Here is a 113569-nt window from a genome sequence, read left to right as displayed (position 1 = left end):
CTCCCTGTCTGGCCAGTGTGATGCATCTGTACCGGCTGGAGTGGATGCGTCACATGCTGATGCGTGAGAATCGGGTGCCCGACACCACCGCCATCGCCAACCTGGAGCGCACGGTGGCGTTTTTTGCCTCCACCACCATCCTGATTCTGGCCGGTCTTATGACACTGCTCAATGTGTCGGATGAAGCCATGAACATCGTGCAGGATATTCCCTACGCCTACCCTCTTACGGCCGGGGAGTGGGAAATCAAGCTGTTGCTGCTGGTCCTGCTATTTGTCTATTCGTTCTTCAAGTTCACCTGGAGCCTGCGCCAGTACGGCTTTGCCTCGGTGATGATCGGCGGTGCGCCCTTGCCGAGCGAGTCGCTCAATGAGCAGCGCTTGCAGGCCCACGCGGCCCGTATCGCCGACATGACGTCACTGGCGGCCAACAACTTCAATATTGGCCTGCGTACCTACTATTTCTGCGTCGCGGTGCTGGGATGGTTTATCAACCCCTGGCTGTTCATGCTGCTGTCGGGCACCGTGGTCATAGTGCTCTACAGGCGCGAATTCGTCTCTCTGGCGCTGCAGACCATGATGATGAGCACCGAAGTCGAGCGCTGAAATGGCGTGGCCTGCAGGGATTATGCACATGCGCTTTGCATTCAGGGCTTGAAATTGATTTTGCCGGCCCCATCTCTGGAACACAGGCGAGTTACCTGAAATTGTTGCAGAACCAAGGGCCTATATATTCATGAGTACTGAAACCCAGAAAGAAACTCTCGGATTCCAGACGGAAGTGAAGCAGCTGCTTCATCTGATGATTCACTCCCTGTATTCCAACAAGGAGATCTTCCTGCGCGAGCTGATTTCCAACGCCTCGGATGCGGCGGAAAAGCTGCGCTTTGAAGCGCTGTCCAACGCCGACCTGTACGAAAACGATGGCGATCTCCGGATCCGCGTCAGCTTCGACGAAGCTGCCAAGACCATCACCATCGACGACAACGGTATCGGCATGAGTCGCCAGGATGTGATAGAGCATCTGGGCACCATCGCCAAGTCCGGCACCTCCGGTTTCCTGTCCCAGCTGACCGGTGACCAGAAGAAGGACAGCCAGCTGATCGGTCAGTTCGGTGTGGGCTTCTACTCGGCCTTTATCGTTGCCGACAAGGTGGATGTGTTTAGCCGTCGTGCGGGCCTGGCGGCCGCCGAGGCTGTGCACTGGTCATCCAAAGGCGAGGGCGAATTCAGCATTGCCACGCTGGAAAAGGCCAGCCGCGGTACCACCATCGTACTGCACCTGAAAGACGAAGAAGCCGAGTTCGCCAATGGCTGGCGCCTGCGCGAGCTGGTGCGCAAGTACTCCGATCACATCGCTTTGCCGGTGATCATGCACAAAGACGCGGTTGCGCCTGAAGAACCGGAGGACGGCCAGGAGCCTGCACCGGTGGAAGCGCCCCAGGACGAGACGGTTAACAGTGCCACGGCACTCTGGACGCGCAGCAAGAATGAAATCACCGACGAGGAATACTCTGAGTTCTACAAGCATGTGTCCCATGACTTCGGTGACCCGCTGAGCTGGTCTCACAGCAAGGTCGAAGGCAACCTGGAATACAGCTCGCTGCTGTATGTACCGGAAAAAGCCCCCTACGACCTGTGGAACCGCGAAGCGCCCCGTGGCCTGAAACTGTATATCCAGCGTGTTTTCATCATGGACCAGGCTGACCAGTTCCTGCCGCTGTACCTGCGCTTTATCAAGGGTGTGGTGGATTCCAGCAACCTGTCGCTGAATATTTCCCGTGAGATCCTGCAAAAAGACCCGCATGTCGACAAGCTGCGTGCCGCGCTGAGCAAGCGTGTGCTGGACATGCTGTCCAAACTGGCCAAGAACGATGCCGACAAGTACCAGACCTTCTGGAAAGAGTTCGGTCAGGTGCTGAAGGAAGGGCCGGCGGAAGATCACGCCAACCGTGAGAAAGTACTCAAGCTGCTGCGTTTTGCCTCCACGCACTCGGGTACCAGCGAGCAGAACGTTGGTCTGGATGACTACATTGCCCGCATGCAGGAAGGCCAGAGCAAGATCTACTACGTGGTGGCTGACTCCTTCAATGCCGCCAAGAGCAGCCCGCACCTGGAAATCTTCCGCAAGAAGGGCATCGAAGTGCTGCTCCTGACCGATCGCATTGACGAGTGGATGATGAGCCACCTGTTCGACTTCGACGGCACGTCCTTCCAGGACGTCAGCAAGGGCGAGCTGGATCTGGGCGAAGTGGAAAACGAGGAAGAGAAAGCCGCTCAGGAAGAGACGGCCAAGGAACTGGAAGGCCTGGTTGCTCGCCTCAAAACGCAGCTGGGTGACCGGGTGTCGGATGTGCGTATCACCCACCGCCTGACCGACTCCCCGGCCTGCGTGGTGCTCGGCAGCTACGACATGGGCGCGCAAATGCGTCGCATCATGGAAGCCGCCGGTCAGCCGGTACCAGAAGTGAAGCCGGTGTTTGAAGTGAACCCGGTGCACCCGCTGATTCAGAAACTGGATCAGGAAGTGGATGAAGACCGCTTTGGCGAACTGTCGCTGGTAATCTTTGACCAGGCCGGCCTTGCCGCCGGTGGTCAGCTGGATGATCCGGCCGCCTACGTGGCGCGTCTCAACAAGCTGTTGCTTGAACTGAGTCAGTAAATCGGAAAGTCACTCTTAGCCCGCCGGGTTAATAGCAGGGTAAAAAGCGGCCTTTCGAGGCCGCTTTTTTATGCTTTTTTACCCGGGGCTCGCGAGTAACAGGGGTCCGTGAGGTGGCGCCGGCGGCATCCGCTGATCGCGGCTGCAGAATGCTGGCATTTTGCCATCAGATCGGTGACACTCGGCTCAGCAACACCCTATTTAGTTAAAGAGCGCTCAGCTTAACAATGTCCGTTATGCAATCGTCCGTTAATGTCTGCCCGACCTTACCCAGCCAGGGTAAGGCTCGAGCCGTCCTGATGCCCCTGTGGTGTCGGGAGGCGGGTGCCATCCCGGAGCTGACGCCGATGCGATCAGACCCCTGAGCGACTGCTGGAGTATCCAGGCGGGCCTTCGGGTCCGCCTTTTTTTTGCCCGTAACATGCCTGGCATATTCGAACCGCCGGCGCTGTCTGAAATCGACAAGTTGAGAGATTCATATTATGGAACACACCGTACAGGACGAGCAGATGCAGCTGATTATTCAGCGCCTGCACAAATTGCAGCATGACCTGAGCGAAGAAATTACCGGCCTGCGCGAGATGCTGTCGGAGGTGGGTGGCGACCGCGAGCAGTTCGATACCAGCGAGCGCAGCGATGCCCTGCAGCAGCGTAACATGGCCAAGGCCAACGTGATGCTGAGTGAGCGTCGTCTGCACCTGGTGGAAGCGGCGCTGCGGCGTATTGATGAAGGCGATGAGGACTTTGGCTACTGTCGCAGTTGCGATGCCGGTATTCCCTTTGCCCGCCTGAGCGTGCGGCCTGAATCGCCACTGTGCCTGAACTGCCAGCAGCAGCAGGAAGTACGCTAGCCGTTGGCCCGACGCACAGCCGGGCGCTGCAGTCTATGAGCGAGGTGGCGGTGTTCAGGTCCGTCGATGTTGTTGTCTGATGCTGGGGGTATAATGCGGGCAAAACAAGACCCCTTCCCTGGGGCTTAGACATGAGGGGATCCAAGCATGAGCCATGAACTCTCCAATCTGCGCAAATTTGTCGCCCCCGAAATTCTCTTTGGCGCCGGTGCCCGCAAGACAGTCGGCAACTATGCGAGAACATTCGGCGCACGCAAGGTGCTGCTGGTATCCGATCCCGGCGTGCAGAAGGCAGGCTGGGTCGCGGATGTGGAGCAGACGCTGCGCGAGTCGCTGATTGAGTACGTGGTGTTTACCGATGTCTCGCCCAACCCTCGCTCGGAGGAGGTGATGCGCGGTGCGGCCCTGTATGCGAGTGAGGGCTGCAACCTCATAGTGGCGGTGGGCGGTGGCAGCCCGATGGACTGCGCCAAGGGCATTGGTATTGTCAGCAGTCATGGCCGCCATATTCTTGAGTTCGAGGGCGTTGATACCCTGACAGTACCGATTCCGCCACTGATCCTGATTCCCACCACCTCAGGCACCTCGGCCGATGTGTCCCAGTTCGCCATCATCAATGACGAATTCGAGCGGGTGAAAATCTCCATCGTCAGTAAGTCCGTGGTGCCGGATGTCTCGCTCATCGATCCCGAAACCACCATGACCATGGACCCCTTCCTGACCGCCTGTACCGGTGTGGATGCACTGGTGCATGCCATCGAGGCCTTTGTCTCCACCGGTTCAGGCCCCATGACTGACATGCATGCACTGGATGCCATTCGCCTGATCAATGGCAACCTGGCGGATCTGATTCGCCATCCCGATGACCTGCAGCTGCGCGAGCAGGTCATGCTTGGCAGCATGAAGGCGGGGCTGGCATTCTCCAACGCGATTCTGGGCGCCGTGCATGCCATGTCCCACAGTCTGGGCGGCTATCTGGACCTGCCCCACGGGCTCTGCAACGCCATGCTGCTGGAGCATGTGATTGATTTCAATTACCGCGAAACGCCGGACAAGTTCAAGGTCATCGCCGATACCCTGGGGGTGGATGTGCGCGGCATGAACAGCAGCGAGATCCGCAAGCGTCTGATGCAGCGCGTCATCGGGCTCAAGCAGGAAGTGGGGCTGAAAGAGTCGCTCGGTGTCTTCGGGGTGAATGTGAGTGATATACCCTCGCTGTCGAAAAATGCCATCAAGGATCCCTGCATCCTGACCAATCCGCGCAAGTCCTCGCGGCGGGATGTTGAGGTCATCTATGAAGAAGCGCTCTGACCAGAACAAACCCTCTGAACACGCCTCGGCCACCTTCGAAGACCTGATCGGCCTTGGCAGCCAGTCGGCGCGCAAGAGTTACTACCCTGAACTCGAGCGCAAGATGCACGAGCTGGAACAGGAGCGCAATCGCTACAAGTGGCTGTTCGAGAACGCCCTGCACGGCATCTTTCGCGCCGACATGACCGGTGGCGTACTGGCGGCCAACCCTGCCATCGCCCACCTCTGTGGCTATGATTCACCCGGGCAGGTGATCGATCAGGTGCGTGATCTGGCCACCGAGCTGTTTGTTGATCCGGGAGAGTTTGCGGAAATACGCCAGATGCTGCTCGCCAGTCAGCGGCTTACCGGCTATGAAACCCGTCTGCGTTGCCGTAACGGCGGCACCGTGGATGTGGCCATGAACATCCTGTTCAAGCAGGTGGATGGCGGCGAAATTATCGAAGCCTTCGTCGCTGACTATACCGAACGCAAGCGTGCCCGCGAGCGGCTGCAGCAACTTAATGCCGAGCTTGAACAGCGAGTCGCCGAGCGTACCGAAGAGCTGCTTGAGCTGAACGAGCAGCTGCGCCTGGCCCGTGATGCCGCCCATGAGGCTAACAGGAGCAAGGATAAATACCTGGCGGCGGCCAGCCATGATTTGTTGCAGCCCATGAATGCAGCGCGCCTGCTGGTATCCACGCTGCGCGAACGTGCGCTCGAAGGTCAGGACGGCTATCTGATCGAGCGCGTGCATCTGGCGCTGGAAGGGGCTGAGGATTTGCTGACCGATCTGCTGGATATCTCCAGGCTCGATCAGAATGCGGTGCGACCGGATCTGGCTGAGTTTTCCCTGCAGTCCATCCTGCAGCCGCTGGCGGCAGAACTGCAATCGGTGGCCGCCAGCGAAGGGCTGCAGCTCAGGCTTGCGCCCAGCAGGCTGAATATTCGCAGCGACAGTCGGCTGCTGACGCGCATTCTGCGGAATTTTCTCAGCAATGCACTGCGCTATACCGAGCGCGGTACTGTACTGCTGGGGGTACGCAACCGCGGTGACCGGGTCAGCATTCAGGTGTGGGATAGCGGCACTGGCATCGCCGCCTCCAAGCTCGAGGAAATTTTCTGCGAATTTCACCAGCTGCCCGACCATCATGCCGGCGAGCGTCGCGGTGTGGGCCTCGGGCTGGCGATTGTGGATCGTATCGCACGGGTGCTGGAGCATCGCGTCGAGGTCCGTTCGAGCCTTGGCAAGGGGTCGATGTTCGCCGTTGAAGTGCCGCGGGTGCTGGGGAAGGTAGCTGCTGCGGCGTCGGAGCAGCTAAGTGTGCCGCTGGATAGCCTGGCAGGCACGCGGGTGCTGGTGGTGGATAACGACGAGGGCGTGCTGCTGAGCATGTGTGCGCTGCTGGAACAGTGGGGCTGCGAGCTCAGTGTGGCCCGCGATTGCGAGGCCGCGCTGGCGCTTTGTCAGGCGAATGGCGAAGAGGGCAGGGGGCCCGCTCCGCAGCTGCTGTTGGCGGATTTTCATCTGGATCTGGGTCGCACCGGGCTTGAGGTGGTGCAGGCGCTGCGCCAGCAGCTGGGGGCTGATTTTCCCGCCGCCATGATCACGGCGGATCGCTCGGCTGATACGCTGCAGCTGTTCCGTGAACAGGGCCTGCCGGTACTGCCGAAACCGGTGCGCCCGGGCAAGCTGCGGGCGCTGCTGACTCATCTGCTGCAGCAGGCCGAAACGCCCCGCTAAAACATCGGGCTGCTCAGGCGACCCGATCGATTTCCTGCAGCATCTGCTGCACTTCAATACCCACCTGTTGCAGGGCCCGGTCCTGGGCGACCGAGGGCTTGTCCGAAAAGTTCAGCCGCATGCAGTTGCGGTATTTGCCCGAGGCGGAGAACAGCACCCCCGGGCCTATGCGGATACCGTTGGCCTGCAGGCGGTCATTCAACTGCAGAGTGTCGATATCCCCCGGCAGCTCGACCCAGAGCAAAAAGCCGCCCTGGGGATAGCTGATTCGCGTGCCGGGGGGAAAGTAGCGCTCCACCGCGGTAATCATCTGATCGCGCCCATTCAGATATTGCGCCCGCATGCGTCGCAGGTGACGCTCATAGCCACCCTTCTCGATAAACTCCGCCACCGCCAGTTGTGGCAGGGTCGAGCTGGCGGCGGTGCCAACATATTTCATGTGCATGACCTGGTCCCGGTATCGTCCGGGGGCCGCCCATCCCACTCGCAAGCCCGGTGCCAGTACCTTGGAAAAGGAGCTGCACAGCAGTACCCGGTCATCGATATCGAAGGACTTGATGGAGCGTGGGCGTGGAAACTGGAAACTCAGATCACCGTAAATATCGTCCTCGATAATAGCGACGTCAAAGCGCTGGGCCAGGCTGACCAGCTGGCGCTTGCGTGTCTCCGGCATGGTGTAGCCCAGCGGGTTGTTGCAGGTGGGCGTCACCTGAATGGCGCGGATTGGCCACTGTTCCAGGGCCAGTTCCAGGGCTTCAAGGCTGATGCCATTGACGGGGTCGGTGGGAATTTCCATGGCCTTGAGGCCAAAAGCCTTGAGTGCCTGCATGGAGCCAAAGAAACTGGGCGAGTCCACCGCTACTACATCGCCCGGCTGAGTGACGGCGCGAATGCTGGCCGAGAGTGCTTCCTGGCAGCCGGTAGTAATGACGATGTCATCGGGATGCAGCTTGCAGCCGGCATCGATACTCAGACGTGCGACCTGTTGTCGCAGCTCCGGCGAACCCTGCAGACTGTCGTAGGCGAAGCCGCGCAGGCCGTCACCGCGCTTGCCCTCGGACAGGGCCCGTTGCAGCGGCTTGAGTGTGGCGGCGGTGATATCCGGCATGCCGCGTCCGAGCGACAGCACGCCCGGCGTTTCGCCGGAGCAGAGCAGGTCCAGCACATGTTCCCAGTGGGAGACTTCCAGCGGCCGCTGTGCCGGTCGGCTGATATCCGGCAGTTGCGGGGTGGCGGGTCGCAGGCGGACATAGTAGCCGGACTTGGGTTTGGGCTGGGCCAGGCCCTGGTCCTCCAGCAGTCGGTAGGCTTCCTGCACGGTGGCCACGCTGACGCCGTGCTCCCGGCTCAGGGCGCGAATGGAGGGCAGTCGGTCGCCACAGCGATAAAAACCCTGTTCGATACGCGATGTCAGCTCAGATGCAACCTGCTCATAGAGTTTCATTACAGATCCTGGGTGCTCATAAAATATCAGTACAGATTAAAGTAAAATTAGCAGTACAGTCGTAAGTTCTCAATATCTGTGATGGTTAAATAATATTTTTTTGAATCTGTAATGGTTTTCGGCCTTTCGATAATCTGTACAACATCAACAACGGGAGGACGAAACCATGTTAAGTATTGAACTCTTCCATCGCATATGGAAAGCCCTGCGCCGTGCACAGCAACGCTATCAGTCACGTCGTCAGCTGCTGGGTCTGGATGACAGGAGTCTTAAGGATATAGGCGTAAGCCGGGCCGATGCCTACCGTGAAGGGCACAAGCGCTTCTGGGAATAATGACACGCCCGTGTGCGCGATCAGGGGCTGTATCCTGCCGGGATAGAGCCCTGAAACTGACCCTGTCGAGGAGTGCAGACAAAGATGCAAAAGCTCAATTTCCATACTCTGGATGTGTTCACCGACACGCCCTTTTGCGGTAACCCGCTGGCGGTTTTTACCGATACTGGCGAGTTGCCGACAGCCTTGATGCAGCAGATTGCCCGCGAGCTGAATCTGTCCGAAACGGTGTTTGTCGGGCCGGCGATGGCGGCCAATCGCTTTAAAACGCGGATCTTTACACCGGGCGGGGAAATTCCCTTTGCCGGTCACCCGACCATAGGTACGGCGTTATTGTTGTTGCAGCTCGGGCGGCTGGCACCGGAGCAGCCGGACACACTGGTGCTTGAACAGCGGGTGGGGCCGGTGCGGGTGGAGATCGAAGCCACCGAGTCGGGGCCCGTGGCGCGCCTGCGCACTGCCAGGCTGCCGGAAATTTCGGCCAGTTCGCTGAGTCGGGATGAGGCCGCTGTGCTGATCGGCTTGCAGCCTGAACAGTTGGTGGCGGAACCTGTGATTGCCAGCTGCGGTTTACCGTTTCAGCTGCTGCAGGTCCGGGATCTGGCGGCACTGGGGCAGGCGGCGCTGGATTTGGCGCACTGGCGCCGGTTGCTGGGCGAGGGGCCTGTTTCCAATCTGTACTGCTTTAGCCTGCAAGAGGGCACCGGGACGGTGCGTGCGCGCATGTTCGACCCCGCCAACAATATACCGGAAGACCCGGCCACCGGATCCGCGGCGGCGGCGCTGGCGGGCTACCTGGCCGTGCAGACCGCGACCCCGGGCGCGCACCGGCTGCGGATTGAGCAGGGTATTGAAATGGGGCGGGCGAGCCTGATCCAGACCCGGGTTGAGATGGGCGCGACGGGGGCCGAGGCTGTATTTGTTGAAGGCCAGGCGCGGCGTATCAGCGAGGGGCATTTCCTGCTGGATTAAGTCACGGGGCCGGCAGCTTGGGTCCCGTGATCTGTCACCGGTTGCGTTGGGCAATGAAATACGCTCTGAAACTCGCTATGCTTCTAATTTGTGCGCCAAGAAGAATAATTGCAGTAGGAGCGCTTATGTTTCAGGAATTTCGCCATTTGAGAGTGCAGGAGGCGTCGGACGTCGACCACCTGCTTTCGCCGGTTCAGGTACGCCCGCAATCCACCCTGCGTAGCCCTGCACTGGAAGTCATGACAGATTTTGTCGAGACTGCTCCGGTCACAGTATCGGCTCAGATGAGTGTCGATGAGGCGCTGGACTGGATGAAAAGTCAGCATGTGCGCATGCTGTTTGTCGTCAACGACAAGCACCAGTTCGCCGGTGTCATTACTGCGCGGGATATCGCAGGCTCCGGAGCCATGGTATATGCCCAGCAGCATGGCATTGCCCGATCCGAGGTGCGGGTGTGTCATGTCATGCTGGGCAAGGCGAATATTCGCGGTCTGACGTTCGAGCAGGTGGCCGATGCCACCATTGGTGATCTGATGCTCACCATGCAGGGGTCGGGCGACCAGCACGTCGTGGTGATTGATGAGGGCTATGCCGGCGTCAAGCGGGTACGGGGCGTTATCTCGGCCAGCGACATCTCGCGTATACTCAAGGTCAGTTTTGAAGTCATGTACGAGGCCAAGACATTCGCCGAGATCGAGAAAATCGTCGCCCACGGCGGAGGGCTCTGAGGGACGGGCAAGTTTTTCACTCCGGGGCGAAAATGTTTGCGCCCTGATGTCATTGCTCTATACTCCGCGAAAATTCAGAAAAGAACCCGCGCTGATGCCATCACTGCGGGTTCTTTTTTATGGGTCCAGGATAGCCGGGAGCATCCGATCTGCTCGCAGGCAATGTCTGAGGCCCCAACCACCGCATATTAAGAGGTGCTGCGCCTGATGAAGCTGCCAGAACATATCAGTCCCGAACAGTGGCAACGTGCGAAGGCGATTGCCGACAGCCGGGAGACCCCCTGCCTGGTGATTGATCTGGACAATATCCGCCAGAAGTACACGCAGCTGGTGCAGGGATTCGATTACGCCAGGGTGTTCTATGCGGTGAAGGCGAATCCGGCGGATGAAGTCATAGCGCTGCTGGCACAATTGGGTTCGAACTTCGATATCGCCTCGACCTATGAGCTGGACAAGGTCATGAAGCACGGCGTTGAGCCCGCGCGCATGAGCTTTGGCAATACCATCAAGAAAGCCCGCGATATCCGTTATTTTCATGACAAGGGTGTGCGGCTTTATGCGACGGATTCCGAGGCTGATCTGCGCAATATCGCGGAACAGGCACCGGGCTCGAAGGTTTATATCCGGGTGCTGACCGAAGGTTCCGAGGGCGCCGACTGGCCGCTGTCACGCAAGTTTGGCTGCAACCCCGAGATGGCGGTGGAGCTGGCGGTACTGGCGCGCGATCTTGGACTGCTGCCCTGGGGGCTGTCGTTCCACGTCGGCTCGCAACAGCGCGACATTGATGTCTGGGACGGTGCCATCGCCAAGGTCAAGGTGATCTTTGAGCGCCTGCAGACGGAATATGGCATCGGCTTGAAAATGATCAACATGGGTGGTGGTTTCCCGGCCAGCTATCTGCACAAGGCCAACGAGTTCGCGGTTTATGTGCAGGAAATTACGCGTTTTCTGAAAGAGGATTTCGGTGATGATCTCCCCGAGATCATTCTGGAGCCCGGGCGCTCGCTGGTGGGTGATGCCGGTATTCTGGTGTCTGAGGTGGTGCTGATTGCGCGCAAGTCCGCCACGGCACTTGAGCGTTGGGTGTTTACCGATGTCGGCAAGTTCAACGGCCTGATAGAAACGCTGGACGAGGCCATCAAGTATCCGCTGGCCAGCGAACGTGACGACGATCCGGCGGCCGAGTTCGAAGAGGTGATTCTGGCCGGGCCCACCTGCGACAGCGTCGATATCATGTACGAAAGCTACCGCTATAAGTTGCCGCTGTCGCTGGAAATGGGGGATCGGCTGTACTGGTTCTCCACCGGGGCTTACACCACCAGTTACAGTTCGGTCGAGTTCAATGGCTTTCCGCCACTCAAGTACTACGTCGTTTAATGTAGCGATCGAATTCAACAGCTGAATAAAAACAGGGTGCCTTATAGCGGCACCCTGTTTGCGTTTTGGCCGATCAGGCTTCCAGACGGATGATATCCGGGTGGCCGGTCAGGGTATCGATCAGCCGCTGCATTTCAGCATCGGTACCGATGCTGATGCGCAGGTGATTGTCGATCAGCGGGCGGCTGAAATGCCGCACCAGCAGGCCATTGGCACGCAGGTAGCCCATAAGCTCCGCCCCTTCCAGGTAACGGTGCTGGGCGAAAACGAAATTGGTGCACGAGGGCAGCACGATAAAGCCCAGTGCCTGGAGTTCGTTGCAGGTCCATTCCCGGGTGGCGATGATGCGATCAGTCGTACTGCGAAAGTAATCTTCATCTTCTATCGCGGCGACAGCTGCACTGATGGCGAGCATGTCGAGCGGGTAGGAATTGAAGCTGTTCTTGACCCGCTCCAGTCCGTCGATAAGGTCCGGGTGTCCAATGGCAAAGCCGATGCGCAGCCCCGCCAGGGAGCGTGATTTCGAAAAGGTCTGCACCACGAGCAGGTTGTCGTAGCGCTGCGTCAGGGCGATGGCACTCTGGGCGCCGAAATCAACGTAGGCTTCATCCACCACCACAACGGATTCGGTATTGCGCGCCAGCAGGCGTTCGATGTCGTCGAGTTCCAGCGTGCGGCCGGTGGGGGCGTTGGGGTTGGCGAAGATGATGCCGCCGTTGGTCTGGTCGTAGTCATCCAGACAAATGCTGAAATCGGCCTGCAGCGGGACTTCCCTGTACTGAATGTCGTACAGGTTGCAGTAGACATCGTAAAAGCTGTAACTGATGTTGGGCATCAGCAGCGGTGCCTTTTGGCGGAAGAATGCCATAAAGGTATGCGCCAGCACTTCGTCGGAGCCGTTGCCGACAAAGACGTTGTCCCGCGTAACGCCGTGATAATCCGCCAGCGCCTGTTTTAGCGCCCGCGCATCGGGATCCGGATAAAGCCGAAGACGCTCGAGATCGAAATCCTGCAGTGTCTGCATGACACCAGGTGAGGGCGGGTAGGGGTTTTCATTGGTATTCAGTTTGACGATCTGCTGCTCTTTCGGCTGCTCGCCCGGTACATAGGGAACCAGGTGCTGGATCGCTTCACTCCAGAATTTGCTCATTGCGGTGCTTTCACAGGATGGGTTGAGAGGGCGCCGAGGCGATACAAAGAATGGCGCCTAGCATAGCAGCTTGGCCGGGCGCAGGCCTAGCGGGCGGGTGAAAAGCTGTGTGTTCGCGCTCTGGATCCGTTGTGAAAAGTAGCGGTGTTGTAGCAGTAAATCGGTATGGCGGAGCAATAAAGTCAGCCGACGTCCCACAGGCACCGGGGGCGCCGGCTGAAGATTGGGCCAGGCATGCCCTGTAACCCGGGCAGACCTGATCCGTCTTAGTAGATGCACAGGACGGATAAAAGTTCATCGCCGGGTGAGCAACGCTGCCTTTTTGTGCTGAAGGTTGCACGGGGGGCATCGTTGCTATGTGCATGGGATCGAGGTTTTGCGACAGCATTGGTATAATGCGGCGCCTGTTTAACCTTGCTCCGGGCTTACGCCCCGGATCGCACGATGGAAAAGATATGACTCAGATTGTTGTTTGTGCCTTGTACAAGTTTGCAACCCTGGAGGACTTCGAGTCCATGCGCCAGCCTCTGCACGATGTGATGGAGGCCCAGGGGGTGCGTGGTACCCTGCTGCTGGCCCGCGAGGGCGTCAATGGCACTGTGGCCGGTTCCCGCCAGGGGATCGATGCCGTGCTGACCTGGTTGCGCGCCGATGCACGCCTGGCGGACCTCTCCCACAAGGAGTCCTATAGCGACGAGATGCCGTTTTACCGTACCAAGGTGAAGCTGAAAAAAGAGATCGTCACCATGGGTGTTGAGGGCATAGACCCGCGCCAGGTTGTGGGCACCTATGTCAAGCCCGCGGACTGGAACAGCCTGATCGCCGATCCGGATGTTGTTGTGATCGACACCCGTAATGACTACGAGGTGCAGATAGGCACCTTTGAGCGCGCGCTGAACCCCCTGACCAAGACGTTTCGCGAGTTCCCGGATTTTGTGAAGCAGAACCTGAATCCTGCAACGCACCCCAAGGTAGCCATGTTCTGTACCGGCGGTATTCGCTGCGAGAAATCCACGGCCTACCTGAAGGAGCAGGGTTTTGGCGAGGTGTACCACCTGGAGGGCGGCATTCTCAAGTATCTGGAGGACGTGCCGCAGGAAGAGTCACTGTGGCGGGGTGAGTGTTTTGTGTTTGATAACCGTGTCACCGTCAACCATGCACTGGAGCGCGGCAGCTTTGAGCAGTGCCATGCCTGCCGTCTGCCGATTACTCAGGCGGATATGAACAGCGAGAAATACATGGCGGGCGTTAGCTGTCCGCATTGTTTTGATGAACTTTCAGAAGAGCAACGTGCGCGCTATGCGCAGCGTGAACTTCAGGTCAGGCTGGCCGAGCAGCGTGGTGAAGTCCACCTGGGCGCCGATGCCGCCAAGACCATCAAAAAACGCAAGGATGAGAAAAAGGCGCTACGCGAGCGCCAGGCGCAGAGGCCTTCCTGAGGCGCAGAACGGCCGCGCGGTATCTCCATAAAGCAGCGCTGTCATGCGCTGCGTTTTCCCCGCCCGCTCTTTTGATCCCGATGAGTATGTGTGCCGGGTTACCGGCCCCTGAGTGCCGGTGCGCCATGGCGCTCAAGGGGCCTTAAACTGTTGCTGTCTTTAAAGAGCGACGTTCGTGTTGTGGCGAATGGGCGTTCTCCTTACAATGCATTCTTCGCGTCGTTCCCTCATATGAACGGGACTCTTTGCGGGTGGATAATCACAAGTACTTGAAAAAGCGGCGCTGGCTGCGGGAATTTTTGCTCAGTTGTTTGATTTTGCTGATGATTTTTTATGTCGTCAGTCGGCTGGATCTGAGTGAAAAGCTGTATGCCTTCAGTCGTGCCTATGAAGTTATTGACCTCGATGACATGCTGTTCTCGTTGGGTCTTTTTCTGCCCATCTATATTGCGATCTTCGCGGTTCGCCGTTTTGGCGAGCTGACTATTCTGGTGCGCGAAAGCTCAACCGACAGCCTGACCGGGTTGGTCAACCATCGTCGTATACAGGCGTTACTGGCACAGGAAATCAGCCGTGCACAGCGCTTTCAGCGGCCGCTGTCGGTGATCTTGTTTGATATCGACAACTTCAAGCAGGTGAATGACAGTCACGGTCATCCGGTTGGAGATGCGGTGCTGCGCCAGGTGGCGTCGCTGATGACTGCGGCGGTGCGCGAGGTGGATTTTCTGGCCCGCACCGGCGGCGAGGAGTTCATGCTGGTCGCCACTGAAACCGATGGCGCTCTGGCGCAGGAGGTGGCGGAACGGCTGCGCAAGATATTGTGCGAGGCTGAGTTTGGGATCGGCCGCCCGGTTACTGCCAGCTTTGGTGTGTCCCAGTTGCGCACTAAGGAGACGGCCAGCGCCTTGCTGCAGCGAGCGGATGAGCGCCTGTACTGGTCAAAGCGCGAGGGTCGCAACCGTGTGAGTGGCCTTGCAGCGGGCCCCGCCGACTCGAACAATGGCTGACAGCGAGATCGGCCACTATCGAGGGCTCGCTGTCGGCTGTGTTTATTCCTGCTCCAGGGCTTCACGGATGGTCTGAATGACGCGCGTCGGCAAACGGCGCAGTGTCAGTGTCTGTCCCTGTTCGTCAAACAGAATATCCCGGTCCGAGCCCTGGGCCCCCAGAGAGCGGCGGGCAAAGTCCAGTTGCCAGTTATCCGATTTGGTTTTCACCTTGCTCAGGGCTTTCAGGGTGCCGCGGTGTGGCTGAAATTCCTGACTGACCTGGTAGGGTTCGGTATTGGCAAACTCGCCGAAGGTTGTTCCCGGTGCCGGGTCTTCGCTGGGCGGGATATAGGCATCGAACAGCCGCTCGACTTCATTCAGCGATGCATGGCGCTGCTCGCCACGCTGCTGCTCCAGATAGTTGACGACGTCTTCCACCACTTCATCCTTGCGTTCGTGCAGCGCATTCTGATTGCAGAAGTCACGGGTGGCACGGATGAGCTCGCGGGTGCTCTGGCTCGCCGGAATGGCCTGGCTGCAGCCCAGGGCGCCTGGGAAGTCCTGGCCGATGCTGCCATTGCGCTTGCCCGGTACAAAGCTGAGGTAACTGTCCTGGCTGCGGCCCAGGCGGGTGAGATTGATGCGCAGCGCCTGTACCAGACGCTCAGCCGCCAGCACCTGGGTCTGGATGGGTTGCAGGTTGGCGTCCAGGCTCAGGCGGGTCTCGTGTTCCACCAGGGCGAGCAGCAGGTAGTGATAGCGATCACTCTGATACAGCAGAAAGATGACCTGGCTGTCACAGGTATCGGCCGGCTGGTCGGGTTCTGTGCTTTGCAGCAGCGCTGCCAGGCTGGCATCGGCCAGGGCTTCCAGGTCTGCATCACTGGCACTGTCGCCGGCCAGGGGCAGCAGTGCGGTCGCGAAGGGGTGTTCGTAGAGTGCATCGTCGCTGAAGGCGCCGTGGGTGAGGGCCGAGCGGCGGCCAAAACTGCCGGTAACGGCTTCAAACAGTTGCTGTACCAGCGGTGCCTGCGGATCAAGCGCAGTCAGCTCGCCTGCGGCGCGGGTCAGTGATCGGATAGCGACTTTCTGTAATTCCATGGGAGTTCCGGCTGAGCTTCAGACCGGTGGATTTTACGATAAACAGACCCCTGGGGGCGAGCCGGATTCTGCAATCCTGAGGAGTGGAACCGCCGATGTGCTCCTGTGCGGAGGAGCAGCAGGCTGCTGCAACGGGTTAAGCGGCATGTCGATAGTAAATACAGTCCAGCGCAAGATGCACGGAACTGATCGCTGAGGGGGAATTACTCGCTGGAGAAAGACCTCGGCTTATCGATCAGACTGCTCCCGTGCCTAACAAGCATAGTCGAAACAATGCCTGGACGGCGAGAGGGTGCATTTGACGCAGGGAGCATTGGGCGCGGTGCGAGGAGGCAATCGTTCTGGAGCACGGCGGGACCTTCAGCAGGACATCCGCCAGAGCGTTGCACGGATCGGCAGTAGACTAAGAGCGGGTATCGGGATAGCCGCTCGGGAAGGCTCCGCTGCCAGGGCAGCGGGCGCCGGCTTACTCGTACAGGTTGTCTTCGTAGCCGCTGCTGATCTGACGCGCCAGAAGACGTTCTTCCATGCGTTCTTCTATCTGACGACGTTTCTTGCTGTTGTAGCTGATCTTCTTGCCCCGGGTGTTTGTATCCCGGTCTTCAAAGTCGTCATCCCAGTCTTCGATATCGTCCGCAGGGACTTGATCGACACGAATTTTGGTGCCCATCGGCTCTCGTTCTCACATCTCAGGTTGAAATCAAACAGGGACAGAGCCCTGCCGGTTGAAAAAATTATTGCGCTGACTCGCCGATCTTTTTGCTCGCAACGTTAGCGCCTGCCAAGTTGCCTTCATTTGTAACTTGACAAGCTGCCGTATGGTTTATTTCGCGAATATATAGCAGCTTTTGGCGTTGGGTAAAGTGAATTCTTTGGTGGCCGCGCATTTTGTTGGCGCGGCGCTGAGACGCTGTGCTGGCAGGAGCTGCAGACGAGTTCGGTGTGCGAGGTCAGAGGCAGGTTTTGTTTCTCAGGTTCGTTTAATGCGGGCATGGCGGAGCGGAACCGGGACAGGCCGGTTCCAGGGACTAAGGTCTGGCAGCAGCATGAGAGTGCTTAATCGTCGTCAAACGCATCCTCTATCTGCTGTCTAAGGGCGCGTTCCTCGAGCAGTTGCTCAATGCGGCGCCGGGCAGCAGGGTCGATGGTTTTACGTTTTTCGGGGGCGTCTTCCTTGATCTCCGGTTCGGAGTCCCAATCCACGACATCGTCGTCGTCGGTCATGTCACTGCTGTTGTGTTTTTTAGTCATAGATCTGTTCTCGACATCTGTCCGCGCATTGCCTTGCTGATAATACGGATAGCGCTGCATCTGTCCTGATATGTGACGGCGCCTTACACGCAGGGCCTGCGCGGTGGCACACCCTGTGGTAACTCCCTAACTAGTATGGAACAGATATTAGGGCTTGGGGCGGTGATTTTGCAACGGGGAAAAACCGCTGCCCCTGACCTCTTTTGTTGCGCTGCTGACAGGCCGTTGTGGCGTGCTAGCGCGGGCTGAAAATCAGGTAGGGGAACAGCTGCGCCAGTACGCCTGCGATCGCATCACGCTGGTCGCGGCTGTCAAACATCAGCACCGCATCGCCCTCGGAAAAGTAGGCCCCAAGCAATGCTGGCAGGCGCGTGCCTGACTTGAAAGCCGAGCTGTTGGTGAGGCCGTTGCATTCGAAAGAGCCTGGGCGATTTGGATCATAGGCCCAGCGTCCGGTGCTCCAGCTCGGGGCCTGGGCGGCGCCGATGGCAAAGCACAGGCGCGCCGGGCGCAGGACGAGCGCAAAGCGCTGGCCGATCTTGGTGTCCTGAATGCGCAAGGAAGTGGCCGTGGCGTTGCGGCTCAGGCTCCAGGCAACAAAGCCGGTATCGCCACGATCATTGTCAAACACCATCATCAGGCGGTCCTGCTGCGTCGACCAGCGATTCTCACGAAACCGGTACTCCCGTGCCAGGGTGGCGGCATGCTGGCCGCTGTAAAGCGCCTGACGCTGATAGTCATCGACGAAGCTGCGGGCCAGCTCGCCGGGGTCGGCGCGCAGGGCAGTGATTTGCGGGCGTACCTTGTCGGGAAAAATCTCGGTCAGGCGCGGGGCTGGTTCTGGCTCTGACGGTGGAGTAGCAACGGATGGTGGCGGCGGGGCGCTGCTGCAACCAACGAGTAGCAGGGCAGGCAAAAACAGGCGAAAGTTGGGCAGGTGCATGCGGGGTATCTGTCCTTTGGCTGAAAATGATCCCGAGGTGGGTATTGTATGCCACTTTTTCGCCGCTGGCAGGCCGCAGCCGGATGGCCCTGGACAGGACGCACGGTGCCCGCGTGGCGCGCTTATGCCTAATGACATGCCGATCGGTGGTTCCTGTACCGGCTTTGCAGGCTAGAATAGTAGGCTGATCTGCATGAGCAGCTGCAGCCGTCTCGTTTGAAGAGGAAGCGTCGCGTGTCGACAAAGTACCTAAAACGATTTTTCCAACCCGACTCCATCGCCATCTTTGGGGCCTCGGAGCGCGATGACAGCATGGGCGGTGTCGTGCTGCAGAACCTGCTTGATGGTGGCTACCAGGGTGAGCTGATGGTCGTTAACGCCCAGGGCTACGAGACGGTGCGAGGCGTGCCCTGCGTAAAGAGTGTCAGCGAACTGGTGAAGATGCCGGATCTGGCCATTATCTGTTCGCCGCCCCAGACTGTCGCAGACATTATCCGCAAGCTCGGTGCCCATATGGTCAAGGCGGCGCTGATTCTAACCGGTGGCCTGTCCATTCGGGACAGCAAGACAGAGCGTACCTTGCATGAGGAAGTGCTGGAAGCCGCGCACCCCTATGGCATTCGTATTCTGGGGCCGGACTGCATGGGCTTGCTGGTGCCGGGGTCGTGCATGAATGCCAGTTATTCCCACGTCAATATCAGCCAAGGCAAGGTGGCCTACGTTGGCCAGTCGGGGCTGATCGGTACCGCCATGATTGACTGGGCAAATGGTCAGGGGATTGGTTTTTCCCATTTTATGACCCTGGGCGAAAGTGTCGATGTTGATATCCCCGCGGTGATCGACTATCTGGCCAAGGACCCCCATACCCACGCCATTTTGCTGCAGATGGATCGCATGACCGGCTCTGCGCGGAATTTCCTCTCGGCGGTGCGTGCCGCATCGCGCAACAAGCTGGTGCTGGTCCTTAAGTCAGATGTTGTACAGGACGCCGAGCACAGCGTACGCCTGGCGCCCGGTGTCTGTGATGAGGACCTTGTTTATGATGCTGCGCTGCGCCGTGCCGGTGTACTGCGGGTCGAAACCTCGGATCAGCTGTTCCATGCACTGGAAACCCTTTCGCGCATGAAGCCCATGCGTGGCGAGCGCCTGGCCATTGTGTCCAATGGCATGGGACCCAATGCACTGGCGACCGACCGTTTGTTGCGCGGTCGTGGCCAGTTGGCGCAGTTGTCAGAGGACAGTCGCGAGGCGCTGGCGGCATTGTTGCCGGCTAGCTGGAACCAGGGCAACCCGGTGGACCTTAATGCCGACGCCACGCCCGAGCGCTTTGCCAGTGCGCTGCGTATTCTGGTCGCCGACGCCGCAGTGGATACGGTGCTGGTGATACATGCACCGACCTATCCTGCGCCGGGCGTCGAAACCGCACGGGCGGTTATAGAGGTTGCCAGGGGAACCCCACGCAACGTGCTCAGTTGCTGGATGGGCCGGGCCACGGCCATTGCCGCCCGCAATCATTTCAATACCGCTGGTATTGCCACCTTCATCACCCCTGAGGAGGCGGTTGATGCCTTTTTGCAGATGGTACGCTATAGGCGCAATCAGGAAGTCATGCGCCAGACGCCGGCGCCTTTTCTGAAGCAGAACAGCCAGAATCACATCCAGGCGCGCAATCTGGTGGCCCAGGCGCTGGAGGAAGGTCGCGGGTTTCTGCACCATGCCCAGGCTTGTGAATTGCTGGATCTCTATGGCGTACCTGTGTCCCATTCGTACTATGCCGATACGGTGGAAGGCGTGGTTGAGGTGGCCAAGCAGCTGGGCGGCTCCGTGGCCGTGCGGGTGCTGCACTGTGAAAATGTCTACCCGTTCAGCTATGACGACAAGGTGCGCCGGCGTTGGCGAGATCTGGCGCTGGATCTGTACTCGGTCAGCGAGGTTCGCCATGCCGTGACGCGGCTGGAATATCGCGTGCGGGAGCGTTTCAGTGACGACCAGGTGATGGGGTTCTGCGTGCAGCAGATGAAACGTGGCTTTCAGTCGCTGCAGATCAACGTGGGCATTACGCGTGACCCCGTCTTCGGGCCGCTGCTGCTGTTTGGCGCCGGTGGGTACACGGTGGATGTGCTGGCGGATCGACAGCTGATGCTGCCGCCGCTGAATCAGGCGCTGGCCCGGACCCTGGTGCAGAGCTCGCGGGTGTACGACATTATCTGCGAAAACAGCTATCAGGCTGAGCGCGATGTTGACCAGCTGTGCGACCTGCTGATCAAGCTGTCGGAGATGGTGGTGGATCTGCCCAATATTGCAGGGCTGGAAATCAACCCGCTGCTGCTCAACAAGCGCGGGCTGCTGGCGGTGGATGTGGCCGTGTCGGTGGCTGAGCCTGTGCGCCTGGCAATTTCGCCGTACCCCGAGCATCTGACCGAGTCAATTCGACTGCGTCGCTCGGGCCGTCAGGCCGTGGTGCGGGCTATTCGCGGCGAAGATGAGCCCGATCATCTGGAGTTTTACAATCACCTCAGCCCGGAATCGATCCGCATGCGTTATTTCTACAGTCGCGGTGTGCCAACGCACCAGGAACTGGCCAACTGGACCCAGATTGATTACGACCGAGAAATGGCCTTTGTCGTGTCGGCACCGCGGGAAAACGGCGCCGGCAACGAAACTTTGGCCGTGGTGCGGGCGGTGACGGACGCGGATAATGTGCGCAGTGAATTCTCGATTGTCATTCGGGACGATCTGCAGGGGGAGGGCGTCGGGGCTGTGCTGATGCACAAGCTGATCGACTACTGTCGCAGTCGTGGGACGCTGCAGCTGTATGGCTCGACCCTGCCGGTCAACCGGGGCATGCAGACCCTGGCCCGAAAGCTGGGCTTCAAGATTCGTTTCAATGCCGAAGAGGATGTGGTCGAGATGGTCATGATGCTCAATGAGGCGACCGAGGAATGGCAGATGTACCGGCTGCAGTCATGAGTCTGGAAAATGCCATGGAGCCTGATGGCGGGGCCTATGTCCGCGCAGAGCCCCTCACTGATGCCGAGCGTATCTGGCAGGTGGTGGCACGCATTCCCTGCGGGCGGGTCTGCAGCTACGGCCAGGTGGCCGAGCTTGCGGGCCTGGTGCGTCGAGCACGCCTGGTGGGGCGTATTCTCAGTCGGCTGCCCCAGGGCAGCCGGTTGCCCTGGCACCGGGTGGTGAATGCCAAGGGTGAACTGTCGCTGCCGGCGGAGAGTGAAGGTGCGCAGCTGCAACGTAGTCGGCTTGAGTCCGAGGGTATCTGTTTTTTGCGTGGGCGCATTTCGCTGGCCCAGTATCGCTGGGATGGCGAGGGCTGAGCCGTTACCGGGCGGGCTGTGTTGCGGCAGGCCGCTAAGCTTGGGCGCAGTATAGTTCGTGCAGGGTCTCAATCAGCCGTTGTGCCTGGTTGCCATGCAGGGAGTAGAAAATGGTCTGGGATTCGCGGCGGGTCTGCACCAGGCCGTCATTGCGCAGAATGGCCAAATGCTGCGACAGCGCCGACTGGCTGAGGTCCAGGCATTGATTGAGCTCCTTGACCGACAGTTCACGGTTCTGCAGATAACACAGAATCAGCAGTCGGTGCTCGTTGCTCAGCGCCCGCATCAGGCGCGCAGCGCGGGCGGCATTGGCTTTCATGTCATCAAGTGATGGCGCCTTGGGGGTGGGCGAGGACAAGGGATGAGACAAAGGCAGGAACTCCGGACGTTGGCGGCACGCAATGACTGAATTTTACGTGTCGACCTGTCGAAGTACAAACGGTCCCTGCTCTGTCGGTGGCGGTGCCTGGTGGTTGTCAGCGTTATATGGATGCCTCGGGTGCTGTCCGGAAGGCTTCCAGTCCCTGCATCACCAGACTGTAGGTCGCGTCTATGGCGCTGGCAATATCCCCCTCAAGAACACCCACTCCGTCCAGAATGTCCCGCGCCTGGGCAAAGCCCTGGTCGATACCGCCCTTTATTAGATCGGCGAAGCTCAGGCGGGCGTCGTCCTCGTTCAGTTCCGGGTGCTGGGTCTGATAGGACGCGAAAAAGGCCGTTGAACGGCTCAGGATACGCGCGGCAGTGGCTTCGGGGCTTAGATCCAGTTCCGCGGCGTAGGCGTTCTGAATCGCCGAATCGCCAAGGTCTGCCTGCAGGGCTTCGTTGAGTGTGCCTATCACGCTGCGATACAGCGTTTCCATGGGCTGGTTGCCCGCATTGATACTGACCTTGAGCGAGGCTTCAAGAATCGCCTCATTGCGCGCCTGTGTGTGCTCGGCGGGACTGAGCTGCTTGTCACTGCGGGCCGCTTGAGAGACCTCTGTGCCCATGCCGCCGGCCGGGCGGTCGTCGGCTCTGGCGCGGGCGGATACCTGTTGGCCGAAATTGTCGGGTTTGATGTCCATGGGGGTTCAGGCTCCCTGCGTTAGTGGATTACCCAGAGTATCGGCGGCGAGCCTTGGCTGTTGAGTGAAAAGTACTCATGCGAAGTCGGCCTGGCTGCTGCGCCTGGGGCGTCGCGTCAGCTGAGAGTTGGCCATGGTGCGGTTACGGCCGGCTCGCTTGGCGGCGTAGAGTGCCTTGTCGGCCAGCTGCATGACTTCATCGCTGTGCAGCTGTGAGGGCCCGCGCTCGCACAGGCCAATGCTGATGGTGACCTGAAGCGGCTTGTCGGAGCCCTGGGCAGGTCCTTTGGCTGGCTTGCTTGTCCGGCGCTGCTGGCGGCCTTCCTTGGTATTCCCGCTGCGATTGGGCTGGCGCAGGTGCAGCGGGTAGCAGGCGATGGCTTCGCGCAGCTGTTCGAGGTGGGGCAGGGCCTCGGTCTCGGTTTTCCCGCGAAACAGCACGGTGAATTCCTCACCGCCGTAGCGGAAGACCCGCCCGCCGCCGCCAACCTGCTTGAGTTGAGACGCCACCATGCGCAGCACCTGGTCCCCTGCATCGTGGCCGTGGCGGTCATTGAACTGTTTGAAATGATCAATATCCATCATGGCCAGGGTATAGCGCTGGCCCAGACTGCTGAGCTGTTCCTGCAACGCCCTGCGAGCCGGCAGGTCGGTCAGCTCATCAATAAAGGCCAGCTGGTGGGAGTGGGAGATCAATGCCTGGCACAGCATCAGCTGGATGCAGGTGAACAGCAGCGGCGAGATGTGCGTCAGGTCAAACCAGAAAAACAGTGCCGGCATGGTCAGCAGGGATACGAACAGTGCCGCGTCGGCCCGGGTGCGGCGCAGCGATAACACCAGGCCGCAGAGCACAAAGGTCAGCCCAAACAGCCAGGCAGCGCCCTCACTGAGGTAGTGGCCTGCGACGAGCAGCTCGAGCAGCAGCATGGGCAGGTGTCCAAGCCAGTAACCCAGGATCTGTTGTTGCCATAAGAACCAGAGCACCAGGTAGGTGACCAGGGGCAGCAGCAGGCGCAGCCAGGCGCCACGGTTGAGCAGGCCGCGCTCGGGCGCGAGGCAAATCACCAGCTGATTGATGGGCAGTAGCAGGGACAGCAGGCTGAACAGCACGTAATTGTCTGGCCGTTCCAGCGGGGTCTGCAGGCAGAGCTGGATCAGTGCGTAAACGCCGAGCAGATTGAATGCGGCGAACAGCAGCCGGCTCTGATTAAACAGAAAGCCCAGCAGCAGGTTGGCAGCGCCGAGCAGATAGGGCAGGGCGACAATCAGCAGTTGCAGTTCAGGGGACAGGCGGCTCAGGTTGCTGAACAGTACCAGTGTCGCCATGAGCATTAGGGCAAAGGGTGCGATAAGCAGGCGAAGAACTTGTATCGTCACAAACGCACTATCCTTCATATAGTGTGAGCTGATCCTAGCAGACTCTGCCGGGCTCCGGGAGACTGTACTGCACTTTGTCGCGCTATAGGTCGTGCCTGCGGCTGTGACGGGGCCTCACTGATGCTGTGAATCGGTGTCCCTGATCGCTCCGGGTGAGTTGATCAGCATTTGTGGTGTTATATAAAATTGTCAGGAGCAGTTGCCAGAAAAGGCTGCCGGGGTCGAGCAGAGATCTCGCTGTTGCAGGAGGCAATATGAAAACGATTAGCAAGATTCTGGTCAATGTCGAAGAGCAGCACGATAACGCCCAGGCCATCGCCAAGGCCGTCTGGCTGGCGGAGCGCTCGGGCGCCTCTATCGAGTTGTTTTGCTGTTGTTTCAATCTTTCGGTCCGCAACGGCTACCTGTTCGATCAGGAGGCGGGTCTGCACGCGCAGCATGGTTATCTGCGCCAGGTGGAAGAGCGCTTGCTGGCAATAGCCTCGAGACTGCAGAACCAGGGGCTGAATGTGGAGGTGGATGTCGCCTGGGACCGGCACCATTGCGATGGTGTTCTTCGAAAGGTACAGCGCTACGGCCCCGACCTGCTGATTCACCAGATTGGTGTCCACAGCCGGCTGGGGCATTACTGGATGGCGCACCATGACTGGCAGCTATTGCGACAGTGCGCCGTGCCGATGTTGCTGGTCAAGGCACATCAGTGGGGCCGGATACCCCTGGTGGCTGCCTGTGTCGATCCGTTCCATGAGTGTGATGTGCCAGCGCAACTGGACCGCGGTATTCTGAATCAGGCCTGTATGCTGGCACGCCTGGTCGACGGCCGTTTACATGTGGTACACAGCTTTCAGGCCCTGCCGCAGGCGGCGATATTCGATGAGCATGTCGTAACGGATTATGCCGCGTTGCAAAGAAAAGTCGTGCAGCAGCACGGTCAGGCACTGGAAAAAATGCTGCATGAACAGATGCACGTAGAAGATGCAAACGTGCATCAGCTACAGGGTGAAAGCCATGTCACCCTGCCCGCCTTTGCCGCGCAGCACAAAGTTGATGTGATGGTGATGGGGTCGGTTGCCAGGGGTTTTCTGGATCGGTTGCTCTTGGGCAGCACCATTGAGCGGATTTTCGATCACCTGGACTGCGACGTGCTGGCGGTCAAGCCGCCGGGTTATGGCGCGCCCCTTTTGTCCTGATAACAAGCCTCTTGATAGCCCATTGCTTTGCTGGGTGTGCTTCGATAGGGAGTATCCCGGCAGAGCATGTCGCCGCCGCGACGACAGCCTCAGGGCATGCAGACGGCCCGCGAATTCGCGGGCCTTCTGCTTTTGTTTTTTAGTCAGGCCTTCAGAGATCGAAGGTGGCCCATACAGGTGCATGGTCGGACGGCTTTTCCATGGCGCGAATTGCATAGTCGATATCCGCGTCTGTACACAGGCTTGCCAGCGGCGCTGTCGCCAGGATGGCATCGATGCGCAGGCCGCGTCTGGGCTCGCGTTCAAAGCCACGGCTGCGGTAGTCAAACCAGCTGAAGTGTGCGTTGTCATTGGGCTTATGCAGTCGGTAGGTATCCTGCAGGCCCCAGTCTTTCAGGCGTTGCAACCATTCGCGCTCGACGGGTTGAAAGCTGCTTTTGCCATCGCGCAGCCAGCGCTTGCGGTTGTCCTCGCCAATGCCGATATCAATGTCTTGCGGCGATATGTTCAGATCCCCCATCACCACCAGCGGCTCGGCCGGATCGCAGTGCTGTTCCAGGTGCGCCTGCAGGTCTGCGTAATACTTGCGCTTGGCGGGGAACTTGGTGGCGTGGGCAATGTTCTCGCCCTGCGGGAAATAACCGTTAATTACGGTCACCACTGTGCCATTGCTGCTGGCGTAGCGGCCGATGATCAGCCGTTTTTGCGCATCTTCATCGTCGGTCAGGAAGCCCTTTTGCACACTGAGCGGTGGCTGGCGCGAGATCAGGCAGACGCCGTAGTGGCCTTTCTGGCCGTGAAATTCCACGTGGTAACCCAGGGCTTCGATGGCGTCGATAGGAAATTCGGGGTCAGAAACCTTGGTTTCCTGAATGCCAATGACATCCGGCTGGTGTGATTCTATGAGCGCGGCCAGCTGGTGCAGGCGGGCGCGTATTCCGTTGGTATTGAATGAGACCAGCTTCATGCCTGGCGGTACTCCTGATGGCGGGCGGCGAAGCAGTGTAGCATGGCCGTTTGGCGGGCTCATCCCTGGGAATATAGCCAGGCGCTATTTCCGCTTTAGCCGCAGCCTATTGGCCTCTGTCAGGCGAAATCTATAGAGTAGGTCGCCACAGATGCCGAGCAGCTAGATGGAGGCCAGAGTGGCGGAATATGATTTTGATCTGTTTGTAATTGGAGCCGGGTCCGGCGGTGTACGAGCGGGTCGCATGGCGGCTGCCATGGGAGTGCGGGTCGGCATCGCCGAAGACCGTTATCTGGGTGGCACCTGCGTGAACGTCGGCTGTGTACCGAAAAAACTCTATGTCTATGCCTCCCACTACGGCGACGATTTTTCTGAGGCGCAGGGGTTTGGCTGGCAGACAGAGAAGCCCCGCTTTCACTGGGAAACGCTGCGCGACAACAAGCGCCAGGAAATCGAACGTCTCAACGGTATTTACCGCAATCTGCTGGTCAATTCCGGCTGCACCCTGATCGAGGGGCGGGCACGCATTGTAGATGCCCACACAGTGGCGGTGGGGGATGATCACTACAGCGTTGAGCGCATTCTGGTCGCGACCGGCGGCTGGCCTTTCGTGCCCGATATCGACGGTCGCGAGCACATTACGACCTCCAATGAAGTCTTCGACCTGGACGTTTTCCCCGAGCGTGTCCTTGTCGTGGGCGGTGGCTATATCGCGGTGGAATTTGCCGGCATCTTCGCAGGCCTGGGCGCCAAAACCCACCAGATCTATCGTGGCGAGCTGTTCCTGCGCGGCTTCGATCAGGAAGTGCGGGAGTTTGTGGCCGAGGAAATGCGCAAGAAAGACGTCGATCTGCGGTTCAATACCGATGTGAAACGCATCGAGAAGGCGGCGGATGGCAGTCTGCGGGTTGAGCTGAAAGACGGTGACATACTGCAAGCTGACTGCGTGCTCTATGCCACGGGTCGGGTGCCGAACGTGACCAACCTGGGGTTGGAAACGGTGGCGGTACGCCAGCGCGACAACGGCGCCATTATCGTCGATGACCAGTTCCAGACCGCTGAGCCGTCGGTTTATGCACTGGGTGATGTGACGGATCGCGTCCAGCTGACGCCGGTGGCACTGGCCGAAGGCATGGCACTGGTGCGCAACCTTTACGATGGCAAGGCGGAAAAGCTCGATTACGACCTTATTCCCACGGCCGTGTTCTGTCAGCCCAATATCGGCACTGTGGGGCTGAGCGAAGAGCAGGCCCGCGAGCGTTATGGCGCTATAGACGTCTACAGCTCCAGCTTTCGTGCCCTCAAGCACACGCTGAGCGGCAGCGACGAGCGCACCCTGATGAAGATGATCGTGGATGCCGCCACTGATCGGGTCGTCGGCGTGCATATGGTGGGCGGCGATGCCGGTGAAATCATCCAGGGTATTGCGGTGGCCATGAAGGCCGGCGCCACCAAGGCAGTATTCGACTCCACCATCGGTATTCACCCGACGGCGGCGGAAGAGTTTGTCACCATGCGGCAGAAGACTCGCTAGCGCGGGTGCGTGCCCGGGATGGCCGTCCGGTCGTCCTGGGTTGTCCAGTCGCCCGGGTTCAGGCTGATGCCCTTGATCTGGGCGAAAGCCGTATCACCGGGTTTGAGCGCAAGCTCGGCGGCGGCCCAGAGCGTGATGTGCGCCCAGAGCCGTTGTGTACCGATGCGCAGCTGCACGGCCATCAGGTGACCGTCATCGTCAGGCTGCAAGGCCTCTATGGTTGCCGGCAGTATGTTGCGGATGCTGCTCTGTTGGGGGCGGGTGCGCACGATGGAAATGTCGTTGGCGCGAATGCGCAGGCGCACCCCCTGGCCGTTCTGTGCCTCGAATTTGCGTACCCAGAGGCCGAGTCCGTCACCCAGACTCAGGTGTGTCAGCTGCCAGCGCAGATCCTGACCGACGACCTGGGCCCGGAGAACCGTACTCAGCTCTTCCACTGAAAACCAGGGGCGCATCTGTTCCGACCCCCAGAGATCCTCCAGCGGCCCCTGCAAGGGAGCGCGTCCCCGGTCCAGTAATACCAGGTGATCTGCCAGGCGCAGTATCTCATCCAGACTGTGGCTGACATACAGGATCGGCAGTCGGACTTCGGCCGCCAGGCGCTCGAGGTAGGGCATCAGTTCGCGCTTGCGCGGCAGATCGAGGGAGGCCAGCGGCTCGTCCATCAGCAGCAGACGTGGTTCACTGAGCAGAGCCCGGCCGATGGCGACGCGCTGGCGTTCCCCGCCGGACAGGGTCGCGGGCGCTCGCTGCAGCAGCGGGCCTATGCCCAGCAGCTCGATCACATCGGCAAACTGTTTCGGGTCGGGCTTGCGAGATCCGTAGCGCAGGTTGCCCTCGACGCTGTAATGCGGAAAGAGGCGGGCATCCTGAAATACGTAGCCGATTCTGCGCTGCTCCGGGCGCAGGTGAATATTGCGGCTGCTGTCGAACAGAACCTCGTCGCCCAGAGCGATGCGGCCCCGATCCGGGCGGACAAGGCCGCTGAGCATGTTGATCAGCGAGGTCTTGCCTGCCCCCGAGCGACCAAAGATGGCACTGATACCCTGCAGCGGCAGCTGGATATCCAGCTGCAGGTCGAGATCACCCTGGCGCTTGTCGATACAGACACTCAGCATGCGCCCTCCAGCCGACGGCGGGCAAGGCGTGCCAGCCATTCGGAGAACAGCAGTGCCGCCAGCGAAACCACGATGGCGATTACGCACAGACGGGCGGCTTCGGCTTCGGCGCCGGGAGTCTCGATAAAGCTGAACATGGCCAGGGGCAGGGTGCGGGTTTCTCCGGGGATGTTGGAAACGAAGGTGATAGTCGCGCCAAATTCGCCCAGGCAGCGGGCGAAGGCCAGCACGGTGCCGGCCAGAATGCCGGGCAGTGTCAGGGGCAGGGTGATGGTGGCAAAGACACGCAGCCGTCCGGCGCCCAGGGTGTGGGCGGCGTCTTCGAGGCGGCGGTCGACCGCCTCGAGTGACAGCCGGATGGCGCGTACCAGCAATGGGAAGGCCACCACGGCGGCAGCCAGGGCCGCGCCGCGCCAGCTGAAACTGAAACTCAGGCCAAAGCTCTGGTACAGCCAGCCGCCGATGGGGCCCTGGCGGCCCATGCCGATCAGCAGCAGGTAGCCGATCACGACCGGCGGCAGCACCAGCGGCAGGTGAACCAGGCTATCGAGCAGGGCCTTGCCGGGAAAGCGCCCGCGGGCCAGCAGCCAGGCCAGCAGAATGCCGGGCGGCAGGCTCCAGAGCACCGCGACGCTGGATATTTTCAGGCTCAGCATCAGGGCCTGCCATTCGTATTCGCTGAGCATCTAGCGAACCTCAAAGCCGTAGCGGCGAAAAATATCGGCGGCCCGGGGCGCGCTTAAAAATGCCAGCAATTCACGGGCGGCGGGCCCGTCGGCGCTGCGTACTATGGCGACTGGGTAGTCGATAGGGCTGTGACTGCGGGCCGGAAACTCGGCCAGAACCCGCACCCTGGCGCTGCTGGCATCGCTGCCATATACGATGCCCAGCGGCGCTTCGCCGCGCTCGACCAGTACCAGGGCGCCGCGTACATTGTTGGCCCGGGCCAGGCGTGGTTCTGCGACCGGCCAGAGTCTGAGCCACTGCAGTGCTTCCTTTGCATAACGTCCGGCCGGTACATGATCGGGGTCGCCCACGGCCAGACGGCTGTCGCCCAGTGCGCCGGCCAGATCCCAGTCCGGATTCAGTTCAATGGGCGTCAGGGTGCTGTCGCGGGGGCTGATCAGTACCAGCCGGTTTCCCAGCAGAGTGCGACGACTGTCACCGGCCAGTACGCCTGCTTCGCTCAGATAATCCATCCATTGCAGGTTGGCCGAGATATAAAGATCCGCCGGTGCGCCCCGGGCGATCTGACGGGCCAGTGTTGAGGAAGACGCATAGTTGGCGATGATCCTGGTCGAGTGGGTCTCACCGAAGGCGGCAATAACGTCGTTCAATGCATTGGTCAGCGAAGCGGCTGCATAGATGCTGAGGGTCTCTGCGCTGCGGGCAGGGCCGGATGCCAGGCTCAGCAGCAGGCTGAGCAATACAGCGATGGTTTTCAGGCGCATGGTGGGCTGTCCGGCGGAAAAGGGTTTGAGATCCTGGTGGCAGGTGCTGGGTTGGGGTATCGATATATATCAAGGTATATAGCGCTGTGCAAGTTCGTCGTTCTGTGGTTTGTCTTTGTTGTCTTGCCTTTGCCGCTATGGGGCGGCTTGAGGTTTTGGCTGCGACGGGCACAATGGGCGACCAGTCAGGTGTGTGCTGAAGTGGAGGCTTATGGAACTTGAGGTCGTACTGACGCTGCTGCAGGACAGCAAGCTGCTGGCAAATCCCAAACGTATCGCCCTGTTGCGCCAGATAGGGGTTACCGGGTCCATCAGTCAGGGCGCGAAATTGGCGGGGCTGAGCTACAAGGCCGCCTGGGATGCGGTCAGCGAGATGAATCAGCGCAGTCCCGAGGTGCTGGTCGAATCCGCCGTGGGCGGGCGGGGCGGCGGCGGGGCCGTACTTACCCGCCGTGGCGCCCGTTTTGTCCAGTTGTACGAGTTGCTGGAACAGGTGCAGGCTCAGGCGCTGGTGGCGCTGGAAGACGACAGCATACCGCTGCACAGCCTGCTGGGAGTCATGGCCCGGTTGTCGCTGCAAACCAGCGCCCGCAACCAGTTTTTTGGTGTTGTCGAGCGTATCGAGTCGGCCGGCTCCGATGAGCGCATTTTCACAGCGCTGGCCGATGGCACTGTACTCTGTGCGAGTATTACTCGGCGCAGCCGCGAACGCCTGGCGCTGTTTCCGGGCAAGGATGTGCTGCTGCTGCTCAAGGCCCCGGCCATCGAATTGATCACGGCTGCTGCACCGCTCTCCGATTTCGAGGTGAACCGGCTTGAAGGCAGGCTCACCGGGCTTGAAGACTGTGACCAGAGTGTCGAGCTGCAGGTGCGCCTAAACGGCGGCGATGAGGCCTGTGCGCTGGTGTCGCGTGATCAGGCCCGGGGGCTGTTGCCAGGGGACACAGTGCGCTTGCGCTTTGCACCGGAACAGGCGCTGGTGGCCGCGCTCACCTGACAGGCTGCGCAGGCGCAGTCAGTGGGTGGCGGCTGGGTCAGGGCGCTCAGGCTGAACTCGATTGTATTAACCTCTGTGGGGTGTAACACGCGATATCAGCAGGCCGGTTTGGGCGGGGCAGGCAGCGGGCTGTTATCAGGCGGGAGTTTCGGGTATCGTTGCCGCACACTTTGTGCATCGAATTGAATGGCCTGAGACTGAAAAAAGCATGATCATCCAACCGAAAATCCGCGGCTTCATCTGTACTACCACCCATCCCACGGGATGTGCCCAGAACGTGCGCCAGCAGATCGAATATACCCGCCAGCAGGGCACCGTCGAAAATGGTCCCAAGCGCGTGCTGGTGATAGGTGCGTCCAGCGGTTATGGCCTGTCATCCCGTATCGCAGCAGCTTTTGGGTCGGGCGCCGCCACCATTGGCGTGTTTTTTGAAAAGCCTGCCACCGAGCGCAAGACCGGCACTGCCGGCTGGTACAACTCCGCCGCATTCGAGCAGGAGGCGCATGCCGCCGGTCTTTATGCCAAGAGCCTGAATGGTGATGCCTTCTCCCATGACGCCAAGCAGAAGGTGATTGAGCTGATTCAGCAGGACCTGGGGCAGATTGATCTGGTGGTCTACTCCCTGGCATCTCCGGTGCGCAAAATGCCGGATTCCGGTGAAGTGGTACGCTCGGTGCTCAAGCCCATCGGTGAAACCTACCGTGCAACCGCCATCGATACCAACCGTGACTGCATTATCGAGGCTGAAGTGGAGCCTGCGACCGATGAAGAAGTGGCCAATACGGTTACTGTCATGGGGGGGGAGGACTGGGAGCTCTGGCTGCACGCCCTGAATGATGCCGGCGTGCTGGCAGAGGGCTGCAAGTCCGTGGCGTACAGCTATATTGGTACCGATATCACCTGGCCGATCTACTGGGATGGCGCTCTGGGCAAGGCCAAGCAGGATCTGGATCGTGCGGCAACGGCACTCAACGGTTTGCTGACGGCCAAGGGCGGTCAGGCCAATGTGGCGGTGCTGAAATCCGTTGTGACCCAGGCCAGCTCTGCCATTCCGGTCATGCCGCTGTACCTGTCCATGGTGTTCCGTATCATGAAGGAACATGGCGTCCACGAAGGCTGCATGGAGCAGGTGTACCGCCTCTTCTCCACGGGCCTGTGCGGTAGCAGCGCCAAAATGGATGATGGCAACCGTTTCCGGCTTGATGACTGGGAACTGCGCGATGATATTCAGAGCGAATGCCGTGCCCTTTGGCCTCAGGTGACCACCGAGAACCTGTTCGATCTGACCGACTACGCCGCCTACAAGGCCGAGTTCCTCAAGCTGTTCGGTTTCGGTGTGGAGGGTGTGGATTACGCCGCCGATGTGGATCCGCAGGTTCCCTTCGACGTTATCGATATCTGAACGATCTAAATCGAAAGCGCTTCACCCGCCGGGTCTTGTGCCTTGGCGCGTGAGCTGTGTAAGACGCATGCAACACGGCAGGGATGCCACCGTTGGACGCACCATTCGAGTGCGCCTGCTATTCTGCGTAAGCAGTGAAATTAAAGGGACTTTCAGGATGAAGCGGATCTTTGGTAGTACTCGTCTTGGCGGATGCGCCCTGGTCGCAGCCGGGCTGCTGCTGGCGGGCTGTTCTGGATTGCTGTATCAGGACGCAGGATCCGTGCAGCAAGAGGCGCACAGTGGTTTGAGTGTTGAGCAGAGCGCGCCTCAGGTTCGTGATGCGTCCACGAACATGACGCTTGAATTACCCAGCCTTGCCGGCACCCGCTGGCAGATAACGCGGGTGGCTGACCAGCCGGTCCCCGCATCGCTCAATTCCACCATCCAGTTTGATGATCAGGGGCATGTATTCGGTTCTGCCGGCTGCAACCAGTTCACTGGAACCTATGAGTTGAATCGCGGGGGCTTGCGTATCGAACGTCTGGCCACGACCCGCAAACTCTGTTTCTCCGCCATCATGTACCAGGAAGAGGCGCTATTGCGCGTTCTGCGCGGGGCTGAGCGCGTTTATCTGCAGGCGGATGAGTTGATTCTGGAGTCGGCCCGCGAGCGGGGCCTGAGTCGCATGATCCCTTTGCCGGAGGCCGCTGTGTCGCCGCACACAGCCAGGCCTGGCTCAGGTATGGATGCCTGACATGGGCGCGTCGTGGGTGATGGCCTCCAGCACCCAGTCGTGGAATGCCTTCATGCCGTAACTCAGCGTGCGCCCTTTGGGGTACACCAGGAAAAAGGCATTGCCGCTGTCCAGCACCAGGTCAAAAGGCTTGGCCAGCTGGCCGTAGCGTACCTCTCGCTCCACCAGCTTTTCGTCCCCCAGGGCTATGCCCACACCCTCCATCGCGGCCGACATGGCCAGCGAGGTACTTGAGAATGTCATGACGCGGCCAATATCGGTGCTGCTGACACCGGCCTGGCGCAGAATGCGTGGCCATTCATCCGGCCTGTCGGCGACTCGGATCAGGGTGTGCCGCTTGAGGTCTTCAGGGGTGTTGAGGGGTTTTTCGCCCGTGAGCAGGGCTGGGCTGCAGACCGGTACCAGGCGGACATTGAGCAGGTGGGTGCTTTCGACATCACGCCAGCCGCCGCGGCCAAAGTTGACCGCCATGTCGGTATCGGAATGATCAAAGTCGATAGGGCCGTAGGCTGCGCTCAGGCGCAGCTCGACATCGGGATATTCGGTTTGAAACTGGCCGATACGCGGCACCAGCCAGCGGGTCAGAAAGGCGGGCGCCACGCTGATAGTGACCGCCACTGAGTTCGGCGAGGCCATCAGGCGTCGGGTGGCGCTGTCAATTTCATCCAGCGCCAGTTGCACCGAGGCCAGGTAGCGTTCGCCTGCGCTGGTAAGGCTGACTCTGCGTTTTTCACGCAGAAACAGGCGCACCTCCAGGAAGTCCTCCAGTGTTTTGACCTGGTGACTGACGGCGGAGGGGGTGACATAGAGTTCATCGGCCGCTTTGTTGAAGCTGCCGTGGCGCGCAGCGGCTTCAAAGCTGCGCAGTGCATTGAGTGGTGGCAGACGGCGGATGGCATCTCTCCCTGTCAGATCGCGGTCAAGGCGCGAACATCGAGCCCTAGTGTATTGCTCCGCTCTTAGAGGCGCTTTTAGCGAGTCGCCAGGAGGTTGGCCGCACGGCGCATTTTCGAAGCCATAGTGGGCCTATTTCGAGGAAATGCAACACCGCGGACGGCCTCCTGGCGGCTCGCCCGCAGGGAGCCCACCAATTCGCGCCCTGCTGCGTTGCCGCTCTTGGCAAGAGCCCCACTTATACCTGCGAACGGCGCCTTGCCGGACACGAATTGGCGGGCTCTATAAGCACCCATTAGGGCGAAGCAGTACACTAGTATAGCGCCACCGCGGTGAAGCGTTAATGTCTTTGTCCTGTTGCGCCTCAACGTCGCCTGGCAGTGGTTGCCAGCGATGCAAAAGTCATCTAATTTCTTGGCAAGGGGCGTCGGTTTGTGAACGGGCGCCAGCGCGGCTATAAACCCCGCTAACACAGACCCGGTTTAGATTCGGGTGCCTGGTTCGGGGTGGTTTTCCCGGAGAATGCGTCCGGGGTGATGGTTGCGAGTGACTTGTAGTGTGGTGTTCGGTTTTTCTACGGCATCGCCTACTGTACGGGACGAGGTGAATCGTTCTATGCTGAGTGGCACCTAGTCTCAAAGAATAATCCTAATGCGAGAGTTGCCTATGCCATATTCGCCTGAAATGATTGAAGAGCTGAACATGCTGAATCGCTTCAATCTGATGACAACCCAGGAAGGTCTCAAGGTACACCACGATGCTGAAGCTGCGGTGGTTTCTGCCACCGGTCGGCTGTTTGAAAAAGGTCTGATCACCCGGTCTGATGGTGGTTATCTGACGGATCTCGGTCGCGAAGCGGCTGAGCATGCCCAGTCGGCGCTGATGATCCTGCAGTCGCCACCCTGTAACTGAAATTTGAATCGCCGGGGGCAGTGCTCCCGGCGGGCGCTGGATGGAGGGTGAATATTTGCTTTGAAGTTTTGTGCACCTGCGGCACAATTAACAGCGTGAGCCAGAAATGCTGCCTAGAATGGGAGTCACCATTATGGAAACCAAGCTTAAAACCCATCCTAAATTTGTTGAAGCCATGCAGAAGCTTTCTGTGATGACAGAGGAAGAGCGTCTGTCTGAAGAGAACAGGGCGCTGTTTGATCAGGCGATCCGATATGCGCCACTGGATATTCAACCCAAACTTGCAGCGATTCAAAGAAAGTACGAAGCGCTTCACTAGCATCCGCCGTTACCGCTGATCACGGGCCACCTCAGGGTGGCCCGCTGCGTTTGTGGTCCAGCGTTCATGGGTACAGGGTTGTTGCTGTACTTTGGTAACGCGCAGTCTCCAGTCTTTGGGTCTAAGCCCAATTGATGATTACCTTGATTTGATGCAGTTGCTGGTGAGTCGCTTGGCCGGCCAGGTGGCGTGCTGCCGGCAACCTGGTGCATGGGCGTCAGGCTGATTGAGGTGTTGTAAGCGCGTGGCGAGGCGGGGCCGAAAGATATTTTATGCGCAAGGGGCTCGACCTGAGTGTCGCAATTGGGCATATTGGGCGCGTTTTGAGGTGCTTGCTCCTTAATCTGCGACCGTGTCTGCCAGATGTCTCTGTAGCGGTGGTATTCAGTTGATGCCGGCCTTCTGGTTCTGCGCCAGGAAGCGATTGGCTGTTCATCATGCCCAGTGTTGGCAATCCGGCCCGTTTAATTTTGGGGCCAGTGAACTGCCAATTTTTTGTCCCGCTGCGGGGCAACCCAAACCTGGGGAGTGAACCACTCCATGCATTGGATACTGCTAAGCCTTATTGTGCTGGCGTTTGTATTGATCGTGGCCGAAGACTTTGTGCATATCAATAAAGCCAAGTCGAGCCTGTTTCTGGGGACCCTCGTCTGGCTGCTGGCGTTTATCTTTCCTGAACCCGGAACCGATGCCGCAAGCATTCAGACGCAACTGAACGAAAACCTGCTGGACATCGCCACCCTGTGGCTGTTTCTGATGGCGGCGATGACCTTCGTGGCCTACCTCAACCAGCAGGGTCTGATTACCCAGATGGTGTATCGCATTCTGCCGGCGCGTATTGGCCAGCGTCAGTTGATGCTCCTGATGGCTATGCTGGCACTGGCATTTTCGTCTCTGGCGGATAACATTACCGCATCCCTGATCATGCTGTCGCTGCTGTCCTCGCTCAAGCTGAAAACCGAAACGGTGCTGAAGTTTGCGGCATTGCTGGTGTTCGCCGTGAACTCCGGTGGTGTGTCGCTGATTACCGGTGACGTGACGACGCTGATGATCTTCCTGGCCGGCAAGGTGGAAATCAGCAATCTGTTTCTGTTGATTCCTGCGGCCATACTGGGAGTTATTGTGCTCCTGTTGACGATGCTCGGCGGCACCTCTGGCGAGCTGGATATTCCGCATTTCCGGCGTCCCGTCGCGGGGCGGGACAAGGTGATTGCACTGCTGTTCGTGCTGACGATCGGGTCGACGCTCTTTATGAGTGTGTATTTCAGTGTGCCGCCGGTACTGAGCTTCCTGTTCGGGCTCTCTGTGATGTTCCTGATGTACCAGTTTCTCAACCGCAATACGCCTTCAAGCCAGAGCGTGCTGGAGTATATTCGCGAGATCGAGTTCGACACCCTGCTGTTCTTCCTCGGTGTGCTGCTGCTGGTGGGCATGCTCAAGGAGCTGTCGGTACTGGAACATCTGCCGGCGCTGTACCAGGTGATGCCGGTCTATGCGGCCAACTATGTGGTCGGCCTGCTGTCTGCGTTGGTGGATAACGTGCCCTTGACTGCAGCAATCCTCAAGTCTGGCATCGACATGGATCGTGCGGACTGGATGGGGTTGACCTATGCCGCAGGTGTGGGCGGTTCTCTGCTGATCATCGGTTCGGCGGCGGGCGTTATTGCCATGAGCAAGATTGAAGCGCTCAGCTTTGCGACCTACCTGCGCTTTCTGCCGCGTTTGTTGCTGGCCTACAGCGTGGGTTATGTAGCCGTGCTGGCGATCGCAAACAGCATGCTCTAAAGCGTGCGTCTGGTCGTTATCGTCTGATGTCGTTTCGTGTGTCAGGGCGAGGCGGGCAGATAAAAGTGGGGGCAGGGGTCGGCGCCTTGGTGCCGGCTTCTGCCCGAAACGCAGCAGAGAGAGAAGGGGGGAAGTATCTCTGCTCCGGTTGAGAGTTTGATCAAGTGGTTGATGGCAGGTTCGGTTGTCACGCGGCGGCGCTGTTGCCGTGTTCCGGGTGGGTTGCCAGGAAGTGTTGCAGCACCTTGCGCAAAACTTCTGCATGGCTGGTATTGCCACATCGTTCGGCGCGTTTTATATCATCAAGAATGATGCCCTTGATTCGCTGATCGCCGTGGTGGGATGTCAGGTACTGCCCCAGAGCCATCGCGATCATGGGGTCCATATGCTCATGTTCCGCGATAGCCTCGATTTCAGCCTCCGTCAAGTCACACATTGCCAAGCATTCTTCATACGTCAACATACCGTGGTATCTCCATGGTTTGGGGAATTCATCTTTATTTGCGTTGCCTTCCCTGAGAGCACTCATGAGTGTAGAAGGGCTTGGCGGTGCTCGCTACGGCAGTTTGCGTATTTAAATTCATGTGCCTGAATCGCTTGTTTATTGGGGCTCATGCTGTGGCTGCAAAGTGAAGCTGAGGTATTTCGTATTGTGCCCTGCGATGATGTTGTGTCTGGGACTGTCGTGCGTCTGCAAAGGCCTGGGTTTGATGTTGTCTCAGTCCTTTCGAAACGGCAGCCAGGTTGTCAATTCCTGAATTTGAGCCCGCATGGCGTCGCGCTCCGTCCCCATGGCCTTGTTGATGGCGTCGGCGAAGCCTGGGTGTTTAACCCAGTGGCCGGACCAGGTCTCGATCGGCTGGAAGCCGCGCTGGATCTTGTGCTCACCCTGGGCGCCAGGATCGAAGCGGGCGAGACCCTGGCCGATGCAGTATTCGATGCCCTGGTAATAACAGGTTTCAAAATGCAGGCTGTCGTAGTCATCCAGGCAGCCCCAGTAGCGGCCGTACAGGGTGGAACTGCTCTTGAGTGACAGCGCTCCGGCGACGGGCTGGCCGTCTTTTTCGGCGAGTACCAGCAGCAGCTGTTCGGGCATGTTCCGGTGCAATAGCTGGAAAAATTCGGGCGTCAGGTAGCCTGTGCGGCCGCGCTTGAGGTAGGTGTTCTGGTAAAAGGCGTAGAAAACGTCGAGCAGCTCGGGGCTGAGATCGGTGCCTTCGATACGGCGCAGGCTGATCTGCTGATCGAGTACCTTTTGTCGCTCGCGGCGGATGTTCTTGCGCTTGCGCGAGGCAAACTTTTCCATGAAATGGTCGAAGCTGCGAAAGTCTGCGTTGAACCAGTGATACTGAGTGCCCAGGCGCAGTGTCAGGCCGGATGCTTCCAGGCACTGTCGCAGCGCGGGTTCTACAAAGAGGCCATGCCAGGACGAGGCGCCAAAGCGTTCTGCCAGCTGCCTGATGGCATCCAGCAGTGCGGGCATCAGGGTTTCTGTCGGCTGGCTGCTGCCGATACGCGGCCCGGCGGCGGGGGTAAACGGAATGGCAGTGACGAGTTTGGGGTAGTAGTCCAGCCCGTGGCGCTGGTAGGCATCCGCCCAGGACCAGTCGAACACGTATTCGCCGTAGGAGTGGGTTTTAAGGTACAGCGGCATAACGGCGATAGTTTCGCCGTTCTGCTCGACAGCGATGTGCAGGGGTTGCCAGCCCGTTTGCGGGCTGACGCTGTTGCTGTGTTCCAGAGCGGCGAGAAACTCATAGCGCAGAAAAGGATAGTCGCTGCCACAGAGCCGGTTCCAGGTGTCTGGGCCTATTGCGCTGATGTCGGTGTGAATCTTGAGTTCAAGCATTTTTACCTATACTTCCGTTCATGCCCGGGTGCAGAATATCCGGTTTTGGCGTGGCAAACAGGAGCCCCTAGATGGATGAGCTGGAACTCGAATTTGAACTCCACCCGCAGCTGGCGCAGGACTGCATCCCGTTAGGTGACTTCGCGCTCTGTCGTTTGCTGCTGATCAATGATGCCAACTATCCCTGGTTTGTGCTGGTGCCGCGCCGCGCGGATGTCAGCGAAATTTATCACCTGTCGTCGGATGATCAGCTGCAGCTGATGCGCGAGTCCTGCTTTCTGGCGGAGAATCTGGCTGACGCCTTTGCCGCCCGCAAGATGAATGTCGCGTCTCTGGGCAATATGGTGCCACAGCTGCACCTGCATCACATCGTGCGGTTTGAAAAAGACCCGGCTTGGCCCGGGCCTGTGTGGGGCAAGCTGCCTGCGCGCAGCTACACCGCTGAGCAGGTTGGGGATATCCGCACGAAAGTGCAGGCGTTGATGTCCGGTGAGCTGGACTTCGTGCCGCAGCCCGCCTGATTGGCGGCCGCTGTGCAGGTACATGCAGAGGCTAAGGTGCAGGGAAAATTAGCCTGCGCGGGTCTGTAAGCGCCTTTCAAATCAGGTATAATTCGCCGCTTTGTGACGCCTGTTGTGGTGCAGGGGTGGCGTTTTTGCGTCCTGTGCCCGGTGTTATACCGCCAAGAGCAGGTTTTGGCACTGCTGAACACTGTGTCGTGCCGCCCAGAAATATCGGCTTCCCGGGTGAGGTCTGGATTACCGCTTGCCCGTGGGTGGTCTGCTGCTGAGATATCCGGCAGGCGACAGGCACACAGCTAATGACCGCTTCAGGCGGTGCTCTACAAGATTTCGGGGCGCGTCCCCCTATGGTTAATCGACAGGAATTGGAAACTATGCGCAGCCATTATTGCGGCGAGCTGAGAGAAGAACATATCGGCGAAGATGTGACGCTGATGGGTTGGGTCCATCGTCGCCGTGACCACGGCGGGGTTATCTTCCTCGACGTGCGAGACCGTGAAGGCATTTCCCAGGTTGTATTCGATCCGGATCGTGAAGAAAGCTTCAAGCTTGCGGACAGCGTGCGCAGCGAGTTTGTCATAGAGCTGCGCGGTACCGTGCGTGCGCGCCCAGAGGGCACCCTGAACAAGGATATGGCCACCGGCGGGATCGAAGTGCTGGGCAAGGAGCTGGTAATCCTGAACAAGGCGGAAACGCCGCCGTTCCAGCTGGATGAACACCAGCAGGTGGGCGAAGACGTGCGTCTGCGTCACCGTTACATCGACCTGCGTCGGCCTGAAATCCAGAACAAGCTGCGCTTTCGCTCCAAGGTGACCAGCGCGCTGCGCACCTACCTGGATGGGCATGGCTTCCTGGATATCGAAACGCCTATCCTGACCCGGGCCACGCCTGAAGGTGCGCGTGACTATCTGGTGCCCAGCCGTACCCATGAAGGGTCCTTCTTCGCGCTGCCGCAGTCGCCACAGCTGTTTAAGCAGCTGCTGATGGTGTCCGGCTTTGATCGCTACTATCAGATTGCCAAATGCTTCCGTGATGAAGATCTGCGTGCCGATCGCCAGCCTGAATTTACCCAGGTGGACATCGAAACCTCGTTCATGAACGAGGAAGAGATCATGGGCATGGCCGAGGAAATGATCCGCGGCGTTTTCCAGAATCTGATGGATGTGGATCTGGGCGAGTTCCCCCGCATGCCCTACGCCGAAGCCATGCGTCGCTTCGGTTCGGACAAGCCGGATCTGCGCATTTCCATGGAGCTGGTCGATGTTGCCGACTTGATGGCAACGGTCGACTTCAAGGTCTTCGCAGGCCCGGCCAAGGATCCCAAGGGTCGTGTTGCGGCACTGAAGGTTCCCGGCGGCGCCGTGCTGACCCGCAAGCAGATTGACGACTACACCAAGTTTGTCAGCATCTATGGCGCCCGCGGTCTGGCCTGGATCAAGGTCAATGCGCTGGAAGACGGTGTTGAAGGTCTGCAGTCGCCGATCGTCAAGTTCCTGGGTGACGACGTATCCATGCAGATCATGCAGCGTCTGGGCGCCAAAAACGGCGATATCGTGTTCTTCGGCGCCGACAGCGCCAAGATCGTCAGCGAAGCCATTGGCGCGCTGCGCATCAAGGTGGCGGAAGACCTGGGTCTGATCGAGCGTGAATGGGCGCCGCTGTGGGTGGTGGACTTCCCGATGTTCGAGGAAACCGGCAAGGGCGGTCTGACCGCACTGCATCACCCGTTCACGGCGCCGAACTGCAGCGTCGACGAGCTGAAGTCCAACCCTGAAACCGCACTGTCCCGTGCCTACGACATGGTGCTCAACGGCACTGAGCTGGGTGGCGGCTCCATCCGTATCCACGATCAGGACATGCAGAAGGTGGTGTTCAAGATTCTGGGTATTGAAGACGAGGAAGCGCAGGAAAAATTCGGCTTCCTGCTCAACGCCCTTAAATACGGTGCGCCGCCCCACGGTGGTCTGGCATTCGGCCTTGATCGTCTGGTGATGCTGATGACCGGCTCCGACTCGATTCGTGAAGTTATTGCCTTCCCGAAAACTCAGAGTGCGTCTTGCATGCTGACCGATGCGCCGGGCGAGGTGAGTGCGGCCCAGTTGCACGAGCTGAACATTCGTCTGCGCAAAACCCCCTGATAAAAAGTAGTGGCAAAGCCGCTGTGGCGGCTCTGCAGATAGAGGTATACCGATGGCAGGTCATTCGAAATTCGCCAACATCAAGCACCGCAAGGCGGCCCAGGATGCGAAGCGCGGCAAGGTTTTCACCAAGCTAATTCGCGAACTGACCGTGGCGTCCAAGGAAGGCGGGCCTAACCCGGACGACAACCCTCGCCTGCGTGCGGCGGTGGACAAGGCACTGGGTGCCAACATGAAGCGCGATACCATCGACAAGGCGGTAGCGCGCGGTGCGGGCGGCATGGACGGTGAAAACTACGATGAGCTGACCTACGAAGGCTACGGTATCAACGGTGTGGCGATTCTGGTCGAGTGCATGACCGATAACGTCAACCGTACCGTGTCCCAGGTGCGTGCTGCCTTCAACAAGTTTGGCGGCAATCTGGGGACCAACGGCTCGGTGTCGTACCTGTTCGAGAAAAAAGGCCAGCTCAGTTTTGGTGAGGGCGCGGACGAAGACGCCATCATGGAAGCCGCGCTGGAAGTGGGGGCTGAAGATGTGGTCGGCAATGACGACGGCTCGGTGGATGTGTTCACGGCGCCGGCGGATTTCATGATCGTCAAGCAGGGTCTGGCAGATGCGGGTTTTGAGGCCGAGTTTGCCGAAGTCGCGATGATTCCGGCCACCACCGTGGAGCTGGATGTCGAGACCGCCCGCAAGGTCATGAAGCTGATAGATGCGCTGGATGACCTGGATGATTCGCAGAATGTTTTCCACAATGCCGATATTCCCGAAGAGGCTATGGAAGACGACTGAATCATTGCGTTTCGCGGGCCGCCCGTCGAGACACACCAGGCCGGGGTCAGGATTTTAGTCGCCGTCAGTGGGGCCCTTGAGGCCTGTATTGATGCGGTTGTGAAATCCAGGCTCCGGCCTTTTATTTTGCGCAGCAGGGTACTTGAGTCGGTATCATGCCACAGGCGCACTCAGGGATAAGCGAATCTGTATGCTGATTCTAGGAATTGACCCCGGCTCGCGGATCACCGGCTACGGGGTGATCAACCATGTCGATGGGCGCAACGAATATGTTGCCAGTGGCTGTATTCGCATCAAGGGTGATGAGCTGCCCGGGCGGCTGCAGCAGGTTTACGCTGGCGTCAGCGAGATCGTCGAGACCTATTGTCCCCAGGAAATGGCAATCGAGCAGGTTTTCATGGCACGCAATCCGGACTCGGCCCTGAAACTTGGGCAGGCGCGTGGCGTGGCCATCGTCGCCTGCAGTAACCGGGATCTGCCGGTATACGAGTATGCCGCACGCAAGGTCAAGCAGGCGGTGGTGGGCAATGGTGGCGCTGACAAGACACAGGTGCAGCATATGGTGTCCTATCTGTTGAAATTGCCGGGCCTGCCCCAGGCCGATGCCGCCGATGCCCTGGCCATTGCCATCTGCCATGCCCATACGCGCAGCAGCATGGTGCGCACCCTGGGCGTCTGCGCCAATCGCAATGGACGCTGGCGCAAATGACCTACCTTGAGTTTGTCTACGTGGCGGATCTTGCCGGCGTCGCCGTATTTGCCACCACCGGGGCGCTCGCAGCCCAGGGCAAGCGGCTGGATATTCTGGGTGTGGTGGTGCTGGGCATAGTAACGGCGCTTGGGGGCGGTACGCTGCGTGACATCACCCTGAATGCCCACCCGGTGCTCTGGATCGGCGATACCCTCTATCTGTGGGTGGCCATTTTGAGTGCGGTGCTGGCCTTTGTGCTGTCGCGCTATATCCATTACCCCCGGCGCATGTTGCTGTTTCTGGATGCGCTGGGGCTGTCGCTGTTCGCCATTCTGGGCGCGCAAAAGGCCGTCGCCCTGGGGATGCCGGATGTGGTGGTCGTCATGATGGCGGTCATTACCGGTGTGGCCGGTGGCATGATTCGCGATATCCTCACCGGTCAGGTGCCGCTGATTCTGCAATGGAACGGTGAAATGTACGCCAGCTGCGCGCTGGTGGGCGCTCTGGTGTACGTGGTGTTCAGCCATGTCATGACCGAGCCCACGCGCTGGCTGGAGCTCAGTGCCATGACTATCGTGTTTGTGTTTCGCATGGCATCGATAGTGGCGGGCCTGAGACTGCCCGAATTCATCGTTGCCGGACACCGCCTGGAATCACCCGAAGAAGCCCGTAATCTGGAGAGAAAAGAGCCGTGATAGGACGTCTGAGAGGGGAATTGCTGGAAAAGCATCCACCGCAGTTGCTGGTTGAGGTGGGTGGTGTAGGTTACGAGCTCGAAGCCTCGATGAATACCTTTTACCGCCTGCCCGAGCGCGGCAAGCAGGTGGTGCTCTATACCCATTTCGTGGTGCGCGAAGATGCGCAATTGCTCTATGGTTTTGTCGATCGCGGCGAGCGCAGCCTGTTCCGTGCCCTGATCAAGGTTAATGGCGTGGGGCCCAAGCTCGCGCTGACCATTCTGTCGGGCATTGATGCCGACAGCTTCGTACGGGCGGTGCATCAGGGCGATACGGCATCGCTGGTACGTTTGCCCGGTATCGGCAAAAAAACCGCAGAGCGGCTGATCGTCGAGATGAAAGACAAGCTCAAGGAGCTGCAGGTATCCGGCGCTGGTGAGTTTCAGTTATCTGCTCCCGGCGAGCAGGTGCCCGTGGCGGGCTCTGATGCCGTCTTCGAGGCGGAGAGCGCGCTGGTGGCGCTGGGTTACAAGCCGGCCGAGGCGGCCAAGGCTGTGAGTCAGGCTGCCAGGCAGCTGGATGCCAATGTGGCCTGTGAGGCGCTGATTCGTCAGGCCCTCAAATCAATGGTCGGGGGTTGATGCATGGCGGACCTGGCGCAGCGGGGTAAGGTGGCATGATCGAAGCAGATCGTTTTATTGCGCCGCAGGCGAGCCCTGCGGAGGATGTGCTGGATAGGGCGATACGCCCCAAGACGCTGGCGGACTACGAAGGTCAGCCGCGGGTGCGCGAGCAGATGGAAATTTTCATCGAGGCGGCGCGCAAGCGTGGCGAGGCGCTGGATCACACCCTGATCTTCGGACCGCCCGGCCTTGGCAAGACCACGCTTGCCAATATCATCGCCAACGAGATGAAAGGTGCCATCAAGACGACCTCGGGGCCGGTACTGGAAAAGGCCGGTGACGTGGCGGCCATGCTTACCAGTCTTGAGCCCGGTGATATTCTCTTTATCGACGAAATTCACCGTCTGAGCCCCAATGTAGAGGAAATTCTCTATCCGGCCATGGAGGACTATCAGCTCGATATCATGATCGGCGAGGGGCCGGCGGCGCGCTCGATCAAGATCGAGCTGCCACCCTTTACCCTGGTGGGCGCCACGACCCGTGCCGGCCTGCTGACATCCCCATTGCGGGACCGTTTTGGAATTGTGCAGCGGCTGGAGTTCTATGGCGTTGATGATTTGGCGCACATAGTGGAGCGCTCGGCGCGTCTGTCAGGCACCAGTATAGCGCCTGAGGGCGCGCTGGAAGTCGCCAGGCGGGCGCGGGGAACGCCGCGTATCGCCAATCGTCTGTTGCGCCGCGCTCGGGATTACGCCGAGGTCAGGGGTAATGGCGAGATCGACCGGCAGACGGCGGATCTGGCGCTCAACATGCTTAGCGTCGACGAGCGCGGATTTGATCATATGGACCGGCGCCTGTTGCTGGCGATGATCGAGAAGTTTGGCGGCGGGCCTGTCGGTGTCGATAACCTGGCTGCGGCGATCTCGGAAGAGCGCGATACCATCGAGGATGTGCTGGAACCCTATCTCATCCAGCAGGGCTATATCATGCGTACGCCCAGGGGGCGCATCGTCACGGATCATGCGTATCTGCACTTTGGTCTTGAGGTGCCGGAACGCACTTTCTGAACACGGATTGCCGGTCGGCTTCGTCTGTTTCTGGCGGCTTCGCGGAGCCGCAATGGCCACCTTCGTGCACCATTTTAGGGCGGTTATGGCGGCCGGAATTCTTTTTATGTTGGCGGTGCACAAGCTGCTTGAATAAATTTTTGCGCCTGCTATTGTGGGCGCTGATTTCGCCCGACTGCCTAGAGGCCCAGGTCCCTGGTCCCTGCCCATCGCGCAAACGACTTTTGTCTGCTTACCCTTCTTCACCTCTGCTGCGTGCGCCTGTTAAGGTAGTGCGACAGTGTGCGTGGGGCGGGGTTCGAGCAGTGTTCTGTTCATTCTGCAGCAAGCTTGTGGCCGCTATGATGCGGCGCTCATGGATGTGGCTGAACCAAACTGCATGAGCGCTATCATAAAGCGTTCATCGGCAAGTCTGTGTTAGGGTCGATAAAGGCTGTCGGCAGGCTTTTGAGAGCGTCGAGAGCCTAGGAGGCTGTCCGATAATGCTGGCCGTAGCGAGAGCCGGCTGATTTGAGCTGGTTTTTACGGTGTTTTAAGGCGAATAGTGGTTCTATTTAACGCAAAAAGCACAAAAAACAGCCAAATTCAGGTGGTTCGCAGTAGGTTAAGTATTGTCGGACAGCCTCCTATTAACCTGTTGTGGTCTGTCCGTTGCACTAGGCATCAGAGAGTCCGATTTATCAACCGAGTCAGCCGGCACTCCTGGTGATCTGGCGCCTGAGAGGAATTTGTTGTGGTCGAGGAAATGTCGATCTGGAGTCTGGTGCTCAACGCAAGTCTGGTTGTACAGCTGGTTATGCTGATTTTGCTGTTGGCGTCCTTCCTGTCATGGATCATGATTTTTCAGCGTCGCCGTGTATTCAGTGACGCCAGCAAAGGCCTGGCGGTGTTTGAAGAGCGCTTTTGGTCGGGCGTTGACCTGGGTCACCTGTTTCGCGAAGTGAATCAGTCGCCGGACCCGGGTAATGGTGCCGAGAATATTTTTCGCTCCGGCATCAAGGAATTTACCCGCCTGACCCAGCAGCGCAATTACGATCCTGACGCGGTCATGGAAGGGATTCAGCGCAGCATGCGTGTCGCGCTGGCCCGTGAAGAGGAAAAGCTGGATCAGCATCTGCCGTTTCTGGCCACCGTGGGTTCTACCAGTCCCTATATAGGTTTGTTTGGTACTGTCTGGGGCATCATGAACTCGTTCAGGGGGCTGGCCAACATGCATCAGGCGACGCTGGCGTCCGTGGCGCCGGGCATTTCCGAGGCGCTGGTGGCTACGGCGATTGGACTTTTTGCGGCGATTCCGGCGGTCATCGCCTATAACCGCTTCTCGTCCAAATCCGAAGGGTTGCTTAATCGTTACGAGACTTTCGCCGATGAGTTTTCGAGCATTTTGCACCGTCGAATTCATTCGGCGGACTGATCAGGCAATCTCATGATTAGACGACAGAAGCGCAAGCGCAAGCTCAACGCCGAGATCAACGTTGTACCCTATATCGACGTCATGATGGTGTTGCTGGTGATCTTCATGGTCACCGCCCCCATGCTGACCCAGGGTGTGGATGTGGAGCTGCCCAAGGCCTCCGCTGACCCTGTGGACAGCAAGGACAGCGAACCGCTGATCGTAACGGTGGATGCTGAGGGTCAGTATTACATCAATATTGGTGGTGCCGAACAGTCAGTGGTCAGTGCTGAGGATGTGGGTGAGCGCGTGCAGAAGGTGCTGGCGGCGAATCCGGACAAGATGCTGTTGGTCAAAGGCGACAAACGAGTTGAATACGACAAGGTGGTCGGGCTGATGGTGCTGCTGCAGCAGGCCGGCGCACCCAGTGTCGGACTGGTAACCGAGTAGGTGTGGACCTTGGATAAGCGCAGTTATCTGGTGCCGGGCCTGCTTGCATTTCTGTTGCATGTGGCTGTGCTGTTACTGCTTGCCGGTCACTGGTTCGATCACGCCGATCCGCGGGAATTGCAACCGCGCCATATTCAGGCGCAGATGGTGGATCTGGGCGCGGTGAGTCAGGCGCTGGAGAAGCAGACCGAGCAGGCGCGTCGCGCAGAAGAGGCGCGCAAGAAAGACGAGCAGCGCAAGCTGAACGAACGTGAGCAGGCGCAGGAAAAACAGCGTCAGCAGGAGTTGGCGGCGCAGGAAAAGGCTAAAAAGGCAGCGCAGGCTCAGGAGCAGAAAGTTCGGGATGAGCAGGCGGCAAAGGAAAAATCGGTAAAAGAGGCCGAGCAGAAGGCTGAAACGCAGCGCCAGCAAAAGGAGCAGGCCGACGTTCTGGCGAAGGCGAAGGCGGCTGAGACCAAGGCTGCGGCTGAGGCGAAGCAGAAAGCCCAGGAACAGGCTAAACTCGCCACCGAGAAGAAAAAGCAGGTCGAGGATTTGGCGAAGGCTGCGGCTGACAAGAAAAAGCAGGCTGACGATCAGGCCAGGCGTGCGGCCGAGAAGAAGCAGGCTGACGAACAGGCGAAGCTTGCTGCCGAGAAGAAAAAACAGGCGGATCTGGCGGCCAAGGCCAAGGCGGAAACCGAAGCCAAGCGTGTCGCAGAAGCCAAGCGCAAGCAGGAAGAGCAGCAGCGCAAGGAGGCCGATAAGGCGCGTGAACTGGCGCAGCTCGAAAAAGAGCTGGCCCAGGAACAGCAGAAGATGGCCGCGGATCGTGCGTCGCAGCAGCTGACGGTGTCGATGGGTGACTATATTCGAAGTGAATTAGAACGCTATTGGCGGATTTCGAGCGCATCTCGGAATGGCATGGAGGCGGTGGTGGAAATTCGCCTTTTCCCGTCTGGGGAAGTCGATAGTGCCAACCTGGTGCTGAGTAGTGGTGACTCGGGATTTGATACTACGGCGGTGCAGGCGGTGTACAAGGTCGATCGTTTTTCTCGATTGACTGAATTGGATCCATTGACGTTCGAACGCAATTTCAGAAAATTCAGAGTTAAGTTCCGACCGGAGGGATTGAGGTGGTAATAGCGATGAAGCAAAGATTGCTGGCGTGCTGCGTATTGATGCTATTGGCATTCGGTGTGCGCGCCGAGCTGGTGATTGAAGTGACCCAGGGCGTGGATGCGCCGACGCCCATCGCTGTGGTGCCCTTTGGCTGGAGTGGCGGCACACCGTTGCCGGAGGATATCGCCGAGATCGTGTCCACGGATCTGTACCGCAGCGGTTTTTTTAGTGCCATGAAACGCAGCGATATGCTGAGCTTTCCGCAGCAGCAGGCGCAGGTGTTCTTTCGGGACTGGCGCGTATCGGGGCAGAATTACCTGCTGATTGGTCGCGTGACCTCGGCCGGTGGTGAGCAGCTGCAGGTGACCTATGAACTCTACGATGTGCTCAAGGAAACGCGGGTGTTCGGTGAGCAGATCAGTGGCTCGACGCGCAACATGCGTGATATGGCGCACTACATCGCCGATGCGGTATTCGAGAAACTCACCGGTTTGCGCGGTGCCTTCTCCACCCGTATCGCCTATGTGACCGCCCAGAATCAGGGCGGTGGCCGGCACCGTTACAGTCTGCAGCTGGCGGATGCCGACGGTGCGCGGGCCCGTACCATTCTGGAGTCCCGCGAGCCGATCATGTCGCCCTCCTGGTCCAAGGATGGCAGCAAGCTGGCGTACGTGTCCTTTGAAAGCTCGCGCCCGGGCATCTATGTGCAGCACCTGGCTACTGGCAAGCGCGAAAAGATTCAGTCATTTGCCGGTCTTAACGGTGCCCCGGCCTGGGCGCCGGACGGCCAGCGTCTGGCGTTGACGCTGTCCAAGGACGGCAACCCGGAAATCTATACGCTGGATCTGGCACGCCGTCAGCTGACCCGTGTGACGCACCATTACGGCATCGACACTGAGCCAACCTGGTCGCCGGACGGACAGTCTATACTGTTCACCTCAGACCGGGGTGGCCAGCCACAGATCTATCGTGTCTATCTGTCAGATCGGCGTATTGAACGGGTGACCTTTGAGGGTAACTACAATAGCAGTGGCAAGCTGACGCAGGATGGCCGTTTCCTGGCCATGGTGCATCGCAGCGCCGGTGCCGGAGCCGCTTTCAATATCGCGGTACAGGATCTTAAAACAGGACGTCTGGATATACTGACCCAGACGTCTCTGGACGAATCGCCAACCATAGCACCGAACGGCAGTATTGTGCTGTACGCGACCCAGCAGGGTAACACCGGTGTATTGGCGGCAGTTTCTCTCGATGGCCGGGTGCGCTTCCGCATGCCTTCGTCATCGGGCGATGTTAGGGAGCCGGCCTGGTCCCCCTACTTGCAATAGGACCGGGCTAACATTATTTTACTCTACACATTAGCGACCATGATGGTCGCTTCAAGGAGCAATAGAAGAATGCGTGCGTTGAACGTTACCAAGGTTGCTGCTCTGGCTCTTACCTTCGCATGGGTTGCAGGTTGCAGCTCCACCAGTACTCAGACTGACAGTGCAGATATGGGCGCTGGCATGGGCTCTGACAGCGGTGCCATGACCTCAGGTTCCGCCGGTATGGGTGGAATGTCGGGTTCAGAACTGCCGGCTGAAGTGGCAAACCTGCAGACTGTTTTCTACTTCGATTTCGATCAGTCTACCGTCAAGGGCGAATCTTTCGCTGATCTGGAAGCGCATGCACGCTACCTGTCGTCCAACCCGCAGGCAAGTGTTCGCCTGGAAGGTCACGCCGATGAGCGCGGTACTCGTGAATACAACATCGCCCTGGGCGAGCGTCGTGGCAACGCTGTTGCGCGTTTCCTGATGGTGAACGGCGCCAATGCAGGTCAGGTTGAAGTGATCAGCTACGGTGAAGAAAAGCCGGCAGTGATGGGTCATGGCTCGGATTCCTGGGCTCAGAACCGTCGCGTTGAGCTGAAATACGCTGGCCGCTAAGTGCCCATGACTGTATTCAGACTCAGGTTTCTGGGATTGCTGCTGGCGCTTGCGCCAGTAGTGGTTCTGGCTGCGGATCCTGTACCGGTCATTGAGATCGTGCCGGGGCCGGGGCAGAGCTATTCCAGTGGCGGTGCCGGGCAGTCATTTGGCACCCAGGAGGCGCAGCTCATGATGATGCTGCAGCAACTGCAGGATGAAGTGCGCAGCCTGCGCGGCCAGGTGGAATCACAGCAATACGAGTTCGATCGTATGCAGAAGGATCAGCTGGAGCGATACCGTGATCTAGATCGCCGCATGGGCGCGTTGATCACCGGTGCAGCCGCAGGGCCTGTGGTTCCTGAACTCAACTCTGATACGGCGTTGCCGGATGCGGCAGCCGCTGGGCCCGAAGGTGCCCCGATAGCGCCCACCTATAGTGCGCCCTCGACGCCAGCCGCAGCAGGCGGTGACGATCAGGCGTATCAGGAAGCCTTTGCGCTGGTGCGAGAGCGCAAATTCAATGAGGCGGCCGGCGCTTTTGAACGTTTTGTGCAGGACTACCCGGCGAGTGCCCGGCTGGCGAATGCGCACTACTGGCTTGGTGAAATTTATCTGGCCCAGCAGCAGCTGGATCTTGCCCAGACCGCCTTTTCCCGTGTAGTGGAAGGCTTCCCCGGCAGTACCAAACTGCCCGATGCGCTCTACAAGCTTGGTGTGCTGAATTATCAGCGTGGCAACACCGCAGAGTCTGCACGTTATCTGGAGCGGGTGATACGTGATTTCCCGCAAAGTTCTGCCGCGCGATTGGCGCAAAATTTTAAGCGCTAGGCGTCTAGGTTAGGCGTCTAGGCTAGACGTTTGGTGTTCGTTTGAGCCCGGCCTGTCCGGGCTCAGTTATTTGCTGCACTGCTCATATTTTTAAAAGCGGAAACTGTTTTATGACTCAATCCTCCCCCAAAGCCGTGGTGTTGTTGTCCGGTGGTCTTGATTCGGCCACAGTGCTGGCGATGGCGCTTGATCAGGGTTACGACTGCCATGTGCTGAGTTTTGATTATGGCCAGCGCTCGCAGACCGAGCTGAATGCTGCCCGTGCCGTTGTCAGTGCGCTGGGTGTCAGCGCGCACAAGCACAAGGTCGTTCGACTGCATCTGGAGGACTTTGGCGGATCCGCGCTGACCGACCATTCGATTGATGTGCCGGAGCAGGAGGTTGAGGGCGAGATTCCGGTGACCTATGTACCGGCCCGCAATACGGTGTTTCTTTCCCTGGCGCTGGGCTGGGCGGAAGTGCTGGATGCCAGGGCGCTGTTTATCGGCGTCAATGCGGTGGATTACTCCGGCTATCCGGACTGCAGGCCCGAATTTATCGCCGCATTCGAAACCATGGCCAATCTCGCCACCAAGGCGGGCGTCAGTGGTCAGCCGTTTCGTATCGAGACCCCGCTGATGAGTCTGACCAAATCGGACATTATTGCGCAAGGTCAGCGGCTGGGGCTGGACTACGGCTTGACGCTGTCCTGCTATCAGGCCGATGACCAGGGGCGGGCCTGCGGTGTCTGTGACAGCTGTCGTTTGCGAGCCAGGGGCTTTGAAGATGCCGGTGTTGAGGATCCGACCCGCTATCAGGCATAAAATTGGTTTCAGGGGTTGCATCGACGCTGAAAGTCTTTAGAATGCGCAGCCCATCGGGTCGTTAGCTCAGTTGGTAGAGCAGTTGGCTTTTAACCAATTGGTCATAGGTTCGAATCCTATACGACCCACCAAATTCGAAAAAGGGGAGCACTTGTTGCTCCCCTTTTTTATGTCTGTTTTTTATGCCCGTTCATTTTGTGTCACTATGGCGTCTCTGGTGGCAGGGTTCGCTTAAATTTTGGCAGCTATCAGTGCGCCTGGGCTTGCAGTCGTGCAGGGTCGGCACAATGTATGGGTAATCGGGTCAAAGAAAGTGACGGCGACCGCTGGCGCAGAACTGTGGTATTATTCTGCGCCTCGAAATTCACATCGGGTTTGTTGCCCCAATTTTGACAGACAGACATGACGCCTATGTTGAGCAAGCAGGACATCTCCGAGCGCATCCTGGTGCAGGAGCATTTAGCCAAAGAACATCTGCCGGACGACATGAGTCGCGCGGATGTCGAGCGCTATAAAGCGCGTATCAAGGCATTGCTGAAAGAAAAGAATGCCTGTCTGGTGGCGCACTATTATACCGAAGCGATTATTCAGGAGCTGGCCGAGGAAACCGGCGGCTGTGTCGCTGACTCGCTGGAAATGGCGCGCTTTGGCAGTACCCGCCCGGAAACCACGCTGCTGGTGGCTGGTGTGCGTTTTATGGGGGAAACGGCGAAGATCCTGAACCCGGAAAAACGCATTCTCATGCCAACCCTTGAGGCGACCTGCTCGCTGGATATCGGTTGTCCGGCGCCTGAATTCACCGCGTTCTGTGATGCACACCCCGACTACGAAGTCGTGGTGTACGCCAATACCTCGGCGGCAGTCAAGGCGCGGGCCGACTGGGTCGTGACGTCCAGCATTGCGCTGGATGTGGTTGAGCATCTGGCGGATCAGGGCAAGAAAATCATCTGGGCGCCGGACAAGCATCTGGGCGCCTATGTACAGAAGCAGACGGGCATCGAAATGCTGATGTGGGATGGCGCCTGCATCGTGCACGAAGAGTTCAAGGCCAGGGGCCTGCTGGATCTGAAGCAGGTTTACCCCGACGCCGCCATTCTGGTGCACCCGGAATCGCCGGCCTCGGTCATCGAGCTGGCCGATGCAGTGGGGTCGACCTCTCAGTTGATCAAGGCGGCAGCCGAGCTGCCAAACCGCGAGCTGATCGTGGCGACCGACCGCGGTATCTTTTACAAGATGCAGCAGGCGGCACCGGACAAGGTGTTTATCGAAGCGCCGACCGGCGGCAGTGGCGCGACCTGTCGCAGCTGTGCGCACTGTCCCTGGATGGCGCTGAATGGCCTGGAGAATATGGTGACGGCGCTGGAAGAAGGTCGTGATGAGGTGCTGGTTGATGCATCCCTGATTGATGCGGCGCGCCGGCCGTTGCAGCGCATGCTGGATTTCTCCGCGGCACTCAAAGGATAGGCTCAGGGGCTGGGTTCAGGGCTAAAAATCTTGCGAGGGTCTTGCGGCTCCGGATGCTTGCACAGGTCGCCCGATATCAGACATAACTAACAAGCCGCCTACCCCGGGTGGCTTGTTAGTATCCTTAATCTTGGTGCTTGCCGGGATTTTTTGCGTCTGATGGTTCTCGTGTGATATCAAAAATCCATTTTAAGATTTTCGCGCAGCTGCTCGGCGTCCGTCTTGTAAGCTTCCAGCCGCGCACGGTCTGACTCAGACAGCATTTTTTCCTTCAGTGCGAAATCTACCTGGCGTAGCGCCTTGTCGACGTCTGCCGTGCGCAGAAAATATTCGATGCGGGCTTCGTGCACGCGCAAAATCTGCTGTTCCAGGCCATAGCTTTCGGCCAGATTGAAGCGGCTGTCAATATCGTTGGGGTAGCGTCTGAGCAGTGATTCGTACAGGTGCGCAGCCCGGGCGGGTTTCTCCATGTCCTGCAGCAGGCGGGCGTAGGTTTTCTGTACTGGCAGGTTGTTGGGGTAGAGCTGATTCAGTTCGCTCAGGATCTGCTCGGCTTCGCTGTCGCGCTCGGCTGAGTGCAGGATTTCGGCCCGGCTGATGCGCACATAGAGATGCTGTTGCCAGGTGCTGTCCAGTTTGTCGAGCGCCTTGAGTGCCCTGGTGTGATCGCCGGTGGCGCTCGCGGCCATTGCCAGGCCGTAGTAAGCACGGTTGCTGCCGCTGCTCTGTGCCTGCGCTTCGAAACTGGCCAGAATGGCGCCCGGACGGTCGGCGTAATGTATCTGAAGGCGGGTGCGGGCGATATCAAACTCCGGGCTCTGGCGTTGGATCGCCGGAGCCGGCAACTGAGCGGCGCGGTTGAGGGAGTCGGCAATGCGGGATTGGGTCACGGGGTGAGTGAGCAGAAATTCAGGTGGGCGGTCGCCGTAAAAGCGCATCGAGCGCTGCATGCGCTCAAACATGCGCGGCATGGCGCTGGGGTCTATGTCGGATGATGCCAGCGCGGTCATGCCAAGACGGTCAGCTTCCTGTTCGTTCTGGCGGCTGAAGGACAGCCGTGCCAGTTCGTTGGCACCGAGCGTTGAACTCAGCGCTGCCGCACCCGCCTGAGCGTCGACCGCAGCCACCAGAATGCTGCCCAGCACCGCCGCCATCATGAAAGGGCGGTTGCGGCGTTCTTCTTCCAGCTGTTGGGCGAAATGGCGCTGGCTGAGGTGTGCCAGCTCGTGCGCCAGTACCGAGGCCAGTTCATCTTCCGCTTCGGCCGATAGCAGCAGGCCGCCATGTATGCCGACGATGCCGCCCGGTACCGCAAAGGCGTTGAGTGTCGGGTTGTCGACAACGATCAGCTCAAGCTGCGGCTGCTGCAGCGCGCTGTTGGCGGCCAGCTTCCACAGCAGGTCTTCCAGATAGCTGTAAATGATAGGGTCTTCGAGCAGCTTGGCGCGTCCGCGCAGCATCCGCCCCCAGGTATCGCCCAGGCGTGCCTCCTGCGACAGTGAAACGATGGACGAAGAGGTGTCGCCGATGGTCGGCAGGTTCTGGGCTGCCTGGGTTAGTGGCGGCATGGACAGCAGTAGCCCCAGCAGCAAAGGTGGGAGTTTTTTGGGCGCTAGCATGGGTTTCCTTATCATCAATCGCTGACGATTATCGTACAGAGCTTTATGCTAATATCCAGCTTCCCAAGCGACCCGGCAAGAGGGGTAATCATGGTAAGCGGTGAATTCGATCAGGTGCTTGATGCCAGTGGGCTGAATTGCCCGCTGCCGTTGCTCAAGGCCAAGCAGGCACTTAACCGGCTGCAAAGCGGTGCTGTGTTAAAGGTCATTGCGACCGATGCGGGATCGGTGCGGGACTTCAAGGCATACACCGACCAGTGTGACCATGAGCTGTTGCAATCGTTCACCGAGGACGAGCGTTACATTTACATTATCCGACGCTCCTAGCCTGCAGAGATTCTATATGCGCAAGATTTTCGATAAATGGATTGATCGGTATTTCTCCGACGAAGAGGCTCTGTTGCTGTTTGTGCTGCTGGCGGTGAGCCTGACGGTCATTATTACCCTGGGGCAGCCGCTGGCGCCGGTGTTTGCCGGTATAGTGCTGGCGTTTCTGATGCAGGGCTCGGTCGACTGGCTGGTCTCCCGGGGGCTGAATCACCTGCCTGCGGTGATGCTGGTGTTCGCTGCTTTTGTCGGCTTTTTCCTGGCCCTGTTGCTCTTCGTCATGCCGCTGGCCTGGAAGCAGCTCGTCACCCTGTTTAACGAGTTGCCGCGCATGGTGTCCCATGTGCAGTCGCTGTTACTGCTGTTGCCACAGAAATACCCCGACTTTATTTCCGAATCCCAGGTGCGGGATCTGATCCAGCTGGCGACCACGGAACTTAGCCAGGCCGGGCAGTGGGTGCTGACCTTCTCGCTCAATTCTCTGGGTAACCTGGTGGCGCTGCTGATCTACGTGGTGCTGGTGCCCATTCTGGTGTTTTTCTTTCTCAAGGACGGGCGCAAACTGGTGGGTTGGTGGGCGTCCTTCCTGCCCGAGCGTCGTCACATGATGACCAAGGTGTGGCGCGAAATGGATGATCAGATTGCCAACTACATCCGGGGCAAGGCGCTGGAAATCCTGATCGTCGGAAGCGTGACCTTTGTGGTGCTGGCCTTTCTGGGGGTGAATTACGCGGCGCTGTTGGGGATTATTGTCGGCTTGTCCGTGCTGGTGCCTTATATAGGTGCTGCGCTGGTGACGCTGCCGGTGGCGCTGATTGGCTTCTTTCAGTTTGGCTGGGGCACCGAGTTCATGTGGCTGATGGTGGCCTACGGCATTATTCAGGCACTGGATGGCAACGTGCTGGTGCCGCTGCTGTTTTCGGAAGCGGTAAACCTGCATCCGGTATCCATCATCGTGGCTGTGCTGATATTTGGCAGTTTGTGGGGTTTTTGGGGCGTGTTCTTCGCCATTCCGCTGGCGACGCTGGTCAAGGCCATTTTGAATGCCTGGCCCGGCAACCAGATGCCGGGGCTTCCCGGCGACGGCCAGTCGCAACCTTAAGTCAGAGCCTTGGCGTCATGGGTTCTTGGGGTATGGGGGCTGCGCGGGCGCCCTGTCGGACGGCCCGCGACGGTGAATCAGAGCGCCTTGACGGCTTCCAGCACGGCGTCGGCGTGGCCGGCAACTTTCACCTTGCGCCATTCGTTGCGCAGTGTGCCGGTCTTGTCGATCAGGAAGGTGCTGCGTTCAATGCCCATGTGCTCCTTGCCGTACAGCTTCTTGAGCTTGATAACGTCAAACAGGCCGCACAGGCTCTCATCTGTATCGCTGATCAGTTCGAACGGAAAGGCCTGTTTGGCCTTGAAGTTTTCGTGGGCGCGCAGACCGTCGCGTGACACACCGAAAATATCGGTATCCAGTGCCTGGAACTGCGCGTACAAATCGCGAAAGTTCTGACCCTCGGTGGTGCAGCCGGGGGTGCTGTCCTTGGGGTAGAAGTAGATCACCAGATTGCGACCGCGCAGGGCGCCGGAGTCTACCTGCTGGTCGCTGGTGGCCTGGGCGCTGAAGTCCGGTACGGGCTGGTTGAGGGATACTCGGCTCATGGGGATTCCTTTTTGGGTCAAAAAACGGGTACGCTTCGGGCGTGCAAATCGTATAGAATACTGGGCCTTTCTGCGAGATCAAACCCGCTGTCGGCTAAGCCTGCGGGGGATCCGGATCTCGTTGTACGAGTCTGGTGCGCACAGTACCATAGACCCGAATTTGTCAGATGGAGAAAGTAATGATTACTGGCAGTATTGTTGCGCTCGTCACGCCGATGCAGATCAATGGAGATGTCGACTGGGACGCTCTGGACAAGGTTGTCGATCTGCACCTGGATAACGGCACCGATTCGATCGTTGCCGTTGGGACCAGCGGTGAGTCCGCGACCCTCGATTATGACGAGCATTGCCAGGTGATCAAGCGCATCATCAAGCGCGTCGATGGGCGTCTTCCGGTCATCGCCGGTACCGGTGCCAACTCGACCCGTGAGGCCATCTCCCTGACCCGTCGCGCGGCAGACCTGGGTGCCGATGCCTGTCTGCTGGTAACACCGTACTACAACAAGCCGACTCAGGAAGGTCTGTACCAGCATTTCAAGGCCGTTGCCGAAGCCGTTCCCGTTGCGCAGATTCTGTACAATGTGCCGGGCCGTACCGCCTGCGACATGAGCAACGACACCACGCTGCGCCTGGCCGGTATCGACAATATCATCGGTATCAAGGATGCGACCGGCAATGTCGAGCGTGCCCGCGATCTGATAGCCCGTGCACCCAAGGATTTTGCGATCTACTCCGGTGACGATGCCACGGCGGTCGAGCTTATTCTGGCCGGCGGTCACGGCAACATCTCTGTGACCGCCAACGTGGCGCCGGCCGAGATGGCCGAGCTCTGCCGCCTGGCTCTGGCAGGTGATGCCGCAGGTGCCCGCGCACTGCAGCAAAAGCTGATGCCACTGAACACTCAGCTGTTTGTGGAGTCCAACCCGATTCCGGTGAAATGGGCCCTGTACGAAATGGGTCTCATTGGTCCCGGTATTCGTCTACCGCTGACGCTGCTGGCCGAGAGCTGTCAGCCAATCGTTCGTAATGCGCTGCGCGAGAGCGGCATCATTCAGGGCTGAACCCATCATGATGAAGAGTCAAACGCTGACCGGTGCGCTACTGGTTGCCGTGGCGGGACTGTCAGGCTGCAGCTATCTGTCCAACAATCCGCTCTACGGTGAAGGTGGCCTGGTGCGCAATCGCTCCCAGGACTACGAAGCTGCCCAGGCGCAGGCGCGGCTGGAGATTCCGCCGCACCTGCAGACCCGTGAGCTGAACGAACAGCTGGTGGTGCCGGTGGTGGGTGATACCGCCACTCTGCGTCAGAGCGATTTCCAGGTGCCGCGGCCGGAGTTCTTTTACGCCGACACGGGCTCAGAGCGGGTCAACCTGTCACGTCTGGGTAATGAAAAGGTCATCGTTGTGGATGAGCCCATCGCTGATGTCTGGCTCAAATTGCAGGACTTCTGGCGCTTCAACGGCATCGAACTGGCCAAGTCTGATCCGCGTCAGGGGCAGATGGAATCCGGCTGGATTCGCGTCGATGGCAAGGAATACGGTTTTGCCGATCGCTGGATCAAGAAGCTGACTTTCCAGAATGTCGATACAGATACCCGCAACAAGCTGCGCATCAGCCTCAAGCCGGACCCGGAAAACTACGATCGAACCTCCATTCGTATTGATCACGTGGCGTTTCCGTTCAGCCAGCAGGTCGAGACTATCGACTGGAGCGCTCAGGCCAGCAATGTCGGCTACAAGAGCGACATGATGTTCGACATGCTGCGTTACCTCAGCAAGGCCACGGCCGATTCCAGCGCGCAGAGCCTGCTGGAGCTGCAGCAGCGCGACAGGGCGCGGCCGTTGCTGGGGCGTGACTCGCGCGGCAATCCGACGCTGAAGATCGAAACCTCGATTGACAATGCCTGGAACCTGATCGACAGCGCGCTTAGTGCGGCAGAGATGGATGTGGGTACGCGGGATCAGGAACGGGGTATTTTCTATCTGACCTACACCACCACGACACCGGTGGAAGATACCAAGAAGGCCGGCTTCTTTGAGTGGCTGCACGGCGATCGTGGCGATATCAAGTTAGATACCGGCCTGTTCGAGCGCACCCTGGGCTTGGGTGAGTCTGACGCCGAGAATGGCATCAGCTACAGTGCCAAGCAGACCGACCGTCTGGTAGAGGGTGTGGTGGATCAGAGCGATCTGGCCGATCCAGACAACCTGGCCAACCGCGAAGGCTACAAGATCTGGTTTGCCGGCAAGGTTATCTATGTCTTTGGCGGTGCTGGCAAGGATGGCGGCCTTAACCGTGAAACCGGCAACTATGAATTCGTGGGCCGCTATCAGCTGCGCATGAACCGTACGCGCAGCGGTAGCTATTTGAGTGTCGACACGGCTGAAGGCATAGCGGCGCCCGCTCTGGTAGCAGAAGAAATTCTGTGGAGCGTCAAGGATCACCTGCCCGCCAGCTGAATTGAACCTGCATCGGCCCGTGCCGGGACAACCCCGGTGCCGCCGATGTCTAGAACCGCATCGGGGCTACGCCCGGCAAGATGCTCTACTGACAACTGTTTGACTGGAGATTTCGATGGAAAAGCGCGCAGAGCTTTATGCCGGAAAAGCCAAATCCGTATATGAAACCGATGACCACGACTACCTGGTATTGGCGTTCCGTAATGACACCTCTGCGTTCGATGGCAAGCGAATCGAGCAGCTGGAACGCAAGGGCATGGTTAACAACAAGTTCAATGCCTTCATCATGCAAAAGCTGCAGGCAGCCGGCATCCCGACCCATTTCGAGCGCCTGCTGTCTGATCAGGAGTGCCTGGTCAAGCGTATGGACATGATGCCCGTTGAGTGTGTGGTGCGTAACATCGCCGCGGGCTCCCTGGTGCGTCGTCTGGGTCTGACTGAAGGTCAGGAACTGGTGCCGCCCACCTTTGAGCTGTTCCTCAAGAATGATGCCCTTGGCGATCCGATGATCAACGAATCCCATGTCGAAACTTTCGGCTGGGCAACCAGGGAGCAGTTGGCTCGGGCGAAGGAGCTGACCTTTCAGGCCAATGTTGTGCTCAAGCAGCTGTTCGACGATGCCGGTCTGTTACTGGTCGACTCCAAGCTCGAGTTTGGTGTTTTCAAGGGTGAAGTCGTTCTGGGTGACGAATTCTCCCCGGACAACTGTCGCCTGTGGGACAAGGAAACCCGCAACAAGATGGACAAGGACCGTTTCCGTCAGGGCCTTGGTGGCGTGATTGAAGCCTACGAAGAAGTGGGCCGTCGTCTGGGTATCGACTTCGGCTGAGGCTGAGCGAGGATTGCTGACAGAGTAACGAGAAAGGGGCTGCGGCCCCTTTGTTGTATCTGAGCCAAAGAGCGCTCTATGGCGCTAAACAGATTAGACGCGCAGCAGGGAGTCAGACATATGCACAAGGCAGTATTTCTTGATCTCGAAAGCCTGGAAGATATCGACCTTGCGGCGTTGGCGGGCGAGTTCAAGTGCTTCGAAACCCACATGGCCACCGGGCCTCTGGAGGTGGCGGCGCGCATCCGCGATGCCGAGGTCGTGCTGGTCAACAAGGTGCGTCTTGATGCGGCGGCGCTGCAGCAGGCGCCAAGGCTCAAGCTGATCTGTGTGGTTGCGACGGGCACCAACAATGTGGACCTGGAGGCGGCGCAGCGTCTTGGTATTCAGGTATCGAATTGCCGCGCCTATGGCAATGACTCCGTGATTCAGCACGTCTTCGCGCTGCTGCTGGCGCTCAGTACGCGGCTGCTGGATTACCACCAGGCGGTGCAGGGCGGTCGCTGGCAGCAGGCCGGGCAGTTCTGCTTTCTGGATTTCCCCATCGCAGAGCTCGCTGGCAAGACGCTGGGCATTGTCGGTTACGGCAACCTGGGGCAGGGCGTCGGGCGCATTGCCGAGGCTTTCGGCATGAAGGTCATGGTCGCGCAGCGCCCGGGTGGGCCCGCTGAAGCGGGTCGTACGCCGCTGGATCAGCTGCTGCCCCAGGTGGATGTGCTGACACTGCACTGTCCGCTGACCGAACATACCCGCAACCTGCTCGATGCGGCGGCCTTCAAGCGCATGAAAAACTCCGCCCTGCTGATCAATGTGGCCCGGGGTGGCATCGTTGATGAACGGGCGCTGGCAGATGCCCTGCGCAGTGGAGCGCTCGCGGGGGCCGCCACCGATGTACTCAGTGTGGAGCCGCCAAGAGATGGGAATCCGCTGCTCAGCGGTGATATTCCCAACCTGATTGTAACGCCGCACAGTGCCTGGGGTAGCACTGAGGCGCGCCAACGCATCATTGCGCAGACGCTGGATACGATACAGGCGTTCGGCCGTGGCGAGGCGCTGCGGGTGGTAAGTTAGACCTCAGGCGGCTAGACAGACACATTAGAAAGGCACGTTAGAAGGGCTTGCCGGAAGGACTCCCTAAAAAGGCTTACTAGAAGGGGACGGGCGCCTCAAAGTCCAGTGCCTCGCCGCTGACAGGATGCTGCAGGCCGAGTTGCTCTGCGTGCAGCATCAGCCGCGGTGCCCGGGCGATGATCTCGGGCGGAGCGTAGAAGTTGTCCCCCAGGATAGGGTGTCCCAGAGTTTGCAGATGCACCCGCAGCTGGTGCGAGCGACCGGTAATCGGGTGCAGCTGAATGCGGCTCTGTACGCCATTACTCTCCAGTAGCAACCATTCGGTGCGGGCGGATTTGCCCTCTACGGGATCGACGATCTGCAGCGGGCGACGTTCCCAGTCACAGCGCAGTGGCCATTCCATCACGCCGCTGTTTGCCCCGGGGCGGCCTGCGACCAGGGCCTGATAGCGTTTGCGGGTTTCGCGCATCTGAAACTGGCGGCTCAGTTCGCGGTGGCTGGCCGCATTGAGCGCCAGCACCATGAGTCCCGAGGTGGCGCAATCGAGACGATGCACGATGCGGGCGGTGGGGAAATCCGTCTGTACCCGGTGCCACAGGCAGTCCTGCTTGTCGGGGCCGCGTCCCGGTACCGACAACAGGCCGGCGGGTTTCACGACCACCGCCAGCTCTGTGTCAGCCCAGATCAGGCTGTAGCTCATGGTGTCAGCTCAAACAGCGCCAGTGCCTCGACGTGGGCGGTATGGGGGAACATGTCCATGGCGCAGAAGCGGCTCAGGCGATAGCCGGCCTGGGTCAGTTCGGCGCCGTCCCGGGCCAGCATGGCCGGATTGCAGGATACGTACAGGATGCGCTTGGCCCTGTAACCGATCAGCTGGAGAATGGCTTCGCGGGCACCGGTACGCGGCGGGTCCAGCAGGATCAGGTCAAATCCCGTGCGGTACCATTTCTGATGGCGAAAGTCCTGGCTCAGGTCGTTGCGAAAGAAGGTCGCGTTCTCGATGCCGTTGGCCTTTGCATTGGCGGTTGCCCGCTCGGCCATGGCTTCGCTGCCTTCTACGCCAATGACTTCGTCACAGCGCGTGGCCAGTGGCAGGGTGAAGTTGCCAAGGCCGCAGAACAGATCCAGCACGCGATCTTGGGGCTGCGGATCAAGCCACTCTATTGCACGGGAGACCATCTGACGGTTCAGATCCGGGTTCACCTGCAGGAAGTCGCCAGGCGCAAATCCCAGTTCCAGCTTGAACGCCGGCAGGGCATAGGTCAGCGGTTGCTCAGCGTCGTTGCCGGCGTACTGAGTGCCCTGTGCGTCTTCGAGGTAGAGCTGCAGGTCGAACTGTTGGGCCAGGGGCTGCAGGCGTGCCAGGGTGTCAGCGCGCAGCGGCTTCTTGGTGCGCAGGGTCAGGGCGCCCCGGCTGTCACCGTACTGAACCTGGGCGTGGGTAATGGATTTCAGGTCGTCCAGGCCTGTGAGGCTATCGCGCAGTCCGCGGAACAAGTCCTGGGCGCGTATATCAAGCACTTCGCACTGCTCGATCTGCAGCAACTTGTTGCTGGCGCGGCGACGAAAGCCGATCAGGGGCTCGCCATTGCGCTGCAGCTGATTGATGCCGACGCGGGCGCTGCGACGGTAGTGCCAGGGCAAAGAGACCAGTGGCGCCTCTATCTGTTCCGGTATCAGGTTGCCAATGCGTTTGAGCTGGTCTAGTGCCTGGTCCTGCTTGAAGTGAATTTGCTGGTCGTGGCGCAGGTGCTGCAGGTCGCAGCCGCCACACTGGCCATAGTGCTGGCAGCCGGGTTCGCAGCGATCAGGGCTGGCGCTCAGTACTTCAAGGGTCTGGGCCTCGGCGTAGCGGTTGCGGTCGTTGTCGATGCGGGCCATCACCTGCTCGCCGGGCAGAGCGCCGGAGACGAACACGGTCTTGCCATCGAGTCGGGCAACGCCGCGACCTTCATGGCTCAGGCCTTCAATATCCAGGGTTTGTGGACTGCGGCTGGCACTCTTGCGGGCGGGGCCCCCAAAACGGATCGGTTTGCTGCGGCTCATGACAACTCTCGCTAGTGAATGGCGCGCATTCTAGCAGTCTATGGCCTGCGGCGAAAACGCAGCGCGCCTTAGTGGGGTTTATAGTCGGGCTACTCGTGGAGTTTAGAGCTGGCCAAGGGGAAGGCACAGCACCAGATAGACCGCGACTTCTGCCAGCTGCTGGGTTGCGCCCAGACAATCGCCGGTATAACCACCGAGCCTGCGTCTGAACAGGCGGCAAAGGTAGAGCCGAAGCAGCAGCAGTGCGGTTATGACTGCCAGTACGCTGTAGCCCGGCAGCAGAAACAGGCAGGCCAGTGCCGGGGCGGTGGCAATCAGCAGTTCAGTCCGACTCATGTTGCTCGCCAGTGGGCGCACCTTGCTGAGCCGGTCGAGCTGTACATAGCTATCGGTGTGGATCAGACTGACGGCAACAAAGCGGCTGAGAGTATGGCCGGCGATCAGGGCAATCAGCACATCATTGATACTGATCAGGCTGGCGAGCTTCAGGCCCAGCACTATTATCAGGCCCAAGGCGCCGTAGCTGCCAAGCCTTGAGTCCTTCATGATCTCCAGCGTCTGCTGCGGGGTCCAGCCGCCACCAAAGCCATCGCAGAGATCGGCCAGGCCGTCTTCATGAAAGCCACCGGTCAGCAGCAGGATGCCGCCGGTACTGAGCAGTACGGCGATGGTGGCCGGAAACAACAGCGCAAAAATTGCGTAAAGTGCTGCCGCGGCAAGTCCGATGATCAGGCCAGCCAGCGGGAAGTAGCGGCTGGCGTGATTAAGCTCATCGGGGCCGAATTTCACCCAGGCGGGGGCCGGGATGCGGGTGAAAAAGGTCAGGGCATTAAAAAAAAGATGTAGTTCCCGGGTCAAGGCGTTCATTCGGACTCGCATTCAGGCCTGCGCTTGGGTATATATGACGCGGCCACACTCTAGAGCAAAAGAGGCATCAGATCCATGAGCAGTCAGGAACATCCGTTTGCAGTCTATGTGCGTATTCTCGGCAAGGGCAAGAAGGGCTCGCGCTCGCTGACGACCGAAGAGGCCCGCGACGCCATGGGGATGATTCTCGATGGGAAGGTGCTGCCCGAGCAGCTTGGAGCCTTTCTGATGCTGCTGCGGGTAAAGGAAGAGGCGCCGCAGGAGTTATGCGGTTTTGTCACGGCCGTGCGGGAGCGGCTGGAGGCACCACAGGATCTGCAGGTCGAACTCGACTGGTCCAGCTATGCCGGCAAGAAGCGGCGTCTACCCTGGTTCCTGCTGGCGTCGCTGGCGCTGGCCCAATCCGGCGTACGTGTGTTCATGCACGGCGCGCGCGGCCATATGCCGGGCCGGCTCTATACCGAAGACATGCTCGGCCTGTTCGGCTTGCCCTCCTGTCATGACTGGGCAGAGGTGGCGGCTGAGCTGAATGATCGCAACTTTGCCTTCATGTCCATTGATGCGCTGGCGCCGCAGTTGGGTGACATTATCCAGTTGCGCTCGGTGCTGGGGCTGCGCTCGCCCGTCCATACGCTGTGCCGGTTGCTCAATCCGCTGGGTGCCGAGCGTGTTATCGACGGCGTCTTCCATCCGCCCTACGGCCCCATGCATCAGAAAACCAGCATGCTGCTGGGGATGCGCAATAGCCTAACAGTCAAGGGGGATGGCGGCGAGGCTGAACTCAAGCCGGATTCGGACAGCGAGCTGCAGTGGATACTTGGCGGTGAAATGCACACCCAGCAGTGGCCCAGACTGCTGGGCCAGCGCGTAGTGCGTGACGAAAGCCTGCAGCCGCAGGAGCTGCTACAGCTGTGGCGCGGCGAGCTGGAGCATGAGTACGGCGAGGGCGCCGTTATCAATACCCTGGCGGCGGTACTGAAGCTGCTCGGGCGTGCATCCGAGCCGGAAGAGGCGGTACGCCAGGCGCAGGAACTGTGGCGCCTGCGCATCAAAGATGCGTACTAAATGGTTAATTTATCGTGTAAAAAATATACAGCTGATACTATTTGTGGATAATGGCTGTAAGTATTTCAACCAACTGTTGCTGAATTATGCCCCATAGAATCCTTCAGAATCGTCGTGCTTTTATAAAGACACTGGCCGGTACCGCGGCCGGGCTGGCAGGCTCGGGTGCTATAGGTGCGCCACTGATCAAGAACCCAGGGCTTGAGCGCAAGCTCACCCTGAACAACATGCACACCGGTGAGAAAATGACCGCGGTGTACTGGGCCGATGGTCACTACATGCCACAGGTGCTGCAGGAGGTGGATCATCTTTTGCGCGACCACCGTACCGATACCTCGATCCAGATGGATCGCCAGTTGTTTGATCTGCTGTACTTGCTGCAGCGCGATGTCGGCCTGCACAAGGAATTTCAGGTGATCTCCGGTTATCGTTCGCCCGAAACCAACGAGATGCTGCGCAAGCAAGGTCAGGGCGTTGCCAAGAAAAGCTACCACATGCAGGGCAAGGCGATTGATATCCGTGTGCCGGGCATTGCACTGCGGGATGTGCAGCGCATGGCACTGAAGCTCAAGGCCGGCGGAGTCGGCTTTTATTCGCGCAGCAACTTTCTTCATGTCGATGTGGGTCCGCTGCGTCACTGGGGTTGAGTACTGACATAGCTGTAGCGCGGTCTCTGCAAAAAGCCGCCTTCCTTCACGGAAGGCGGCTTTTTCGTTTGGTGGCGAAATTGGCCGCGATGGGCTCTCAGTCCTTGCGCAGCCGATCCGAGATGGCGATGGGGGAGGGAAAGTTGAAAATCACCAGATAGCTGGAGAACAGGAACGTCAGGATGGTGGTGGCCTGAATGACATGGGAGGCTTCCTGGCCAATCAGGGTGGCGCTGGTGGCCAGGTAGGCGATCAGCAGCGAGAACTCGCTGATCTGGCCCAGGCGAAAGCCGATCTCCCAGGCCAGTTTCTTGCTTTCGCTGATGTGAATCAGCAGAAAGCGGAACACCACTGGCTTGAGCGCCAGTACCAGTGCGGTCATCACCAGGGAGGGCAGTAGAATGACATCGACCAGGGTGAGGTTGAAACTGGCGCCGATGGAGAAGAAGAACAGAATAAGGAAAAAATCACGCAGCGGTTTCAGGCTGGTTGCGATGTACTGGGAGATTGGGCTGGTGGCCAGGGTAACGCCGGCCACAAAAGCGCCCATCTCGGCGGAGAGACCTATGGCCTGGGCAAGTTCCGCCATGCCCAAACACCAGCCCAGGGCGAGCAAAAAGATATATTCGTGGAAGCGGTCAAAGCTCTGCAGCAGGCGCAGCAGCACGTAGCGTACGAACAGGAAGGCCCCGGCGGTCATCAGTGGCAGCGCGGCGAGGGTTTTCAGGAAGACCTGGGCGCCGTTCTGGCTGCTGTCATTACCGCTGTAGAGCAGCAGCAATACCAGAATGGCAATGACGTCCTGCAGTAACAGCAGGCCGACGACCAGTTCGCCCGTATGGCGGTGGTGCAAGACAGTAGTGGGCAGCAGCTTGATGCCGATAATGGTGCTGGAGAACATCAGTGCGGCGCCGATAATCAGTGCTTCGGTCTGACTGAAGCCAAACAGCAGGCTGGCGCCATAGCCGGTGGCCATGAAGATCAGCGAGCTGCCGATGGCCACCAGGGTTGCTTTTTTCAGCATGTGCAGCAGATGGCTAGGCTGCATGTCGAGCCCCAGCAGGAAAAGCAGGAAAATGATGCCGATATGGGAAATGTCTGCCAGCAGGGCTGTATCGGACACCAAGCTGAGGCCGTAAGGGCCCAGCAGGGCGCCAAGCACTATATAGGCAACCAGCAGCGGTTGGCGGGTATAGAGGGCCAGAGTGGCGAGAATCGCGGCGCCGGTGAATATCAGGAAAAATGAGAATACGAGGCTCTGTTCCGCCATATCGGGTTCCTGTGGTGCTGCGCCGCGAGCCAGTCGATTCTGGGTGGCCGCTTAATCCTGAGAAAATAGAGTCGCTGCAGTATTGCTGTAACCCGTGACAGTCGGCAATGCCGTGACTCTCGCGGTGTGACCTCTCGCGGCAAGATTGTCGCGCAGTGACTATTGCCAGGCTGCTTTGGCTAGGGTTCAGTGTATCAAACTAGCCGAGCTTTATGTCGGCCCAGTGACGCCGTCGCCAGATGCCGATAAAGACCAGTGACGACAGACTTCGATGGACCAGCTGAACCAGCCAGATGCCGGTCAGGCCAAAGCCCAAATGGGGGCCAAACAGCCATGCCAGTGGCAGATAGAACAGCCACTGCCCCCCCACCGAGACCATCATTACCAGTCGATGCGCGCCAGCACCCAGAAGTGCCTGGGTCAGTACCAGGCCGGCGGCGTCCAGGCAGATAGCCAGCCCTGTGATCTGCAGCGGCAGCCGCGCCTGGTCGACAAGCTGCGGATCCGTTATGAAGAGCGCAAGGATGCGCTCGGGCGCCAGCCACATTGGCAGGCTTAGCATGCAGATAATCACCAGTGCCGTCTTTATGACATCCCAGCCCCATTGCTGCGCTTCGGTCGGCTGGTTGCGTCCCAGGGCGTGGCTGACCAGGGAGGTGGACGCCATGCCCAGACCAACGCCCGGTAGAATCAGGAACAGCGCCAGGTTGATCAGGACATGGGCGATGGCCTGCTCCTGGGTGCCAAGCTGTCCGATAATCCAGAACAGCACGGCGATGGCGATGGCGAACAGCAGTTGCTGCAGCGAGTGGGGTATCGACAGGCTCAGCACGGTGGCGAGCGCACGGCGATCGCGTTTGGCATGCAGGAATCCGTGCTTTCTGGCATCACGCCACACCAGGGCCGCGTTCAGCAGACAGCCAATGAACAGCGCGATACAGGTGCCCAGGCCCGCGCCGGCAGCCCCCAAGGCCGGCAGACCGAGGGCACCGAAAATAAGGCCGTAGCTCAGAATGACGTTGAGTAGATGCATCACCAGTAGCAGGCGCAGATGAATCATGGGTCTGTAGGTGCCGTTCCACCAGCCGCGCAGCGAAAAGTTAATGCCTACGGCGCTCATGGCAAGGATGCGGTAGTCGAAATAGTCGTTGGCGATGCTTAGTACGGCGCTGTCGCGGCTCATGAGGCCAAGCAGGCTGTCGGAGAAGGTGGCAAATAGCAGGCTTAGGGGCAGGGCTATGGTCAGCGCCAGGATAATGCCGGCGTTGACCGGGCGGGCCATATCGGTGCGGCGGCCTTCCCCGTGGCGCCGCGCAACCAGTGATTGCACCGCCGACGACAGACCGATAATGCAGCTGATGGCGATAAAGTTGGCGTAGCCGGCGATGCCCACGCCCGCCAGCGCGGCTTCCCCGAGGCGGCCGACCATGGCGGCGTCCACCAGGTTCAGCAGGCTTTGCGACAGCATGCCGCCGATGATGGGCAGGCCCAGTGTCAGAATGGTGCGCACACGTTGCGGTTGGCTCATTGGGCGTGGTTTGCGGACTGTATGGGGGTGAAAAATGAGGCGGCAATTCTAGCAGACTTATACCCGCGGGTGGGGATGGGCATAATAACTGATCAATTTACTCGGAATTAGATTGCGTGTATCCTTCGATTTATTAGGCTATCACCTGTCAGTTTGTGAAGTAGGAGTCCAGTAATTCCCATGAATATCACGGTTACCGAAAGTGCTGAAAAATATCTGGCCGATCTGCTGGCAAAGCAGGACGCTGAAGACATCTCCGTGCGCATGTTCGTGACCCAGCCGGGCACGCCCTATGCTGAAACCTGTCTGGCGTATTGCCGTCCTGACGAGGTAATCGCTGATGACGAGCTGCTGGAACTGACCCTGATCCGTTTCTATCTTGAGCGCAACAGTCTGCCGTACCTTGAAGAGGCCATGATCGATTTCGCCGAAGATCGCATGGGTGGCCAGCTGACCATCAAGGCGCCTAACGCCAAGGTGCCCAAGGTATCCGCCGACAGCCCGATGGAAGAGCAGATCAACTACATTCTGTATTCCGATGTTAACCCGGGACTGGCCAGTCACGGTGGCGAGGTCAAGCTGGTTGAGCTGGTGGAAGAAGAAAACGGCCATATCGCCGTGCTCAAGTTTGGCGGTGGTTGCCAGGGCTGCAGCGCAGTGGACATGACCCTCAAGGACGGCGTCGAGAAAACGCTGCTTGAGCGTGTTCCTGGCCTGATCGCCGTGCGTGACGAAACCGATCACAGCAATACCGACAAAGCCTACTACAAGTAAGCTGTCATCCTGAACGGGGCCCTGCATGTCAGGGCCTCGTTTTTTTTGGCCGTTGTCCTGTCCCCCGGGTTGCTGCTATAACGGAGTCAGCCCAGTTGTGCTGTGGTGCAGCAAGGGGGCTTGTGTTCCGTCGCCTGCGGGTTTGGCGGCCAGGGGGCGATTCAAGGCCACTGATTTGCGGTTTTTTTCAGAGTATTGCTTGTATTTCCATGCTCCAGCCCCATTGATTGGTATTACCATTATTTCCAAGGTTCTCGCATTCGTCAGCGCTCGGGGCGGATGCTCTGCAAAGAGGCATCATCCACATGGATCAGATTGAAGCAAAAGAGGATGCTGTAACCATCGAGCTTCCGGTATTGCCGCTGCGCGACGTTGTTGTCTATCCGCACATGGTCATTCCGCTGTTCGTTGGTCGTGAGAAGTCGATTCAGGCCCTCGAAGCGGCTATGAACAGCAACAAGGAAATATTGCTGGTCGCACAGAAAAATGCGTCCGATGACGAACCCGTGGCTGAAGGGCTGTTTGAGGTCGGCACCGTTGCATCCGTACTGCAGATGCTCAAATTGCCGGATGGCACCATCAAGGTGCTGGTGGAAGGTGATTACCGCGCCAATATTGAAAGCTTCCATCAGACAGACGATAGCTTTACTGCCCGGGTTTCGGTGCTCAAGGTTGAAGATACTGATCCTGCCGAATCAGAAATCTACAAGCGCACGGCGCTGGATCAGTTCGAGCGGTTTATTCAGGTCAACAAGAAGATTCCAACCGAAGTGCTGACATCGCTGCAGAATATCGATGATATTGGCCGTCTGGCCGATACCATCGCGGCGCACATGTCGCTCAAGCTGGATGAGAAGCAGCACATTCTCGAAATGCTGGATAATTACAAGCGTCTCGAGCATTTGATGGCGCTGATGGAGTCGGAAATTGATCTGGTCGAAGTGGAAAAACGCATCCGCGGCCGGGTCAAAAAGCAGATGGAGAAAAGCCAGCGCGAGTACTACCTGAATGAGCAGATGAAGGCCATTCAGAAAGAACTCGGTGATCTGGATGAGTCCGGCACCAATGATATGGATGAGCTCAAGCGCCGTATCGATGGCGCGGGCATGCCCAAAGAGGCCTACGACAAAACGCTGGGCGAGTATAACAAGCTCAAAATGATGTCGCCGATGTCGGCCGAGGCCACCGTTGTGCGCGGCTATATCGACTGGATGCTGCAGGTTCCCTGGGCCAAGCGCTCCAAGGTGCGCCATGACATGAGGCGGGCCGAGAAGATTCTCAATGAGGATCACTATGGTCTGGCGGAAGTGAAGGATCGCATTCTTGAGTACCTGGCCGTGCAGAAGCGTGTGCGCAAGCTCAAAGGCCCCATTCTGTGTCTGGTGGGCCCGCCCGGTGTCGGCAAGACGTCTCTGGGGCGCTCCATCGCGCGTGCAACCAATCGCGAGTACGTGCGCATGGCCCTGGGTGGCGTGCGTGACGAGGCCGAGATTCGAGGTCATCGCCGCACCTACATCGGCTCCATGCCGGGCAAGCTGATTCAGAAAATGTGCAAGGTGGGGGTCAAAAACCCGCTTTTCCTGCTGGATGAAGTCGACAAAATGGGCATGGATCAGCGCGGAGATCCGGCGTCTGCGTTGCTGGAAGTGCTGGATCCGGAACAGAACAGCACCTTCAATGACCATTACATGGAAGTGGATTTTGACCTGTCCGATGTGATGTTCGTGTGCACCTCCAACTCCATGAATATTCCGGGGCCGCTGCTGGACCGCATGGAAATCATCCGTATTCCAGGTTACACCGAGGACGAAAAGCTCAATATCGCCCGCAAGTACCTGGTGACCAAGCAGTTGACCCAAAATGGCCTTAAAGCGTCCGAAATTGAGATTTGTGATGAGGCCATCAAGCACCTGATTCGCTACTATACTCGCGAAGCTGGCGTGCGAGGCCTGGAGCGCGAGATCGCCAAGATCTGTCGCAAGCTGGTCAAGGAGCTGTCTCTGGGGCAGTTCAAGGGCGAGAAACGGGTCATTGGCGGCGACGAGCTGGAACATTACAGCGGTGTGCGCAGGCACAGCTTTGGCATTGCCGAGGAAGAGGATCAGGTGGGTCATGTGACCGGTCTGGCCTGGACTCAGGTGGGAGGGGAAATCCTCAGCATTGAAGCGGCAGTTGTGGCCGGCAAGGGGCGTCAGGTGACCACCGGCTGCCTGGGCGATGTGATGAAGGAGTCCATTCAGGCGGCGCTGACGGTGGTGCGAAGCCGCGCCCAAAGTCTGGGTATTGCGGCGGACTTCCACGAAAAGAGCGATATTCACATCCATGTTCCGGAAGGCGCCACACCCAAGGATGGCCCCAGTGCAGGCGTTGGCATGTGCACCGCCCTGGTATCAGTACTGACCGGTATTCCGGTGCGGGCGGACGTCGCCATGACCGGTGAGATCACCCTGCGCGGGCAGGTACTGCCGATCGGCGGTCTCAAGGAAAAACTGTTGGCTGCGCACCGCGGTGGTATTCGTACGGTGATCATTCCGCAGGAAAATGAGCGCGACTTGAAGGAAATTCCAGATAACATTAAGGCGGATCTGGAAATAAAAGCCGTCAAATGGATTGACGACGTACTGGAAATTGCTCTCAAATACCAGCCCAAACCGCGTGAAAATGATCTGAAGGAGCCGGTGGCTTCAGATAAAAAAACGGTGAAGGATGAGTCTGGGCAAATAAAGACTCATTAATCGGCAACATCGGCAGAAACCGCGTGGCGTCTGCTTGACAGCCGTTTCTGCCAGTTGGTATAAAGTGCCTGATCGTCTTGCTGGGCATGGACTACGGTACATAAGAACATAACGAATTGGATTCAAGGGGAACATCGTGAATAAGTCTGAACTGATTGATGCTATTGCAGCTTCTGCTGACATTCCAAAAGCAGCTGCTGGCCGTGCATTGGACTCTGCTCTGGAAAGCATCTCTGGCGCTCTGCAAAAAGGTGACTCTGTCGCCCTGGTTGGATTTGGTACCTTCGGTGTCAAAGAGCGCGCAGCGCGTACCGGTCGTAACCCGCAAACTGGTCAGCCGATCGAGATTGCAGCGGCGACTCTGCCGACCTTCAAGCCGGGCAAGGCTCTGAAAGACGCGGTAAACAAGTAAGAATTTGATCGCGAAGGCGGGCCATCGGCAATGGCGAAGGCTCTGCGCAGGCAGGGCTGTGAGCCGCTGACTTTAGCCTCGCCGGAAAATGGTTCGGGTTGTCCTGTGCCATTTTCTGCAGTCCGGATACTGAAGCGGTAAGTTATTTATTCAGTACTGTTTCTAGCGCAATCAGGTGTAAATATTGTCACCTTTTTTTGCTGAAGTATTTTAGCGGTGTGAGATTTAGTGTGTTAATTGAGTCTTCACCGTACGTATGCAGAATTTGAATGGTTAAATATCGATCAGTCAAGTTCTTCATTTCGGGATACGCAGGGGAACAAGCGGTTGTTTTTTGAACAGGCGCTGGTCCGGTTTTGGTGCAGAAATACAAAATGCGTTTTTGTACCAACTAATACAAAAAAGGCGTATTCGATTTGAATGCGCTTTTTTTTTAATCTCGTACATTTGAATTTTTGGATTCAGCATGTTGCAGTCCATCAGGGACAATTCCCAAAGTATTGTTGCTAAAGTAATCGTGGGTCTGATCGTCGTGACTTTCGCCCTGTTCGGCGTGGAGTCGCTCGTCAGCCTGACAACAGGTACCAAGGCGCCCGCGACCGTCAACGGTGTAGAAATCGGTGATCAGGAGCTGTTTCGTGCCGTCGAGCTGCAGCGTCGTCAGCTGCTGGCTCAGATGGGTGCAAATGCCGACCCCGCGGCACTGGATGACAATCTGATTCGCACTATGGTGCTGGATCGCCTGATTGATGATGCGGTGCTGGTACAGTCTGCCAGTGAGCAGGGCATGGCAATCTCACCGCAAATGCTGGATCAGATGATCGTCAGCACCGGTGACTTCCAGCTTGATGGCAGCTTTAATCGGGACCAGTTCGAAGCCGTGTTGCGCAATGTCGGGCTCACGCCGCTGACTTATCGTGACTATCTGCGCAGGGAAACCCTGATCGAGCAGGAGAAGTCCGGTTATCAGTTGTCTGCGTTTGTAACCGACGATCAGTTGAAGAACCTGCTGGCGCTGGACCGTCAGACCCGTGATATGGCCTGGTTTGAAGTGCCAGCCGCACCTGTCAGGGCGCAGATCAAGGTGACCGACGCTGAGATAGCCGCACGTTATGAAACTCAGCGCGACCTGTACCAGACCGAAGAGCAGGTCAGCATCCGCTATCTGTTACTGGACAAGGCGAGTCTGCTGGGTGATATCGAGGTCAGCGACGCCGAGCTGCAGGGGCAGTATCAGCAGGTGCTGGCGAGCTTCAGCTCCGATGAGGAACGTGAAGCGGCCCATATCCTGATTGAGGTGTCCGATGCTCAGGATGCCGCGGCTGCCGAAGCCAAGGCTCAGGCGCTGAAAAAGCAGCTGGATGACGGTGCTGACTTCGCGGCTTTGGCAAAGGCCAACTCTGACGATCCAGGTTCTGCGGCCAGCGGTGGTGAGCTGGGGCTGAACGCCCGGGGCATGTTTGTCGGACCTTTTGAAGATGCGCTCTTCGCCATGAAGGAAGAAGGTGAGGTTTCAGAGCCGGTACGTACCGAGTTTGGTTACCACCTGATCAAGCTGGGCAAGATCGTCCAGACCGAACCGCCGTCCTTTGATGATATGAAGGCCGAGCTGCGCGAGCAGATCCTGACGCAAAAGGGTGAAAGTCGCTATGTTGAACAGCTGGAACGCCTCGCTGACGTCACCTTTTCGTCCGGCAATCTGGAAGAGCCTGCCGACGAGTTGCAGCTGGAAATCCAGACCAGCGAACCCTTCGGCCGTGCCGGTGGTAGCGATGCCGTCAGCGCCAATCCGCGGGTACTGGCAGCTGCGTTTTCAGCTGAGCTGATCAATGATGGCGTCAACAGTGCGCCCATCGAGCTGGATGCAGGCCGTAGCGTCGTTATTCGCGTGCAGGAGCACCTGCGCCCGCGTCAGCAGACGCAGGACGAAGTGGCCGATGTGATTCATCAGGAGCTGCTGGAGGAGAAGACCGCAGCGCGTATTGATGCCTTGGCGGGCGAGCTGCTGGATCAGCTGAAGCAGGGCGCAGATATGGCCGAGCTGGCGGCGGCACAGAATCAGTCGCTGACCGAGCTTGCTGATGTCAGTCGCGCCAGCCCGGATCTGGCCGCTGAAGTGCGTGCCGAGCTGTTTCGCATGCCGCAACCACAGGCCGATGCCACCAGCTATGCCTCGGTGGAGCTGAATAGCGGCGGCCGGGCGATTGTGGCCCTCAAAGGCGTGAAGGTGCCGAATCTGGATGATGCGGTGTCGGCGGACGAGCTCAAGGCCATGCGCGCTTACCTCGCGGGCCGCCAGGGGCAGCAGGACTACCAGGACCTGGTGCGTACGCTCAAGGATGCAGCCGAGATCGAGAAAAACTGAGGTAGGCGCCTGGGCTACAGGCGCTTTTTTCTCAAATAGCCTGACTGCAAATACCAAAAAGCCACCGGGGTTCTGTCCCGGTGGCTTTTTGGTTGCAGGGCTACTTAAAAAGAGCAGTAGGGCTTTGGCCGCAAGCCGCCGACTCAGCGAAAGGCGGCCTTGAGCAGCTGGCGGGTGTATTCGTGGGAGGGCTGCTCGAAGATGCGTGCGGCAGGGCCCTGCTCGACCACCTTGCCCTGTTTCATTACCAGCAGCTGGTGGCTGAGGGCGCGCACCACGGCCAGGTCATGGCTGATAAAGATGTAGCTCAGCCGATGACGTCGCTGCAGTTCGCGCAGCAGCTCCACAATCTGTTTCTGCACCGTGCGATCGAGTGCCGAGGTTGGCTCATCCAGAATGATCAGCCTGGGCTTGAGTACCAGAGCGCGGGCGATGGCGACGCGCTGGCGCTGGCCGCCGGAGAACTCGTGGGGGTAGCGCTGCCGGCTTGCCGGATCCAGCCCGACCTCCTGCAGCGCATTGATAATCAGCTGCTCGCGGGCGGCGGGGCTATCGCCAATACCATGCACCTCGAGGCCTTCATTGATGATATCGCTGATCGGCATGCGCGGACTCAGGCTGCCATAGGGGTCCTGAAAGACGACCTGCAGCTGGCGGCGCAGCGGCTTTATCTGCTTTTGCGCCAGCCCCTGGATGCTCTTGCCCTCGAACAGAATGTCGCCCTCGCTGCGGATCAGCCGCAGTATGGCCAGACCCAGGGTGGTTTTGCCGCTGCCGGACTCGCCGACGACCCCCAGAGTCTGGCCGCGGGATAACTGCAGCGATACGCCATCCACGGCCTTGATATACTCTGTAACGCGCTGCAGCAGTCCTTTTTTTACAGGGAACCATATCCGCAGGTTATCGGTGCTGATGATGTCCTGCGCCTCTGCGGGCGGCTCTGTCGGTGTGCCAGAGGGCTCGGCATCAAGCAGCCGGCGCGTGTAGGCATGTTCGGGGGCTGCGAATAGCGCCTGGGTGCTGGCCTGCTCGACAATTTCACCCTGGTACATGACACAGACGCGGTGCGCATGGCGCCGCACTATGTTGAGGTCGTGGGTGATCAGCAGGATCGCCATGCCGAGTTGCTGCTGCAGGCGGGCGAGCAGTTCCAGGATCTGTTCCTGAATAGTGACATCAAGCGCCGTGGTGGGCTCGTCGGCGATCAGCAGCTCTGGCTCATTGGCCAGTGCCATGGCGATCATGACGCGCTGGCGCTGGCCGCCGGACAGTTCGTGGGGATAGCTGCCAAGGCGCGATGCCGGGTCCGGCAGGCCCACCAGAGTCAGCAGTTCCAGGATGCGTCGCCGTGCCTGTATGCCGCTCAGGCCCTTGTGCAGCAGCAGGGTTTCGCCAATCTGTTTTTCCAGCGTGTGCAGCGGGTTGAGCGAGGTCATGGGTTCCTGAAAGATGACTCCGATACGGTCGCCGCGAATCTGTCGCAGCCGCGGCTCTTCGGCCTGCAGCAGGTCTTCACCCTGGTAGCGAATGCTGCCACTTGGATGACTGGCCAGTGGGTAGGGTAGCAGGCGCAGCATGGACAGAGCCGTGACGGATTTGCCGGAACCCGATTCTCCGACCAGGGCCAGGGTCTGGCCGCGGGGAATGGTAAAGCTGATGTCACGCACGGCATCAATGGCCTGGCCATCCTGCTCGAAGCGGACCGAAAGATGACTGACCTCGACCAGCGTCTCGTTCATGGCAGCGTTCTCCCCAAAGTGAGCAGGCGGCTGGCGCAGCGACGTGCGAATGAGAGAGCGGGGGCAGCTAAAGCTTCGGGCAGCATCACAGCTTGAGTTTCCTTGCATCGAAGGCGTCGCGTACCGCTTCACCGATAAAAATCAGCAGCGTCAGCATGATGGCCAGGGCAAAGAATGCCGTAATGCCAAGCCAGGGGGCATGCAGGTTGGACTTGCCCTGAGCGACCAGCTCGCCGAGGGAGGCAGAGCCCGGCGGCAGGCCAAAGCCGAGAAAGTCCAGCGCGGTGAGGGTGACGAGCGAGCCGTTGAAGATAAAGGGCATAAAGGTCAGGGTGGCAACCATGGCGTTGGGCAGAATATGGCGGAACATGATCAGGCGGTTGCCAAGGCCCAGTGCCCTGGCGGCCCGAACATATTCCAGATTGCGGCCGCGCAGAAACTCGGCCCGCACCACATCCACCAGGTTCATCCAGGAAAACAGCAGCATGATGCCCAGCAGCCACCAGAAGTTGGGCTGTACCAGGCTGGACAGGATAATCAGCAGGAAGAGCACAGGCAGGCCGGACCAGATCTCGATAAAGCGCTGAAACAGCAGATCCACCTTGCCGCCGTAATAGCCCTGGATAGCGCCGGCGACAACGCCAACCACCGAGCTTGCCAGCGTCAGCACCAGGGCAAAGAGCACCGAGACGCGAAAGCCGTAGATAACCCGCGCCAGGACGTCGCGGCCCTGATCATCGGTGCCGAGCCAGTTGTCGGTACTGGGGGGCGAGGGCGCCGGTACCGACAGGTCGTAGTTGATGGTATCGAAGCTGTAGCGAACCGCCGGCCAGAGTATCCAGCCCTGGCCCTGATTGTGAATCAGATCCTGGATGTAGGGGTCCTTGAAATCGGCGAGGGTTTCAAACTCGCCGCCAAAGCGGGTTTCGCTGTAATCCTGGGCTACGGGCCAGTACAGATCGCCCTGGTACTGCACCACGAGGGGTCTGTCGTTGGCGATCAGTTCGGCAAACAGGCTGGCAAAAAAAAGCAGCCCGAAGAGCCAGAGAGACCAGTAGCCGCGCTTGTTGGCGCGAAAGTTGTCGAGCCTGCGGCGGTTGATCGGATTGAGTCGCATCATCCCTCCCGGCTCTCGAAATCGATCCGCGGATCAACCATCACATAGGTGATGTCGCTGATCAGTTTCAGCACCAGACCGATCAGGGTGAAGATATAGAGGGTGCCGAAAATCACCGGGTAGTCACGGTTGATCACCGCTTCGTAACCCAGCAGGCCCAGGCCGTCGAGGGAGAAGATGACTTCGATCAGCATGGAGCCGGTGAAGAATATGCCGATCAGGGCGGCGGGCATGCCGGCAATGATGAGCAGCATGGCGTTGCGAAAGACATGACCATAAAGCACCTGGTTTTCATTCAGCCCCTTGGCCCGTGCGGTGAGTACATACTGCTTGCCGATTTCATCCAGAAAGGAGTTCTTGGTCAGCATGGTCAGGGTGGCAAAGCTGCTGATCACCGATGCCAGTACTGGCAGGGCAATATGCCAGAAGTAGTCGCCGATCTTGCCGAGCAGTGAGAGCTCCTCGAAGTTCGATGACGTCAGCCCGCGCAGCGGAAACCAGTTGAAATAGGTGCCGCCGGCGAAGACCACGATCAGCAGGATGGCGAACAGGAAGTTGGGTATGGCATAGCCTACGATGATAGCGCTGCTGCTCCAGACATCGAAGGGTGTGCCGTCCCGTACCGCCTTCTTGATGCCCAGCGGTACTGAGATCAGGTAGGTCAGCAGGGTAGTCCAGAGTCCGAGTGAAATGGATACCGGCATTTTTTCCAAGATCAGGGTCGTGACCGGCTTGTCACTGTAGAAACTGCGGCCAAAATCGAACACCAGATAGTTCTGCAGCATCTGCCAGAAGCGCTCATGCACCGGCTTGTCGAAGCCGTAGAGCTTTTCTATCTGGGCCACCAGGGCCGGGTCCATGCCCTGGGCACCACGGTAGCTGCTGTCGCCGTTGCTGTTCTGAATGATATCGCTCTGTACGGCGCTGCCAATGCGACCGGTGGCTTCGACATTGAGCCCCTCAAGCTGCGCCAGGGTTTGCTCTACCGGCCCACCAGGAGCGGCCTGGATAATGAAAAAGTTGATGGTCAGAATGCCCAGCAAGGTTGGAATGATCAGCAGCAGGCGTCGCAGTATATAGGCTGCCATCAGTGTGCGGACGCCGCAGTATCAGTTTGCAATGCCCACCAGGTGTCGGTGCCCAGGCTGTAGGTGGGGCGTACTTTGGGCATGCCAAAACGGTCCCAGTAGGCGATTCGATAGGTGGCGATATGGAACTGGGGAATGACGTAGTGATTCCACTGCAGTACCCGGTCCAGAGCGCGGGCGGCGGTGACCAGGCTCGCGCGATCCGGCGCTGCGATCAGGGTATCCACCAGGCTGTCGACGGCGGGGTTTTTGATGCCTGCCAGGTTGCGGGTGCCGGGCATGTCGGCCAGCTCCGAATGCCAGAAATCGCGCTGTTCGTTGCCGGGCGAGCTGGATTGCGGGAAGGAGCCAACCACCATGTCGAAGTCGAAGCTGCGCAACCGGTTGATGTACTGCGACACATCGATAATGCGGATATCCACCCCCACGCCCATGCGCTCGAGGTTGCGAATCATCGGTGCTATGACGCGTTCAAATTCTTTCTGGACCAGCAGGATCTCGAAACGAAACGGCTCGCCGGTATCACTGTTCACCAGTTTGTTGTCCTTGAACTCCCAGCCGGCGCTTTGCAACAGGCGCATGCCCTGACGCAGTTCGCCGCGGATATTGCCGCTGCCATCGGTGGTGTGGGCGCGGTAGACCTTGGTGAAGACTTCAGCTGGTACCTGGTCGCGCAGTGGCTCCAGCAGTGCCAGTTCCTCTGGTCCTGGCAGCTCGGCTGCGGCCATTTCGGAGTTTGAGAAGAAGCTGTGCGTACGGGTATAGGCGTTGTAGAAGATATTGCGGTTGGTCCACTCGAAATCAAAGGCATAGCCGAGGGCTTCACGCACCCGAGGGTCGGCGAACTTGTCGCGCCGGGTATTGAAGATAAAGGCCTGCATGCCGGTGGGGTTGCCGTTGTGCAGTTCCTGTTTCAGGATGCGGCCATCGTCGAATGCAGGGCCGGTGTAGGCGGTAGCCCACTCCTTGGAGGAGGTTTCAAGGCGAAAGTCATATTCGCCGGCCTTGAAGGCCTCCAGTGCGACTGTGGCATCGCGGTAGTAGTCAAAGCGCATCTGGCGAAAGTTGTTGTGGCCGCGCCGCACCGGCAGTTCCGCGCCCCAGTAGTCATCGCGCAGGCTGTAGGTGATCGAGCGGCCCGCATCGAAGCTGTCAATGCGGTAGGGGCCTGAGCCCACGGGAATATCCAGCGAGGGGCTGTCGAAGGCGTGGTCCTGCCAGTAGTGTTTGGGCAGAATGCTGGCCTGGCCCACGATCAGCGGCAGCTCGCGGTTGTTTTCGCCCTTGAAGTAGAAGGTTACGGTCCGCGGATCGGGCGCTTCAATGCGGTCGATGCCGGCGTAGTAGGCGCCATAAAAGGGACTGCCCTTGGTGCGCAGTATATCAAAGGTGAAAATGACATCCTCGGCGGTCACCGGCTCGCCGTCACTGAAACGGGCGCCTTCGCGCAGCTTGAAGGTTACCCAGCGACGATCCTCGGGCATGATGACTGATTCGGCCAGCAGGCCATACTGGGAAAAGGGTTCATCCGCGGCCTGATCCATCAGGCTGTCGTACATCAGGTTGGTGCCGGCGGCCACGTTGCCCTTGATGATAAAGCTGTTGAAGCTGTCAAAGGTGCCCATATCCCACTGTTTCAGGGTGCCGCCCTTGGGGGCATCCGGGTTGACGTAGTCATAGTGGCTGAAATCGGCCGGATACTTGAGGTCCCCGTGCATGGCGATGCCGTGGCTGGGGTGGCTGTCCGCGAGCAGCGCGCCGCTGGCCAACAGGCAGATATTGATAATTACCGCGCCGAGCAGTCGCAAGGGCAAATGTGTGCTGGTCATAGTGCTCCGTCACCTCTGCAAGAATATGACTTGTTATATCAGTCACTTGTCGCTTATGGAACCGTGGATGGGCCTAGAGTAGCGCTATATGACAGGGGAATTGCAGATTTATTCCATCGGTCTGTGAAACAGGCGCGATAAAGCGCTCGCGCGGCGAAATTTATCCCGCTCAGCTGCTGATTGGAGACTCTGGCAGCTAAGGATACCTGGGGGCTGAATGGCAAAACGCCCCGACGCTGCTGCTTTTTATTATCAAAAAAGCGGCAGCGCCGGGGCGCGCTGGAGGCTGAGGGCGGTTCTTTTCAGGGGGAGGGTGCGCCAGATCAGCTGTCGGTTACATTGACGAACAGGGTCAGTTTCTGACCCGGGTGCAGGTAACTGCGCTGATCCAGCTTGTTCCAGTGTGTCAGGTCAGTGACGCTAACGCTGAAGCGGCTGGCGATATTCGACAGGGAATCGCCGCTGCGCACGCTGTAGCCCACCTTGCGCAGGGTTTCCCGCCCATTGCTGGCCAGGATGTTGCCGCTGTTACTGTTGTCACGCCAGATAACCAGCTCCATGCCCGTCTTTAGCGGGCTGCGCGGTGTCATCTGGTTCCAGCCCGCCAGGTCGCTGACGGAGACCTTGTGGCTGCGGGCAATCTTCCAGAAACTGTCGCCGGCCCGTACCTTGTAACTGAGCTTTTCCCGTGCGGCCCCGGCAGAGTCGCTCGGATCCTTGCTGGCGGCAAGGCTGGCGCTGGCATTGGCTGGGCCTGGTATCAACAGGGTTTTGCCCGCGGTAATGCGGTTGTTCTTCAGTTTGTTGGCGTTGCGGATTGCAGAGGTGCTGATGTTAAAGTGTGCGGCGATGGCCGACAGGGAGTCGCCGCGCTGGATGCGGTAGCGGTTCCAGCGTAGCCGCTGATCCGCCGGCAGGCCGGCCAGCTTGTCGCGAAAATCCTCGGCGCTGTCGATCGGTATCAGCAGGCGATGCGGGCCTTCGGGATCGGTTGCCCAGCGGTTGAAGCCTGGGTTCAACAGGGTTATTTCTTCGCTGCTGGTGTTCGCGAGCTTGGCTGCCTGGGCCAGGTCAATCTGGCCCTCTGTTTCGATAATGGCAAAGTAGGGCTCGATGGCCAGTGGCCGCAGGCTGACGCCGTAGGAGGCCGGGTTGTCCACCAGGCTGGCGATGGCCAGCAGTTTGGGTACATAGGCTTCGGTTTCACTGGGCAGGTCGAGGGACCAGAAATCCGTCGGCAGGCCTTTCTTGATGTTCTTGCGGATGGCCTTGGAAACGGTGCCGCCGCCGGCATTATAGGCCGCAAGGGCCAGCAGCCAGTCACCATCAAAGCGCTTGTTGAGCTGTTCAAGGTAGGTAAGGGCGGCGTCGGTGGAAGCGACTATGTCGCGTCGGCCGTCATACCACCAGGTCTTGCGCAGGCCAAAATGCTTGGCGGTGCCGGGAATGAACTGCCAGGGTCCGGCGGCGCGGCCCGATGAGTAGGCAAAGGGATCGTAGGCGCTTTCAACCACTGGCAGCAGGGCGAGTTCGGCGGGCAGGCCGCGTTCGATGATTTGCTGCAGGATATAGTGGTAGTAGCGCTCGGCGCGGTCGGTTACCCGGTTCAGGTAATCCTGGTGTTTGCTGTAGTAGGTTATCTGCGACGCGACGCGGGGGTTATCGGTTTCGAGGTTGATCTGGAAGTGATTGCGGCTCAGTTGCCACAGGTCCTCAGGGGGAGCAGTCGTATTAGCGCGGACTTTGTTGCGGCCTATGCTGTCACGACTGCCGGTCGCTCGGTTGTCCCAGGGGCTGGCGTGGGAGCCGGCCTTGCTGTTGGACAACCCGAGTGCATCAGCGCTGCTGTCGGGGTTCTGCGTCAGGGCGCTACTACAGCCGGACAGCAGAAGTCCTGCAGCTGTGATGGAGATCCAGTTGCGTGTAAAGGTCATGGGCCAAAATCTATTTATTAAAAAGTCGGAGCATTTTATGGGTGCATACCGAGCTGGTCAACCTTTGATCAATATTGGTTTTTCCACTGGCGGATGGCCGCCATGATATCGGCCGGTGCATCAAGCGCGGAACCCGTATGCTGGCTGGCACTGGCCCTGATTGAATCGGTGTGGGTGCGCATAAAGGGATTGATCTTCTTTTCGGTGCCAATATGGCTTGGCAGGGTGGGGTCGCCGTTGGCGCGCAGTGCCTTGCACTCTTTGATGGCGGCCTGAATGTGAACGTTGCCGGGCTCAACGGCGGCGGCGAAGGCCAGGTTGGCGAGGGAGTACTCGTGGGTGCAGTACACCTCGGTGGTATCGGGCAGGCAGGCGAAATAATCCATGGCCTGCTGCAGCTGGTGGGCGCTGCCTTCGAACAGGCGTCCGCAACCGGCCAGAAACAGGGTGTCGCCACAGAACAGCTGCGGCGTTTCGTCGTCTGTGCGAGGTGCGCAGTAGTAACTGATATGGTCCAGAGTGTGGGCCGGTATTTCCCGTATATGTAGCGTCTGGCCAAAGAGCTCGAAGCTGTCTGAATCCTGCAACGGCTGATCGATGCCGCCGAATGGGCTCGGGCGCGGGCCATAAACAGGCACCTTAAAGGCTTTCAGTAGTTCGGCGACACCGCCGGTATGATCCTGGTGGTGGTGTGTAATGAGTATCGCCGCCAGTACCAGGCTGTTCTGTTCGAGGTATTTCAGCACAGGCGCAGCATCGCCGGGATCCACCACTGCAACGCGGTTGCTATGGGCGTCGGCCAGCAGCCAGATGTAGTTGTCATTAAAGGCCGGGATCGGTGTGACCTGAAACATGGTAATCCTCTCGGGTTGGTGTCTTCACGGCGACGCGTCTGAGGCGATACAGGTTACCTCAATCGGTGGGGACTGTTAACATACCGTCATTGTCAGCTACACCGGTTTCATTTGATGAGATTTCGTCAGCAGCCCCCATTGCATAAACTGATTCCGGCACTGCGCAGCTGGTTTCAGACGGAGCTTGGACAGGAGTTGCTCGCGGCCGAGCGGGCGCAGATAGAGCGGCTTTTGCCCACACTCTTTGGTTATCACCTGCTGCAGCTGGGCATCGACAGCCAGATCTGTCTGTATGACAGCAGTCCTGTGTCACACAAGTTCATCGTCGCACCGGCACTTGAACTGGGTCTGGGGCAGAACAGCGTGATTGCGGCCAACGAGGAGTTGCCGCTGGAGCGCAACAGCCTGGATGTGGTTGTGCTGCATCACGCGCTGGATTTCGCCCAGAGCCCGCATCAGGTGCTGCGCGAAGCCGCGCGTGTGCTGCGTCCGGGCGGGCATATTCTGGTGCTGGGGTTTAATCCGCTTAGTCTCTGGGGGCTCTATAGCCGCCTGTGCCGCAAGCGCACCGAAGTGCCCTGGTGCGGGCACTTTATCAGCCACTGGCGTCTGAGTGACTGGCTGAGTCTGGTGGAGCTGGTGGAAGTAAAGTTGATAACCGATTTTTTCCTGCCGCCCATGGTGGCGGGCAAATGGCGCCAGCGCTTCTCTGCGCTGGAACGTTATGCCAAGCCCGGTCGCAGCTATCACGGCGCTTTTTCGCTGATGGTGGCGCGCAAGGATGTGGTTGGCATGACCCCCATACAGCCGGAGTGGCGCCGCCGAAAACTGATCAGTCTGCCGATACCTGAGCCGTCTGCGCGAGGAAAGCATTGCCGTGAAAACCGAGAATTCCGTTAAGATTTACACCGATGGTGCCTGCAAGGGCAATCCGGGCCCGGGGGGATGGGGTGCCCTGTTGCGTTATGGCGATGTGGAAAAGCAGTTGTTCGGCGGTGAGAAAAATACCACCAATAACCGTATGGAGCTGATGGCGGCGATCGAGGCACTGGCGGCGCTTACCAAGCCCTGTGTTGTGGATCTGACCACCGACTCCCAGTATGTGCGCAAGGGTATTACCGAGTGGATGCGCAACTGGAAACGTAATGGCTGGAAGACCGCTGCCCGCCAGCCGGTGAAGAATGCCGACCTGTGGCAGCGTCTGGATACCGAGGTGGCGCGTCATGAAGTCAAGTGGCACTGGGTAAAGGGGCACAGCGGTCACCCGGAAAACGAACTGGCTGATGAGCTGGCCAATAAGGGCGTTGAGCAAATCAAGGGTTAGGGTCTGTTAATGCGGCAAATCGTACTGGATACCGAAACCACCGGTCTTGAGCCGGCGGAAGGTCATAATATAATCGAGATCGGCTGTGTCGAGCTGGTTGATCGCAAGCTTACCGGGCGCACTTATCACGTCTATATCAAGCCCGATCGCGCCATCGATCAGGAAGCCATCGAGATTCACGGCATCACCAACGACTTTCTGGCCGACAAGCCCAAGTTCTCCGAGGTGGTGGCTGAATTTCTGGAGTTTATCCGTGGGGCTGAGCTGATTATTCACAATGCCGCCTTCGATATTGGTTTTATCAATGCCGAGCTCGAGCGTATTCGCCATCCCGAGCGCGTCGGTGATATCTGTGGCGTAATCGATTCCCTGTTGCTGGCGCGCCAGAAGCACCCGGGGCAGAAGAACAATCTGGATGCGCTGTGCAAGCGTTACGGCATCGATAACTCGCACCGTGAGCTGCACGGCGCTCTGCTCGACTCCGAAATTCTGGCCGATGTCTACCTGGGCCTGACCGGTGGCCAGCTCAAGCTGGATACCGGCGATGACGGCTCCGATGGCGGTGGCGCGGAGCGGGATATACGGCGGGTTGAAGAAGGACGCTACCGTTTGCAGGTGCTGCGTGCCAGCGATGAAGAACTGGAAGCACACCGGGCCTTTGTCGCCTTGCTGAGCAAGAAAGTCGGTGAGCCCTGCCTGTGGGAGTCGCAGGAGCCGTCTGAACCCTAGCAGCCTGTCGGACTTAACACTGATCTACTGCGGGAAAGCCGACTTTGGTCATTTTTCGTTCTCTTTTTTGTTAAATAGAACCACTATTCGCCTCAAAAGAGCTCAAAAACTGCCTCAAAACGGACTTTCCCTCGCTACGACCGGCCAAGCCCGACAGGCTGCTAGGGTCAGGAGTCTGTGACGGCAGCGGGGGCCGGTTATTGCCATGCACCGTAGCAAGCCCATAACAAAACACCTCTGCAACGGCCCGTTGCGGAGGTGTTTTTTTGTGCCCTGCGAAGAGCCGCCGTAGGTTACACAGCTCTGTGCCTAGAGTGTGAAGCTTACCGCGGCAAAGCCGACCGCGCTCATCACGATGGTGTAGGGCAGGGCCATGAGTACCATGCGTCCGTAGGACAGGCGAATCAGCGGTGCCAGCGCCGAGGTCAGCAGGAACAGGAAGGCCGCCTGGCCGTTGGGGGTGGCAACACTTGGGATGTTGGTGCCGGTGTTGATGGCCACGGCGAGCTTGTTGAAATGCTCGCGGGTGATATCTCCGTTGTTCAGCGCCTCCAGGACTTCATTGATATAGACGGTCGCGACAAAAACATTGTCGCTGATGGCCGATAAGAGGCCATTGGCGGCAAAGAACACTGCAGGCTGTATGTTGGGGCTCATTTCCAGTACGGCGTGAATGATCGGCTGGAACAGGTGCTGTTCGTGGATCACCGAAACGATGGAGAAAAACACCACCAGCAGGGCAGTGAAGGGCAGTGCCTCTTCAAATGCCTTGCCGATCTGGTGTTCTTCGACAATGCCGTTAAAGGCCGTGAGCAGAATGATGACGCAGAGCCCGATCAGGCCCACTTCGGCCAGGTGAAATGCCAGCGCCAGCACCAGAAAAATCGATACCACGACCTGAACACCCAGCATGGCGACATCGCGCCTGGTGCGTTTGCGGTCTTCTTCGCGGTCGAACTCTTCCAGAATCTGGCGGACGTTCAGCGGAATCTGTTCGCCATAACCGAACAGCTTGCCTTTCTCCAGCAGAATGCAGGTCAGCAGGCCTGCAAAGAGTACCGGCATGGTGATGGGCGCCATAATGACGAAAAATTCGACGAAATCCCAGCCGGCTTTCTGGGCGATCAGCAGATTCTGAGGCTCACCCACCAGGGTGCAGACTCCGCCTAACGCCGTGCCGACAGCTCCGTGCATCAGCAGGCTGCGCAGGAAGGCACGGAACTGTTCCAGTTCGCTGCGGTGCGTATCGCCGACGTGTTCGTCATCGGAGTGGTCGTGGTCAAGCTGGCTCGACTTGCCCGAGGCTATCTTGTGGTAGACCGCATAGAAGCCTACGCCCACGCTGATAAGTACTGCTGTGACTGTCAGGGCATCGAGAAATGCTGACAGCATGGCTGAAGCCAGGGAAAACAGCAGCGACAGCATGACCTTGGAATGCACCTTGAGCAGTATCTTGGTGAACAGCCACAGCAGCATGCTTTTCATGAAGTAGATACCTGCCACCATGAACATCAGCAGCAGTATGACTTCGAGATTGGACTCAACCTCGTGGGCGACCGACTCGGGGCTGGCCAGGCCAATGATGATGGCCTCGATGGCCAGAAGTCCGCCGGGCTGCAAAGGGTAGCATTTAAGCGCCAGCGCCAGCGTGAAGATAAATTCAAAAATCAGCAGCCAGCCGGTAACCACCGGACCTGCGACCTGAAATAAAATGGGGTTCAGGATAAGGAAGCCAATAATAGCCTGCTTGTACCAGACGGGTGAGTTGCCCAGGAAATTGCGTATTAACGCCTGGGGTAGGGTGTTCGTCATGGCTGTTCTTCCTATGCCAGCAGAGTCTGTTATGTTTACTGTGCCACGACTAAAGCTACGCTCAGTTATGGCAGCGTAACCTTGAATCATGACTCTTTATGACAAAGCGGGGGCTAGCCTAGCAGCGACAACAAAAAATAAGAATAGCCACAGGCTATAAAAAGGCAGTGCCAGCTGCGGCTCATCGGCTCTGCAGCGGGCTTTATGGTCACCAGTTCAGGGCATGTTGGCGCTAACCTATAAGTCATTATCATGTTTGTTTATTGTTAAGATAAGGTAAGTTTTATGTGTATCGCAGGCGAGGCGAAGGGATGAAACAGGATAATTGCCAGCCGGTGCTGCTGGCAGCTGGCGGGCGTTTGCTGGAAAGCAGGAACGGTGGGCTGGTGGCCATGTCGGCCGAACTGGCCGCATTGCAATCAGAGGTTATAGAGGCAGAGTACCCGCTGGGGCCCGTGGCGGCGGATGGTCGGCTGCTGGTGCTGCACGCCGACAGTGAACCCGCGCTGCGACAGCCTGCCGTGGCGCTGCGCGATGCGCTGGCCCAGGCCCGCAACGAGAGCGAATATGGCTGGCTGTCGCGGGCAGCCCAGTTGGCCACCTGGCATGAACAGCATCGTTTTTGCGGTCGTTGTGGTGCTGCGCTCAGGCATCACGTTCAGGATCTGGCCAAGACCTGCGAGCCCTGTGGTCTGAGTCAGTACCCGCGCATCTCGCCCTGCATTATCGTTTTGGTCGTGCGCGGGGATGAGTGTCTGCTGGCTCGCGCACCCCATTACGCCGCCGGGCGCTTCAGTACCCTGGCGGGCTTTATCGAGGCTGGCGAAACTGCGGAGGCCGCCGTGGCGCGCGAAATCCAGGAGGAGGTCGGTATCGAGGTCGAAAAGGTGCGCTACTTCAAGAGTCAGTCCTGGCCCTTTCCTCACGCGTTGATGCTGGGTTTCTTTGCCGACTACAAGGCCGGGGAGCTGATGCCCGATGGCGTGGAGATTCTTGAGGCGCACTGGTTCAGGCGCGATAACCTGCCGGACCTGCCACCGTCCTTTTCCATCTCCCGCCAGCTGATCGAAAGTTACCGTCGCGGTGACCTGGGCTGATCTGCGAGGCTGTCTGAGGCGTGCGTATCAGCGCTGGCGCTGGCGGGAAAAAAGTTTGCCCAGGCGTGTGGCCAGCATGATGTTGCCTTCGGCACGCAGCTGGCCTTTCAAAAAGGCGCTCATACCATCCTGCTCCCCGGTCACAACGCGAATAAAGGCCTCGCTGCCGACATAGAGGGTGATATCCGGATCGGCGTTACGCTGACGCACTACCTGGCATTGCTGCTCATGTATGGCGATATAAAAGGCATTTTCGTCATCGATAATGAACTGGAAGGTGCAGCTCAGATCCTTTGCCTGGTCGGGGCAAAAACGGGAGGGGAGTTTATCGATTACCTGGTCGACGCTGATCTGTTCGCTCATGGGATTCCACTGTGTTCTGGGCACTAAACCGTCTGGTCGTGACGACAGCGTTTTATGGTACATTACCCGGCTTACATTGATCTAAGATTTTCTGGAGAAGCGCGTGCTCTCGTTCCTGTCTGATTACGGCCTCTTTCTGGCCAAAACGATGACCCTGGTGGTCGCTGTGCTGGTGTTTGTGCTTGGGCTTACCCTTATTGCCGGGCGTAATCGTAAAGGAGGGTCGGACGGGGAGATCAGCGTCACAAGCCTCAATGACCAGCTTGAGGATATGCAAAGCGCCATCGAACAATCGGTGATGGACAAAGACAGCTACAAGCAGCAGATGAAGGACGAGGCCAAGCGGGAAAAGGCCGAGGCCAAGGCGCGCAAAAAAGCGTTGAAAAAGGGTGAAGCGGTCGAGGCGTCGGCCGGGCGCCGCCTGTTCGTGCTCGATTTCGATGGCGATATCAAGGCCAGCGACGTTGAGCCGCTGCGTGAAGAGATTACCGCGATACTCACCGTGGCCGGCCCAGAGGATGAAGTTGTGCTCAGGCTGGAGAGCGCCGGTGGCCTGGTGCATGAATACGGCCTTGCCGCCTCGCAGCTCGAGCGCATTCGGGCACAGAAAATCCCCCTCACCATCTGTGTTGACCGCGTTGCCGCCAGCGGCGGTTACATGATGGCCTGTCTGGCCGACAAACTGATGGCCGCGCCTTTTGCGGTGCTGGGGTCCATCGGCGTGGTGGCGCAAATGCCCAACTTCCACAAGCTGCTGAAAAAGCACGATATCGACATGGAGATTCTTACCGCCGGTGAATTCAAGCGCACTCTGACTATGTTCGGCGAGAACACCGACAAGGGGCGGGAGAAGTTCGTTGAAGAGCTGGAGGACACCCATGAGCTGTTCAAGGAATTCGTGACCGGCTACAGGCCCCAGCTCGATATTCACAAGGTAGCCACCGGCGAAATCTGGTTTGGCAAGCGCGCCCTGGAGCAGCACCTGATCGATGAAATCTGCACCAGTGACGATTACCTGATGCAGGCCGCGCGCGACGCCGATGTGTTCTGTGTACGCTATGAAGAAAAGAAGAGCCTGCAGGAACGTATCAGCGATTTCGCCATACATACCGGTGACAGCCTGATGCTGCGCTGGTGGGACCGGCTGTATAAAAGCCGCTTGCTGTCGCGCTGAAACGGACTCCATGTAAAGCGCACCTAGCAGTCTGTCGGGCTTTTCCGCAGTAGATCAGAGTTAAGTCCGACAGGCTGCAGACTGTACGGTGCCACTCGGGACGAGTGGCATGTTCAACGGGAGAGAAACGGATGCCACAATCCGACACCATGGACAAGATACTGCAGGCGGCGGCGTCGCTGTTCGCCGAGCAGGGCTTCAACGACACCACGCTGCGCCAGATTACCGCACGCGCCGATGTCAACCTTGCCGCAGTCAACTATCACTTTGGTTCCAAGGAACGGCTGATAATGGCGCTGGCAGATGCCTGTATCGAGCCGCTGGTGCAGCAGCTTGAGTGCGTGCTGGCGGAGCGCCTGGCGCTGGCGCCGCAGCGTCTGACGCTGGATGAGCTGATGGACATGCTGATGCGTGCACTGTTGCAGGCGCAAAGGCGCAGCACCGACGAGTTGAGCGTATTCATGCGCTTGCTGGATCTGGCCTACATGGGCCGCCAGCAGGTGTTGCGCGAGCATCTGGTGGCGCACTACGGTGCGCGTCTGCAGCCGTTTTTGCAGCATCTGAGGCAGGATTCGGCGCCCATGGAGGATGATGAATTCTTCTGGCGGCTGCACTTCCTGCTGGGCTCGGTCGTTTTTACCCTGGCAAACTTCCAGACCCTGGTGGCGATCGAAAAGCAGACCCTTGATCTGGATGCCGAAATCGAGCGCACTCTGCACCGGCTGGTGCCGGTATTGGCCGGTGGCTTTCAGGCGCGGGCCGAAAACACCCAGTTCTGCTGGCTATGAGTGACTGCTGGCTGCGTGTGTCAATCAGCCGGCAGCAGCTTGAGCTGCTCGAGGCTGAGCGGGTGCTGCAGTGCTATCCCATATCCACGGCACGCAATGGCCCCGGCGAACAGGAGGGCAGTGGCTGTACGCCCCGTGGCCGGCACTGCATTCGCGCCAGGATAGGCGCGGGGCAACCGCTAAATGCGGTCTTTCGCGGGCGTCGATTTACCGGTGAAATCTACTCCCAGGCACTGGCCCGCAAGCATCCGCAGCGGGACTGGATACTGACGCGCATCCTCTGGTTAAGTGGCTGCGAGCCCGGATTCAATCGACTGGGGACAGTCGACAGCATGCGCCGATACATCTATATCCACGGCACGCCGGACACCGAACCCATGGGTGTGGCCCTGTCCCACGGCTGCATCCGCATGCGTAATGCCGATCTGCTGGATCTGTTTGAGCGCGTCACCACAGGCACGGCGGTCGTCATTGATCTTTGAGATCCTGTGCGTGGGGGTTTGTGGCATTTAAATCATGTGAATGTGCGAGTTTGTAAAAAGTTGAGAGCAGAGGAATTTCCATGACAGCCGCTGTACTGATGCTAGATCTGGCGGGCACCGAACTGAGTGCCGATGAAGCGGCGCTGCTGGCCGACGACGCCATTGGTGGGCTGATTCTGTTCAGTCGCAATTTTGAAAGCCCGGTCCAGCTGCGCCAGCTGATCGCGGCAGTGCGGGCGCTCGCGCCGGATATTCTGATCGCGGTCGATCACGAGGGCGGGCGGGTGCAGCGCTTTCGTCAGGGATTCACGCTGCTGCCCGCCATGGGTGTGCTGGCGCAGCGTTATGCCTGTGCGCCTGACGCGGCGCTGGCTGAAGCGGTGGAGCTCGGCTGGCTGATGGCCGCAGAGCTGCTGGATATGGATATCGATATCAGCTTCGCGCCTGTGCTGGATCTGGATTATGGCCGCAGCCGGGTGATCGGCGATCGCGCCTTTGGCGGTGATGGGGCAACGGTCAGCGCCCTGGCCGGAGCCTTTGTGCGCGGCATGGCTGAGGCTGGCATGGCCGCTACCGGCAAGCACTTCCCGGGGCACGGCTGGGCCGAGGCGGATTCCCATCTGGAGATTCCCACCGACGAGCGGGACCTGGCCACCATTGAACAGCAGGACATGCAGCCCTTTGCGCAGCTCATCGCTGAGGGGCTTGCCGGCGTCATGCCGGCCCATGTTATCTACAGCGCGGTGGACCCCTCACCCGCCGGTTTTTCGCACTACTGGCTGCAGCAGGTGCTGCGTACGCAGCTGGGCTTCAGGGGTGTCATCTTCAGTGATGACCTGAGCATGGAGGGCGCTGGTTTTGCCGGCGGCTATGCGGCCCGTGCCGCCCGCGCGCTTGAAGCCGGCTGCGACATGCTGCTGGTCTGTAATCACCCCGAAGGCGCACGTGAGGTGCTCGACTATCTGCGGGCGCACCCCCGGGTACCCAACCCGGCTATTGCGGCGCTGCGTGGTGACAGGCAAGCAATAGACCAGCAGCGCCAGGTACGGGCGCAGGCGCTGGCAGCAGAGCTGCGGGCACTCAAACAGGGTTAATCTGACATCAAGCGGAGAATGTAACGGATGTGGCAAGCGTTTAGTGAGCAGCTGGCGAATTACTGGCCCTTCGGCCCGGAGACCAGCTGGATGTTGCGGGTCTTTCTGATTGTCTTTATGACCATGCTGCTTAATTACCTTTCCAACCGGCTGTTCCGGCGTCTGAGTGTGCGCCTGGAGCAGACCGCCAATGTCTGGGATGACCTGCTGCTGGCGGCGGCGCGGCGTCCCATTGCGGCACTGATCTGGATCTTTGGTGCCGCCTGGGCGCTGGAGGTGATTGATCGTCAGACCGGCACCATGCTGATGGATGTGGTGGGGCCGGTGCGCCGCATGGCGGTGATCGTGTTGATCACCTGGTTCCTTATACGTCTAATTCAGCGCGCCGAAGTGGCGCTGGTGTCGCCGCAGAAGGTCAAGACGCCGATGGATCAGACCACGGTCGGCGCCATCGGCAAGCTTCTGCGTCTGTCGATCATTATTACCACGGCGCTGGTGGTACTGCAGAACTTCGGTTACAGCGTGTCCGGCGTCATGGCCTTTGGCGGTATCGGCGGCATCGCCGTGGGTTTTGCCGCCAAGGATTTGCTGGCCAACTTCTTTGGCGGTCTGATGATCTACCTGGACCGCCCGTTCAAGGTGGGGGACTGGATTCGCTCCCCGGACAAGAATATCGAAGGTACGGTGGAGGAAATCGGCTGGCGCCAGACCCGCATCCGCACCTTCGACAAGCGTCCGCTCTATGTGCCTAACGCCACCTTCGCCAGTATTTCGGTGGAGAACCCCTCGCGCATGACCAACAGACGCATCTACGAAACCATCGGTGTACGCTACGACGATGTCGGGCGCGTCAAGGCGATAGTGGCGGATGTGCATGCCATGCTGCGCCAGCACGAGGAGATTGATCAGGAGCAGACGCTGATCGTCAACCTCAACAGCTTCGGCGCATCGTCGGTCGATTTCTTCGTCTATACCTTTACGCGCACCACCAACTGGATACGCTTCCATGAGATCAAGCAGGATGTGCTGCTGCGCATCATTGAGATCATTGAAGCCCGTGGTGCAGAAGTGGCGTTCCCGACCCAGACGCTGCACCTGGCCTCGTTGCCGGACGCCGTGGCGGCTCAGGGAGCTCTTTCATCCCAGACCGAGTCGCGCTCGGAGCGAGCACCGGCAAAGGCCTGAGCGGGCTGTTCAGGACCTGGGCTCGGCATGCCCCTATGAATCCCGCCACCTGGTACCAGGTGGCGGGATTCGTCGTTTTGGTGCTGGGCGCACCACCACCACGGGTTCGTGACAGGCTTTTGTGGCACGCTGGCACCTCGTTGGAAGATGATGCACTATTGCTTTGGAGGATACTGCGCCGCTCGCCGACAGCTGTTATTTAGCCGTCGTCGTGGCCCTAAGGCTCCTTTCCCCATCGATTCAGAGGCGGCCCGCTACATGGATAAATTTTTGCGTGCAGGGAGCAAGCAGGGCTGGCTGGCGGCGGTGTTGATACTGTGCATCGTGTACGCCCTGGTGGGGCGGCTGGCGCTGCTGCTGGCCATACCGCCTGGCTATGCGACGGCTATTTTCCCCTCCGCCGGTATTGCCGTCGCGGCCCTGCTGATATGGGGTAACCGTCTGTGCCCAGGCATTTTTCTGGGGTCGATGCTGCTTAATGGCTGGGTGGGGCTGGAGCGGGGGGCGCTGTCTCTGGCGGCGATGGAGGTGTCCATCGGCGCTGCCAGCGGTGCGATGCTGCAGGCGCTGGCAGGGGCCTGGCTGGTGCGTCGGGTGCTGGGGTATCCGACCTCCCAGTCCCGTGAACAGGATATTTTCAGGTTTATGCTGCTGGCGGGCCCTGTCGCTTGTCTGGTGAATGCGAGTATTGGGGCGACCAGCCTGTATATCGGCGGCGTTATCAGTATTGCCGAGTATGGCTACAGCTGGTTTACCTGGTGGGTGGGGGATGCCATCGGTGTGCTGATTGCAGCGCCGCTGATGTTTATCTGTTTTTCTCAGCCCAGGTCATTGTGGTGGGGGCGGCGCCATTCGGTGGCGGTGCCGCTGTTGTTGTCGCTGGCGTCGGTGATTCTGCTGTTTGTCTGGGTTAGCAAGTGGGAAGCGGAGCGTGCCGAGCTTGAGTTCCGCAAGGCGGCGAGCGAAGCGGCAGAGGCTTTGCGGAGCACTGTGGCCGGTCACCTGGATTCTGTCGCATCAATCGAGCGTTTATTTGTCAGTTCATCCCGGGTAACGCGCCCGGAATTCAGTGCCTTTGTCGAAAACATGCTGCTGCAAAAGCCCGGCATTCAGGGGCTGGGCTGGAACCCGCGTATCACCGATGCCCAGCGGGCGGATTTCGAAGAGTTAGTGCAGGCGGAGGGCTTTCCCGGCTTTGCAATCACCGAGCGGGACGCCACCGGGGCGCTGGTGCGGGCGGGAAAACGGCCTGAGTATGTAGTGGCGACCTATCTGGAGCCGCTGGGCGACAATGGCAAGGCCTTGGGGTTTGATGTGGCGTCCAGTAACGAGCGTCTGGAGGCGCTGAATCAGGCGCGGGATACGGGGCTTGCAGTGGCGACAGCGCCGATTACGCTGGTGCAGGAGAGCGGGTCCCAATCTGGTTTTTTGCTGTTTCACCCCGTATATAGCGGCACGAGCAGTAGCGAGCCTGAGCGCAGGCGGCATCTGGCCGGTTTTGCGGTCGGTGTATTCCGTGTCGGCGACATTGTGGATGCGGTGCTGAGGGCCAGGCTGCCCGGCGATATCCTGTTGTCGATCGACGATCGGGCAGCGACGTCCGAGAGGGGGCATCTCTATGGGGTGGATGATCACGCGGATTATGCGGCGGCCTCCTATGGCTTCACCGCTGATCTTGATGTTGCTGGGCGGCTGTGGACGCTGCAGTTCTGGCCGTCGGCGGGGTACATGTCGGGTCATCGTGGCTGGCAGGCCTGGGGCGTGCTGGCAACAGGGCTGCTTTTTGCCAGTGTGCTGGGTGCATTTTTGCTGGCCATGACAGGCCGGGCCTATGAGGTGGGGGTGCTGGTGCAGCGCCGTACGGCGGAGTTGAGCGGGATTCTTAACACTGCCATTGAAACTATCATGACGCTGGATGGCAAGGGGCGGGTGGAGTCGGTTAACCCGGCTGGCGAGGCGCTCTTCGGTCAGCCCGCCGAGGCACTGGTCGGGCGATTGATCAGTGAGGTTGTGCCGGAGTTTTTCATCAGTCTGGTGGTCGGCACTGGCGGGCTGCGGTCGTTGTCCGGTGCGGGCAGTCGCTTCGATACCTGGGTCTTGCGTCCTGACGGCAGCCGGGTGCCCATTGAGCTTGCGGTGAGTCCGTTGCCGATTGGAGAGCGCATGCGTTACACCCTGATCATTCACGACCTGACCGAGCGGCATAAGGTCAATCGCATGAAGGATGAATTCATCTCTACGGTGAATCATGAGCTCAGGACGCCACTGACCTCGATCAAGGGGGCGCTGGGGCTGGTGGTGGGAGGGGTGCTGGACGACCATCCCGACAAAAAGGCCAGCGCCATTGAGTTGTCCTACGGCAACTGTCAGCGGCTTGAGGTCCTGATCAACGATCTGCTTGATATCGGCAAGATTCAGTACGCTGATGTCGAACTCAAGCTGCAGCCGTTGCCGGTCAATGCTCTGGCCGAGAAGGCGCTGGCGATGAATCAGGGCTATGCCGACAAGTTTGGCGTGCAGTTACGCCTGGTGCCCTGCCCGGGTGGGCCCGCGTTTGTGCTCGGGGATGAAAATCGCCTGCTGCAGGTATTGTCAAACCTGCTGTCCAACGCCTGCAAGTACTCACCGACAGGAGGCGACGTTGTTATGTCTGTCCTGCCTGAGAATGCGCAGCTGCGTATCTGTGTCGCGGACTCGGGCCCCGGTATTCCGCTGGAGTTTCAGGGGCAGGTATTTGAGCGTTTTACCCAGGCGGACTCATCGGACACGCGCCGCCTGGGTGGTACCGGGCTGGGGCTCGCCATTACGCGGGCCATCGTTGAGCGCCATGGCGGCAAGATCGGTTTTGACAGTATGCCGGGGCAGGGGACGGTGTTTCATGTCGATCTGCCGGTGGCGACGGTTGTCACAGATCCTTCCAGGGAGGCTTCTGAAAAGACCTTTGACGAGTCGCCGGCAAAGACGGCTAAGAGTCTGCTGTAGGCGCGCCCTCGTACTAGATAAATGGCTTTGATCAAAAAAGGGCTCCGCGAGGAGCCCTTTTTGTATGTAAAGGCCTGAGGAGGGGCGCTGTCTAGCGCTGAATCAGTACCAGTACGCCGAATAGCGGGTTATCCAGGTAGTGAATCTCGTTGGCTTCCATGCGCCGCGGCGTATCCAGCGTTGCCGTTTGCAGATTGCCGGCGCTCTGTAAACGGGTGTAGTACAGATCGGGTCGCACCTGCAGGAAGGTGTCGCGGTCGATGCTGATGTAACCATCCAGCTCGTAGGCGCCGTTGGGCATCAGCTGGCCGCCGCGCAGATGTACTGGTCGGCTGCTGTCCCGATTGCCCACTGGCTGATACCAGGCGCTGTGGAACAGGGTGCGGAATCCCTGCTGGCGTGCCAGACGGTTTTTTTCCGCTGTCAGTACCAGGTTATTGTCGGGCAGGCGCTGATAGGTGCCGCTGCCACCGTTGCCCAGTTCTGCCGCCCCGGCAATACGCGGGATCTCCAGGCTGTGCCAGGCCTGCTCTTTCAGGGCCGCCGGGTCCTGATTGGCGAAGACCAGCACTTCCACCTTGTAGACGGGGCTCTCGGCCCGGGCTAACAGGCTGAGCAGTGTCAGCAGAGTGAACGCCAGGCTAGTCAGCAGCGGGGACTGGGTTGGGTGAAATCTCATGCAGAAAGCTCGTTAAGAAGGTTTTCGACGGTCTGGGTGCGCAGTTCGGGCGTCGTCATCTCGACATTGAAGCGTAACTGGCTGGCGCCTTCGAGTTTGAAACGTCGCGGCTGGCTCTGGACCAGGGTGACCAGTTTGTACGGATCTATAGTGGTATCGGAGTTGAATTCGATGCGTCCGCCTTTATCGCCGGCATCGACCTTGGCAATTCCCAGTGCGCTGGCGCGCAATTTGAGTGTCGTGATGCGGAACAGGCTCTTCACCGGTTCCGGCAGCAGGCCAAAGCGGTCAATCATTTCCACCTGGAGCTCATGCAGCTGGGTGTCATTGCTGGCGTTGGAAATGCGCTTGTAGAGGATAAGCCGGTTGTGCACATCGGGCAGGTAGTCTTCCGGGATCAGGGCCTGCAGGCGCAGGTTGATCTCGGGGCCGTGCTGCAGCGGGGCATCCGGGTTGGGGGTCTTGCCATCGCGCATCGACTGAATGGCCTGCTCCAGCATCTCCATATAAAGCGTAAAGCCAACGCTCTGCATCTGGCCGCTCTGGCCTTCCCCCAGCAGCTCGCCGGCGCCACGGATTTCCAGATCGTGGGTCGCCAGGGTGAAGCCTGCGCCTAGATCGCTGGCCTGGGCGATGGCTTCCAGTCGCTTGCCGGCATCCGTGGTCATATTGGCGATGGGCGGTGTCAGCAGATAGGCGTAGGCCTGGTGGTGGGATCGGCCGACACGGCCGCGCAGCTGGTGCAGCTGGGCCAGGCCGAACTTGTCGGCCCGGTCAATAATAATGGTGTTGGCGTTGGGGATATCGATGCCGGTTTCGATAATGGTGGTGCATACCAGCAAATTGTTGCGCTTGTGGTAGAAATCGGTCATGACCTTCTCCAGCTCGCGCTCGCGCAGCTGGCCGTGGCCAATGCCGATGCGGGCCTCGGGCACCAGAGCCTTGAGCTCTTCTGCGGTGCGCTCGATGGTCTTGACCTCGTTGTGCAGATAGTACACCTGGCCACCGCGCAGCAGTTCACGCAGGATGGCCTCTTTGATCATGGGTTTGTCGCTTTCGCGCACGAAGGTCTTTACCGACAGGCGTCGCGCCGGTGCCGTGGCGATGATCGACAGGTCACGCATGCCGGACATGGCCATATTGAGGGTGCGCGGAATCGGCGTGGCGGTGAGGGTGAGTATATCCACCTGGGCGCGCAGGGACTTGAGGCGCTCTTTCTGCTGGACGCCAAAGCGGTGTTCCTCGTCGATAATCACCAGGCCCAGATCCTTGAACTGGACGTCGCCCTGCAGCAGCTTGTGGGTGCCGACGATAATGTCGATCTCGCCCGAAGCCAGCTTTTCCTGCGCCTGGGTCTGCTGGCTGGTGCTGCGAAAGCGTGAGATCAGTTCGACGTTGATCGGCCAGTCGGCAAAGCGGTCGCGAAAGTTATCGTAATGTTGCTGTGCCAGCAGGGTGGTGGGTACCAGTATCACCACCTGCTTGCCGTTCTGCACCGCCAGGAAGGCGGCGCGCATGGCCACCTCTGTCTTGCCAAAGCCGACGTCGCCGCACACCAGGCGATCCATCGGCTTGGGTGCGGTCATGTCATTGATAACGGCTTCGATGGCCAGTGCCTGGTCAGGGGTTTCCTCGAACGGGAAGCTGGCGCTGAACTGGCGGTATTCGGCATCCGGGTTGCCAAAGCTGAAGCCTTCTCGGGCACCGCGACGGGCATAGATATCCAGCAGCTCGGCGGCGGTATCGCGTACCTTTTCGGCCGCCTTGCGCTTGGCGCGGATCCATTGCTCGGTGCCCAGGCGATGCAGCGGGGCATTGTCATCGCTGCTGCCGCCGTAGCGGCTGATCAGGTGCAGTGCACTGACCGGTACATAAAGCTTGGCGTTGTCGGCATATTCCAGTGTCAGGAATTCATTCTGCTGGCCGTCCAGTTCGATGCACTGCAGGCCCAGATAGCGGCCGACGCCGTGATCAAGGTGTACCACGGGCGCGCCTATACGCAGTTCTGACAGGTTCTTGATGACCTGGTCGGCCTGTTCCTTGTCGCGGCTGCGACGCCGGCGCTGAAATACCTGCTGGCCGAAGAGTTGGGTTTCGGTGATCAGCTGGCACTGGCCCGGCAGGTTGAGGCCCAGTTCCAGTGGATAGACGCAGATGCCGTGGCGCGGCTGCTGGTCGGTAAAGTCCTGCCAGTTCTCAACGCTGCGCGTCTTTATGCCGGCCGCGGCGAAGAGTTCGAGCAGGGATTCGCGTCGCCCGGCGGATTCGGCGCAGAACAGTATGGGTTCCGGGTGGCCATCCAGGAATTCGATCAGTGTCGCCATGGGCTGATTTGACTGGGCGTTGACGGGCAGTGTCGGCGGCTCCTCGAACCGACTGTCCTGGGCGCCGCCGCCATTGCCTGCGCTGTCGCTGTGCAGTACCAGCCGTGGCAGGCGCTTGAGGGCGCCGAACAGGTCGGCGACCCGGGTAAACACTTCTTCAGGCGCCAGCAGTGGGCGTTCGATATCGTGGCGGCGCTCTTCATAGCGCGCCTGGGCTTCGTGCCAGAACTGCTCGGCCGCCGCCTCAAGGCCCGGGTCGCACACCACCAGGGTGTTGTCCGGCAGGTAGTCGAACAGCGTCATGCTGCTATCGAAAAACAGCGGCAGGTAATACTCGATGCCAGGGGGTGTCACGCCATTGCTGACGTCCTGGTAGGTCGGGCAGCGGCCGGGGTCGACGTCGAAGCGTTCGCGCCAGCGCTGGCGAAATCCGGTGATGGCGCTGGCGTCGAACGGGAACTCCTGGGCCGGCAGCAGGCGCACCTGCTCCACCTGCTCGATGGAACGCTGGGTTTCGGGATCAAAGACGCGCAGGGTTTCAATTTCGTCATCGAACAGGTCGATGCGATAGGGCAGGCGGCTGCCCATGGGGTAGATGTCGAGTATGGCGCCGCGCTGGGCGAATTCGCCATGTTCGTACACGGTTTCAACGGCCCGGTAACCTGCATCGCTCAGCATCTGGCGGGTTTCGCTGGGGTCCAGTTTTTGTCCGGTGTCCAGCAGCAGGCTGTTGCCGCCGATGAACTGGCGCGGTGCGATGCGCTGCATCAGGGTGGCGGCGGTGACGATCAGGATGCCGCGGCTCAGCTGCGGCAGCCGATACAGGCTCAGGATACGTTCTGAGATGATGTCCTGGTGCGGTGAAAAATTGTCGTATGGCAGGGTTTCCCAGTCGGGAAAAGACAGCAGCTCGACCTCGGGATCAAAAAAGGCGATTTCGCTGGCCAGGCGCACAGCGGTATCGCTGCTGGTGGCGATGACCAGGGTCACGCCCTTGTGACGACGGGCGGCGGCGGCGGCGAGGTAGCCCTGGGCGCTGCCTTTTAACTGGCCGATACGCTTTATATCGCCCGCTCCCGCCGGCATCGGATAGTCCAGTTCAAACACGGTTGCTGACTCCTTGAAGCCCCGGTTACAAAAGCGGCCTATGTTAACGCCTGCAGGGTCAAAAGGGCAGACTTGCGATCCAGGAGGCCTGCGTCAAATGCTGCAGTGCGAAAGTCGTAGTCGGCAAGTTTGCCCCGCTTGGCGGAAAAAGCCATAATGCGCCCGCAGCCAATTTCAGCCTTGACGTTATTTGGAGTTACCTGTGAGCCAAGAACTAGTATTCGCAGACTGGAAAGCGCGAGAAGCGCTGGCAGAGGCCATGGTGCCGTTAATCGGCCGTCTCTACCGCGATCGGAATGTTGAAACTTCTGTGTTCGGACGCCTTGTGCACAAGCGTTCGGTCACCGATATCCTCAAGGCGCACCGCTTTGCGCGCCAGATGATGCAGGATCAGGAGGAACTCAGCGTTCATGATACCTATCCGGTACTGGAAGCTGTTGACAAGCTGGGTGTTGCCAACGCGCACGTAGACGTCGGCAAGCTCGTAATCAAGTTCCGGCACGAAGGCAACGGTGATATCGAAGCCTTCCTGAAAAAAGAACTCGACAGCGTGATCGGCGCTCCTGAGCGCGAACCTACCGATGTGGTGCTGTACGGCTTTGGTCGCATTGGCCGCCTGCTGGCGCGCCTACTGATCGAGCGTACCGGTGGTGGCCAGTCCCTGCGTCTGCGTGCCATCGTCGTACGCCGTGGCAATGCCGAGAATGATCTGGAAAAACGCGCCAGCCTGCTGCGTCGTGACTCCGTACACGGATCTTTCAAGGGCACGATTCAGGTCGATGAAGAAAACCAGGCCCTGATTGCCAATGGCAACGTGATCAAGGTGATCTTTGCCGATGCGCCTGACACTATCGATTACACCGATTACGGCATCAGCAACGCGTTGCTGATCGACAACACCGGCAAGTGGCGTGATGCCGATGGCCTGAGCCTCCACCTGCGTGCGACAGGCGTGTCCCGCGTGTTGCTGACGGCGCCTGGCAAGGGCATCAAGAACATCGTCATGGGCGTGAATCACCAGGATATTCTCGACGAAGACCGCATTCTGTCTGCCGCATCCTGCACCACCAACGCCATTGTGCCGGTGCTGAAGATGATCGATGAGAAGTTCGGTGTGCTGAACGGTCACGTTGAAACCGTACACTCCTACACCAATGACCAGAATCTGATCGACAACTATCACAAGGGTGATCGTCGTGGTCGGGCGGCGGGTCTGAACATGGTCATTTCCGAGACCGGTGCGGCCAAGGCTGTTGCCAAGGCGCTGCCGCAGCTCGAAGGCAAGTTGACCGGTAACGCGATTCGCGTACCGACGCCAAACGTCTCCATGGCCATTCTGAACCTGAACCTGGAGAAGGAAACCAGCAAGGAAGAGCTGAACGCCTACCTGCGTGATGCTGCACTCTTCTCCGATCTGCAAAAGCAGATCGATTTCAGCACCTCGCCTGAAGCCGTATCGACAGACTTCGTCGGTTCCCGTGCCGCCGGTGTGGTGGATGGTCTGGCGACCATCGTCGATGGCAAGCGCTGCGTACTCTACGTCTGGTACGATAACGAGTTCGGTTACAGCTGTCAGGTGTTCCGCATGATGCAGAACATGGCTCACTGCACCCTGCCGGCGTTCCCGCCTCAGTCGATCTGATTCAGATCCCGCTGGTCTGGATCGTTCTGATGCAGGCCTGACCGGCGCGGCCTCTTTTTGAGAGGTCTGACCGGCTGCACCTCTGGTGCAGCCGGTTTTTGTTTATATGGACTCAGCTTGCTGGCTGTCTCGGTTGCTGTAGTCCGCTCTTTGCCGTTCGGATCATTGTCTGACAGTTTTTTTGTATCCGCCTGATCTGGCGCAGCCTTTATCCGCCGCCTGTACGACCAAGGTCGGGTTGTACCCCGTGTGCTAGTCTGGTGAGGCTCCGCTTGAGTGCGGCTTTATTCCCGTCGTGATGCTTTTTTGTGCGCTCCCTTTGCCCGCGTTGAAAATTATCGAACTTAAATGAAGCAAAGGGCCTGATTGCAAAGGTACTTTGTAGAAAAGACAGGCTGCGCTCAGTTATACTGTTGCGGATTTTTGGCGGGACAAATCTTTCCTTGGGACAAAAGCAAAACAGCATCTCGATCGTTGCCGGGGCAGCGTTGACTTGATGACTGATGTTCAAGGGCGGAGTCCTGAAACATAGTTAACGTGATTGGGTGAGGCGTATGATCAAGATCAATAAGGGTCTGGATCTACCGATTGCGGGGGCACCGGAGCAGCTGATTAGCGCAGCTCCGACCGTGCGCTCCGTCGCCGTGATGGGTCCGGATTATGTAGGCATGAAGCCTACGATGGCCGTCAAGGTGGGGGACCGGGTAAAACTCGGTCAAGTGATCTTTTCCGACAAGAAAACAGAAGGCGTCGACTTCACGGCACCTGGCGCGGGTGTCGTCAAGGAAATCAACCGTGGCGAACGTCGGGTACTGCAGTCTGTTGTTATCGAACTGGATGACAACGAGGAAGCAGTCGAATTTGCCAAGTACGATGCCGGTCAGCTGGCGGGTCTTGAGCGTGCTCAGGTTGAGCAGAACCTGGTGCAGTCCGGACTCTGGACAGCGTTTCGTACCCGTCCGTTCAGCAAGGTTCCTCAGCCTGGCAGCGAGCCACACTCGATCTTCGTTACCGCGATCGATACAAACCCGCTGGCCGCCGACCCTCAGGTCGTTATTGCCGAACAGGCCGATGCCTTTGCCAATGGTCTCAAGCTACTGACCGTGCTGAGCAAGACCAAGGTCTACCTCTGCACGGCTGCAGGCGCCAAGGTCAATGCGGTCGAAGGCGTGCAGTTGTCCGAGTTCTCCGGTGTTCATCCGGCCGGCAACGCCAGCACTCACATTCATTTCCTCGATCCTGTATCCCGCACCAAGACCGTCTGGTCTGTGGGCTACCAGGATGTTATCGCCATGGGCAAGCTGTTCACCGAAGGTCGCCTGTCGACTGAGCGTGTGATTGCTCTGGGTGGTCCGCAGGTCGACAAGCCGACTCTGTTGCGTACCCGTCTGGGCGCGAACCTGGCGGAAATCTGCGCCGGTCGCCTCAAACCCGGTACCAATCGCGTGATCAGCGGTTCCATCTGGAATGGCCGCAGTGCCGCAGGCCCCATGGGCTATCTCGGCCGCTACGCCACCCAGGTCAGCGTGCTGGAAGAAGGCTACAAGCGCGAATTCATGGGCTGGATCGCGGCCGGGGCCGAGAAGTTCTCGGTACTGAACATGTTTACCTCCGTGCTGAGCGCAGGCAAGAAGTTTGCCTTCACTACCAGCACTAACGGTTCCGAGCGTGCCATGGTGCCGGTGGGGCAGTTTGAAACCCTGATGCCGCTGGATATCCTGCCGACGCAGCTGTTGCGTGCCCTGATCACCGGTGACATCGTGACCGCGATGCAGCTGGGCTGTCTGGAACTGGATGAGGAAGACCTCGCACTCTTTACCTTCGCCTGCACGGGCAAGTACGAGTACGGCCCCATTCTGCGCGACAACCTGCTGCGTATCGAGAAGGAGGCCTGATCCAATGAGCCTGAGAAACGTTCTTGACAAAATGGAGCCGCATTTCCATAAAGGCGGCAAATATGAAAACTGGTATGCGCTGTACGAAGCGGTCGATACCATTTTCTACACCCCGGGGCAGGTGACCAAAAGCGCCGCCCACGTGCGCGATGGCGTCGACCTCAAGCGCATGATGATCCTGGTGTGGCTCTGTACTTTTCCGGCCGTGCTCTTCGGTCTGTACAACGTTGGCTTCCAGGCTAACACTGCCATGGCGAGCCTGGGTCTGACCGAAGCGAGCAGCTGGCAGGGTGGCATTGCCGGTGCTCTGACATCGTTCAATCCGGACAGCCTCTGGGACAACATCATACACGGTGCTGCCTACTGGATTCCCGTCTACGCGGTGACCTTTGTGGTCGGTGGTTTCTGGGAAGTGCTGTTCGCGATGAAGCGTGGCCATGAAGTCAACGAAGGCTTCTTTGTCACCTCTATCCTGTTCGCGCTGATCCTGCCGCCGTCCATTCCCTTGTGGCAGGTTGCCCTGGGCATCAGCTTTGGTGTGGTGATCGGCAAGGAAGTGTTCGGTGGTACCGGCAAAAACTTCCTTAACCCGGCACTGACCGGTCGTGCTTTCCTGTTCTTCGCCTATCCTGCGCAGATGTCGGGCGATGCGATCTGGACGGCCGTTGACGGCTTCTCCGGTGCTACGCCGCTGGGTCTGGCAGCGGCGGGCGGTGTGGATGCCATTCTGGCGCAGAACATCACCTGGTTTGATGCCTTCGTCGGCAATATTCAGGGCTCGGTGGGTGAAGTGTCCACGCTCTGTATCGCCATCGGTGGCCTGGTTCTGCTCTACACCCGCGTTGCAGCCTGGCGCATCGTTGCCGGCGTGCTGGCGGGTACGGTGGCGACCACCGTGCTGCTGAACCTGATCGGTTCCGATACCAACCCCATGTTCAGCGTGCCTTTCTACTGGCACATGGTGCTTGGCGGTTATGCCTTCGGTCTGTTCTTCATGGCCACGGATCCGGTGTCGGCGTCCATGACCAATACCGGCAAGTGGTACTTCGGTGCCCTGATCGGCCTGATGGTTGTGCTGATTCGCGTCGTCAACCCGGCCTTCCCGGAAGGCATGATGCTGGCAATCCTGTTCGGTAACCTCTTTGCACCGCTGATTGACAGCTTTGTGGTGCAGGCGAACATCAAGCGGAGGATGAAGCGCCATGGCGGCTAAAGATTCCATCAGTAAAACGATTACCGTGACGGTTCTGCTGTGCGTGGTTTGCTCGGTGGTGGTATCCGCCGCCGCGGTACTGCTCAAGCCACAGCAGGTTTCCAACAAGGAACTGGATCGCAAGTCCAACATCCTGTCGGCGGCGGGCATCAGTGAGCCCGGCAAGTCCGTGGATGAGCTCTTCGCCCAGATCACCACCAAGATCGTCGATCTGGAGACCGGCAAGTTCACCGATGCGGTGAATCCGGCGACCTACGATGCGGCCAAGGCTGCCAAGGATCCGGCACGCTCCATCAAGCTGGATCGCCAGGACGATATCGCCTCCATCAAGCGTCAGGCCCGCTATATGCCGGTATACCTGGTGCAAAATGGAGACCAGATCGAACGCATTATCCTGCCGGTACACGGTTACGGCCTCTGGTCTACGCTGTACGGATTCCTGGCACTGGAGGGCGACCTGAACACAGTGGTGGGTCTGGGCTTTTATTCCCACGCCGAAACGCCGGGTCTGGGTGGCGAGGTCGACAACCCGGCCTGGAAGGCACTCTGGCCAGGCAAGCAGGTGTATGCAGAGGGTTCCATGGAGCCCTTGCTTCACCTGATCAAGGGCAATGTGAATCCGTCTTCGCCGGATGCGGCTCATCAGGTTGATGGCCTGTCCGGCGCGACTCTGACCAGCAATGGCGTGAGCAACCTGGTTAAATTCTGGCTCGGCGAGAATGGCTATGCGCCGTTTCTGGCTAACCTGCGTGCAGGAGGGGTGTAAATCATGGCTTCAGTTTCAGCTAAAGACGTCCTGACGAAACCGATTTTTGCCAATAACCCGATCGGGTTGCAGATACTGGGTATCTGTTCCGCCCTCGCGGTGACGTCGAACCTCAATACCGCATTTGTCATGGCGTTGGCGGTGACGGTGGTAACGGCGTTTTCGAACTTTTTCGTGTCGTTGATCCGTAATTACATTCCGGGCAGTATCCGCATCATTTGCCAGATGACGATTATCGCGTCCCTGGTTATTGTGGTGGATCAGTTCCTCAAGGCCTATGCCTACGATGTGTCCAAGCAGTTGTCGGTCTTCGTCGGTCTGATCATCACCAACTGTATCGTCATGGGGCGTGCCGAAGCCTTCGCCATGAAGAATCCGCCGGTGATTTCATTCCTGGACGGAATCGGCAACGGTCTGGGTTACGGCGTGGTGCTGATGTTTGTCGGCACCATCCGTGAACTGCTGGGGTCCGGTTCCCTGTTCGGCCTCGAAATCCTGCCGCTGATCAACAACGGTGGCTGGTACCAGGCCAATGGTCTGCTGCTGCTGCCGCCAAGTGCGTTCTTCATTATCGGCATGTTTATCTGGATCGTGCGTTCCTGGAAGAAAGACCAGGTTGAGGCGCCGGAATATGTGCTGGCCCCCAATAGCAAGCAGGAGGCGGTGTAATCATGGAACAGCTGATAAGCCTTTTCGTTAAGGCCGTTTTCGTTGAAAACATGGCGCTCGCCTTCTTCCTGGGGATGTGTACCTTCCTGGCGATCTCCAAGAAGGTACAGACGGCGATTGGCCTGGGCATCGCGGTAATCGTGGTGCTGGCTATCACCACGCCGATCAACAACCTGGTCTTTAACCATCTGCTGCGTGAAGGTGCGCTGGCCTGGGCCGGCTATCCTGACGTGGATCTGAGCTTCCTCGGCTATATCTCGTACATCGGCGTTATCGCGGCGGTCGTGCAGATCCTCGAGATGTTCCTCGACAAGTTCGTACCGGCGCTCTACAACGCGCTGGGTGTGTTCTTGCCGCTGATTACCGTGAACTGCGCCATCATGGGTGCGGCTCTGTTCATGGTAGAGCGTGACTACAACTTCAGCGAAAGCGTGGTGTACGGAGTGGGTGCCGGTACGGGCTGGGCTCTGGCCATCACGGCGCTGGCGGGTATTCGCGAAAAGCTGAAATACAGCGACGTACCGGCAGGACTGCGTGGCCTGGGCATCACCTTCATTACTGTTGGCCTGATGTCTCTGGGTTTCATGTCCTTCTCCGGTGTGCAGCTGTAAGGAACATGATGAACACAAGGGTGGATCAAGCCAATGAATGCTGAAATCGTTCTCGGCGTTGTCATGTTTACTGCGATGGTGTTGGCACTTGTCGCGGTTATCCTGGCAGCCCGTTCAAAGCTCGTAAGCTCCGGTAACGTCAATATAGAAATTAATGGCGACCCGGAAAAAACCATTACGGTCGCGGCCGGCGACAAGCTGTTGTCGACCCTGGCCGGCGCTGGCATCTTCGTCCCCTCCGCCTGTGGCGGCGGTGGTACCTGTGCCCAGTGCAAATGTATCGTGGAAGAGGGCGGTGGCTCCATGCTGCCGACCGAAGAATCCCACTTCACGCTGCGTGAAGGCAAGCAGGGGTGGCGTCTGTCATGCCAGGTTGCCGTCAAGCAGGATCTGAAAATCGAACTTGAAGACGATGTCTTCGGCGTCAAGAAATGGGAGTGCACCGTCGAGTCAAACCCGAACGTGGCTACTTTCATCAAGGAGCTGACCCTGCGCCTGCCTGAAGGCCAGAACGTCGATTTCCGCGCCGGTGGTTATGTGCAGCTCGAGGCTCCGGCCCACGAAGTGCATTACAAGGACTTCGATATCGAAGAGGAATACCGCGCAGACTGGGACAAGTTCAACGTCTGGCAGTACGTCTCCAAGGTTGATGAGCCGGTTATCCGTGCCTACTCCATGGCCAACTATCCGGAAGAAGTGGGTATTGTTAAGTTCAATATCCGTATCGCTTCGCCGCCGCCTGGCACCAGCTTCCCGCCGGGCAAGATGTCGTCCTATGTCTTCGGTCTCAAGCCCGGTGACAAGATTGACGTTTACGGTCCTTTCGGTGAGTTCTTCGCCCAGAAAACCGATAACGAGATGGTATTTATCGGTGGTGGTGCCGGCATGGCACCGATGCGCTCACATATCTTCGATCAGCTCAAGCGCCTGAACTCCAAGCGCAAGATCAGCTTCTGGTATGGCGCGCGCTCCATGCGTGAAGCTTTCTATGGCGAAGAATATGATGCGCTGGCGGCAGAGAACGAGAACTTCAAGTGGCATCTGGCACTGTCGGATCCGCAGCCTGAAGACAACTGGGATGGCTACACCGGCTTTATCCATAACGTGCTGTACGAGAACTATCTGCGGGACCACGATGCGCCCGAAGATTGCGAGTACTACATGTGCGGGCCGCCCATGATGAACGCGGCGGTCATCCAGATGCTGGTAGATCTGGGTGTTGAGCGTGAAAACATCTATCTCGACGACTTCGGTGGTTAATGGATGGTCGCTTCTGTGCCGAAGCTGACAACAAAATGGCCAGCAGCTTCCCTGCTGGCCATTTTGTTTGTATGGCTGTTCATTCTGTCTGGCTGCAGTTCGGAAGCCGAGCGCCGGGTGCTCAGTGTTTCGGGCGCCACCATGGGTACGACTTACACTGTCAAGTGGGTGTCGGCTGAGTCCGGGGACGAGAGTGTTGAGCGCTTAGGGGCGCGTCTGCAGCAATCCTTGCTGGATGTGAACCAGTCAATGTCGACCTACATCAAGGATTCTGAGCTATCTCGCTTTAATCAGGCAGGGGCGGGCTACGGTACTGAAGTCTCGGCGGGTCTGTTTGAAGTGCTGCAGTTGGCTCAGAGTATCAGCGAGAGTACCCAGGGTGCTTTCGATGTGACCGTAGGGCCGCTGGTGAATCTCTGGGGCTTCGGGCCGGACGGGCGTGTGACCCATGCGCCTGAGCAGTCGCAGATTGACCGGGCGCGTCAGCGCGTGGGCTATCAGTACCTGCAGCTGGATGCCCCGACGCTGCGTGCGACCAAGACGGCTGATCTCTACGTCGACCTTTCGGCTATCGCCAAGGGGTATGGTGTCGATGAGCTGGCGCGGGTGATGGAGCATGAAGGCATTGACAGCTACCTGGTGGAAATAGGCGGCGAGCTGCGTGCCAGGGGGCTCAAACCCGATGGCAATAGCTGGCGCATCGCGATCGAGAGTCCGGTCGATGCAGGCCGTGAGGTACAGCGTGTCATTACGGTGCATGAAACCGGCGTGGCCACCTCCGGTGACTATCGCAATTACTTCGAGGAGGGGGGGCTGCGCTTTTCCCATACCCTGGACCCGCTGACCGGCAGGCCGATTACGCATCAGCTGGCGTCGGTGACCGTGTTGCGGCCCACCTGCGCCGAGGCCGATGCGCTGGCCACGGCACTGACGGTGATGGGCGATGAACGCGGCTACCAGTATGCGGTCGATAATCAGATAGCCGCCTTTTTCATCGTCAAGTCCGGGGCCGGTTTTGTGGAGCACATGACGCCGCAATTCGAGCAATACCTAAGCAAGTGAGGTGTTACTGATGGATATTATGATTTTGACCTTTGTGGTGCTGGGTACCGTGATCCTGGCCATGTCCGTGGGCGTGCTGCTGGGGCGCAAGCCCATTGCGGGTTCCTGTGGCGGCATGGGTGCCATGGGTGTGGAAACCGTGTGCGATATCTGCGGCGGTAACCCGAACAAGTGTGACGAAGAACAGAAAAAAACCACCGACCGGGCGCAGACTCCGGCGGCTCTGGCGTATGAGGTCAAGGTGAAAGCCTGAGCGCTAGTGGCATTAGCAATGTATTTCTAGGATACGAAGGGGAAGCGAATGGCAGTGTATGACTATGACGTCATTGTGATCGGATCCGGACCCGCGGGTGAGGGTGCGGCCATGAATTCGGTCAAGAAGGGGCGCCGCGTTGCGGTGATCGAGGAGCAGGACCTGGTGGGCGGCAACTGTACGCACAAGGGTACAATTCCCTCCAAGGCGTTACGTCATTCCGTAAAGCAGATCATCGAATTCAACACTAACCCGATGTTCCGTGATATAGGCGAGCCGCGCTGGTTTTCCTTCCCCATAGTGTTGAATCGCGCCGAAAAGGTGATCGCCAACCAGGTGATGCTGCGTACCAACTTTTATGCCCGCAACCGGGTGGATGTGTTCTTTGGCCGGGCTGAATTTGCCGACAAGAACACCATTATCGTACGCGGCACGGCCAATGGCGAAGAAACGTTGCGGGCGCGCAATATTGTGATCGCAACCGGTTCGCGCCCCTATTGCCCGGCGGATATCGACTTCGAGCATCCGCGTATCTACAACTCCGATACCATTCTCAAGCTCAGCCACACACCCCGTACCATGGTGATTTACGGTGCCGGGGTTATCGGCTGCGAATACGCCTCCATCTTTGCAGGCCTGGGCGTCAAGGTGGACCTGATTGATCAGCGAGATCGATTGCTGTCTTTCCTGGATGGCGAGATTTCGGATGCGCTTAGCTATCACCTGCGCAACAACGCGGTGAAAATTCGTCACAATGAAGAGTATGCATCCGTTGTGGCGGACCAGGGTGGCGTGATCATGACCCTCAAGTCTGGCAAGCGCATCCATGCTGATGCCTTCCTCTGGTGCAACGGCCGTACCGGCAATACCGACGCTCTGGGGCTGGAGAATATTGGTCTTGTGCCCAACAGCCGTGGTCAGCTGGAGGTGGATGACCACTACCGTACCGATTGCGAAGGTGTTTATGCGGCCGGTGATGTGGTGGGCTGGCCGAGCCTGGCATCGGCGGCGCTGGATCAGGGGCGTGCGGCGGCGGCTGATCTGCTGAACAGCGAGGACTTCCGGTATATCAATGAGGTGCCGACCGGCATTTACACCCTTCCTGAGATCAGTTCGCTTGGCAAGACCGAGGAAGAGCTGACGGCGGAATGCGTGCCCTATGAAGTAGGTCAGGCCTTCTTCAAGGATACTGCCAGAGCGCAAATTTCCGGCCAGACGGTGGGTATGCTCAAGCTGCTGTTCAACCGTGATACGCTGGAAATTCTGGGGATTCACTGCTTTGGCGACCATGCCTCGGAGATCGTCCATATCGGTCAGGCGATCATGACGCAAAAGGGTGAGGCCAACACGCTGAAGTACTTTATCAATACGACCTTCAACTACCCGACCATGGCGGAAGCCTACCGGGTTGCCGCTATCTCCGGCTTGAATCGAATCTCCAATATCTGACAGCTTGCGCAAATGCGTTAGTGCCGTCCGCCGGCCCCGATCCAGCCTGTTTCAGGTGTGCATCGGGGCCGGCTTTTTTGTGCTCATTGCCGCGTTCTATACCGCTCTTTGTTAGCTGACCTGGCCTGTCGAGCTCTTCTCTCTTGCATGGCTGGCGGGCGTTTTTACATAACTGACCGGCAGTGTCTGGTCGTCAAGCGCCAGCAACTCAAGCACCAGTCGCGCCGCATAGGCATCGTTGCCGGCGTACAGCAGCTGGTTATCTTTCAGTTCTGGCAAGGCCCAGTTGGACATGGCGACAGACTTCGATTTCTGGAATTTTTGCCCCAGCAGCACCGCAATGGCGGCCTTTACACCAAGCTCCCGGCGATAGCCCTGTTTGCGGAATACCTGATCCAGGTCCAGCAGGGCGTTGGGGTTAATCCCCAGCCTGCGGCGGATATGGCTGCGATCCGAACGCAGGCCAAAGCCAACCTTTATGCAGTCCTGCGACTGCAGGATCTGGCGCAGGCAGTCGCAGGCGTGCTCGCGCCAGAGCTGAAAGATATAGGCGTGTTTCAGTGTGGTCAGCTGCACCACATGGGGTCCGCGGGAGGTTTCGCCCTTGTCGAAGGTGGGCTTGGACTCTGTATCAAAGCCAACATAACGGCACTGCAGCAGCTCCAGGGTGGCCGCCAGAAATTCCTCACGGCTGCGCGGTACCCGGATCTGGGAAAGCTTGAGCCCCTCAAAGGCCGGGAGCAGGGCAATGTCGGCCTTGCTCGGGGCTTCACGTTCTTCTTTGCGCATTGATCAAGTTCGCCTTGTTTTTGCTCGCCGTCAGGGCGCGGTATTCAATGATAAGGTCGATGATTTCCGGCCGCGGCGTGGCCACGGCCATCAGGGATTCTTCCAGTGAGCGGCGCTGGGGCAGGGGTAGGTTGAACTTGTCGAGCAGGATCTGCCTGACCTCGGCGTCGGCGTCGGGGTCTATCGTGGTACCGGCATAGATGCAGATGCGCTGTAGGATAAATGCTTTGTTCGCCATTAATCGTGGTTCCGCGTTAAGGATGGTCGGGGGTGTTTGGATAAGACCTCCTGCGGGAGATCAGACGCCGGCTAAGGCGTCCGGGGGTCTCAGCTGCGCGGGCTGTCTGTCAGTACGGCGATATACAGGTCTTCGACCTTCTTGCGTGCCCAGGGCGTACGGCGCAGGAATTTGAGACTCGACTTGATGGACGGGTCCTGGGTGAAGCAGCGGATATCAATGCGATCGCCCAGTTCGCTCCAGCCATAGTGTTCAACCAGGCGGGTGACAACCTGTTCCAGGGTAATGCCATGCAGCGGGTTATTGGGTTGCGGGTGGTTCATTGTGTTGGCGTGGTCCTTTAGGAAGAGCGGGGTCGGATGCGCGGGCTGTCGCGGCTGTGTTGGGAGCCCGGCTCCTAGGGTTGGGGCAGATTATATCACCTGCGCCCGAGCGCGGCTTTACAGACCCGCTGCAGGGACAGGCTTACTCGGGGCGGAAACGACCGTTGTTATCCTGGTACCAGCTATTGAACTGGTCGGCGGGCATGGGGCGGGCGATGAAATAACCCTGGGCGATATCGCAGCCAAAGTCCGACAACAGTTCATAGGCGGTTTTTGTTTCGACACCTTCGGCGACCACCTGCATTCCCAGATTGTGGGCCATGTCCACTGCGGCCTTGACGATATGGTATGAGCCCGACGTTTTGGACAG

106 protein-coding genes and 1 tRNA gene (2 of these 107 running past the window's edge) are annotated in these 113569 nt (G+C 58.9%); 69 read left to right on the top strand and 38 right to left on the bottom strand.

The features are described 5' to 3' along the window. The 5 genes from MRS74_RS05305 to MRS74_RS05285 form a co-directional block, all read left to right on the top strand. On the top strand, positions 1–605 hold the 3' portion of the coding sequence (locus tag MRS74_RS05305; protein ID WP_254579236.1) for a DUF599 domain-containing protein. Its footprint begins 121 nt before the window's first position; the window shows 605 of its 726 coding nt (coding positions 122–726); its start codon lies beyond the left edge, outside the window; it ends in the stop codon at positions 603–605. A gap of 130 nt (positions 606–735) precedes the next feature. Next, positions 736–2661: a molecular chaperone HtpG gene (htpG, locus tag MRS74_RS05300; RefSeq protein ID WP_254579235.1), complete on the top strand. Its 1926-nt coding sequence runs from the start codon at positions 736–738 to the stop codon at positions 2659–2661. A gap of 482 nt (positions 2662–3143) precedes the next feature. Beyond that, complete coding sequence (locus MRS74_RS05295) at positions 3144–3512, top strand: TraR/DksA family transcriptional regulator (RefSeq protein WP_254579234.1); 369 nt, start codon at positions 3144–3146, stop codon at positions 3510–3512. A gap of 147 nt (positions 3513–3659) precedes the next feature. Beyond that, positions 3660–4823 carry an alcohol dehydrogenase-like regulatory protein ErcA gene (gene ercA / locus MRS74_RS05290; RefSeq protein ID WP_254579233.1) on the top strand — a complete coding sequence of 388 codons (1164 nt, stop codon included), beginning with the start codon at positions 3660–3662 and terminating at the stop codon, positions 4821–4823. Next, positions 4807–6546: a hybrid sensor histidine kinase/response regulator gene (locus MRS74_RS05285; protein ID WP_254579232.1), complete on the top strand. Its 1740-nt coding sequence runs from the start codon at positions 4807–4809 to the stop codon at positions 6544–6546. Before ercA ends, MRS74_RS05285 begins: the two co-directional genes overlap by 17 nt. 13 nt (positions 6547–6559) lie before the next feature. On the opposite strand, the gene MRS74_RS05280 is transcribed toward MRS74_RS05285, so the two are convergent. Further along, positions 6560–7990 carry an aminotransferase-like domain-containing protein gene (locus tag MRS74_RS05280; RefSeq protein ID WP_254579231.1) on the bottom strand — a complete coding sequence of 477 codons (1431 nt, stop codon included), beginning with the start codon at positions 7988–7990 and terminating at the stop codon, positions 6560–6562. Positions 7991–8156: 166 nt separating this feature from the next. Between MRS74_RS05280 and MRS74_RS05275 the strand changes: the two genes are divergently transcribed. The 4 genes from MRS74_RS05275 (at position 8157) to MRS74_RS05260 (ending at position 11401) form a co-directional block, all read left to right on the top strand. Next, positions 8157–8324: a DUF1127 domain-containing protein gene (locus MRS74_RS05275; RefSeq protein WP_254579230.1), complete on the top strand. Its 168-nt coding sequence runs from the start codon at positions 8157–8159 to the stop codon at positions 8322–8324. An 84-nt stretch (positions 8325–8408) separates the two neighbouring features. Next, complete coding sequence (locus MRS74_RS05270; protein ID WP_254579229.1) at positions 8409–9296, top strand: PhzF family phenazine biosynthesis protein; 888 nt, start codon at positions 8409–8411, stop codon at positions 9294–9296. Between the two features lie 125 nt (positions 9297–9421). Continuing rightward, on the top strand, positions 9422–10024 hold the full coding sequence (locus tag MRS74_RS05265) for a CBS domain-containing protein (RefSeq protein WP_254579228.1): 603 nt from the start codon (positions 9422–9424) through the stop codon (positions 10022–10024). A gap of 207 nt (positions 10025–10231) precedes the next feature. Next, positions 10232–11401, top strand: a complete 1170-nt coding sequence (locus tag MRS74_RS05260; protein WP_254579227.1) for a type III PLP-dependent enzyme — start codon at positions 10232–10234, stop codon at positions 11399–11401. A gap of 73 nt (positions 11402–11474) precedes the next feature. On the opposite strand, the gene hisC is transcribed toward MRS74_RS05260, so the two are convergent. Beyond that, positions 11475–12551 (bottom strand): histidinol-phosphate transaminase, encoded by a 1077-nt coding sequence (hisC, locus tag MRS74_RS05255; RefSeq protein WP_254579226.1) that lies wholly within the window; start codon positions 12549–12551, stop codon positions 11475–11477. Positions 12552–13006: 455 nt separating this feature from the next. On the opposite strand from hisC, the gene trhO reads away from it, so the two are divergent. Both trhO and MRS74_RS05245 read left to right on the top strand, forming a co-directional pair. Then, positions 13007–13990, top strand: coding sequence for an oxygen-dependent tRNA uridine(34) hydroxylase TrhO (gene trhO, locus MRS74_RS05250; protein ID WP_254579225.1), 984 nt, complete (start codon positions 13007–13009; stop codon positions 13988–13990). Positions 13991–14313: 323 nt separating this feature from the next. Beyond that, entirely contained in the window at positions 14314–14997 is a 684-nt protein-coding gene (locus tag MRS74_RS05245) for a GGDEF domain-containing protein (RefSeq protein WP_254579224.1), read from the top strand. 42 nt (positions 14998–15039) lie between these two features. Here MRS74_RS05245 and MRS74_RS05240 read toward each other — a convergent pair whose 3' ends face one another. From MRS74_RS05240 to MRS74_RS05225, 4 genes are all read right to left on the bottom strand, one after another. Then, a complete protein-coding gene (locus tag MRS74_RS05240) occupies positions 15040–16080 on the bottom strand; it encodes a nucleoid-associated protein (RefSeq protein WP_254579223.1) in 1041 nt (346 codons plus the stop codon). 466 nt (positions 16081–16546) lie between these two features. After that, positions 16547–16750 carry a PA3496 family putative envelope integrity protein gene (locus MRS74_RS05235; protein ID WP_254579222.1) on the bottom strand — a complete coding sequence of 68 codons (204 nt, stop codon included), beginning with the start codon at positions 16748–16750 and terminating at the stop codon, positions 16547–16549. 386 nt (positions 16751–17136) lie between these two features. Next, positions 17137–17331, bottom strand: coding sequence for a PA3496 family putative envelope integrity protein (locus MRS74_RS05230; RefSeq protein WP_254579221.1), 195 nt, complete (start codon positions 17329–17331; stop codon positions 17137–17139). A 235-nt stretch (positions 17332–17566) separates the two neighbouring features. Next, positions 17567–18274 (bottom strand): hypothetical protein, encoded by a 708-nt coding sequence (locus MRS74_RS05225; protein WP_254579220.1) that lies wholly within the window; start codon positions 18272–18274, stop codon positions 17567–17569. A gap of 234 nt (positions 18275–18508) precedes the next feature. Between MRS74_RS05225 and MRS74_RS05220 the strand changes: the two genes are divergently transcribed. Together MRS74_RS05220 and MRS74_RS05215 are read left to right on the top strand one after the other, a co-directional pair. Further along, positions 18509–21244: a bifunctional acetate--CoA ligase family protein/GNAT family N-acetyltransferase gene (locus tag MRS74_RS05220; RefSeq protein ID WP_254579219.1), complete on the top strand. Its 2736-nt coding sequence runs from the start codon at positions 18509–18511 to the stop codon at positions 21242–21244. Continuing rightward, positions 21217–21606 (top strand): MGMT family protein, encoded by a 390-nt coding sequence (locus MRS74_RS05215; protein WP_306421954.1) that lies wholly within the window; start codon positions 21217–21219, stop codon positions 21604–21606. Before MRS74_RS05220 ends, MRS74_RS05215 begins: the two co-directional genes overlap by 28 nt. A gap of 34 nt (positions 21607–21640) precedes the next feature. Here MRS74_RS05215 and MRS74_RS05210 read toward each other — a convergent pair whose 3' ends face one another. The 3 genes from MRS74_RS05210 to MRS74_RS05200 form a co-directional block, all read right to left on the bottom strand. Beyond that, complete coding sequence (locus MRS74_RS05210) at positions 21641–21925, bottom strand: ArsR/SmtB family transcription factor (RefSeq protein WP_254579269.1); 285 nt, start codon at positions 21923–21925, stop codon at positions 21641–21643. Positions 21926–22088: 163 nt separating this feature from the next. Beyond that, positions 22089–22673, bottom strand: coding sequence for a DUF5610 domain-containing protein (locus tag MRS74_RS05205; RefSeq protein ID WP_254579218.1), 585 nt, complete (start codon positions 22671–22673; stop codon positions 22089–22091). 75 nt (positions 22674–22748) lie between these two features. Then, on the bottom strand, positions 22749–24050 hold the full coding sequence (locus MRS74_RS05200) for a GGDEF domain-containing protein (protein ID WP_254579217.1): 1302 nt from the start codon (positions 24048–24050) through the stop codon (positions 22749–22751). Between the two features lie 254 nt (positions 24051–24304). Between MRS74_RS05200 and MRS74_RS05195 the strand changes: the two genes are divergently transcribed. Further along, a complete protein-coding gene (locus MRS74_RS05195; protein ID WP_254579216.1) occupies positions 24305–25240 on the top strand; it encodes a universal stress protein in 936 nt (311 codons plus the stop codon). A gap of 151 nt (positions 25241–25391) precedes the next feature. On the opposite strand, the gene xthA is transcribed toward MRS74_RS05195, so the two are convergent. After that, positions 25392–26207, bottom strand: a complete 816-nt coding sequence (xthA, locus tag MRS74_RS05190) for an exodeoxyribonuclease III (RefSeq protein WP_254579215.1) — start codon at positions 26205–26207, stop codon at positions 25392–25394. A gap of 178 nt (positions 26208–26385) precedes the next feature. On the opposite strand from xthA, the gene gorA reads away from it, so the two are divergent. Then, complete coding sequence (gene gorA / locus MRS74_RS05185; protein WP_254579214.1) at positions 26386–27741, top strand: glutathione-disulfide reductase; 1356 nt, start codon at positions 26386–26388, stop codon at positions 27739–27741. Here the strand turns inward: gorA and modC are convergent. From modC to modA, 3 genes are read right to left on the bottom strand one after another with little or no spacing between them, the layout of a single operon-like run. After that, positions 27738–28859: a molybdenum ABC transporter ATP-binding protein ModC gene (gene modC / locus MRS74_RS05180; protein ID WP_254579213.1), complete on the bottom strand. Its 1122-nt coding sequence runs from the start codon at positions 28857–28859 to the stop codon at positions 27738–27740. The two genes, gorA and modC, sit on opposite strands and share 4 nt — an antisense overlap. Next, a complete protein-coding gene (gene modB, locus MRS74_RS05175; RefSeq protein ID WP_254579212.1) occupies positions 28853–29545 on the bottom strand; it encodes a molybdate ABC transporter permease subunit in 693 nt (230 codons plus the stop codon). Before modB ends, modC begins: the two co-directional genes overlap by 7 nt. Then, a complete protein-coding gene (modA, locus tag MRS74_RS05170; RefSeq protein ID WP_254579211.1) occupies positions 29546–30310 on the bottom strand; it encodes a molybdate ABC transporter substrate-binding protein in 765 nt (254 codons plus the stop codon). A gap of 211 nt (positions 30311–30521) precedes the next feature. Here modA and MRS74_RS05165 point away from each other — a divergent pair, with 211 nt between their 5' ends. From MRS74_RS05165 to MRS74_RS05155, 3 genes are all read left to right on the top strand, one after another. Next, the gene (locus MRS74_RS05165) at positions 30522–31307 is read left to right on the top strand and encodes a TOBE domain-containing protein (protein WP_254579210.1); all 786 of its coding nucleotides are present in this window, start codon (positions 30522–30524) and stop codon (positions 31305–31307) included. Between the two features lie 208 nt (positions 31308–31515). Further along, positions 31516–32709 carry an enoyl-ACP reductase FabV gene (fabV, locus tag MRS74_RS05160; protein WP_254579209.1) on the top strand — a complete coding sequence of 398 codons (1194 nt, stop codon included), beginning with the start codon at positions 31516–31518 and terminating at the stop codon, positions 32707–32709. Between the two features lie 157 nt (positions 32710–32866). Further along, the gene (locus MRS74_RS05155; protein ID WP_254579208.1) at positions 32867–33445 is read left to right on the top strand and encodes an META domain-containing protein; all 579 of its coding nucleotides are present in this window, start codon (positions 32867–32869) and stop codon (positions 33443–33445) included. Here the strand turns inward: MRS74_RS05155 and gcvA are convergent. Further along, positions 33428–34330, bottom strand: coding sequence for a transcriptional regulator GcvA (gene gcvA, locus MRS74_RS05150; RefSeq protein ID WP_256557812.1), 903 nt, complete (start codon positions 34328–34330; stop codon positions 33428–33430). The genes MRS74_RS05155 and gcvA overlap by 18 nt on opposite strands. A gap of 675 nt (positions 34331–35005) precedes the next feature. Between gcvA and MRS74_RS05145 the strand changes: the two genes are divergently transcribed. From MRS74_RS05145 to nhaD, 3 genes are all read left to right on the top strand, one after another. Then, a complete protein-coding gene (locus MRS74_RS05145) occupies positions 35006–35251 on the top strand; it encodes a TIGR02647 family protein (protein WP_254579207.1) in 246 nt (81 codons plus the stop codon). 133 nt (positions 35252–35384) lie between these two features. Further along, on the top strand, positions 35385–35570 hold the full coding sequence (locus MRS74_RS05140) for a hypothetical protein (RefSeq protein WP_067387080.1): 186 nt from the start codon (positions 35385–35387) through the stop codon (positions 35568–35570). 540 nt (positions 35571–36110) lie between these two features. Continuing rightward, a complete protein-coding gene (gene nhaD / locus MRS74_RS05135) occupies positions 36111–37355 on the top strand; it encodes a sodium:proton antiporter NhaD (RefSeq protein WP_254579206.1) in 1245 nt (414 codons plus the stop codon). Positions 37356–37542: 187 nt separating this feature from the next. Here the strand turns inward: nhaD and MRS74_RS05130 are convergent, their stop codons facing one another. Both MRS74_RS05130 and MRS74_RS05125 read right to left on the bottom strand, forming a co-directional pair. Further along, positions 37543–37791 carry a hypothetical protein gene (locus tag MRS74_RS05130; protein WP_306421953.1) on the bottom strand — a complete coding sequence of 83 codons (249 nt, stop codon included), beginning with the start codon at positions 37789–37791 and terminating at the stop codon, positions 37543–37545. A 282-nt stretch (positions 37792–38073) separates the two neighbouring features. Then, positions 38074–39204: a GNAT family N-acetyltransferase gene (locus MRS74_RS05125; protein WP_254579204.1), complete on the bottom strand. Its 1131-nt coding sequence runs from the start codon at positions 39202–39204 to the stop codon at positions 38074–38076. 71 nt (positions 39205–39275) lie between these two features. On the opposite strand from MRS74_RS05125, the gene MRS74_RS05120 reads away from it, so the two are divergent. The 16 genes from MRS74_RS05120 (at position 39276) to nadA (ending at position 53666) form a co-directional block, all read left to right on the top strand. Beyond that, complete coding sequence (locus MRS74_RS05120) at positions 39276–39725, top strand: HIT domain-containing protein (RefSeq protein ID WP_254579203.1); 450 nt, start codon at positions 39276–39278, stop codon at positions 39723–39725. A gap of 374 nt (positions 39726–40099) precedes the next feature. Next, entirely contained in the window at positions 40100–41863 is a 1764-nt protein-coding gene (aspS, locus tag MRS74_RS05115; protein ID WP_254579202.1) for an aspartate--tRNA ligase, read from the top strand. Positions 41864–41915: 52 nt separating this feature from the next. Continuing rightward, positions 41916–42659: a YebC/PmpR family DNA-binding transcriptional regulator gene (locus tag MRS74_RS05110; protein ID WP_254579201.1), complete on the top strand. Its 744-nt coding sequence runs from the start codon at positions 41916–41918 to the stop codon at positions 42657–42659. Positions 42660–42849: 190 nt separating this feature from the next. Then, positions 42850–43368, top strand: a complete 519-nt coding sequence (ruvC, locus tag MRS74_RS05105; RefSeq protein ID WP_254579200.1) for a crossover junction endodeoxyribonuclease RuvC — start codon at positions 42850–42852, stop codon at positions 43366–43368. Beyond that, positions 43365–44045 carry a trimeric intracellular cation channel family protein gene (locus MRS74_RS05100; protein WP_254579199.1) on the top strand — a complete coding sequence of 227 codons (681 nt, stop codon included), beginning with the start codon at positions 43365–43367 and terminating at the stop codon, positions 44043–44045. The genes ruvC and MRS74_RS05100 overlap by 4 nt, the downstream gene beginning before the upstream one ends. Beyond that, positions 44042–44668 (top strand): Holliday junction branch migration protein RuvA, encoded by a 627-nt coding sequence (gene ruvA / locus MRS74_RS05095; RefSeq protein WP_254579198.1) that lies wholly within the window; start codon positions 44042–44044, stop codon positions 44666–44668. The genes MRS74_RS05100 and ruvA overlap by 4 nt, the downstream gene beginning before the upstream one ends. Before the next feature lie 35 nt (positions 44669–44703). Next, complete coding sequence (gene ruvB / locus MRS74_RS05090) at positions 44704–45717, top strand: Holliday junction branch migration DNA helicase RuvB (RefSeq protein ID WP_254579197.1); 1014 nt, start codon at positions 44704–44706, stop codon at positions 45715–45717. A 733-nt stretch (positions 45718–46450) separates the two neighbouring features. Continuing rightward, positions 46451–47131 carry a protein TolQ gene (gene tolQ / locus MRS74_RS05085; protein WP_120785173.1) on the top strand — a complete coding sequence of 227 codons (681 nt, stop codon included), beginning with the start codon at positions 46451–46453 and terminating at the stop codon, positions 47129–47131. A 12-nt stretch (positions 47132–47143) separates the two neighbouring features. After that, the gene (gene tolR / locus MRS74_RS05080; protein ID WP_254579196.1) at positions 47144–47560 is read left to right on the top strand and encodes a protein TolR; all 417 of its coding nucleotides are present in this window, start codon (positions 47144–47146) and stop codon (positions 47558–47560) included. Positions 47561–47590: 30 nt separating this feature from the next. After that, positions 47591–48682 (top strand): cell envelope integrity protein TolA, encoded by a 1092-nt coding sequence (tolA, locus tag MRS74_RS05075; protein WP_254579195.1) that lies wholly within the window; start codon positions 47591–47593, stop codon positions 48680–48682. A gap of 5 nt (positions 48683–48687) precedes the next feature. Next, positions 48688–49989 (top strand): Tol-Pal system beta propeller repeat protein TolB, encoded by a 1302-nt coding sequence (tolB, locus tag MRS74_RS05070; protein WP_254579194.1) that lies wholly within the window; start codon positions 48688–48690, stop codon positions 49987–49989. A 69-nt stretch (positions 49990–50058) separates the two neighbouring features. Further along, positions 50059–50589 (top strand): peptidoglycan-associated lipoprotein Pal, encoded by a 531-nt coding sequence (gene pal, locus MRS74_RS05065; RefSeq protein WP_254579193.1) that lies wholly within the window; start codon positions 50059–50061, stop codon positions 50587–50589. A gap of 6 nt (positions 50590–50595) precedes the next feature. Beyond that, complete coding sequence (gene ybgF / locus MRS74_RS05060; protein WP_254579192.1) at positions 50596–51399, top strand: tol-pal system protein YbgF; 804 nt, start codon at positions 50596–50598, stop codon at positions 51397–51399. Positions 51400–51509: 110 nt separating this feature from the next. Further along, positions 51510–52202, top strand: a complete 693-nt coding sequence (gene queC, locus MRS74_RS05055; RefSeq protein ID WP_254579191.1) for a 7-cyano-7-deazaguanine synthase QueC — start codon at positions 51510–51512, stop codon at positions 52200–52202. Positions 52203–52257: 55 nt separating this feature from the next. Further along, a tRNA-Lys gene (locus MRS74_RS05050) sits at positions 52258–52333 on the top strand. A 280-nt stretch (positions 52334–52613) separates the two neighbouring features. Continuing rightward, a complete protein-coding gene (gene nadA, locus MRS74_RS05045; protein WP_254579267.1) occupies positions 52614–53666 on the top strand; it encodes a quinolinate synthase NadA in 1053 nt (350 codons plus the stop codon). A gap of 176 nt (positions 53667–53842) precedes the next feature. Here nadA and MRS74_RS05040 read toward each other — a convergent pair whose 3' ends face one another. After that, entirely contained in the window at positions 53843–55285 is a 1443-nt protein-coding gene (locus tag MRS74_RS05040) for a M48 family metalloprotease (RefSeq protein WP_254579190.1), read from the bottom strand. Positions 55286–55375: 90 nt separating this feature from the next. On the opposite strand from MRS74_RS05040, the gene MRS74_RS05035 reads away from it, so the two are divergent. Both MRS74_RS05035 and MRS74_RS05030 read left to right on the top strand, forming a co-directional pair. Then, a complete protein-coding gene (locus MRS74_RS05035) occupies positions 55376–55612 on the top strand; it encodes a sulfurtransferase TusA family protein (protein ID WP_067380370.1) in 237 nt (78 codons plus the stop codon). Positions 55613–55628: 16 nt separating this feature from the next. Then, entirely contained in the window at positions 55629–56714 is a 1086-nt protein-coding gene (locus tag MRS74_RS05030; protein WP_254579189.1) for an AI-2E family transporter, read from the top strand. A gap of 77 nt (positions 56715–56791) precedes the next feature. Here the strand turns inward: MRS74_RS05030 and MRS74_RS05025 are convergent, their stop codons facing one another. Continuing rightward, positions 56792–57259, bottom strand: coding sequence for a peroxiredoxin (locus tag MRS74_RS05025; RefSeq protein WP_254579188.1), 468 nt, complete (start codon positions 57257–57259; stop codon positions 56792–56794). Between the two features lie 179 nt (positions 57260–57438). On the opposite strand from MRS74_RS05025, the gene dapA reads away from it, so the two are divergent. From dapA to MRS74_RS05005, 4 genes are all read left to right on the top strand, one after another. Then, positions 57439–58320, top strand: a complete 882-nt coding sequence (gene dapA / locus MRS74_RS05020) for a 4-hydroxy-tetrahydrodipicolinate synthase (RefSeq protein WP_254579187.1) — start codon at positions 57439–57441, stop codon at positions 58318–58320. 7 nt (positions 58321–58327) lie between these two features. Further along, a complete protein-coding gene (locus tag MRS74_RS05015; RefSeq protein WP_254579186.1) occupies positions 58328–59719 on the top strand; it encodes an NlpB/DapX family lipoprotein in 1392 nt (463 codons plus the stop codon). Between the two features lie 115 nt (positions 59720–59834). Continuing rightward, positions 59835–60548, top strand: a complete 714-nt coding sequence (gene purC, locus MRS74_RS05010; protein ID WP_254579185.1) for a phosphoribosylaminoimidazolesuccinocarboxamide synthase — start codon at positions 59835–59837, stop codon at positions 60546–60548. A 120-nt stretch (positions 60549–60668) separates the two neighbouring features. Beyond that, a complete protein-coding gene (locus MRS74_RS05005; protein ID WP_254579184.1) occupies positions 60669–61619 on the top strand; it encodes a 2-hydroxyacid dehydrogenase in 951 nt (316 codons plus the stop codon). Positions 61620–61695: 76 nt separating this feature from the next. On the opposite strand, the gene MRS74_RS05000 is transcribed toward MRS74_RS05005, so the two are convergent. The 3 genes from MRS74_RS05000 to MRS74_RS04990 all read right to left on the bottom strand — a co-directional run bounded on the left by MRS74_RS05000 (position 61696) and on the right by MRS74_RS04990 (position 64532). Further along, positions 61696–62319 carry a pseudouridine synthase gene (locus MRS74_RS05000; protein WP_254579183.1) on the bottom strand — a complete coding sequence of 208 codons (624 nt, stop codon included), beginning with the start codon at positions 62317–62319 and terminating at the stop codon, positions 61696–61698. Next, complete coding sequence (rlmD, locus tag MRS74_RS04995; RefSeq protein WP_254579182.1) at positions 62316–63665, bottom strand: 23S rRNA (uracil(1939)-C(5))-methyltransferase RlmD; 1350 nt, start codon at positions 63663–63665, stop codon at positions 62316–62318. Before rlmD ends, MRS74_RS05000 begins: the two co-directional genes overlap by 4 nt. Positions 63666–63767: 102 nt before the next feature. After that, on the bottom strand, positions 63768–64532 hold the full coding sequence (locus MRS74_RS04990; protein ID WP_254579181.1) for an adenosylcobinamide-GDP ribazoletransferase: 765 nt from the start codon (positions 64530–64532) through the stop codon (positions 63768–63770). 75 nt (positions 64533–64607) lie between these two features. Here MRS74_RS04990 and MRS74_RS04985 point away from each other — a divergent pair, with 75 nt between their 5' ends. Then, entirely contained in the window at positions 64608–65597 is a 990-nt protein-coding gene (locus tag MRS74_RS04985; protein WP_254579180.1) for a glycosyl transferase family protein, read from the top strand. A gap of 86 nt (positions 65598–65683) precedes the next feature. Further along, entirely contained in the window at positions 65684–66244 is a 561-nt protein-coding gene (gene mepK, locus MRS74_RS04980; protein WP_254579179.1) for a peptidoglycan L,D-endopeptidase MepK, read from the top strand. Between the two features lie 97 nt (positions 66245–66341). On the opposite strand, the gene MRS74_RS04975 is transcribed toward mepK, so the two are convergent. Then, complete coding sequence (locus MRS74_RS04975) at positions 66342–67514, bottom strand: cation:proton antiporter domain-containing protein (RefSeq protein WP_254579178.1); 1173 nt, start codon at positions 67512–67514, stop codon at positions 66342–66344. A gap of 199 nt (positions 67515–67713) precedes the next feature. Further along, positions 67714–69042 carry an MATE family efflux transporter gene (locus MRS74_RS04970; protein ID WP_254579177.1) on the bottom strand — a complete coding sequence of 443 codons (1329 nt, stop codon included), beginning with the start codon at positions 69040–69042 and terminating at the stop codon, positions 67714–67716. Positions 69043–69222: 180 nt separating this feature from the next. On the opposite strand from MRS74_RS04970, the gene nfuA reads away from it, so the two are divergent. From nfuA to MRS74_RS04950, 4 genes are all read left to right on the top strand, one after another. After that, positions 69223–69816, top strand: coding sequence for a Fe-S biogenesis protein NfuA (gene nfuA / locus MRS74_RS04965; RefSeq protein ID WP_254579176.1), 594 nt, complete (start codon positions 69223–69225; stop codon positions 69814–69816). A gap of 305 nt (positions 69817–70121) precedes the next feature. Next, positions 70122–72551 (top strand): endopeptidase La, encoded by a 2430-nt coding sequence (gene lon / locus MRS74_RS04960; protein WP_254579175.1) that lies wholly within the window; start codon positions 70122–70124, stop codon positions 72549–72551. 136 nt (positions 72552–72687) lie between these two features. Further along, positions 72688–72963 (top strand): HU family DNA-binding protein, encoded by a 276-nt coding sequence (locus MRS74_RS04955; RefSeq protein ID WP_020679779.1) that lies wholly within the window; start codon positions 72688–72690, stop codon positions 72961–72963. Between the two features lie 466 nt (positions 72964–73429). Further along, positions 73430–75328, top strand: coding sequence for a SurA N-terminal domain-containing protein (locus MRS74_RS04950; RefSeq protein WP_254579174.1), 1899 nt, complete (start codon positions 73430–73432; stop codon positions 75326–75328). A gap of 143 nt (positions 75329–75471) precedes the next feature. On the opposite strand, the gene MRS74_RS04945 is transcribed toward MRS74_RS04950, so the two are convergent. The 6 genes from MRS74_RS04945 to gloB all read right to left on the bottom strand — a co-directional run bounded on the left by MRS74_RS04945 (position 75472) and on the right by gloB (position 83889). Beyond that, complete coding sequence (locus MRS74_RS04945; protein WP_254579173.1) at positions 75472–77067, bottom strand: ABC transporter ATP-binding protein; 1596 nt, start codon at positions 77065–77067, stop codon at positions 75472–75474. 85 nt (positions 77068–77152) lie between these two features. Further along, positions 77153–78184, bottom strand: coding sequence for an ABC transporter permease (locus MRS74_RS04940; RefSeq protein ID WP_254579266.1), 1032 nt, complete (start codon positions 78182–78184; stop codon positions 77153–77155). Next, positions 78184–79272, bottom strand: coding sequence for a microcin C ABC transporter permease YejB (locus tag MRS74_RS04935; RefSeq protein WP_254579172.1), 1089 nt, complete (start codon positions 79270–79272; stop codon positions 78184–78186). The genes MRS74_RS04940 and MRS74_RS04935 overlap by 1 nt, the downstream gene beginning before the upstream one ends. After that, the gene (locus MRS74_RS04930; RefSeq protein ID WP_254579171.1) at positions 79272–81101 is read right to left on the bottom strand and encodes an extracellular solute-binding protein; all 1830 of its coding nucleotides are present in this window, start codon (positions 81099–81101) and stop codon (positions 79272–79274) included. Before MRS74_RS04930 ends, MRS74_RS04935 begins: the two co-directional genes overlap by 1 nt. A 323-nt stretch (positions 81102–81424) precedes the next feature. Beyond that, positions 81425–83035, bottom strand: coding sequence for a lytic transglycosylase (locus tag MRS74_RS04925; protein ID WP_254579170.1), 1611 nt, complete (start codon positions 83033–83035; stop codon positions 81425–81427). 68 nt (positions 83036–83103) lie between these two features. Continuing rightward, a complete protein-coding gene (gene gloB / locus MRS74_RS04920; protein WP_254579169.1) occupies positions 83104–83889 on the bottom strand; it encodes a hydroxyacylglutathione hydrolase in 786 nt (261 codons plus the stop codon). A 138-nt stretch (positions 83890–84027) separates the two neighbouring features. On the opposite strand from gloB, the gene MRS74_RS04915 reads away from it, so the two are divergent. From MRS74_RS04915 to dnaQ, 3 genes are read left to right on the top strand one after another with little or no spacing between them, the layout of a single operon-like run. Continuing rightward, positions 84028–84789, top strand: coding sequence for a class I SAM-dependent methyltransferase (locus tag MRS74_RS04915; RefSeq protein ID WP_254579168.1), 762 nt, complete (start codon positions 84028–84030; stop codon positions 84787–84789). Further along, positions 84767–85213: a ribonuclease HI gene (gene rnhA / locus MRS74_RS04910; RefSeq protein ID WP_067294882.1), complete on the top strand. Its 447-nt coding sequence runs from the start codon at positions 84767–84769 to the stop codon at positions 85211–85213. The genes MRS74_RS04915 and rnhA overlap by 23 nt, the downstream gene beginning before the upstream one ends. A gap of 9 nt (positions 85214–85222) precedes the next feature. Beyond that, positions 85223–85942: a DNA polymerase III subunit epsilon gene (gene dnaQ, locus MRS74_RS04905; RefSeq protein ID WP_254579167.1), complete on the top strand. Its 720-nt coding sequence runs from the start codon at positions 85223–85225 to the stop codon at positions 85940–85942. 309 nt (positions 85943–86251) lie between these two features. On the opposite strand, the gene nhaB is transcribed toward dnaQ, so the two are convergent. Beyond that, positions 86252–87754, bottom strand: coding sequence for a sodium/proton antiporter NhaB (gene nhaB, locus MRS74_RS04900; RefSeq protein WP_254579166.1), 1503 nt, complete (start codon positions 87752–87754; stop codon positions 86252–86254). 311 nt (positions 87755–88065) lie between these two features. Between nhaB and nudC the strand changes: the two genes are divergently transcribed. After that, complete coding sequence (nudC, locus tag MRS74_RS04895) at positions 88066–88851, top strand: NAD(+) diphosphatase (RefSeq protein ID WP_254579165.1); 786 nt, start codon at positions 88066–88068, stop codon at positions 88849–88851. Positions 88852–88878: 27 nt separating this feature from the next. On the opposite strand, the gene MRS74_RS04890 is transcribed toward nudC, so the two are convergent. After that, positions 88879–89214 carry an SCP2 sterol-binding domain-containing protein gene (locus MRS74_RS04890; protein WP_254579164.1) on the bottom strand — a complete coding sequence of 112 codons (336 nt, stop codon included), beginning with the start codon at positions 89212–89214 and terminating at the stop codon, positions 88879–88881. 103 nt (positions 89215–89317) lie between these two features. Between MRS74_RS04890 and sohB the strand changes: the two genes are divergently transcribed. The 6 genes from sohB (at position 89318) to MRS74_RS04860 (ending at position 96919) form a co-directional block, all read left to right on the top strand. Next, complete coding sequence (sohB, locus tag MRS74_RS04885) at positions 89318–90388, top strand: protease SohB (RefSeq protein WP_254579163.1); 1071 nt, start codon at positions 89318–89320, stop codon at positions 90386–90388. Positions 90389–90519: 131 nt separating this feature from the next. After that, on the top strand, positions 90520–91176 hold the full coding sequence (locus MRS74_RS04880; protein ID WP_254579162.1) for a TetR/AcrR family transcriptional regulator: 657 nt from the start codon (positions 90520–90522) through the stop codon (positions 91174–91176). Then, positions 91173–91658, top strand: a complete 486-nt coding sequence (locus MRS74_RS04875; protein ID WP_254579161.1) for a L,D-transpeptidase — start codon at positions 91173–91175, stop codon at positions 91656–91658. Before MRS74_RS04880 ends, MRS74_RS04875 begins: the two co-directional genes overlap by 4 nt. 80 nt (positions 91659–91738) lie before the next feature. After that, the gene (nagZ, locus tag MRS74_RS04870) at positions 91739–92752 is read left to right on the top strand and encodes a beta-N-acetylhexosaminidase (RefSeq protein ID WP_254579160.1); all 1014 of its coding nucleotides are present in this window, start codon (positions 91739–91741) and stop codon (positions 92750–92752) included. Positions 92753–92779: 27 nt separating this feature from the next. After that, a complete protein-coding gene (locus MRS74_RS04865; RefSeq protein ID WP_254579159.1) occupies positions 92780–93937 on the top strand; it encodes a mechanosensitive ion channel family protein in 1158 nt (385 codons plus the stop codon). 258 nt (positions 93938–94195) lie between these two features. Then, complete coding sequence (locus tag MRS74_RS04860) at positions 94196–96919, top strand: CHASE domain-containing protein (RefSeq protein WP_254579158.1); 2724 nt, start codon at positions 94196–94198, stop codon at positions 96917–96919. Between the two features lie 91 nt (positions 96920–97010). Here MRS74_RS04860 and MRS74_RS04855 read toward each other — a convergent pair whose 3' ends face one another. Both MRS74_RS04855 and mfd read right to left on the bottom strand, forming a co-directional pair. After that, positions 97011–97598: a CsiV family protein gene (locus MRS74_RS04855; RefSeq protein ID WP_254579157.1), complete on the bottom strand. Its 588-nt coding sequence runs from the start codon at positions 97596–97598 to the stop codon at positions 97011–97013. Next, positions 97595–101029 carry a transcription-repair coupling factor gene (mfd, locus tag MRS74_RS04850; protein ID WP_254579156.1) on the bottom strand — a complete coding sequence of 1145 codons (3435 nt, stop codon included), beginning with the start codon at positions 101027–101029 and terminating at the stop codon, positions 97595–97597. The genes MRS74_RS04855 and mfd overlap by 4 nt, the downstream gene beginning before the upstream one ends. A 202-nt stretch (positions 101030–101231) precedes the next feature. Between mfd and MRS74_RS04845 the strand changes: the two genes are divergently transcribed. Continuing rightward, positions 101232–102671, top strand: a complete 1440-nt coding sequence (locus MRS74_RS04845; protein WP_254579155.1) for a glyceraldehyde-3-phosphate dehydrogenase — start codon at positions 101232–101234, stop codon at positions 102669–102671. A 208-nt stretch (positions 102672–102879) separates the two neighbouring features. Here MRS74_RS04845 and MRS74_RS04840 read toward each other — a convergent pair whose 3' ends face one another. Next, positions 102880–103182: a hypothetical protein gene (locus tag MRS74_RS04840; protein ID WP_254579154.1), complete on the bottom strand. Its 303-nt coding sequence runs from the start codon at positions 103180–103182 to the stop codon at positions 102880–102882. Between the two features lie 43 nt (positions 103183–103225). Here MRS74_RS04840 and MRS74_RS04835 point away from each other — a divergent pair, with 43 nt between their 5' ends. The 9 genes from MRS74_RS04835 (at position 103226) to sthA (ending at position 111849) form a co-directional block, all read left to right on the top strand. Further along, positions 103226–104566, top strand: a complete 1341-nt coding sequence (locus MRS74_RS04835; RefSeq protein WP_254579153.1) for a Na(+)-translocating NADH-quinone reductase subunit A — start codon at positions 103226–103228, stop codon at positions 104564–104566. A gap of 4 nt (positions 104567–104570) precedes the next feature. Next, on the top strand, positions 104571–105779 hold the full coding sequence (locus MRS74_RS04830) for an NADH:ubiquinone reductase (Na(+)-transporting) subunit B (protein ID WP_254579152.1): 1209 nt from the start codon (positions 104571–104573) through the stop codon (positions 105777–105779). Then, entirely contained in the window at positions 105769–106545 is a 777-nt protein-coding gene (locus tag MRS74_RS04825) for a Na(+)-translocating NADH-quinone reductase subunit C (protein WP_254579151.1), read from the top strand. The genes MRS74_RS04830 and MRS74_RS04825 overlap by 11 nt, the downstream gene beginning before the upstream one ends. A 3-nt stretch (positions 106546–106548) precedes the next feature. Further along, positions 106549–107214 carry an NADH:ubiquinone reductase (Na(+)-transporting) subunit D gene (locus tag MRS74_RS04820; protein ID WP_254579150.1) on the top strand — a complete coding sequence of 222 codons (666 nt, stop codon included), beginning with the start codon at positions 106549–106551 and terminating at the stop codon, positions 107212–107214. Between the two features lie 2 nt (positions 107215–107216). Beyond that, entirely contained in the window at positions 107217–107825 is a 609-nt protein-coding gene (nqrE, locus tag MRS74_RS04815; RefSeq protein WP_067294831.1) for an NADH:ubiquinone reductase (Na(+)-transporting) subunit E, read from the top strand. Positions 107826–107858: 33 nt separating this feature from the next. Further along, positions 107859–109085 carry an NADH:ubiquinone reductase (Na(+)-transporting) subunit F gene (gene nqrF, locus MRS74_RS04810; protein WP_254579149.1) on the top strand — a complete coding sequence of 409 codons (1227 nt, stop codon included), beginning with the start codon at positions 107859–107861 and terminating at the stop codon, positions 109083–109085. 141 nt (positions 109086–109226) lie between these two features. Next, positions 109227–110147, top strand: a complete 921-nt coding sequence (locus MRS74_RS04805) for an FAD:protein FMN transferase (RefSeq protein WP_306421952.1) — start codon at positions 109227–109229, stop codon at positions 110145–110147. Between the two features lie 10 nt (positions 110148–110157). Continuing rightward, positions 110158–110400, top strand: a complete 243-nt coding sequence (nqrM, locus tag MRS74_RS04800; protein WP_254579147.1) for a (Na+)-NQR maturation NqrM — start codon at positions 110158–110160, stop codon at positions 110398–110400. A 48-nt stretch (positions 110401–110448) separates the two neighbouring features. Next, the gene (sthA, locus tag MRS74_RS04795) at positions 110449–111849 is read left to right on the top strand and encodes a Si-specific NAD(P)(+) transhydrogenase (RefSeq protein WP_254579146.1); all 1401 of its coding nucleotides are present in this window, start codon (positions 110449–110451) and stop codon (positions 111847–111849) included. Positions 111850–111960: 111 nt separating this feature from the next. Here the strand turns inward: sthA and MRS74_RS04790 are convergent, their stop codons facing one another. The 4 genes from MRS74_RS04790 to MRS74_RS04775 form a co-directional block, all read right to left on the bottom strand. Then, positions 111961–112638, bottom strand: coding sequence for a 3'-5' exonuclease (locus tag MRS74_RS04790; protein ID WP_254579145.1), 678 nt, complete (start codon positions 112636–112638; stop codon positions 111961–111963). Beyond that, positions 112619–112876 (bottom strand): hypothetical protein, encoded by a 258-nt coding sequence (locus MRS74_RS04785; RefSeq protein WP_254579144.1) that lies wholly within the window; start codon positions 112874–112876, stop codon positions 112619–112621. Before MRS74_RS04785 ends, MRS74_RS04790 begins: the two co-directional genes overlap by 20 nt. 89 nt (positions 112877–112965) lie before the next feature. Continuing rightward, a complete protein-coding gene (locus tag MRS74_RS04780; RefSeq protein ID WP_254579143.1) occupies positions 112966–113199 on the bottom strand; it encodes a VF530 family protein in 234 nt (77 codons plus the stop codon). A 142-nt stretch (positions 113200–113341) separates the two neighbouring features. After that, positions 113342–113569, bottom strand: partial view of a putative bifunctional diguanylate cyclase/phosphodiesterase gene (locus tag MRS74_RS04775; protein WP_254579142.1) — the end only. 1419 nt of this gene lie beyond the right edge of the window; 228 of the gene's 1647 nt are visible here — the last part of the coding sequence; its start codon lies beyond the right edge, outside the window; it ends in the stop codon at positions 113342–113344.

It is taken from the genome of Marinobacterium sedimentorum, assembly GCF_024267675.1.
In the GTDB taxonomy this organism is placed as follows: domain Bacteria; phylum Pseudomonadota; class Gammaproteobacteria; order Pseudomonadales; family Balneatricaceae; genus Marinobacterium_A; species Marinobacterium_A sedimentorum.
The sequence above is the reverse complement of the archived record's forward strand: the minus strand, read 5'-3'. Positions and strand labels throughout refer to the sequence as shown.

Bases quoted from the DNA above. Each gene is read 5' to 3' on its own strand.
- htpG (WP_254579235.1), top strand. From the start codon at position 736: ATGAGTACTGAAACCCAGAAAGAAACTCTCGGATTCCAGACGGAAGTG.
- MRS74_RS05295 (WP_254579234.1), top strand. From the start codon at position 3,144: ATGGAACACACCGTACAGGACGAGCAGATGCAGCTGATTATTCAGCGC.
- ercA (WP_254579233.1), top strand. From the start codon at position 3,660: ATGAGCCATGAACTCTCCAATCTGCGCAAATTTGTCGCCCCCGAAATT.
- MRS74_RS05285 (WP_254579232.1), top strand. From the start codon at position 4,807: ATGAAGAAGCGCTCTGACCAGAACAAACCCTCTGAACACGCCTCGGCC.
- MRS74_RS05280 (WP_254579231.1), bottom strand. From the start codon at position 7,990: ATGAAACTCTATGAGCAGGTTGCATCTGAGCTGACATCGCGTATCGAA.
- MRS74_RS05275 (WP_254579230.1), top strand. From the start codon at position 8,157: ATGTTAAGTATTGAACTCTTCCATCGCATATGGAAAGCCCTGCGCCGT.
- MRS74_RS05270 (WP_254579229.1), top strand. From the start codon at position 8,409: ATGCAAAAGCTCAATTTCCATACTCTGGATGTGTTCACCGACACGCCC.
- MRS74_RS05265 (WP_254579228.1), top strand. From the start codon at position 9,422: ATGTTTCAGGAATTTCGCCATTTGAGAGTGCAGGAGGCGTCGGACGTC.
- MRS74_RS05260 (WP_254579227.1), top strand. From the start codon at position 10,232: ATGAAGCTGCCAGAACATATCAGTCCCGAACAGTGGCAACGTGCGAAG.
- hisC (WP_254579226.1), bottom strand. From the start codon at position 12,551: ATGAGCAAATTCTGGAGTGAAGCGATCCAGCACCTGGTTCCCTATGTA.
- trhO (WP_254579225.1), top strand. From the start codon at position 13,007: ATGACTCAGATTGTTGTTTGTGCCTTGTACAAGTTTGCAACCCTGGAG.
- MRS74_RS05245 (WP_254579224.1), top strand. From the start codon at position 14,314: ATGATTTTTTATGTCGTCAGTCGGCTGGATCTGAGTGAAAAGCTGTAT.
- MRS74_RS05240 (WP_254579223.1), bottom strand. From the start codon at position 16,080: ATGGAATTACAGAAAGTCGCTATCCGATCACTGACCCGCGCCGCAGGC.
- MRS74_RS05235 (WP_254579222.1), bottom strand. From the start codon at position 16,750: ATGGGCACCAAAATTCGTGTCGATCAAGTCCCTGCGGACGATATCGAA.
- MRS74_RS05230 (WP_254579221.1), bottom strand. From the start codon at position 17,331: ATGACTAAAAAACACAACAGCAGTGACATGACCGACGACGACGATGTC.
- MRS74_RS05225 (WP_254579220.1), bottom strand. From the start codon at position 18,274: ATGCACCTGCCCAACTTTCGCCTGTTTTTGCCTGCCCTGCTACTCGTT.
- MRS74_RS05215 (WP_306421954.1), top strand. From the start codon at position 21,217: ATGGCAGATGTACCGGCTGCAGTCATGAGTCTGGAAAATGCCATGGAG.
- MRS74_RS05210 (WP_254579269.1), bottom strand. From the start codon at position 21,925: ATGAAAGCCAATGCCGCCCGCGCTGCGCGCCTGATGCGGGCGCTGAGC.
- MRS74_RS05205 (WP_254579218.1), bottom strand. From the start codon at position 22,673: ATGGACATCAAACCCGACAATTTCGGCCAACAGGTATCCGCCCGCGCC.
- MRS74_RS05195 (WP_254579216.1), top strand. From the start codon at position 24,305: ATGAAAACGATTAGCAAGATTCTGGTCAATGTCGAAGAGCAGCACGAT.
- xthA (WP_254579215.1), bottom strand. From the start codon at position 26,207: ATGAAGCTGGTCTCATTCAATACCAACGGAATACGCGCCCGCCTGCAC.
- modC (WP_254579213.1), bottom strand. From the start codon at position 28,859: ATGCTGAGTGTCTGTATCGACAAGCGCCAGGGTGATCTCGACCTGCAG.
- modB (WP_254579212.1), bottom strand. From the start codon at position 29,545: ATGCTCAGCGAATACGAATGGCAGGCCCTGATGCTGAGCCTGAAAATA.
- modA (WP_254579211.1), bottom strand. From the start codon at position 30,310: ATGCGCCTGAAAACCATCGCTGTATTGCTCAGCCTGCTGCTGAGCCTG.
- MRS74_RS05165 (WP_254579210.1), top strand. From the start codon at position 30,522: ATGGAACTTGAGGTCGTACTGACGCTGCTGCAGGACAGCAAGCTGCTG.
- fabV (WP_254579209.1), top strand. From the start codon at position 31,516: ATGATCATCCAACCGAAAATCCGCGGCTTCATCTGTACTACCACCCAT.
- MRS74_RS05155 (WP_254579208.1), top strand. From the start codon at position 32,867: ATGAAGCGGATCTTTGGTAGTACTCGTCTTGGCGGATGCGCCCTGGTC.
- MRS74_RS05145 (WP_254579207.1), top strand. From the start codon at position 35,006: ATGCCATATTCGCCTGAAATGATTGAAGAGCTGAACATGCTGAATCGC.
- MRS74_RS05140 (WP_067387080.1), top strand. From the start codon at position 35,385: ATGGAAACCAAGCTTAAAACCCATCCTAAATTTGTTGAAGCCATGCAG.
- nhaD (WP_254579206.1), top strand. From the start codon at position 36,111: ATGCATTGGATACTGCTAAGCCTTATTGTGCTGGCGTTTGTATTGATC.
- MRS74_RS05130 (WP_306421953.1), bottom strand. From the start codon at position 37,791: ATGTGTGACTTGACGGAGGCTGAAATCGAGGCTATCGCGGAACATGAG.
- MRS74_RS05125 (WP_254579204.1), bottom strand. From the start codon at position 39,204: ATGCTTGAACTCAAGATTCACACCGACATCAGCGCAATAGGCCCAGAC.
- MRS74_RS05120 (WP_254579203.1), top strand. From the start codon at position 39,276: ATGGATGAGCTGGAACTCGAATTTGAACTCCACCCGCAGCTGGCGCAG.
- aspS (WP_254579202.1), top strand. From the start codon at position 40,100: ATGCGCAGCCATTATTGCGGCGAGCTGAGAGAAGAACATATCGGCGAA.
- MRS74_RS05110 (WP_254579201.1), top strand. From the start codon at position 41,916: ATGGCAGGTCATTCGAAATTCGCCAACATCAAGCACCGCAAGGCGGCC.
- ruvC (WP_254579200.1), top strand. From the start codon at position 42,850: ATGCTGATTCTAGGAATTGACCCCGGCTCGCGGATCACCGGCTACGGG.
- MRS74_RS05100 (WP_254579199.1), top strand. From the start codon at position 43,365: ATGACCTACCTTGAGTTTGTCTACGTGGCGGATCTTGCCGGCGTCGCC.
- ruvB (WP_254579197.1), top strand. From the start codon at position 44,704: ATGATCGAAGCAGATCGTTTTATTGCGCCGCAGGCGAGCCCTGCGGAG.
- tolR (WP_254579196.1), top strand. From the start codon at position 47,144: ATGATTAGACGACAGAAGCGCAAGCGCAAGCTCAACGCCGAGATCAAC.
- tolB (WP_254579194.1), top strand. From the start codon at position 48,688: ATGAAGCAAAGATTGCTGGCGTGCTGCGTATTGATGCTATTGGCATTC.
- pal (WP_254579193.1), top strand. From the start codon at position 50,059: ATGCGTGCGTTGAACGTTACCAAGGTTGCTGCTCTGGCTCTTACCTTC.
- ybgF (WP_254579192.1), top strand. From the start codon at position 50,596: ATGACTGTATTCAGACTCAGGTTTCTGGGATTGCTGCTGGCGCTTGCG.
- queC (WP_254579191.1), top strand. From the start codon at position 51,510: ATGACTCAATCCTCCCCCAAAGCCGTGGTGTTGTTGTCCGGTGGTCTT.
- nadA (WP_254579267.1), top strand. From the start codon at position 52,614: ATGTTGAGCAAGCAGGACATCTCCGAGCGCATCCTGGTGCAGGAGCAT.
- MRS74_RS05040 (WP_254579190.1), bottom strand. From the start codon at position 55,285: ATGCTAGCGCCCAAAAAACTCCCACCTTTGCTGCTGGGGCTACTGCTG.
- MRS74_RS05035 (WP_067380370.1), top strand. From the start codon at position 55,376: ATGGTAAGCGGTGAATTCGATCAGGTGCTTGATGCCAGTGGGCTGAAT.
- MRS74_RS05030 (WP_254579189.1), top strand. From the start codon at position 55,629: ATGCGCAAGATTTTCGATAAATGGATTGATCGGTATTTCTCCGACGAA.
- MRS74_RS05025 (WP_254579188.1), bottom strand. From the start codon at position 57,259: ATGAGCCGAGTATCCCTCAACCAGCCCGTACCGGACTTCAGCGCCCAG.
- dapA (WP_254579187.1), top strand. From the start codon at position 57,439: ATGATTACTGGCAGTATTGTTGCGCTCGTCACGCCGATGCAGATCAAT.
- MRS74_RS05015 (WP_254579186.1), top strand. From the start codon at position 58,328: ATGATGAAGAGTCAAACGCTGACCGGTGCGCTACTGGTTGCCGTGGCG.
- purC (WP_254579185.1), top strand. From the start codon at position 59,835: ATGGAAAAGCGCGCAGAGCTTTATGCCGGAAAAGCCAAATCCGTATAT.
- MRS74_RS05005 (WP_254579184.1), top strand. From the start codon at position 60,669: ATGCACAAGGCAGTATTTCTTGATCTCGAAAGCCTGGAAGATATCGAC.
- MRS74_RS05000 (WP_254579183.1), bottom strand. From the start codon at position 62,319: ATGAGCTACAGCCTGATCTGGGCTGACACAGAGCTGGCGGTGGTCGTG.
- rlmD (WP_254579182.1), bottom strand. From the start codon at position 63,665: ATGAGCCGCAGCAAACCGATCCGTTTTGGGGGCCCCGCCCGCAAGAGT.
- MRS74_RS04990 (WP_254579181.1), bottom strand. From the start codon at position 64,532: ATGAACGCCTTGACCCGGGAACTACATCTTTTTTTTAATGCCCTGACC.
- MRS74_RS04985 (WP_254579180.1), top strand. From the start codon at position 64,608: ATGAGCAGTCAGGAACATCCGTTTGCAGTCTATGTGCGTATTCTCGGC.
- mepK (WP_254579179.1), top strand. From the start codon at position 65,684: ATGCCCCATAGAATCCTTCAGAATCGTCGTGCTTTTATAAAGACACTG.
- MRS74_RS04975 (WP_254579178.1), bottom strand. From the start codon at position 67,514: ATGGCGGAACAGAGCCTCGTATTCTCATTTTTCCTGATATTCACCGGC.
- MRS74_RS04970 (WP_254579177.1), bottom strand. From the start codon at position 69,042: ATGAGCCAACCGCAACGTGTGCGCACCATTCTGACACTGGGCCTGCCC.
- nfuA (WP_254579176.1), top strand. From the start codon at position 69,223: ATGAATATCACGGTTACCGAAAGTGCTGAAAAATATCTGGCCGATCTG.
- lon (WP_254579175.1), top strand. From the start codon at position 70,122: ATGGATCAGATTGAAGCAAAAGAGGATGCTGTAACCATCGAGCTTCCG.
- MRS74_RS04950 (WP_254579174.1), top strand. From the start codon at position 73,430: ATGTTGCAGTCCATCAGGGACAATTCCCAAAGTATTGTTGCTAAAGTA.
- MRS74_RS04945 (WP_254579173.1), bottom strand. From the start codon at position 77,067: ATGAACGAGACGCTGGTCGAGGTCAGTCATCTTTCGGTCCGCTTCGAG.
- MRS74_RS04940 (WP_254579266.1), bottom strand. From the start codon at position 78,184: ATGCGACTCAATCCGATCAACCGCCGCAGGCTCGACAACTTTCGCGCC.
- MRS74_RS04935 (WP_254579172.1), bottom strand. From the start codon at position 79,272: ATGGCAGCCTATATACTGCGACGCCTGCTGCTGATCATTCCAACCTTG.
- MRS74_RS04930 (WP_254579171.1), bottom strand. From the start codon at position 81,101: ATGACCAGCACACATTTGCCCTTGCGACTGCTCGGCGCGGTAATTATC.
- MRS74_RS04925 (WP_254579170.1), bottom strand. From the start codon at position 83,035: ATGACCTTTACACGCAACTGGATCTCCATCACAGCTGCAGGACTTCTG.
- gloB (WP_254579169.1), bottom strand. From the start codon at position 83,889: ATGTTTCAGGTCACACCGATCCCGGCCTTTAATGACAACTACATCTGG.
- dnaQ (WP_254579167.1), top strand. From the start codon at position 85,223: ATGCGGCAAATCGTACTGGATACCGAAACCACCGGTCTTGAGCCGGCG.
- nhaB (WP_254579166.1), bottom strand. From the start codon at position 87,754: ATGACGAACACCCTACCCCAGGCGTTAATACGCAATTTCCTGGGCAAC.
- nudC (WP_254579165.1), top strand. From the start codon at position 88,066: ATGAAACAGGATAATTGCCAGCCGGTGCTGCTGGCAGCTGGCGGGCGT.
- MRS74_RS04890 (WP_254579164.1), bottom strand. From the start codon at position 89,214: ATGAGCGAACAGATCAGCGTCGACCAGGTAATCGATAAACTCCCCTCC.
- MRS74_RS04880 (WP_254579162.1), top strand. From the start codon at position 90,520: ATGCCACAATCCGACACCATGGACAAGATACTGCAGGCGGCGGCGTCG.
- MRS74_RS04875 (WP_254579161.1), top strand. From the start codon at position 91,173: ATGAGTGACTGCTGGCTGCGTGTGTCAATCAGCCGGCAGCAGCTTGAG.
- nagZ (WP_254579160.1), top strand. From the start codon at position 91,739: ATGACAGCCGCTGTACTGATGCTAGATCTGGCGGGCACCGAACTGAGT.
- MRS74_RS04865 (WP_254579159.1), top strand. From the start codon at position 92,780: ATGTGGCAAGCGTTTAGTGAGCAGCTGGCGAATTACTGGCCCTTCGGC.
- MRS74_RS04860 (WP_254579158.1), top strand. From the start codon at position 94,196: ATGGATAAATTTTTGCGTGCAGGGAGCAAGCAGGGCTGGCTGGCGGCG.
- MRS74_RS04855 (WP_254579157.1), bottom strand. From the start codon at position 97,598: ATGAGATTTCACCCAACCCAGTCCCCGCTGCTGACTAGCCTGGCGTTC.
- MRS74_RS04835 (WP_254579153.1), top strand. From the start codon at position 103,226: ATGATCAAGATCAATAAGGGTCTGGATCTACCGATTGCGGGGGCACCG.
- MRS74_RS04830 (WP_254579152.1), top strand. From the start codon at position 104,571: ATGAGCCTGAGAAACGTTCTTGACAAAATGGAGCCGCATTTCCATAAA.
- MRS74_RS04825 (WP_254579151.1), top strand. From the start codon at position 105,769: ATGGCGGCTAAAGATTCCATCAGTAAAACGATTACCGTGACGGTTCTG.
- MRS74_RS04820 (WP_254579150.1), top strand. From the start codon at position 106,549: ATGGCTTCAGTTTCAGCTAAAGACGTCCTGACGAAACCGATTTTTGCC.
- nqrE (WP_067294831.1), top strand. From the start codon at position 107,217: ATGGAACAGCTGATAAGCCTTTTCGTTAAGGCCGTTTTCGTTGAAAAC.
- nqrF (WP_254579149.1), top strand. From the start codon at position 107,859: ATGAATGCTGAAATCGTTCTCGGCGTTGTCATGTTTACTGCGATGGTG.
- MRS74_RS04805 (WP_306421952.1), top strand. From the start codon at position 109,227: ATGGGTACGACTTACACTGTCAAGTGGGTGTCGGCTGAGTCCGGGGAC.
- nqrM (WP_254579147.1), top strand. From the start codon at position 110,158: ATGGATATTATGATTTTGACCTTTGTGGTGCTGGGTACCGTGATCCTG.
- sthA (WP_254579146.1), top strand. From the start codon at position 110,449: ATGGCAGTGTATGACTATGACGTCATTGTGATCGGATCCGGACCCGCG.
- MRS74_RS04790 (WP_254579145.1), bottom strand. From the start codon at position 112,638: ATGCGCAAAGAAGAACGTGAAGCCCCGAGCAAGGCCGACATTGCCCTG.
- MRS74_RS04785 (WP_254579144.1), bottom strand. From the start codon at position 112,876: ATGGCGAACAAAGCATTTATCCTACAGCGCATCTGCATCTATGCCGGT.
- MRS74_RS04780 (WP_254579143.1), bottom strand. From the start codon at position 113,199: ATGAACCACCCGCAACCCAATAACCCGCTGCATGGCATTACCCTGGAA.